114 protein-coding genes, 2 pseudogenes and 3 CRISPR repeat arrays (1 of these 119 only partly in view) are annotated in these 110,477 nt (G+C 72.2%); of the genes and pseudogenes, 73 read left to right on the top strand and 43 right to left on the bottom strand.

Going from position 1 to position 110,477, the window contains the following annotated elements:
- The 13 genes and pseudogenes from B085_RS42370 to B085_RS50735 form a co-directional block, all read left to right on the top strand.
- Window positions 1-2,731: the 3' portion of a hypothetical protein gene (locus B085_RS42370; protein ID WP_020573042.1), read on the top strand. 1,886 nt of this gene lie to the left of the window's left edge; 2,731 of the gene's 4,617 nt are visible here — the last part of the coding sequence; the start codon falls outside the window, past its left edge; its stop codon occupies window positions 2,729-2,731.
- Window positions 2,731-4,056, top strand: a complete 1,326-nt coding sequence (locus B085_RS0114455; RefSeq protein ID WP_018559276.1) for a hypothetical protein — start codon at window positions 2,731-2,733, stop codon at window positions 4,054-4,056. The genes B085_RS42370 and B085_RS0114455 overlap by 1 nt, the downstream gene beginning before the upstream one ends.
- Before the next feature lie 29 nt (window positions 4,057-4,085).
- Window positions 4,086-5,120 (top strand): hypothetical protein, encoded by a 1,035-nt coding sequence (locus B085_RS0114460; RefSeq protein ID WP_018559277.1) that lies wholly within the window; start codon window positions 4,086-4,088, stop codon window positions 5,118-5,120.
- Window positions 5,120-5,554, top strand: coding sequence for a hypothetical protein (locus B085_RS0114465; protein ID WP_158689726.1), 435 nt, complete (start codon window positions 5,120-5,122; stop codon window positions 5,552-5,554). The genes B085_RS0114460 and B085_RS0114465 overlap by 1 nt, the downstream gene beginning before the upstream one ends.
- A gap of 68 nt (window positions 5,555-5,622) precedes the next feature.
- Window positions 5,623-6,342 carry a hypothetical protein gene (locus B085_RS0114470; protein ID WP_018559279.1) on the top strand — a complete coding sequence of 240 codons (720 nt, stop codon included), beginning with the start codon at window positions 5,623-5,625 and terminating at the stop codon, window positions 6,340-6,342.
- 258 nt (window positions 6,343-6,600) lie between these two features.
- A complete protein-coding gene (locus tag B085_RS0114475; RefSeq protein WP_018559280.1) occupies window positions 6,601-7,380 on the top strand; it encodes a hypothetical protein in 780 nt (259 codons plus the stop codon).
- Window positions 7,381-9,429: 2,049 nt separating this feature from the next.
- Window positions 9,430-9,789, top strand: coding sequence for a hypothetical protein (locus B085_RS0114485; protein WP_018559282.1), 360 nt, complete (start codon window positions 9,430-9,432; stop codon window positions 9,787-9,789).
- A 67-nt stretch (window positions 9,790-9,856) separates the two neighbouring features.
- The gene (locus tag B085_RS0114490; RefSeq protein ID WP_026251032.1) at window positions 9,857-10,381 is read left to right on the top strand and encodes a hypothetical protein; all 525 of its coding nucleotides are present in this window, start codon (window positions 9,857-9,859) and stop codon (window positions 10,379-10,381) included.
- Between the two features lie 90 nt (window positions 10,382-10,471).
- On the top strand, window positions 10,472-11,329 hold the full coding sequence (locus B085_RS50025; RefSeq protein WP_018559284.1) for a LysM peptidoglycan-binding domain-containing protein: 858 nt from the start codon (window positions 10,472-10,474) through the stop codon (window positions 11,327-11,329).
- A 14-nt stretch (window positions 11,330-11,343) separates the two neighbouring features.
- On the top strand, window positions 11,344-11,577 hold the full coding sequence (locus B085_RS0114500) for a hypothetical protein (RefSeq protein ID WP_018559285.1): 234 nt from the start codon (window positions 11,344-11,346) through the stop codon (window positions 11,575-11,577).
- A complete protein-coding gene (locus B085_RS0114505; protein WP_018559286.1) occupies window positions 11,574-11,933 on the top strand; it encodes a hypothetical protein in 360 nt (119 codons plus the stop codon). Before B085_RS0114500 ends, B085_RS0114505 begins: the two co-directional genes overlap by 4 nt.
- Entirely contained in the window at window positions 11,930-12,061 is a 132-nt protein-coding gene (locus B085_RS51430) for a hypothetical protein (RefSeq protein WP_018559287.1), read from the top strand. The genes B085_RS0114505 and B085_RS51430 overlap by 4 nt, the downstream gene beginning before the upstream one ends.
- Window positions 12,062-12,259: 198 nt before the next feature.
- Window positions 12,260-12,394, top strand: a pseudogene (locus B085_RS50735) (GNAT family N-acetyltransferase); the annotation flags it as partial.
- A gap of 63 nt (window positions 12,395-12,457) precedes the next feature.
- On the opposite strand, the gene B085_RS0114520 reads toward B085_RS50735, so the two are convergent.
- Complete coding sequence (locus B085_RS0114520; protein ID WP_018559289.1) at window positions 12,458-12,907, bottom strand: hypothetical protein; 450 nt, start codon at window positions 12,905-12,907, stop codon at window positions 12,458-12,460.
- A 387-nt stretch (window positions 12,908-13,294) separates the two neighbouring features.
- Between B085_RS0114520 and B085_RS0114525 the strand changes: the two genes are divergently transcribed.
- From B085_RS0114525 to fabI, 6 genes are all read left to right on the top strand, one after another.
- Window positions 13,295-14,482, top strand: a complete 1,188-nt coding sequence (locus tag B085_RS0114525; RefSeq protein WP_026251034.1) for a helix-turn-helix domain-containing protein — start codon at window positions 13,295-13,297, stop codon at window positions 14,480-14,482.
- A 179-nt stretch (window positions 14,483-14,661) separates the two neighbouring features.
- Window positions 14,662-15,165, top strand: coding sequence for a hypothetical protein (locus tag B085_RS42380; RefSeq protein WP_018559291.1), 504 nt, complete (start codon window positions 14,662-14,664; stop codon window positions 15,163-15,165).
- A complete protein-coding gene (locus B085_RS49275; RefSeq protein ID WP_018559292.1) occupies window positions 15,162-15,641 on the top strand; it encodes a hypothetical protein in 480 nt (159 codons plus the stop codon). The genes B085_RS42380 and B085_RS49275 overlap by 4 nt, the downstream gene beginning before the upstream one ends.
- A gap of 121 nt (window positions 15,642-15,762) precedes the next feature.
- Window positions 15,763-17,034, top strand: coding sequence for a 4Fe-4S cluster-binding domain-containing protein (locus B085_RS0114540; RefSeq protein ID WP_018559293.1), 1,272 nt, complete (start codon window positions 15,763-15,765; stop codon window positions 17,032-17,034).
- Window positions 16,943-17,692 carry an acyl carrier protein gene (locus B085_RS42385; RefSeq protein ID WP_018559294.1) on the top strand — a complete coding sequence of 250 codons (750 nt, stop codon included), beginning with the start codon at window positions 16,943-16,945 and terminating at the stop codon, window positions 17,690-17,692. Before B085_RS0114540 ends, B085_RS42385 begins: the two co-directional genes overlap by 92 nt.
- Before the next feature lie 16 nt (window positions 17,693-17,708).
- A complete protein-coding gene (gene fabI, locus B085_RS0114550) occupies window positions 17,709-18,488 on the top strand; it encodes an enoyl-ACP reductase FabI (RefSeq protein WP_018559295.1) in 780 nt (259 codons plus the stop codon).
- A 100-nt stretch (window positions 18,489-18,588) separates the two neighbouring features.
- On the opposite strand, the gene B085_RS0114555 is transcribed toward fabI, so the two are convergent.
- Both B085_RS0114555 and B085_RS0114560 read right to left on the bottom strand, forming a co-directional pair.
- Window positions 18,589-19,197: a hypothetical protein gene (locus B085_RS0114555; protein WP_158689727.1), complete on the bottom strand. Its 609-nt coding sequence runs from the start codon at window positions 19,195-19,197 to the stop codon at window positions 18,589-18,591.
- 84 nt (window positions 19,198-19,281) lie between these two features.
- Window positions 19,282-19,707 carry an MFS transporter gene (locus B085_RS0114560; protein ID WP_018559297.1) on the bottom strand — a complete coding sequence of 142 codons (426 nt, stop codon included), beginning with the start codon at window positions 19,705-19,707 and terminating at the stop codon, window positions 19,282-19,284.
- A gap of 200 nt (window positions 19,708-19,907) precedes the next feature.
- On the opposite strand from B085_RS0114560, the gene B085_RS42390 reads away from it, so the two are divergent.
- The 12 genes from B085_RS42390 (at window position 19,908) to B085_RS45620 (ending at window position 38,385) form a co-directional block, all read left to right on the top strand.
- Window positions 19,908-20,780 (top strand): hypothetical protein, encoded by an 873-nt coding sequence (locus B085_RS42390; protein WP_018559298.1) that lies wholly within the window; start codon window positions 19,908-19,910, stop codon window positions 20,778-20,780.
- A 262-nt stretch (window positions 20,781-21,042) separates the two neighbouring features.
- A CRISPR array of direct repeats spans window positions 21,043-23,086; the repeat unit is 29 nt; unit sequence CTGCTCCCCGCACCCGCGGGGATGGTCCC.
- Window positions 23,087-23,372: 286 nt separating this feature from the next.
- Entirely contained in the window at window positions 23,373-24,071 is a 699-nt protein-coding gene (locus B085_RS0114570; RefSeq protein WP_158689728.1) for a hypothetical protein, read from the top strand.
- Window positions 24,072-24,334: 263 nt separating this feature from the next.
- Window positions 24,335-25,279: a CRISPR direct-repeat array (repeat unit 29 nt; unit sequence CTGCTCCCCGCACCCGCGGGGATGGTCCC).
- 942 nt (window positions 25,280-26,221) lie between these two features.
- Complete coding sequence (locus B085_RS49280; RefSeq protein WP_018559300.1) at window positions 26,222-29,050, top strand: CRISPR-associated helicase/endonuclease Cas3; 2,829 nt, start codon at window positions 26,222-26,224, stop codon at window positions 29,048-29,050.
- A complete protein-coding gene (casA, locus tag B085_RS49285) occupies window positions 29,040-30,767 on the top strand; it encodes a type I-E CRISPR-associated protein Cse1/CasA (RefSeq protein WP_234018571.1) in 1,728 nt (575 codons plus the stop codon). The genes B085_RS49280 and casA overlap by 11 nt, the downstream gene beginning before the upstream one ends.
- A complete protein-coding gene (gene casB / locus B085_RS0114585; RefSeq protein ID WP_018559302.1) occupies window positions 30,764-31,411 on the top strand; it encodes a type I-E CRISPR-associated protein Cse2/CasB in 648 nt (215 codons plus the stop codon). The genes casA and casB overlap by 4 nt, the downstream gene beginning before the upstream one ends.
- Entirely contained in the window at window positions 31,408-32,604 is a 1,197-nt protein-coding gene (cas7e, locus tag B085_RS0114590; protein WP_018559303.1) for a type I-E CRISPR-associated protein Cas7/Cse4/CasC, read from the top strand. The genes casB and cas7e overlap by 4 nt, the downstream gene beginning before the upstream one ends.
- Complete coding sequence (cas5e, locus tag B085_RS0114595) at window positions 32,601-33,347, top strand: type I-E CRISPR-associated protein Cas5/CasD (protein WP_018559304.1); 747 nt, start codon at window positions 32,601-32,603, stop codon at window positions 33,345-33,347. Before cas7e ends, cas5e begins: the two co-directional genes overlap by 4 nt.
- Window positions 33,347-34,057 (top strand): type I-E CRISPR-associated protein Cas6/Cse3/CasE, encoded by a 711-nt coding sequence (gene cas6e, locus B085_RS0114600; protein ID WP_018559305.1) that lies wholly within the window; start codon window positions 33,347-33,349, stop codon window positions 34,055-34,057. The genes cas5e and cas6e overlap by 1 nt, the downstream gene beginning before the upstream one ends.
- A 4-nt stretch (window positions 34,058-34,061) precedes the next feature.
- Complete coding sequence (cas1e, locus tag B085_RS0114605) at window positions 34,062-35,012, top strand: type I-E CRISPR-associated endonuclease Cas1e (RefSeq protein ID WP_018559306.1); 951 nt, start codon at window positions 34,062-34,064, stop codon at window positions 35,010-35,012.
- On the top strand, window positions 35,009-35,359 hold the full coding sequence (cas2e, locus tag B085_RS0114610) for a type I-E CRISPR-associated endoribonuclease Cas2e (RefSeq protein ID WP_018559307.1): 351 nt from the start codon (window positions 35,009-35,011) through the stop codon (window positions 35,357-35,359). The genes cas1e and cas2e overlap by 4 nt, the downstream gene beginning before the upstream one ends.
- Window positions 35,360-35,461: 102 nt before the next feature.
- Window positions 35,462-37,198: direct repeats of the CRISPR family, unit length 29 nt; unit sequence CTGCTCCCCGCGCCCGCGGGGATGGTCCC.
- 546 nt (window positions 37,199-37,744) lie between these two features.
- Window positions 37,745-38,107: a hypothetical protein gene (locus B085_RS0114615; protein WP_018559308.1), complete on the top strand. Its 363-nt coding sequence runs from the start codon at window positions 37,745-37,747 to the stop codon at window positions 38,105-38,107.
- Window positions 38,104-38,385, top strand: coding sequence for a hypothetical protein (locus B085_RS45620; RefSeq protein ID WP_158689729.1), 282 nt, complete (start codon window positions 38,104-38,106; stop codon window positions 38,383-38,385). Before B085_RS0114615 ends, B085_RS45620 begins: the two co-directional genes overlap by 4 nt.
- A gap of 75 nt (window positions 38,386-38,460) precedes the next feature.
- On the opposite strand, the gene B085_RS0114625 is transcribed toward B085_RS45620, so the two are convergent.
- On the bottom strand, window positions 38,461-38,691 hold the full coding sequence (locus tag B085_RS0114625; RefSeq protein ID WP_018559310.1) for a hypothetical protein: 231 nt from the start codon (window positions 38,689-38,691) through the stop codon (window positions 38,461-38,463).
- Between the two features lie 103 nt (window positions 38,692-38,794).
- On the opposite strand from B085_RS0114625, the gene B085_RS45625 reads away from it, so the two are divergent.
- The 3 genes from B085_RS45625 to B085_RS0114645 all read left to right on the top strand — a co-directional run bounded on the left by B085_RS45625 (window position 38,795) and on the right by B085_RS0114645 (window position 42,334).
- Complete coding sequence (locus B085_RS45625; RefSeq protein ID WP_158689730.1) at window positions 38,795-39,415, top strand: helix-turn-helix domain-containing protein; 621 nt, start codon at window positions 38,795-38,797, stop codon at window positions 39,413-39,415.
- A 117-nt stretch (window positions 39,416-39,532) separates the two neighbouring features.
- Window positions 39,533-41,032 carry a site-specific integrase gene (locus B085_RS0114635; RefSeq protein WP_018559312.1) on the top strand — a complete coding sequence of 500 codons (1,500 nt, stop codon included), beginning with the start codon at window positions 39,533-39,535 and terminating at the stop codon, window positions 41,030-41,032.
- Window positions 41,033-42,160: 1,128 nt separating this feature from the next.
- The gene (locus tag B085_RS0114645; RefSeq protein ID WP_158689731.1) at window positions 42,161-42,334 is read left to right on the top strand and encodes a hypothetical protein; all 174 of its coding nucleotides are present in this window, start codon (window positions 42,161-42,163) and stop codon (window positions 42,332-42,334) included.
- Window positions 42,335-42,357: 23 nt separating this feature from the next.
- Here the strand turns inward: B085_RS0114645 and B085_RS0114650 are convergent, their stop codons facing one another.
- Window positions 42,358-42,645 (bottom strand): DUF1905 domain-containing protein, encoded by a 288-nt coding sequence (locus B085_RS0114650; RefSeq protein WP_018559314.1) that lies wholly within the window; start codon window positions 42,643-42,645, stop codon window positions 42,358-42,360.
- Between the two features lie 237 nt (window positions 42,646-42,882).
- On the opposite strand from B085_RS0114650, the gene B085_RS0114655 reads away from it, so the two are divergent.
- A complete protein-coding gene (locus B085_RS0114655) occupies window positions 42,883-43,698 on the top strand; it encodes an SAM-dependent methyltransferase (RefSeq protein ID WP_018559315.1) in 816 nt (271 codons plus the stop codon).
- Window positions 43,699-43,750: 52 nt separating this feature from the next.
- Here the strand turns inward: B085_RS0114655 and B085_RS0114660 are convergent, their stop codons facing one another.
- The gene (locus tag B085_RS0114660; RefSeq protein WP_018559316.1) at window positions 43,751-44,659 is read right to left on the bottom strand and encodes a helix-turn-helix domain-containing protein; all 909 of its coding nucleotides are present in this window, start codon (window positions 44,657-44,659) and stop codon (window positions 43,751-43,753) included.
- A gap of 89 nt (window positions 44,660-44,748) precedes the next feature.
- Window positions 44,749-44,985 carry a DUF397 domain-containing protein gene (locus B085_RS0114665; RefSeq protein ID WP_018559317.1) on the bottom strand — a complete coding sequence of 79 codons (237 nt, stop codon included), beginning with the start codon at window positions 44,983-44,985 and terminating at the stop codon, window positions 44,749-44,751.
- Window positions 44,986-45,157: 172 nt separating this feature from the next.
- Between B085_RS0114665 and B085_RS42410 the strand changes: the two genes are divergently transcribed.
- The 4 genes from B085_RS42410 (at window position 45,158) to B085_RS50030 (ending at window position 48,100) form a co-directional block, all read left to right on the top strand.
- Window positions 45,158-45,619 carry an ATP-binding protein gene (locus B085_RS42410; protein ID WP_018559318.1) on the top strand — a complete coding sequence of 154 codons (462 nt, stop codon included), beginning with the start codon at window positions 45,158-45,160 and terminating at the stop codon, window positions 45,617-45,619.
- Window positions 45,620-46,099: 480 nt separating this feature from the next.
- Window positions 46,100-47,059 (top strand): 2-hydroxyacid dehydrogenase, encoded by a 960-nt coding sequence (locus tag B085_RS0114675; RefSeq protein WP_026251037.1) that lies wholly within the window; start codon window positions 46,100-46,102, stop codon window positions 47,057-47,059.
- Window positions 47,060-47,199: 140 nt separating this feature from the next.
- Complete coding sequence (locus B085_RS42415) at window positions 47,200-47,895, top strand: LysR family transcriptional regulator (protein ID WP_199789204.1); 696 nt, start codon at window positions 47,200-47,202, stop codon at window positions 47,893-47,895.
- A 16-nt stretch (window positions 47,896-47,911) separates the two neighbouring features.
- Window positions 47,912-48,100: a hypothetical protein gene (locus B085_RS50030; protein ID WP_199789205.1), complete on the top strand. Its 189-nt coding sequence runs from the start codon at window positions 47,912-47,914 to the stop codon at window positions 48,098-48,100.
- Here B085_RS50030 and B085_RS0114685 read toward each other — a convergent pair.
- Window positions 48,066-48,752: a CGNR zinc finger domain-containing protein gene (locus tag B085_RS0114685; RefSeq protein ID WP_018559320.1), complete on the bottom strand. Its 687-nt coding sequence runs from the start codon at window positions 48,750-48,752 to the stop codon at window positions 48,066-48,068. The two genes, B085_RS50030 and B085_RS0114685, sit on opposite strands and share 35 nt — an antisense overlap.
- A 63-nt stretch (window positions 48,753-48,815) precedes the next feature.
- Here B085_RS0114685 and B085_RS0114690 point away from each other — a divergent pair, with 63 nt between their 5' ends.
- Both B085_RS0114690 and B085_RS0114695 read left to right on the top strand, forming a co-directional pair.
- Complete coding sequence (locus B085_RS0114690; protein ID WP_018559321.1) at window positions 48,816-49,748, top strand: 2-dehydropantoate 2-reductase; 933 nt, start codon at window positions 48,816-48,818, stop codon at window positions 49,746-49,748.
- A gap of 97 nt (window positions 49,749-49,845) precedes the next feature.
- Window positions 49,846-50,106: an acyl carrier protein gene (locus B085_RS0114695; protein WP_018559322.1), complete on the top strand. Its 261-nt coding sequence runs from the start codon at window positions 49,846-49,848 to the stop codon at window positions 50,104-50,106.
- A gap of 45 nt (window positions 50,107-50,151) precedes the next feature.
- Here the strand turns inward: B085_RS0114695 and B085_RS0114700 are convergent, their stop codons facing one another.
- The 3 genes from B085_RS0114700 to B085_RS0114710 form a co-directional block, all read right to left on the bottom strand.
- On the bottom strand, window positions 50,152-50,943 hold the full coding sequence (locus B085_RS0114700) for a class I SAM-dependent DNA methyltransferase (protein ID WP_018559323.1): 792 nt from the start codon (window positions 50,941-50,943) through the stop codon (window positions 50,152-50,154).
- Between the two features lie 160 nt (window positions 50,944-51,103).
- On the bottom strand, window positions 51,104-52,507 hold the full coding sequence (gene sthA, locus B085_RS0114705) for a Si-specific NAD(P)(+) transhydrogenase (RefSeq protein WP_018559324.1): 1,404 nt from the start codon (window positions 52,505-52,507) through the stop codon (window positions 51,104-51,106).
- A gap of 181 nt (window positions 52,508-52,688) precedes the next feature.
- Window positions 52,689-53,933, bottom strand: coding sequence for a glycoside hydrolase 5 family protein (locus tag B085_RS0114710; protein ID WP_018559325.1), 1,245 nt, complete (start codon window positions 53,931-53,933; stop codon window positions 52,689-52,691).
- Between the two features lie 443 nt (window positions 53,934-54,376).
- On the opposite strand from B085_RS0114710, the gene B085_RS0114715 reads away from it, so the two are divergent.
- Complete coding sequence (locus B085_RS0114715) at window positions 54,377-55,408, top strand: LacI family DNA-binding transcriptional regulator (protein WP_078619895.1); 1,032 nt, start codon at window positions 54,377-54,379, stop codon at window positions 55,406-55,408.
- Window positions 55,409-56,091: 683 nt separating this feature from the next.
- On the opposite strand, the gene B085_RS0114720 is transcribed toward B085_RS0114715, so the two are convergent.
- Complete coding sequence (locus tag B085_RS0114720) at window positions 56,092-56,577, bottom strand: winged helix-turn-helix transcriptional regulator (protein ID WP_018559327.1); 486 nt, start codon at window positions 56,575-56,577, stop codon at window positions 56,092-56,094.
- Between the two features lie 100 nt (window positions 56,578-56,677).
- Here B085_RS0114720 and B085_RS0114725 point away from each other — a divergent pair, with 100 nt between their 5' ends.
- Window positions 56,678-58,267 carry an MFS transporter gene (locus B085_RS0114725; protein ID WP_018559328.1) on the top strand — a complete coding sequence of 530 codons (1,590 nt, stop codon included), beginning with the start codon at window positions 56,678-56,680 and terminating at the stop codon, window positions 58,265-58,267.
- A 38-nt stretch (window positions 58,268-58,305) separates the two neighbouring features.
- Entirely contained in the window at window positions 58,306-58,722 is a 417-nt protein-coding gene (locus B085_RS0114730; RefSeq protein ID WP_018559329.1) for a PaaI family thioesterase, read from the top strand.
- Window positions 58,723-58,773: 51 nt separating this feature from the next.
- On the opposite strand, the gene ddaH is transcribed toward B085_RS0114730, so the two are convergent.
- The 3 genes from ddaH to B085_RS0114745 all read right to left on the bottom strand — a co-directional run bounded on the left by ddaH (window position 58,774) and on the right by B085_RS0114745 (window position 61,224).
- Entirely contained in the window at window positions 58,774-59,610 is an 837-nt protein-coding gene (ddaH, locus tag B085_RS0114735; protein ID WP_018559330.1) for a dimethylargininase, read from the bottom strand.
- Between the two features lie 123 nt (window positions 59,611-59,733).
- The gene (locus B085_RS0114740) at window positions 59,734-60,237 is read right to left on the bottom strand and encodes an Lrp/AsnC family transcriptional regulator (RefSeq protein ID WP_018559331.1); all 504 of its coding nucleotides are present in this window, start codon (window positions 60,235-60,237) and stop codon (window positions 59,734-59,736) included.
- A gap of 15 nt (window positions 60,238-60,252) precedes the next feature.
- Entirely contained in the window at window positions 60,253-61,224 is a 972-nt protein-coding gene (locus B085_RS0114745; RefSeq protein WP_018559332.1) for an ArsR family transcriptional regulator, read from the bottom strand.
- Between the two features lie 74 nt (window positions 61,225-61,298).
- On the opposite strand from B085_RS0114745, the gene B085_RS0114750 reads away from it, so the two are divergent.
- Entirely contained in the window at window positions 61,299-62,513 is a 1,215-nt protein-coding gene (locus B085_RS0114750) for a hypothetical protein (protein ID WP_018559333.1), read from the top strand.
- Here B085_RS0114750 and B085_RS0114755 read toward each other — a convergent pair.
- The 5 genes from B085_RS0114755 to B085_RS0114780 all read right to left on the bottom strand — a co-directional run bounded on the left by B085_RS0114755 (window position 62,467) and on the right by B085_RS0114780 (window position 66,833).
- On the bottom strand, window positions 62,467-63,153 hold the full coding sequence (locus B085_RS0114755; RefSeq protein ID WP_026251039.1) for an alpha-ketoglutarate-dependent dioxygenase AlkB family protein: 687 nt from the start codon (window positions 63,151-63,153) through the stop codon (window positions 62,467-62,469). The two genes, B085_RS0114750 and B085_RS0114755, sit on opposite strands and share 47 nt — an antisense overlap.
- Window positions 63,150-63,986: an Ada metal-binding domain-containing protein gene (locus B085_RS0114760; protein WP_018559335.1), complete on the bottom strand. Its 837-nt coding sequence runs from the start codon at window positions 63,984-63,986 to the stop codon at window positions 63,150-63,152. The genes B085_RS0114755 and B085_RS0114760 overlap by 4 nt, the downstream gene beginning before the upstream one ends.
- Window positions 63,983-64,735 (bottom strand): 2OG-Fe(II) oxygenase, encoded by a 753-nt coding sequence (locus B085_RS0114770; protein WP_018559336.1) that lies wholly within the window; start codon window positions 64,733-64,735, stop codon window positions 63,983-63,985. Before B085_RS0114770 ends, B085_RS0114760 begins: the two co-directional genes overlap by 4 nt.
- The gene (locus tag B085_RS0114775; protein WP_018559337.1) at window positions 64,732-65,247 is read right to left on the bottom strand and encodes a methylated-DNA--[protein]-cysteine S-methyltransferase; all 516 of its coding nucleotides are present in this window, start codon (window positions 65,245-65,247) and stop codon (window positions 64,732-64,734) included. The genes B085_RS0114770 and B085_RS0114775 overlap by 4 nt, the downstream gene beginning before the upstream one ends.
- 104 nt (window positions 65,248-65,351) lie before the next feature.
- Window positions 65,352-66,833: an AlkA N-terminal domain-containing protein gene (locus B085_RS0114780; protein ID WP_037731653.1), complete on the bottom strand. Its 1,482-nt coding sequence runs from the start codon at window positions 66,831-66,833 to the stop codon at window positions 65,352-65,354.
- A gap of 241 nt (window positions 66,834-67,074) precedes the next feature.
- Between B085_RS0114780 and B085_RS0114785 the strand changes: the two genes are divergently transcribed.
- Both B085_RS0114785 and B085_RS0114790 read left to right on the top strand, forming a co-directional pair.
- Window positions 67,075-67,599: a hypothetical protein gene (locus B085_RS0114785; protein WP_018559339.1), complete on the top strand. Its 525-nt coding sequence runs from the start codon at window positions 67,075-67,077 to the stop codon at window positions 67,597-67,599.
- A gap of 94 nt (window positions 67,600-67,693) precedes the next feature.
- Window positions 67,694-68,659, top strand: coding sequence for a YihY/virulence factor BrkB family protein (locus tag B085_RS0114790; RefSeq protein WP_018559340.1), 966 nt, complete (start codon window positions 67,694-67,696; stop codon window positions 68,657-68,659).
- Window positions 68,660-68,716: 57 nt separating this feature from the next.
- Here B085_RS0114790 and B085_RS0114795 read toward each other — a convergent pair whose 3' ends face one another.
- Together B085_RS0114795 and B085_RS0114800 are read right to left on the bottom strand one after the other, a co-directional pair.
- The gene (locus tag B085_RS0114795; protein WP_018559341.1) at window positions 68,717-69,814 is read right to left on the bottom strand and encodes an NAD-dependent epimerase/dehydratase family protein; all 1,098 of its coding nucleotides are present in this window, start codon (window positions 69,812-69,814) and stop codon (window positions 68,717-68,719) included.
- A 154-nt stretch (window positions 69,815-69,968) separates the two neighbouring features.
- On the bottom strand, window positions 69,969-71,135 hold the full coding sequence (locus B085_RS0114800; RefSeq protein ID WP_018559342.1) for a MalY/PatB family protein: 1,167 nt from the start codon (window positions 71,133-71,135) through the stop codon (window positions 69,969-69,971).
- Between the two features lie 149 nt (window positions 71,136-71,284).
- Here B085_RS0114800 and B085_RS0114805 point away from each other — a divergent pair, with 149 nt between their 5' ends.
- Complete coding sequence (locus B085_RS0114805; protein ID WP_018559343.1) at window positions 71,285-71,941, top strand: SAM-dependent methyltransferase; 657 nt, start codon at window positions 71,285-71,287, stop codon at window positions 71,939-71,941.
- A gap of 282 nt (window positions 71,942-72,223) precedes the next feature.
- Here B085_RS0114805 and B085_RS49290 read toward each other — a convergent pair whose 3' ends face one another.
- A complete protein-coding gene (locus B085_RS49290; protein ID WP_018559344.1) occupies window positions 72,224-72,886 on the bottom strand; it encodes a hypothetical protein in 663 nt (220 codons plus the stop codon).
- 126 nt (window positions 72,887-73,012) lie between these two features.
- Between B085_RS49290 and B085_RS45630 the strand changes: the two genes are divergently transcribed.
- The 8 genes from B085_RS45630 to B085_RS0114850 are packed head-to-tail and all read left to right on the top strand — an operon-like array spanning window position 73,013 to window position 76,751.
- Window positions 73,013-73,375, top strand: coding sequence for a gas vesicle protein (locus B085_RS45630; RefSeq protein ID WP_026251041.1), 363 nt, complete (start codon window positions 73,013-73,015; stop codon window positions 73,373-73,375).
- Window positions 73,376-73,404: 29 nt separating this feature from the next.
- Window positions 73,405-73,884 (top strand): gas vesicle structural protein GvpA, encoded by a 480-nt coding sequence (locus B085_RS0114820; protein ID WP_018559346.1) that lies wholly within the window; start codon window positions 73,405-73,407, stop codon window positions 73,882-73,884.
- 2 nt (window positions 73,885-73,886) lie between these two features.
- Window positions 73,887-74,600 carry a GvpL/GvpF family gas vesicle protein gene (locus tag B085_RS0114825; RefSeq protein ID WP_026251042.1) on the top strand — a complete coding sequence of 238 codons (714 nt, stop codon included), beginning with the start codon at window positions 73,887-73,889 and terminating at the stop codon, window positions 74,598-74,600.
- 14 nt (window positions 74,601-74,614) lie between these two features.
- Entirely contained in the window at window positions 74,615-74,869 is a 255-nt protein-coding gene (locus B085_RS0114830; protein WP_018559348.1) for a gas vesicle protein GvpG, read from the top strand.
- Window positions 74,870-74,883: 14 nt separating this feature from the next.
- Window positions 74,884-75,339: a gas vesicle protein gene (locus B085_RS0114835; RefSeq protein ID WP_018559349.1), complete on the top strand. Its 456-nt coding sequence runs from the start codon at window positions 74,884-74,886 to the stop codon at window positions 75,337-75,339.
- Window positions 75,332-76,141, top strand: a complete 810-nt coding sequence (locus B085_RS42430) for a GvpL/GvpF family gas vesicle protein (RefSeq protein ID WP_018559350.1) — start codon at window positions 75,332-75,334, stop codon at window positions 76,139-76,141. The genes B085_RS0114835 and B085_RS42430 overlap by 8 nt, the downstream gene beginning before the upstream one ends.
- Window positions 76,138-76,353 (top strand): gas vesicle protein, encoded by a 216-nt coding sequence (locus B085_RS0114845; protein WP_018559351.1) that lies wholly within the window; start codon window positions 76,138-76,140, stop codon window positions 76,351-76,353. Before B085_RS42430 ends, B085_RS0114845 begins: the two co-directional genes overlap by 4 nt.
- The gene (locus B085_RS0114850) at window positions 76,350-76,751 is read left to right on the top strand and encodes a gas vesicle protein K (RefSeq protein ID WP_018559352.1); all 402 of its coding nucleotides are present in this window, start codon (window positions 76,350-76,352) and stop codon (window positions 76,749-76,751) included. The genes B085_RS0114845 and B085_RS0114850 overlap by 4 nt, the downstream gene beginning before the upstream one ends.
- A 16-nt stretch (window positions 76,752-76,767) precedes the next feature.
- Here B085_RS0114850 and B085_RS0114855 read toward each other — a convergent pair whose 3' ends face one another.
- A complete protein-coding gene (locus B085_RS0114855) occupies window positions 76,768-77,532 on the bottom strand; it encodes a YqjF family protein (RefSeq protein ID WP_018559353.1) in 765 nt (254 codons plus the stop codon).
- 344 nt (window positions 77,533-77,876) lie between these two features.
- Here B085_RS0114855 and B085_RS42435 point away from each other — a divergent pair, with 344 nt between their 5' ends.
- Both B085_RS42435 and B085_RS42440 read left to right on the top strand, forming a co-directional pair.
- Window positions 77,877-78,314 (top strand): ATP-binding protein, encoded by a 438-nt coding sequence (locus B085_RS42435; protein ID WP_037731693.1) that lies wholly within the window; start codon window positions 77,877-77,879, stop codon window positions 78,312-78,314.
- A 281-nt stretch (window positions 78,315-78,595) separates the two neighbouring features.
- Window positions 78,596-79,735, top strand: a complete 1,140-nt coding sequence (locus B085_RS42440) for a PP2C family protein-serine/threonine phosphatase (RefSeq protein ID WP_158689732.1) — start codon at window positions 78,596-78,598, stop codon at window positions 79,733-79,735.
- Between the two features lie 171 nt (window positions 79,736-79,906).
- Here B085_RS42440 and B085_RS0114870 read toward each other — a convergent pair whose 3' ends face one another.
- From B085_RS0114870 to B085_RS0114885, 4 genes are all read right to left on the bottom strand, one after another.
- On the bottom strand, window positions 79,907-80,074 hold the full coding sequence (locus tag B085_RS0114870) for a hypothetical protein (RefSeq protein ID WP_026251043.1): 168 nt from the start codon (window positions 80,072-80,074) through the stop codon (window positions 79,907-79,909).
- A 194-nt stretch (window positions 80,075-80,268) separates the two neighbouring features.
- Window positions 80,269-80,715 carry a winged helix-turn-helix transcriptional regulator gene (locus B085_RS0114875; protein WP_018559357.1) on the bottom strand — a complete coding sequence of 149 codons (447 nt, stop codon included), beginning with the start codon at window positions 80,713-80,715 and terminating at the stop codon, window positions 80,269-80,271.
- 68 nt (window positions 80,716-80,783) lie between these two features.
- Window positions 80,784-81,422 carry an SRPBCC domain-containing protein gene (locus B085_RS0114880; protein ID WP_018559358.1) on the bottom strand — a complete coding sequence of 213 codons (639 nt, stop codon included), beginning with the start codon at window positions 81,420-81,422 and terminating at the stop codon, window positions 80,784-80,786.
- Window positions 81,419-81,826 carry a metalloregulator ArsR/SmtB family transcription factor gene (locus B085_RS0114885; RefSeq protein WP_018559359.1) on the bottom strand — a complete coding sequence of 136 codons (408 nt, stop codon included), beginning with the start codon at window positions 81,824-81,826 and terminating at the stop codon, window positions 81,419-81,421. The genes B085_RS0114880 and B085_RS0114885 overlap by 4 nt, the downstream gene beginning before the upstream one ends.
- Window positions 81,827-82,225: 399 nt before the next feature.
- Between B085_RS0114885 and B085_RS51435 the strand changes: the two genes are divergently transcribed.
- Together B085_RS51435 and B085_RS0114895 are read left to right on the top strand one after the other, a co-directional pair.
- Window positions 82,226-82,348: a hypothetical protein gene (locus tag B085_RS51435; RefSeq protein ID WP_018559360.1), complete on the top strand. Its 123-nt coding sequence runs from the start codon at window positions 82,226-82,228 to the stop codon at window positions 82,346-82,348.
- A 197-nt stretch (window positions 82,349-82,545) separates the two neighbouring features.
- A complete protein-coding gene (locus B085_RS0114895; RefSeq protein ID WP_158689733.1) occupies window positions 82,546-82,761 on the top strand; it encodes a hypothetical protein in 216 nt (71 codons plus the stop codon).
- A gap of 5 nt (window positions 82,762-82,766) precedes the next feature.
- Here B085_RS0114895 and B085_RS0114900 read toward each other — a convergent pair whose 3' ends face one another.
- The 8 genes from B085_RS0114900 to B085_RS0114935 all read right to left on the bottom strand — a co-directional run bounded on the left by B085_RS0114900 (window position 82,767) and on the right by B085_RS0114935 (window position 91,065).
- Window positions 82,767-83,330, bottom strand: a complete 564-nt coding sequence (locus tag B085_RS0114900) for a hypothetical protein (RefSeq protein WP_158689734.1) — start codon at window positions 83,328-83,330, stop codon at window positions 82,767-82,769.
- Between the two features lie 92 nt (window positions 83,331-83,422).
- Entirely contained in the window at window positions 83,423-84,307 is an 885-nt protein-coding gene (locus B085_RS0114905) for a DMT family transporter (protein ID WP_018559363.1), read from the bottom strand.
- A 137-nt stretch (window positions 84,308-84,444) separates the two neighbouring features.
- Window positions 84,445-86,040 (bottom strand): alpha/beta hydrolase, encoded by a 1,596-nt coding sequence (locus B085_RS0114910; protein WP_018559364.1) that lies wholly within the window; start codon window positions 86,038-86,040, stop codon window positions 84,445-84,447.
- A 204-nt stretch (window positions 86,041-86,244) separates the two neighbouring features.
- The gene (locus tag B085_RS50035; protein WP_199789207.1) at window positions 86,245-87,138 is read right to left on the bottom strand and encodes a hypothetical protein; all 894 of its coding nucleotides are present in this window, start codon (window positions 87,136-87,138) and stop codon (window positions 86,245-86,247) included.
- A 413-nt stretch (window positions 87,139-87,551) separates the two neighbouring features.
- The gene (locus B085_RS0114920) at window positions 87,552-88,496 is read right to left on the bottom strand and encodes an endonuclease/exonuclease/phosphatase family protein (RefSeq protein WP_018559366.1); all 945 of its coding nucleotides are present in this window, start codon (window positions 88,494-88,496) and stop codon (window positions 87,552-87,554) included.
- Window positions 88,497-88,621: 125 nt separating this feature from the next.
- Entirely contained in the window at window positions 88,622-89,134 is a 513-nt protein-coding gene (locus B085_RS0114925; RefSeq protein WP_037731654.1) for a molybdenum cofactor biosysynthesis protein, read from the bottom strand.
- A 47-nt stretch (window positions 89,135-89,181) separates the two neighbouring features.
- A complete protein-coding gene (locus tag B085_RS0114930) occupies window positions 89,182-89,991 on the bottom strand; it encodes a DUF427 domain-containing protein (protein WP_018559368.1) in 810 nt (269 codons plus the stop codon).
- A 102-nt stretch (window positions 89,992-90,093) separates the two neighbouring features.
- Complete coding sequence (locus B085_RS0114935) at window positions 90,094-91,065, bottom strand: LysR family transcriptional regulator (RefSeq protein ID WP_018559369.1); 972 nt, start codon at window positions 91,063-91,065, stop codon at window positions 90,094-90,096.
- 30 nt (window positions 91,066-91,095) lie between these two features.
- Between B085_RS0114935 and B085_RS0114940 the strand changes: the two genes are divergently transcribed.
- Together B085_RS0114940 and B085_RS0114945 are read left to right on the top strand one after the other, a co-directional pair.
- Complete coding sequence (locus B085_RS0114940) at window positions 91,096-92,010, top strand: serine hydrolase (protein WP_018559370.1); 915 nt, start codon at window positions 91,096-91,098, stop codon at window positions 92,008-92,010.
- Window positions 92,011-92,093: 83 nt separating this feature from the next.
- On the top strand, window positions 92,094-93,095 hold the full coding sequence (locus tag B085_RS0114945; protein WP_037731655.1) for an MBL fold metallo-hydrolase: 1,002 nt from the start codon (window positions 92,094-92,096) through the stop codon (window positions 93,093-93,095).
- Window positions 93,096-93,112: 17 nt separating this feature from the next.
- Here B085_RS0114945 and B085_RS0114950 read toward each other — a convergent pair whose 3' ends face one another.
- Entirely contained in the window at window positions 93,113-93,622 is a 510-nt protein-coding gene (locus tag B085_RS0114950; protein ID WP_018559372.1) for a DinB family protein, read from the bottom strand.
- Window positions 93,623-93,758: 136 nt separating this feature from the next.
- On the opposite strand from B085_RS0114950, the gene B085_RS42445 reads away from it, so the two are divergent.
- On the top strand, window positions 93,759-94,142 hold the full coding sequence (locus B085_RS42445) for an ArsR/SmtB family transcription factor (RefSeq protein ID WP_018559373.1): 384 nt from the start codon (window positions 93,759-93,761) through the stop codon (window positions 94,140-94,142).
- A complete protein-coding gene (locus B085_RS50040) occupies window positions 94,139-94,294 on the top strand; it encodes a DUF6126 family protein (protein WP_018559374.1) in 156 nt (51 codons plus the stop codon). The genes B085_RS42445 and B085_RS50040 overlap by 4 nt, the downstream gene beginning before the upstream one ends.
- 13 nt (window positions 94,295-94,307) lie before the next feature.
- Here the strand turns inward: B085_RS50040 and B085_RS0114965 are convergent, their stop codons facing one another.
- From B085_RS0114965 to B085_RS0114975, 3 genes are read right to left on the bottom strand one after another with little or no spacing between them, the layout of a single operon-like run.
- Window positions 94,308-94,733 (bottom strand): ATP-binding protein, encoded by a 426-nt coding sequence (locus B085_RS0114965; protein ID WP_018559375.1) that lies wholly within the window; start codon window positions 94,731-94,733, stop codon window positions 94,308-94,310.
- Window positions 94,730-95,176 carry a pyridoxamine 5'-phosphate oxidase family protein gene (locus tag B085_RS0114970; RefSeq protein WP_051102054.1) on the bottom strand — a complete coding sequence of 149 codons (447 nt, stop codon included), beginning with the start codon at window positions 95,174-95,176 and terminating at the stop codon, window positions 94,730-94,732. The genes B085_RS0114965 and B085_RS0114970 overlap by 4 nt, the downstream gene beginning before the upstream one ends.
- A complete protein-coding gene (locus B085_RS0114975; protein WP_018559377.1) occupies window positions 95,173-96,849 on the bottom strand; it encodes a SulP family inorganic anion transporter in 1,677 nt (558 codons plus the stop codon). The genes B085_RS0114970 and B085_RS0114975 overlap by 4 nt, the downstream gene beginning before the upstream one ends.
- Before the next feature lie 619 nt (window positions 96,850-97,468).
- Here B085_RS0114975 and B085_RS0114980 point away from each other — a divergent pair.
- Together B085_RS0114980 and B085_RS0114985 are read left to right on the top strand one after the other, a co-directional pair.
- The gene (locus B085_RS0114980) at window positions 97,469-98,071 is read left to right on the top strand and encodes a TetR/AcrR family transcriptional regulator (RefSeq protein ID WP_018559378.1); all 603 of its coding nucleotides are present in this window, start codon (window positions 97,469-97,471) and stop codon (window positions 98,069-98,071) included.
- Between the two features lie 26 nt (window positions 98,072-98,097).
- Window positions 98,098-98,532 (top strand): Rrf2 family transcriptional regulator, encoded by a 435-nt coding sequence (locus tag B085_RS0114985; RefSeq protein WP_018559379.1) that lies wholly within the window; start codon window positions 98,098-98,100, stop codon window positions 98,530-98,532.
- Window positions 98,533-98,594: 62 nt separating this feature from the next.
- On the opposite strand, the gene B085_RS0114990 is transcribed toward B085_RS0114985, so the two are convergent.
- The 3 genes from B085_RS0114990 to B085_RS0115000 all read right to left on the bottom strand — a co-directional run bounded on the left by B085_RS0114990 (window position 98,595) and on the right by B085_RS0115000 (window position 101,448).
- Window positions 98,595-99,452 carry a TIGR03620 family F420-dependent LLM class oxidoreductase gene (locus tag B085_RS0114990; protein WP_018559380.1) on the bottom strand — a complete coding sequence of 286 codons (858 nt, stop codon included), beginning with the start codon at window positions 99,450-99,452 and terminating at the stop codon, window positions 98,595-98,597.
- 137 nt (window positions 99,453-99,589) lie between these two features.
- On the bottom strand, window positions 99,590-100,339 hold the full coding sequence (locus B085_RS0114995) for an SDR family NAD(P)-dependent oxidoreductase (protein ID WP_018559381.1): 750 nt from the start codon (window positions 100,337-100,339) through the stop codon (window positions 99,590-99,592).
- 356 nt (window positions 100,340-100,695) lie between these two features.
- On the bottom strand, window positions 100,696-101,448 hold the full coding sequence (locus B085_RS0115000) for an SDR family NAD(P)-dependent oxidoreductase (protein WP_018559382.1): 753 nt from the start codon (window positions 101,446-101,448) through the stop codon (window positions 100,696-100,698).
- A 362-nt stretch (window positions 101,449-101,810) separates the two neighbouring features.
- On the opposite strand from B085_RS0115000, the gene B085_RS0115005 reads away from it, so the two are divergent.
- The 7 genes and pseudogenes from B085_RS0115005 to B085_RS0115035 form a co-directional block, all read left to right on the top strand.
- On the top strand, window positions 101,811-104,708 hold the full coding sequence (locus B085_RS0115005) for a M4 family metallopeptidase (RefSeq protein WP_018559383.1): 2,898 nt from the start codon (window positions 101,811-101,813) through the stop codon (window positions 104,706-104,708).
- A gap of 128 nt (window positions 104,709-104,836) precedes the next feature.
- Entirely contained in the window at window positions 104,837-105,856 is a 1,020-nt protein-coding gene (locus B085_RS0115010; protein WP_026251049.1) for a helix-turn-helix transcriptional regulator, read from the top strand.
- Between the two features lie 113 nt (window positions 105,857-105,969).
- A complete protein-coding gene (locus tag B085_RS0115015) occupies window positions 105,970-107,475 on the top strand; it encodes an aldehyde dehydrogenase family protein (RefSeq protein WP_018559385.1) in 1,506 nt (501 codons plus the stop codon).
- A gap of 326 nt (window positions 107,476-107,801) precedes the next feature.
- The gene (locus tag B085_RS51440; RefSeq protein ID WP_267881087.1) at window positions 107,802-107,927 is read left to right on the top strand and encodes a hypothetical protein; all 126 of its coding nucleotides are present in this window, start codon (window positions 107,802-107,804) and stop codon (window positions 107,925-107,927) included.
- On the top strand, window positions 107,924-108,013 hold the full coding sequence (gene kdpF, locus B085_RS46220) for a K(+)-transporting ATPase subunit F (protein ID WP_018559386.1): 90 nt from the start codon (window positions 107,924-107,926) through the stop codon (window positions 108,011-108,013). Before B085_RS51440 ends, kdpF begins: the two co-directional genes overlap by 4 nt.
- Window positions 108,013-109,677, top strand: coding sequence for a potassium-transporting ATPase subunit KdpA (kdpA, locus tag B085_RS0115030; protein ID WP_018559387.1), 1,665 nt, complete (start codon window positions 108,013-108,015; stop codon window positions 109,675-109,677). The genes kdpF and kdpA overlap by 1 nt, the downstream gene beginning before the upstream one ends.
- Window positions 109,677-110,477 (top strand): annotated as a pseudogene (locus tag B085_RS0115035) (potassium-transporting ATPase subunit B); the annotation flags it as partial. The gene kdpA and the pseudogene B085_RS0115035, both read left to right, overlap by 1 nt.

Consider the following 110,477-nt stretch of genomic DNA (forward strand, 5'->3'; position numbering starts at 1 on the left):
GGCGCTCCTGCCGATCCTGCCGCAGATCGCCACCGCGTTCACGACCCTCGGCGCCGCCCTGGGGCCGGTCGCGGACGTCCTCGGCAAGAGCCTCGGCGACGCCCTGACCCGCCTGCTGCCGCCGATCCTGGAGCTGATCCCGCAGATCCAGGGGAAAATGGTCCCGGCGTGGATCGCGCTGGCGGAGGCGGTCACTCCGCTGATCCCGGAGCTGGTCAACCTCGTCGTGCTGGCCATCGAGCCGCTGCTGCCGATGCTGCCTCAGCTCGTCGACATGATCGCCGACCTGTCCGCGAACTTCGTGCTGGCGCTGGCCGCGGTCGTGCCGATCCTGCCGCCGCTGGTCCGGCTGTTCACGACCGTCTCGCAGTTCATCGCGTCGAAGACGACTTTCCCCCTGCTGCAAGGACTGGTCGACGTCCTCGGGCTCCTCGTCGGCGCAGTGACGACGGCCCAGACGGCGGCGCGGAACTTCTTCACCGGCACCATCCAGTTCTTCGTCGACCTGGGCTCGGGCATCCTCGACGCGCTGACCAGCCTGCCCGAGCGGATCGCGACGTTCTTCACCGGCCTGTGGACCACGGTCAGCACGGCCGTGGTGACCGGCTTCAACGCCGTGGTGACGTTCTTCGCCCAGCTACCCGGGTTGATCCTGTCGGCACTGGCCGCACTGCCAGGCCTCCTGATCTCCTTCTTCGTCAACGCCATCGCTGGGCTCGGCATCGCGATCCTCACCGGCATCGCCGCCGTGATCTTCGTGTTCACCGAGCTGCCCGGCATGATCGTCAGCGCGCTGGCGTCGCTCGGCTCGACGCTGCTGACGTTCTTCACCACCGCGTTCACCACGGTCGTAGCGGCGGTGACCAGCTTCATCAGCCAGGTCGTGGCGTTCTTTGCCGCCCTACCAGGGCAGATCGCCTCGTTCCTGGCTTCGCTGCCCGGGCGCGTCGTCAGCTTCTTCCGGTCGGCCGGCTCGTCCGCGCTCTCCACGGCACGCAGCTACGGCACGCAGGTGATCAACTTCTTCCGGGAGTTGCCCGGCCGGATCGCCTCCGGCCTGTCGTCGCTGGGCTCGAAGCTCGCCGAGAAGCTGCAGAGCGCGGGCTCGGCGGCGTTGCGCGGCGCGCAGCAACTGATCTCGACCATCGCGAACGCCTTCACCAAGCTGCCCGGTCTGATCCTCGGGAAGATCGGCGACATCGGCAGCCAGATCCGCCAGAAGATCGCGGGCGGCCTCCCGGCGAGCGTGCGCGGCCTCATCCCCGGCTTGGCGAACGGCGGCATCGTCACCGGCCCGACGTTCGCCATGCTGGGCGAGGGCAGCCGGCCCGAGGTCGTCATCCCCCTAACCAAGCCGAAGCGTGCGCGGGAACTCGCAGCGAAGTCCGGCCTGCTGAACCTGCTGGCCGGGCCGGCGCAGGCCGCCACGCTCGCGGCGAGCAGCGTGCCCGCGGTGCGCGGCGGCGGCTCCGTGAAGGACTTTGAGAACGTCGGGCGGCAGATCGGGGCGGGCCTCGTCGCGGGCCTGCGCGCCTCCCTCGGCGACGTGGACCAGACGACCCAGGACCTCGTCGGCATCGCCATCACCACGGCGGAGAAGGTTCTCGAGATCGCTAGCCCTTCGAAGGTGTTCGCCCGGATCGGGAAGGACACCGGCCGAGGCTTCATCGTCGGACTGACCGGCACCGCCGACCAGATCAAGGCGACCACGGACAAGCTGATCAAGTCCATCACGGACGCCTTCAAGGGCAAGGCGACCAAGGTCGACGACCGGCTCGTGACGCTGCTGCAGAGCGGCAACAAGAAGCTGACGAGCCTGGCAGCGCAGCGCGACGCGCTCGTGAAGAAGATCGCCGACGCCCAGAAGTTCGCCGCCGACACCACGGCGTCGGTACTCCAGGCGTTCTCTCTGCAGAGCCTCACCCAGGGCGGCGGGAAGCTGACGGCGGACAGCATCGTCGCGGGCCTGGACGGGGCCCTGTCGAAGGTGCGCAGTTTCACGTCGCAGATCAACGCCCTCGCGCGGCGCGGGCTCCGCAAGGATCTGCTGCAGCAGATCATCGGGCTCGGCCCTGAGCAGGGCGCTGAGCTCGCGCGGGTCCTCAGCACCACGGACAAGGCGACGTTCAAGCGGATCAACTCGATGCAGGCGCAGCTCGTCAGCGCCTCCAACGTCCTCGGCCGCACCGGCGCCGACGTCCTGTTCGACGCGGGCAAGAACGCGGGCGCCGGGTTCCTCGCCGGGTTGCAGGGGCAGCGTAAGGCGATCGAGAAGCTGATGGTGGACATCGCCAAGTCCATGCAGAAGGCCATCCGTACGGCGCTGAGGATCAAGAGCCCGTCGGTGGTTTTCCGGAAGATCGGCGAGATGACCGGCCTCGGTCTGCGGCTCGGTCTGGTCGGTCAGATCGCCGCGCTGCAGAAGGCGTCGACGTCGGCGGCCCGCGCTGTGGTCGATGCGGTCGGCGGGCAGTTCGATGCGCTGCCCGGCCGGGTCGGGTCGCCGCTTGACGGGCTGGGCACCGGCAACGTCATCCCGCTGACCCGGGCGCAGAAGCGCCGCCAGGTCGCCACTGAGATCAGCGCCGCCGAGCTGGCCCGGGGCCGCGCCGCCGTCGACAAGGCCGGGACGGTCTTCAACAACACGTTCAACATCACCGAGGTCGGAGACGCAGGCGCGACCGCGCAGCGCGTCCTGAACCGCCTCACGTACGCGGCAGGGGTGAGCTGATGACGGCCGACTGGTACATGGCGTACGGCGGGGTGGAGGTCGCCAACCATGCCCGCCTCGGGGCGTATCTGCAGACGGTCGGGTCGCCGCTGACGTCCGCCGGCGCCTGCGGCTGCCCCACCGTCGGCGCGGAGCAGCTCGGCGACCTGCCATACACGACCCCGGACGACGCCGACAGCCCCGCCCCCTGGTACGACCCGGACGTGCCGGAGAGCACGGACTTCGCCGGGATCATGGTTCTCGAGATGGCGGGCATCGACGACTTCCCGGTCCGCCGGAACGTCACCGGCGGGATCATCGGCGGCGGCTCCATCGGGCCGGCCCGGGCGCTGCCCCGCACCATCACCGTGACGGCGCTCGTCCTCGGCTCCACCTGCTGCGGCGTCGAGTACGGCCTGCACTGGCTCGGGGAGGTACTGCAGGGCTGCACAGGCAGCGCCTGCGACGGGGACTGCCTGACGCTGTACTCCTGCTGCCCCGGCGAGGACCTGACGCCGGAGCAGTTCAATGCCGAGCACCGGAGGACCCTACGCCGGGTCGCCCTCGTTGACGGCCCGAACGTGGTGGCCCGCAGCGGCACCGGCTGTGCCACCGGCGACTGCCAGTCCGGCGCGGACATCATCACCGTGGAGTTCGTGCTGACGGCCGCCATGCCGTGGCTGTGGACGGACACCACGCCGGTGCTGGAGGTGGCACCGCCCGGCGACGACTCCACGGACTGCATCGACTGGTGCGTGCACCCACCAAACGGACCCGGTTGCGACGGGCCGTGCCGGTTCGCGCCCTGCCCCGACCCGACCGCGGCCTGCGCCGACCCGCGTTGCGCGCCGCCTCCTCCACCGACACCGACCCTGCCCAGCGAGACGTGCTACTGCCTGCCCGTGGCTGTCGAGCGCGAGTGCTACGACCTCGACCTGACCGACCGGCCCGCCTGGTCCACGGACGCCCCCATGATCACGGTGCGGGCGGGCAGTGGCGATCTACGCAATTTGACCCTCGAAATTTTCGAGCGGGCCGCCGGCGACGAAGCCCTGACGCCCGGCGAGGTCGCCGACCTGTACCGCTGCACGCCGTTCTCGGCCTTCCACGTGACGTACGTGCCTGCCGGTGGCGCCTTGACGCTGGACGGGCAGGTAGGGCGGGCCACCGTCGAGTGCGGCGGGGTCTGCGAGTCGTCGCCGGACGTCTACGGCCGGGAAGGGCTGCCGCCGACCTGGCGGACGCTCGGCTGCGCCTCCTACGTGCTCTGCCTGACCTCGGACGTGAGCAACCCGCCGTCGCCGTCGGCGATGGTGTCTGTCGGCGTCTCGGGACGGGGGCGGTAATGGCCGTTGCCGGATGCGGGAGTCACTCGGTGCGCGTGGTCGACCGGGGCGGTGGTGTTGTCGCCACCGGCTCCGTCCTCACCGAGGTGGAATGGAGCCGCGTGCTCGATGACGTCTCCACGGCCCGGGCGGTGATCAACCCGGATGGCGACTGCTGCGGCCCGCTCGGCGCCGTCCGCGCGTGGAGGCACCGCCTGGTGGTCTACCGGGACGACCGGTACGTGTGGGACGGTCCGATCACCAACGTGGACTGGGGGATCGGCAGCGTTGAGCTGTTCGCAGAGGACGTCACGGCTTGGCTCGGGAACCGGGTGCCGCACCAGAACCTGACGTACAAGAACGCCGACCTGACGACCATCGCAGCCGAGTTGATCGCGGACGGGTTCTTCCCGGACGACCCGGGTCACGACGTCCGGATCATGGCCCCGGCCGAGGTCACCGGCTCCCGCACGTACACGCGGAACGTGGGCCAGGTCCTCGACCACCTGAAAGACCTCGCTGAGGCCGGGCTCGACTTCACCGCGATCGGCTCGACGATCCTGCTGCTCCCCGAGACGTGGCGCGAGCGCGTCGGCCGGCTCTCCGATGCCGACTTCCCCGAGGGCCTGTCGGTGGCGGAGGACGGCAAGGGCTTGGCGACCCGCGTGATCGTCGCCGGGCAACAGCAGACCGCTTCGGACGGCACCGTGACGGACCAGGTGATCGGCGAGGCCGGGGGGATCGACCCGTACTACGGGCTGCACGAGCGGTACGTGGAGCAGACCAGCATCACGGACACCGCGTCGGCGACGTCGGCGGCGCAGGCCCTCGTGCGGTCGAGCCGGACTGTGCCGGTCTTCATCGACACCCAGGAGGTGACGATCAGCCCGGACAGCGCCGTCGACGTCGCCGACCTCGTGCCGGGCTGGTGCCTGGACGTCACCAGCGCCGCGACGTGCCGGACCGTCGCCCAGCGCCTCAAGATCGTCGGCGTCAAGGTCACCGAGACCGGCGGCAGCGACACCGACCCGGGCGGGGAGAGCGTGCAGGTCCAGGTGGCGGCAAGCGGAGCGGAGGCGGCCTGATGGCGATGCGAGGAACACCGGCCCGGCGGGCCGCAGTCGTGGGGGGCCCGCTCGTCGGCGTGCTGCGTGAGGTCGACCGGCGCTCCCGGTCGACGACCCGGGTCCGGGGCCCCGTCGCGCAGCCCGTGGAGGGCCGTGAGGGTCCGCCCGGCCCGCAGGGTCCGCCCGGGCCGCCGGCCACGCGGACCGCGGCCGCCGTCGTCGAGACAGGCGCCGACGGGTCCGTGCGGTGGGACTTTGCCGAGGCGTTCGCCGCGCCGCCCGTGGTCGGGGCGCTGCTGGTGACGCCCGGCGGGGGCCAGCTGCTGACCGCGACGCTGGAGGAGGTGACGGCCGCGTACGCCGTCGTCCGGGTGTGGCGGCACAAGGGCGGCCGGTCCTACGCGGCGGACCCGGGCCAGGCTGTGCACCTGACCGCGACGGCGGCGAGCTGACGCGGGCTACCCTGCTGGGGCAGTCGCTGGTTCTGGGCCGGACTCACTTGATCACTCAGGGGTGAGCCATGGCCAGCGTTTGTGCGTGCGGGGACTACTTCATCGTCAACGACGAGGGCGAACTCTGCCTCATCCCTGGCCAGCAGGGCCTGCGCCAGGTCCTCGTCTTCACCGACCCGGGCACCTTCCAGTTCACGAAGGCGTCGTACCCGTGGCTGGCCCGGATCAACGTCAAGGTGCAGGCCGCAGGCGGCGGGTCTGCGGGCGCCAACGCTGCGGCCAACCAGTGCATCGTCCGGCCCGGCGGTGCGGGTGGCGGCTACTCCGAGTCCCTGATCCCCGTTGGTGCGCTCGGGGCGTCGGAGTCGATCGTCGTCGGAGCCGGCGGCCCGGCCGGCGCGAGCAACGCGCCCGGCGGCGCGGGCGGCTCCTCGTCCTTCGGTGGCCTCGTCATCGCGCTCGGCGGCGACGGCGGCACCGCCGCTCAGGGTTCGGGGACCGTCCCTGACGCGGTGTCGGGCGTTGCCGGGCCGTTCGCCGGAACCGGCCAGCAGGTGTCCGGCGGTGGCGCGGGAGGGGGCGGCATTCGCCTGTCCGGAGTCAACGGCCTGTCCGGCGCGGGAGGCGACAGCCGCATGGGGCACGGCGGGTTCCCGCGCGCCTCCGACGGAGTGGGCACCGCGCCCCGCGGCTACGGCGGAGGAGCCGGAGGCGCCCTGTCGTACGGAGGCTCGCAGGCTGGAGCCGATGGCGGTAAGGGCTGCGTGATCATCGAGTTGTACGGCTGACGTCCGGACAAGGCCCGGACACCCGTGCCCGGTGATGTCCGGACGATGTCCGCGCAGGTCACAGGCGTGCAGTCCTGACGGGGCGGGCATGTCCGGGCGGGGCGGCCGGACGTGTCCGGATCATGTCCGGACAGCGTCGTTAGACTCGACGGGCCGCTGGTTCTGGGCCGGGCGCGACCCCCTACGAGGGAGGCCCCTATGGCTCGCTGTGGATGCGGCGGAGGGGCGTGCAATTGCACGCTGGCCCCCGGCCCTGGCGTGACGATCGAGGGCAGCGGTAGCCCTGCCAACCCCTACGTCATCACCGCGGACGGCGGCACCGACTGCGCCGCGGTGCGCGCGTGCCTGTCGGCCGGCAACGGCATCACGTACAACGCGGCGACCGGCGTCATCGGCGCCCTGATCTCGCCCGCCGCCGGTAACAATCTCCAGGTCGGGCCGCAGGGCTTGTACGTGCCGACCGGGGCGTCCACGATCACCACCGGCTGCGGCCTCACCGGCAACGGGTCCGGCGCTAGCCCGGCCCGCGTCAACTCGGTCGCATGGCCGTACGCGTGTCCGGCCGAGACCGCGGGCGGCGTGGTGTCCTGCGACGTCAACGGCAACTTGCGGTCCGAGCCGCGAGCTCAGTTGTCGTTCGTGTCCTTCACCGAGTCCCGCGACTACGCGAACCTCACGGTGCCCGCCGGTACGGACGTCGTCGCCGACACCTTCACGACGAACTTCACCAACCCCGACACGTGCCGCCCGGCCATGCTCCTCATCGAGCGCGAGTGCGATGTCGACTTCAACCTCCCGGCCGGGGCGGGCGCCGCGTATGGCCAGGACACCGACGAGGTGTACTACGTCCGGAACTCCGGATCGTCGGCCATCACGGACGCCCACAGCCAGACCGCGAAGGTCTATATGCACACCGCCAGCGTCGCCCCGGGCGCGTCGGTGGCCGTGAGCTTTCCCGTAACGCTGGGGCGCGGTAGTTCGGGAGCGACTTACAACAGGATCCAGGTCTTCATCCGCGGCCTGATGATCAGCCGCTGATCGCAGGGGAGCGCTGGCTAGACTCGTATTGCCGCTGGTTCTGGGCCGGGCAAGGAACTCCCTGGGAGGGATCCCTTGTCCAGCTGCGGATGCGGCCCCCGCCGGTGCGCGTGCACCGTCACCGCGGGCCCTGGCGTCACTGTCGACGGCAACGGCTCGCCCGGCGCCCCGTACGTCATCTCCGCCGGCGCCTCGACGACCGTCGTGCAGGCCGCCGACTCGCCCTCGGTCGATGTGACCGTGTCCGGCACGGGCACGGCCGGAGACCCGTACCTCGTGGGCGCCGCGGTGGTCGCCGACCCTGCCCCGCCTGGTGGCGGGGCGAACCTGCTGCACGTCGGCCCCGACGGGGTGTTCGTGGAGTGCGCCGACGTGCGCGGCTGCATCAGCGCCGAGGGCGGNGCGGCGTACGACCCGGCGACCGGCATCATCACCGCCGACCTGTCCGGCGACGCCGGGAACACCCTAGTCCTCGGCACCGACGGGGGCCTCCTCGTACCGCCCGGGGACGCCACGATCGTTGAGGCCGCCGACTCCTCAACGGTCGACGTCACGGTGTCCGGCACTGGCACCCTGGCCTTCCCGTACCAGGTGTCTGCCGAGGTGATCGTCGACCCGGCGCCGCCCGGCGGCGGGACGAACCTGCTCCACACCGGCCCGGATGGGGTGTACGTCGAGTGCGCCGACGTGCGCGGGTGCATCTCCGGTGAGGACGGCGTCGCGTACGACCCGGCGACCGGCATCATCACCGCCGACCTGTCCGCCGACGCGGGCAACTCGCTGACGCTGGGGGGCGACGGTGGCCTGTTCGTGCCGGGCTCGGCCGGCACCGTGGTCCAGGCCGCCGACTCGCCGAGCGTGGAGGTCACGGTCTCGGGCACGGGTACGTCCGGTGACCCGTACCTCGTGGGCGCCGCGGTGGTCGCCGACCCAGCCCCGCCTGGTGGCGGGGCGAACCTGCTGCACGTCGGCCCCGACGGGGTGTTCGTGGAGTGCGCCGACGTGCGCGGCTGCATCAGCGCCGAGGGCGGCGCGGCGTACGACCCGGCGACCGGCGTCATCACCGCCGACCTCTCCACCCAGGCGGGGAACGCCATCACGCTCGGCCCCGACGGGGGCCTGTACGCCCCGACGGGGGGCGGAGGCGGCGGCACGATCGTCCAGGCCGCCGACTCCCCGAGCGTCGACGTCACCGTGTCCGGAACCGGCACGGCGGGCGACCCGTACCAGGTCAGTGCGGCCGTCGTCCCGGATCCCGCGCCGCCTGGTGGCGGGTCGAACCTGCTGCACGTCGGCGCCGACGGGGTCTACGTGGAGTGCGCCGACGTGCGCGGCTGCATCAGCGCAGAGGGCGGCGCGGCGTACGACCCGGCGACTGGCATCATCACCGCCGACCTGTCCACCGACGCTGGGAATCAACTGGCCCTCGGCGGCGACGGTGGCCTGTTCGTTCCTCCGGCCGCCGCGCCCGCCGTCCAGACCGCGTGCGGGATCACCGGTGACGGTTCGGCCGGCGCCCCGCTCACTGCGGCCACGGCCGCGTGGCCGTACCCGTGCGACGTGGATGCCCTCGGTGGCGTCATCTCCTGTGGCACGGATGGTGTGCTGCGCGGTGAGCCCCGCACGCAGGTGTCGTTCTTCAACTTCACCGAAAGCCGGACCTACGCCGACCTGACAGTCCCCGCCGGATTCGACAACGTCGTGGATACGTTCAGCACCACGTTCACGAACCCGGATACCTGCCGCCCGGCAATGCTGCTCGTGGAACGCGAATTGGACGTCGACTTCAACCTCCCGGCCGGGGCGGGCGCTGCGTACGGGCAGGACACCGACGAGGTGTACTACACGCGGAATGCCGGGTCGTCGACAATCAACGATTCCCACGTGCAGACGACGAAGCTGTACCTGCACACGACGAACGTCCCGCCGGGGGGAACGGCGACCGTCAATTTCCCTGTGACCCTGGGCCGGGGATCGGGCGGCGCCACCTACAACCGAATTCAGGTGTTTCTTCGCGGCCTGATGATCAGCCACTGAACGGAGAATTCCATGACGTTCCCCATCCCCACCGACGAGCCGGAGACCGAGCCCGTCACCTACTGGGCACTGTACGAGGACGGTTCGGCCGGCCTCATCAAGACCACGACCGGCGAGGAACCCGTCCTGACCAAGCCGGGCCAGCTGGTCACGGAAGAGGAGTACACCGCCAAGTTCGAGGAGCTGCGCGCCGCACACGAGGCGCATGTCGCGCAGCTCCAGGCCGAGGACGAGCAGCGGACCCGCGAGGACTACGACGCGCTGATCGGGGCCGGTGTGCCGGAGGCGACCGCGCGCCGCATGTCCGGCTACCAGGGCGAGGCCGTCGTGGAGGCCGTTGCCCCGGCGAAGGCGGCGAGGGCAAAGAAGTAGCGCGCGGCTACACTTCGGGGGCCGCTGGTTGTGGGCCGGGCCAAGGACTCTCCGATGGAGGATTCTCTTGGCCACGCGTGGAACTGTCGCCCCCGGCGTGCAGGTGTGTTCCCTCAAGGTCGACGTACCGCAGCTGATCGCCCCCGGGACCACGTACAAGATTGTGCGGTTCCCTTTCGGGTCGGCTGAGCCGTCGGACCGTTTCGGAATGCACCAGGCGGTGCAGCCCGACGGGTATGTCGTCACCAACTACGCCACGGATGACCGCAGTGGCCTCATCTGGCCGTCAAAAGCCGGGTGGGGCCATCTGTATGCGCTGATCCAGTGGGAAGCCGCGAGCGCGACCGGTGGATATACCGAGTTGCGTGACCAGTTCGTTCGTGACCCGCTCAGCCTCGGCTCGCCAACACCGAATGACACCACGGCGACCGACCACCGGGCACCGAGCATCGGGCAGAACTTCTTCAGCAAAGGCCATGGGATCTTCGTGAACCCGGATACGCCGGTTGCTCTCCGCGTCACGCACAACGACGCCCAGCCGCGTCTGCTGAATATCGCCGAGTTCAAGCTCGTCATCCACGAAGCCGCCTGACGCGGAGGAGTTGTCATGGATTTCGTACCTCGTGAAGCCTGGGGGGCACCCGCATCCTCGCCGGCTGCGTATGTGGCGAAGACCCGCGGCGTGAAGGTGCATTACCTGGGCTCGCCGTACGCGAGCCGGGCGCACAGCTTGTGCGACGACATGGTGCGCAGCATCCGTGCTGAGCACCTGGCCAACACGAAGGAGGGGTACGTCGACATCGCGTACACGGCCCTCGTGTGCGAACACGGCAGCGTCTTCGAGGGCCGGGGCACGCACCGGCGGACCGGCGCCAACGGCAGCCAGGCGCTGAACGAGCAGGACTATGCGGTGTGCGCGCTGCTCGGCAGCAAGGGCATGACCGTGCCGACGGACGCCATGCTGAACGGGCTGGTGGATGCGATCGAGTGGCTGCGGCGCAGCGGCGACGCCGGCCTGTGGGTCGGCGGGCACCGGGACGGGTACGCCACCGCGTGCCCGGGTGACCAGCTGTATGCGTGGGTGGAGCAGGGAGCGAAGCGTCCGGCCGGGGTCAAGACACCGCCGACCCCGCCGGGGATCTACGTGGTGCGGGCGCAGGACACGATCTCGGCCATCGCCCGTCGCCTGGACGTGCCGTGGCAGGAGCTGGCGGCCGTCAACGGGATCGCGCCGCCGTACACGATCTACCCGGATCAGCAGCTTCACGTGCCGGGCAAGCCGGTTCTCGAGATCCCGCCGTTCCCCGGTACGGGCGCGTTCGTCATCGGCCGCAGGCATCCCGCGGTCGTCGACCTGGACGGCTGCTTGATCGGGAAGGGCTTCACCCGGAACAACGACGGCGACGGCTACCAGCCCGGTGACCTGTTCACCGAGTGGACGAGGCGGAACGTCGCCGACTTCCAGCGGGCGACAGCCGAGCTGCGCAGCGACCCGGAGGGCTACCCGGGCCCGCTGACCTGGAAGCTCCTCCACTCCTGAAAGGCCCCTGACCCATGCCCCGTCACGCCCGCATCGAGCCGAAGGTCAAGGCCGCGACGTCGGCCGCGTACCTCGCGTCGACCGGCCTGCTCGGCGTCCTGGCCGCCGTCCAGGACGACGCCCGCCTCCTCGACCCGCTGCCCGACAGCCTCACCCCGTTCGTCCTGGCGATCGTGCCGACGCTGATCACGTTCGCGGCCGGGTGGAAGGCCAGGCACACGCCGAGGATCGGGAGCGCGGGCCGGTGAGCATGAACGCGACCAGTGGCGGACTCGTCGACGCGATCCTCTGGTGGGGCGCACTGGCCGCCGCCACGGCCGCCATCTGCACGGTGGTGTGGAAGGTGGTCCGCTGGGCCGTCCTCCTCGGCCGCAAGGTGAACTTCTTCATCGACGACTTCTACGGCGAAGCGGCCCGCCCCGGCGTCCCTGCCCGGCCGGGCTTGCTGGAGCGGGTCAGCGGCGTGGAGGAGACGCTTGCTGGCGTTGTGCACGAGCTGCACCCCAACGACGGCGGGAGCCTCCGTGACGCTGTCGACCAGGCGAACCGTCGCCTGCGGCAGATGTGCCCGGACTGCGACCAGGAAGAAGGGGGTGAGCAATGAGCAGCAACGCCACCCTGACGCTCGTCGTCCTCGGCATCGTCACCGGCCTGACCGTCGTCGGCGTCGTCGGCATACGGGCCGTCGTCGAGATCGTCCGCGTCCGCGCGGGCGCCCCCAAGAGCGGCTGACCGGCAGCCGATCCCCGCCGCCGAGACGCCCGCTCCTCCTTCTCCGGGGCGGGCGTTCTGGCGTTCTTCATCGTATGGGAGTGGATGGCTGGCACCTCACCGAAGACGTCGACGACTTCCTCGCGCGGGCCCGGGACTTCCTGCACTCGCGCGCCCCGCCCTCCACACGTTGGTGCTGACGGCGACGGAGGCCTAGAGAGCCCGGCGGCGCAGGCCGCAGGCGCCGGTAACGTCTTGCTGTTCACCGACTTGGCCAATCCCACCAGCAACAGCGTCTACCAGCGCATCGGGTACGTCCCGGTCACCGACTTCACCGCGTTTGATTTTGCTTGAGCCGGCCGAGCCGGGCCGCCCTCTGCCTGGGACGGCCCGACACAGTTGTTTAGGTGCTGCTGATTAGCAACTGATGCTGTCGATGTACACGTGATCGATGCTGGAGATCTTCATCCACTGGCTCGACTTGCCTCGCCGATCAGTCGTCTGGACGAAACCGCCCCACCAGTGCCACTTCGTGACGCAGCCCTTATAGAACCGTACGGCGTCAGTGTCGTAGTAGTAGTAGTTATACTTCGACTCGTCACCAGGCGGGAGTTCCGCGTCGGCGTTGTAGTAGATCCACGAATTGGGGTGGCTGACGCATCCAATTTTGTCGATGTACTGGTAAAGCCCGTAATCGTCGCGCCAGCAGTTGGCGATCCGGATATTCATGCTGGAGTTGTTGGTGACCTCACCGCCACAGCCGGAGGTGGTGCATGTTCCGGCCGCAGCCGACGTCGGCGTGGCCACAAGAAAGGCCATGGACGCGGCAGTGGCTGTGATACCGGTAGCGATCCGCTTCCATTTCATTTTTTTGCCTCCCCTTGGCGATGGAGGACCCAGTGTCATGCACCTTTCAGCTGAATGAAGCGGTCCGATTGTGAGGATTCAAAGTGGACTCCGATCGAGATGACGCGAATGCTGAGGACGCCGCCCCGCATCGCGGCACGAGGGCCCGCCCTGCTGGCCCTGACCGGACCAGCGGCCAGCCGGTAGCGTCACGTTTGTCCGAATCTCAGGCTCTTCGGATCCGACAGTGCGCCCCGCCCGGAGTGGTACCCGGCGGGGTGCAAGTCGCCCAGGCCAGGCTGGCGTCAACACGACGGCCCCCGCTGGAGCAGCGGGGGCCGACCGTCGTACCCCACGAGCCGACCGGGGGTACCGTTCTGAGTGTCGACGTCAGAACGGAGCATCACTATGCCCGAGGACACAGAAACACACATCGGCCGCCGATTGAGGGAAATCCGGAAACGTCGCGGTTTGAGCCAGCGTGAACTGGCCACGGCCTCCCGGGTGTCACTCTCTCTGATCAGGCAGCTTGAGCAGGGCGTCGTCGAGGGAACCCGCCTGCAGACCGCCCACAAGCTGGCCACGGCGCTCCGCGTGACCACGAGTCAACTCCTGACGCGCGACGACCAGGAGAGCCCGGAGTCACCCGCTGAGCCGTGGCGGGCACTGCGCCTTGCCGTCGAGTCGCCGGCCTCCGAGCCCGACGAGGAGCCCACCATCGCCGGGATGCGGGCCGCCCTCGACGAGGTGCGGACCGCGTTCTTCGCGAACCGCATGGGCGAGGTGTCCTTGCTCCTGGCGCCGCTGCTCCGAGACGCCGACGCACTCGGCGACACTGGCGAAGGCCGCACGATCCGCGCCCACCTCCTCAACCTGGCCGGTTCCACGCTGACGCAGGCCCGCCAGTTCAGCGCGGCCGAGACGGCGCTGACCCGGGCCCTCGACGACGCGAACGACCGGCTGCGCTCGGCCTCCGTCATCACGACCTGGACGTGGCTGCTCGTACGGCAAGGGCGGGTTGCCGAGGCCCGGCAACTGGCGATCCGGTGGGCCGACGAAGTCGAGCCCCGCATGTCCCGCGCCACAGCGGACGACCTTGCGGCGTGGGGCTGGCTGCTGCTGCAGGTCTCCTCGGCGAGCCTGCGGGACGCCCGTGCCGGTGAGGCGCAGGACGCTATGCGCCTCGCCCGGTCCGCCGCCGTCCTCACCGGCAGGGAACTGCCGCTCGGTGACAGCCGGCTGGCGACCTGGGGCCCAGTCACCGTGGCGTACAAGGAAGCGGAGCGCGGCATCGTCATGGACCGGCCGGACGAGGTCCTGGTCACCGCGAAGAAGCTGGAGCAGGCGAGGCAGGCCCGGGCGACGAAGGGCGGTACCGAGTATCACCGGCATCGGCTGGACGTAGCGCAGGCCCACACGATGATGCGCGAGTACGGCGACGCCGTCACGGTCTTGACGGAGGTGCGCCAGGCCGCACCGGAGTGGCTGGCGCAGCAGCGGTACGCGCAGGACATCGTCTCGACCATCATCGAGCGGCGCCGCACCCTCACCCCCGACATGCGGTCTCTCGCCGACGCGGTCGGCCTACCTGCGTAGTTGTTAGTTTCAGACTCGATGTCAGCAAAGTGCCATTGAGAGCTTTGTGACAGCGCGCTTACGGTCGGTAACTCAGACGTCCAGCGTCATTGGAGCCGACCCATGAGCGCATCCGTCGCCGTGCCCGCGACTGCCCCGACTCCTCCCCCCTACGCATCTCGTAGGGCGGTGACCGTCCGGTGAGCGGCGTCATCACCTCCGCAGCGGAGCGACTGCTCGCTGTCGAGCACTGGTTGGCCTCCTCCGCGCTCGACCCGCAAAGGGCCCGCGACGAATGGGCAGAGCGAGGGTTCGCCCTGCTGTCATGCGGGTCGCTGTTCTCCGCCGTCCGCATCCCCGGCGACTTTGTGCATGCCGCCGCCGGAACCCACGACCCGCAGGGCATCCGCGAGTACCTGGCGGACGCCCTCGCAGGGCCGGTCATCGTCGACCCGGTCAGCCAGCGGTACTACGCGCTGGTCCCGGCGAGCGTCCCTCTGCGCTGGAACGTCGCAGGAACCGTGGGATTGGGCCAAGGCTCCTGTCTGGGCGTCCCACACCCAGACCGAACCGAGCCCCGCCATGGCCGCTCGTACTGGTCGGTGCCGATGGACTCTGCCGGCATGCTGTGCGTGCCCGGTGACGTGGCGCTAGTGGCCCGGATCGGCCGCTCCCGTCACGCCGCCGAGGAGGCACAGCGGTGAGCGAGGCCGTCGCCGACCTGATCGACGCCGCCGCGATCTGGGCTCACTGCCGGGAGGTGCCGGTCTTCCGAGACCGCGAAGCGGCCGAGGAGCACGAGCTGCTGTTGCGCGGCCACGTGCAACTCCTCCTCGGTGACCTGCCCGACCGGTTGCCGCCCGTGGCGGAGCGATACGCCGCCCAGGCCCGCTCGTTCCTCGCCGACGACTGCGGGCCGACGATGTGGACCGCGTACTGGCACCTGGAGAACCTTGCCATGGCCGGGCGGCTGCTGCTGCCGCTCGTCCTCGGCGACCGGGCGTTCCCGTGCCACTGGTGCGGCTGGTTCACAGACTCCACGCGCGAGGTCCGGAACACCGATTGCCGAAGCTCGTCGCTGACCGGGACTCGCTATGCGTGCGGCCCGTGCCGTGAGGCCCGCCGCCTGGTCGCGTGGACTGACGACGCCGGCCCGGCGCTCAGCGCCGCGACCCCGTAGACCGCCGTCTGGCGCGTGGCGTGCGGCGGAGCCCCACGCGCCAGACGGCGCCCCACCTGATGTCGCGCAGGCTCGATGCGGACGCCCCCGGAGCCTTCTATCCGTACGACGAGAGGTAGCCATGATCAAAGAGGGTGCCCACACGTACATCGACGGTCAGGGAGCCGTCGTGCCCTACACGGGCAAGTACGCGGTCAGAACCGAGAACCCGTTCGCCGTGATCCGGGCGGGCTGGGACGCGGCGAACGTCACCGGCGCCTACCGTCCGCTGCGGGTCGAGTTCGAGCTGACGGACCGGTGTAACGACACGTGCAAGTCCTGCGGCATGGGCGCCAAGCCGCTTGCCGACGGCGTGACGCTGTCGGACGCCCAGCTCGACCGCCTGATCGCCGAGTTCGAGGACGTGGCCTTGTCCTCGGTGGCCATCACCGGCGGCGAGCCGTTCGTGGCGGCGCGCCAGCTCTACCGGTTCATGGACCGGGCGCGCGGCACCGTCGACATCGGCAAGATCACCACGAACGGGATCTGGGGCACCGCGAAGCGGTGCGCGCCGACGTTCGAGCGGCTGGTGACCGCCGGCCTGCTGGAGAACCGGATCTTCGTGCCGCTGCTGATGGTCTCCATCGGAGAGCAGACCACGCCGCTGGAGTCCGTAGCGCGGATCATCAACCACGCGGTGACGCAGTTCACCGACCGTGAGCTGAACATCGCGCTTTCCAGCCTGGCGGACCCCGCCGACCGCAAGCACCGCGTGTACGAACTGCTCGCGTTGTACGAGCGCATGTACGGGGACTTCCCGCACGACCGGGTGCACTCGACGATGCGGGTGTACCTGGAGAACGAGCGCCTGGAGGACCAGGCCGCCATCAACCGGCCGGGCAACACCACCGTGACGCGGTGGATGGGCGCCTGCTACGACTGCTTCGCCCCCACGGTCGGCACGTACGTGCTCCCGTGCGCGCTCATGAAGGTCTCCGGCGACCTGTACTCATGCGCCGCCTTCAACGTCCCGGAGAAGCTGGGCTTCGGCAACCTCTTCCAGGAGTCGTTCCGGGACATCCTCGACCGGGTCAACTCCTCCGCGTACGTCCGCACGGTGCGCGCCGGGCACGGCCTCAAGGGCGTGGGCGCGGTCGTCCCGCCGTCCGTCACCGACCAGATGACGTGCGGGTCGTTCTGCGGCTCCTGCAAGCTCCTGATTGACCGCTTCGAGGAGGCGACCGGCCAGCCGGAGCCCGGCGGCCGCCTGCGCACCTTCATCCCGCTCCAGGCCTTTCCGTGCGAAGGGAGCACAGCACCGCATGATCGCGCACCTGGTGACGGACACCCTGGTGTCCATCAGCCGCAGGCCGCAGACCGACTGCGCCGAACGCGACCGGCACCTGTTCCATGACCTCGGCCTCGACAGCCTCGCGCTGATGGAGACCGTGACGGCCCTGGAGAAGCTGGCGCACTGCACCATCCCGGACGAGGTCACAGGCCAGCTTGCGACGGTGGGCGACCTGCACGACGCGGTGGGCCGCTGCGCCAGTGGCGCACCCAGCCGGATCGCGCAGGCAGAGGAGTACCTGCGCGGCCACGTCAGCCTGCACTTCGAGCGGGCCGCACGCTTCCGCGCAGCCAGCGAACGCCTGCGGGTCAGCGGGCTCGACGACGCCGACATCCTCGTCGACCTCGGAGCCGGCTTCACCGAGCTGGACTACTTCCTGCGCGCTGAGTACGGCTGGCGCGGCCGGTATGTCCCCCTGGACGCGTGGATCGACGGCACGTTCGACTTCTCGACGTGGCAGCCGGCGCGGCCCGTCGGCTGGTACGCGGCGCTGGAGGTTCTCGAGCACCTGGCGGACCCCGAAGTGCTGATCCGCCGAATGAAGGAAAGCGCGCTGAAGGGGTTCGTCGTGACGACCCCCAACAGCAAAACGGTGGATGTTCTAGCGCAGGACCCCACCCACGTGACGCCCCTGGACGAGGAAACTTTGCAGTCGTGGGGCCTGACGACCAGCCTGCACAACTTCTACGGCCAGTACCAGGACGGTATCTGTGGCCTGTGACGAAAGGACTGACGGCGTGAACTTGACCGGTAGGAGGATCCTGGTCTTCGGTGTCCTCACCGAGACCTCCATGGGCTTCAAGATCGCCGAGGCGGCGACGGCGGGGGGCGCGGACGTGATCCTCGCCAACGCCCCGGGGCGGCCCAGCTCCATCATGGGCCGCATCGCCGGGCGGCTGCCGAAGGCCCCGGTGGCGTGCCTGTCGGCGGACATCACCAAGCCCGAGGACCTGCGGGCCCTGGCCGACGGCATCGCTGGCCACTGGGACTCCTTGGACGGCGTAGTGCACGCTGTGGCGTTCGCCCCGCAGGACGCGCTCGGCGGCAACTTCCTGAACACGCCGTTCGAGTCGGTGGCCACCGCCATGAACGTCTCGGCGTACTCCCTCCAGGCTCTGACGGCGACTGTCCTGCCCCTGCTGGAGAAGTCCGACAAGGGCGCGTCGGTGGTCAGCCTCACGTTCAACGCCACCGTGGCGTGGCCGGTCTATGACTGGATGGGCCCCACCAAGGCCGCCTTGGAGTCGATCAACCGCTACCTTGCCCGAGACCTGGGCCCCAAGGGCATCCGCGTCAACGCGGTCGACTCCGGCCCGATCACGACGATGGCCGGCAAGTCCATCCCCGGCTTCGACGAGCTCGCGAAGCTGTGGCCCGAGCGGGCCCCGCTGGGCTGGGACACCTCGGACGCGACTCCGGTAGCCGACACCGTCGCGTTCCTGTTGAGCGACGCGGCCCGGGCCATCACCGGCCAGGTGATCCACGTGGACGGCGGTTTCTCCGCTGTGGGTGCCTGAGCGGCAGTTGCCGTAGCGGCGCACATGGGAACGGGCCCGGCGGTGGGGGAGCTGCCGGGCCCGCCCGCGCGTTGTGGCGGGAGGAACGGACGAGGGGGCGTCAGCCGCGCGACGGCTCGTGGTTCGGCTGGGGTACGCGCAGGCCCCTGTCGCGCGTCCACCACCAGGCGGCCGCCGCGCCGAGGCCGGCGACGGCCACCGTGCCGAGCCCGCCGGCGAGGAACCCGGCCGCGGGGGAGCCTGCCGCGATGGCGAGGACGACCAGCATCGACGCTGTCCCGGCGGTGCGGATGACCGTGAAATCCAGCGACATCAGTCGGCGGCGCGGCTCGGGCGGGAACCCGGCGAGGTGCGTTTGCAGGGTGACGCCACAGAACGGGGCCACAAACCCCGAGGCGGCGGCGACGGCCAGAAGCGCCAGCAGGTTCGAGGCGACGCGGTTGAGGGCGAGGAGTAGCCCGGCGGCGGCCCACACTGCGCAGTACGCGGCGGGGAGCCGGGCCGGAAGCCGGACGTGCCCGGCGAGGAGGTTCCCGGCCAGGGCGCCGGCGCCGGTCGTCGCAAGGATCAGCCCGTACGCCCCGGCCCCCGCGCCCATCGTCGCGAGCAGCGCGGGCAGCGCCAGGGCGACGGCCTGGGCGAAGATCGCCGCGCCGTGCACGCCGATCGCTGCGCCGGTCGCCGAGTGGGACCTCACCAGGACGCGCACGCCCACAGTTATGGGAGCGGCCGGGCGCTTCTCGGCTGGGGCCGTCCTGTGGGAGCCCCGGCCGAGGCGAGCCAACACCGCGGCCTACACGGCGAACGTCGCGGCGTCCAGCCAGAACATCGCGCTCTGCGGCATCACCGCGAGGAGGACGCCGGCCGTGCCCGGTCCAGCAATGCGGGCGACCCGGCCGGCGAGGTCCAGCAGCCCATACACCGCCTGCACTTCGCTGGGCCGGACCAGGTCGGGGACGAGCGCCCCGAGGTTGGGGTCGAATACCGCACCGGCGGCGCCAACGGCGACGGCCAGGACGAGCATGCCCGGCAGGCCGAACACGGCCCAGGCGACCGGCAGCAGGGCGACGAACACGATCCGGGAGGCATCCACCGCGGCGAGCGCCCGCAGCGACGCGAAACGGTCCATCAGCCGGCGGCCGACGGTGCCCATCACGATGTACGGCACCGATTCGGCGACCGCGACGAGCCCATCGCAGCGGCGCCGGACTTCTCCCATGCCAGCCACATGATCGCCATGGCGTACAGGCGGTCACCGAACACCGACAGGGATTGCGCCGCCCACAGGGCAAGGACGCGGCGACGGCGCAGCAGTCGAACGTACCCCAAGATCACTCCCGTCCTGGAATGCGCGAAGTCCCGGCACCTGAGCTTGCCGGGACGCCAACGCTCTAGGGCTCGTATCGAGACGGATGAGACATGACGACACACCTGATCCCGGTGCATGCGCGTATCGCCGCAGAGGCGACGTGCGGCGACGGAACCGAACTGGAGGCGATCAGCGACCGGCGCGGCTGTGCTGTGTGGAAGGCGACGGGCCCGCTCCGGACTGCGGCAGTGAAGTGGGGGAGCGGCCCGGAAGGAACGGTGATCGCCGCCCGTGAAGCGGTGGCCCTGTCGGCCATGGGCCCGGGCCGCGTGGTTGCTTACGGGCGCGGCGACGCCTCTGTATGGATGATCACCGACTGGTACGACGGCCCGTCGACCCGCGAGGCCCTGGCCGGCGTCCGCTACGGCACGGCTGATCTCACCGCTGCCAGGCACCAGCTGGTGGCCGTGGTCGACGCCGTGGCAGCACTGCACGCCTCCGGTTGGGTACACGGTGACCTCCAACCCGAGCACACCGTGCACACCCCGGACGGGGTGAAGTTCCTCGACTGCTCGTGGGCCTGGCACCCGAAGCTGCTGGCTCCGTCGAACCTGTTCCGAGGCGGCCTGCCGCACCTCCTCCCGCCGGAGCTTGCGTGGAAGGTCCACCGCGGCGAGCTGCCAGTGATCGTGTCGAAGGAAGCCGAGGTCTACACCCTGGCCGCGAGCCTGTGGTGGGCGATCGATGGCGGCTGGCCGCTCGACTACGCGGCGGCCGACGTCGTCCCAACGCGTATGGCCGGGCCGGAGCTGCGGCACGCGATCGCGACCCGAGGCATTCCGGTCCGCGAGGGCATCGTGTGGCCGGACGTCCAGGAAGTGCTGGGCCGCGTCCTGATCCAGCGAGACCACGAGCGACCGCAGGCGGAAGAGTTGGCTGACCTGTTGCGTTCGGAGCGCTACGCGGACTGCGCGGGCGCGTAATCCAGCAGTCCCGTGCCCCGGCGCACGTGACGGGCGAACTTCCGTGGAGTTCCCTTGGCCCGGCCGCCCTCGTCGTCGCGCCTACTGTCACCAGCCTCATGATTGACTACAGCTCTGCCGCAGCGAGGTCTTGTTGTCGCTCGGAATCGTGTTCGAAATCGATAGAGTGGTGATATTTACGTGCCATCTATCCAATTTGTCGCTTTCCTCGAAAGTGCTAAATTCCTGTGCTCGAGCCTGGGAAATCCGCAGGTCGCTGAGTCTGCTCCCCGCACCCGCGGGGATGGTCCCTCGACTCCGTCGCGGGTGTCGTAGGTGAACAGCTGCTCCCCGCACCCGCGGGGATGGTCCCAAGACGCAGGGGACCGCAGAGCAGGGGATTCGCTGCTCCCCGCACCCGCGGGGATGGTCCTCAGATCTGGGAGGCCCGCCCGAAGTGGACGAACTGCTCCCCGCACCCGCGGGGATGGTCCCCGCCCTCGGATGCTGAAGCCGGGAGCTTCGGACTGCTCCCCGCACCCGCGGGGATGGTCCCTTTGCCCCGGACGGCTTGGTCCACGTGCCGGACTGCTCCCCGCACCCGCGGGGATGGTCCCGTGCCGCCGTTTGCGACGGTCACCTCGGTCGTCTGCTCCCCGCACCCGCGGGGATGGTCCCGATGCGCGAGGACGGAACGCCCTTGGGCTTGGCTGCTCCCCGCACCCGCGGGGATGGTCCCCCGCGTCGTACAGCTCCTCGTTCATGTCCAGGCTGCTCCCCGCACCCGCGGGGATGGTCCCGAGCCAGGCCCGCACCCACTCGCCGAGATCGCCTGCTCCCCGCACCCGCGGGGATGGTCCCGCCGTTCTCTCCGCGGGCAACGTCGTCACGTTCTGCTCCCCGCACCCGCGGGGATGGTCCCTTGAGGGTGTGGACGAGGTAGAACAGCTCATCGCTGCTCCCCGCACCCGCGGGGATGGTCCCCACGTCGCGCAGATCGCGCGAGGCGGCACGTGCTGCTCCCCGCACCCGCGGGGATGGTCCCTAAGCGTTCGTTGCTCTTTTAACTCAACAGCGCTGCTCCCCGCACCCGCGGGGATGGTCCCGCCCGCGACACCGCAGCGCCCCCGCGTTGCAACTGCTCCCCGCACCCGCGGGGATGGTCCCTACGGCATCGGCGTCAGCAAGACCGTCGAAGCCTGCTCCCCGCACCCGCGGGGATGGTCCCGAGGACGGGTGCGCGTTCGGCACCTGGAAGGTCTGCTCCCCGCACCCGCGGGGATGGTCCCCAGCCCGAAGGCGTCGTCACCCCGCCGTGGATCTGCTCCCCGCACCCGCGGGGATGGTCCCGGTCCTGGTCCCGACGGTCCGGAGTGTTCGCCACTGCTCCCCGCACCCGCGGGGATGGTCCCAGCTCTTCCGCGTCCCGCAGTCGGTTCATGAGCTGCTCCCCGCACCCGCGGGGATGGTCCCGCGGCCGTGCCCAGCTCGCCGCGGCCGGAGTCCTGCTCCCCGCACCCGCGGGGATGGTCCCTGGTCGGCGCCGGGGAAGCTGTGCGGGCATCGCTGCTCCCCGCACCCGCGGGGATGGTCCCTTGACGACGGCCGCCCCGGACGCGGTGAAGCGCTGCTCCCCGCACCCGCGGGGATGGTCCCGCCTGAGCGGTCGCCGACTGCGCGACCAGGAGCTGCTCCCCGCACCCGCGGGGATGGTCCCGCCGCCGCCGGCCACCCGGCAACGAGGACACGCTGCTCCCCGCACCCGCGGGGATGGTCCCTACGTCGGCGCACTCAGCCGGTACATCACGAACTGCTCCCCGCACCCGCGGGGATGGTCCCGATCTCCGCCATCAAGGCTGGCCTGCCGAAGGCTGCTCCCCGCACCCGCGGGGATGGTCCCGGCCCGTAGGTGTCCGCGGTGTTGCCGGTCCCCTGCTCCCCGCACCCGCGGGGATGGTCCCAACCTCTCCTTCGACATCGACGACGCCCGCCACTGCTCCCCGCACCCGCGGGGATGGTCCCGACAGCTCGACGTCGACGGCCATCGACTCCAGCTGCTCCCCGCACCCGCGGGGATGGTCCCTACGCCAAGCAGATCTTCCTGGTGTTCAGCATCTGCTCCCCGCACCCGCGGGGATGGTCCCCCCGGCGACCCGCGGTACGCAGTGGGCCTGATCTGCTCCCCGCACCCGCGGGGACGGTCCCACACAGGAGGCCGTACCCCAAGCGGGGTACGGCTGCTCCCCGCACCCGCGGGGACGGTCCCACACAGGAGGCCGTACCCCAAGCGGGGTACGGCTGCTCCCCGCACCCGCGGGGATGGTGGGGACCCGACGAAACGCGAAGACCAAGGTGACGGAATGCTGCGCCCCAGGGCAGCCCACCGAGCGCGCAGTCCAGGCGGTGCGTCACACAGATGCGTCGGCCCGGGCGGGGGCCAGCGGGCTGCCCGGTTCGGCTGAACCATTCAGACCTGCCGGTGACGTGCAGACGCCCCTACTCAGTGGAGGAGCACGACCGCGGTCGGATAGCGTGCTCCGGTTGACGACCATGGGAGGGGAAGGGTTCGTGAGGGTGGGGAGACGAAGACTGATAGCCGCGGGTGCGACTGCGGTGTTGGTGGCGGTGTTGGCCTCGGGGTGCGGCAAGGCAGGAGGCGCCGATGCTGCGCCTGACATATCCAGCAGCCGTTTCCCGGGAGTGTCGTTCCGGTACGTCGGGGACTCCGGCAAAGACGAGACGATCAACCAGACTCTGAGCATCGCCAATTCCTATCGGGACCCTGTGGTCCTTCGGCTATCCTTCAGCGCCCTGGACAAGAACCACCATCTCCTGCCCAAGGTGAAGGTCAGCACCGTGTTCGGCAGCGATCACGGCAATCTGGTGGCGCCCCATGGGTACAGCTACGACATCCTGCGCTTCTCCGGCCCGCGCGAACACGAAGTCGAGGACGTACGCGTCACAGTGCACCAGGTGCTTCCTGCGGACAGCCCGCCGTCGGGAACGGAGGAGGTGACGACACAGGCGCTGGACAGCACCGGCCACGACGTCTCCAAGTTCGCACGTTTCTCTGAGGTCAGGCTGACGAACGCGAACGACATGCCGGCCGCTGTCAGGGTCGTCTACATCGTGTGGGACCAACCTGCGCAAGGCGACACGCAGCAAGCGGTCGAGGTCACGCCGGTCGGCGATCTGACACTCGTGCCAGCGCAGGGAACCGCCATCGTGAAGGTAACCGGTGCCGCTGCCGCCGCGGTGGCGCGCAGTTCCGGCGGTTCGGCGGTTAGCATCAAGGCGTTCCAGTCGCACTAGGCACACCGTCCTCCGGCAGTCCCCGACGTCCTCATGGAGAGCCGGGTGGCCGCAGTGACGAAGAGGTAACTCGTCACACACGGAGCAACGGGGCCCTGCCTCCATGCGTAATGAGTTACCCCGCGCGTGTGCAGCACGACTGGGAACCTCAACCCATCAGTACGGGACCCCGGTGCGCCAACCCAGCTCATTCCCGCAGGTCAGCGAATTCCGTCGGTGGCCCATGGTCCTGGCACCGCCACCGGCCGCACCGTGGGCCGCGTCTGCTCCCCGCACCCGCAGGGATGGTCCCGGCCTGGTGACGGTCTACAACGCCAACGGAGACTGCTCCCCGCACCCGCGGGGATGGTCCCGCCACGAGCGACCCCGACGGATACGAGGCCGGCTGCTCCCCGCACCCGCGGGGATGGTCCCGCGTACCACGAGACCACCCACACCGACCCGGGCTGCTCCCCGCACCCGCGGGGATGGTCCCGGACGCCGCCCGCGGTGTCGCGGTACACGAAGCTGCTCCCCGAACCCGCGGGGATGGTCCCGCGATCGACTGGAGCACGCTGAACGGGCCGTCCTGCTCCCCGCACCCGCGGGGATGGTCCCGGGTCGGGCCTCCTTCCCATCTCACCCGATTGCTGCTCCCCGCACCCGCGGGGATGGTCCCTTCTCCCACTCCGCGGCCAGTACCTCGGGCTTCTGCTCCCCGCACCCGCGGGGATTGTCTCCCGTGGCCGTCCCACAAGGCTCAGAACGGCGACTGCTCCCCGCACCCGCGGGGATGGTCCCTGCGCGGCGCACAGGCAGGCCTGCCGGGACAGCTGCTCCCCGCACCCGCGGGGATGGTCCCGCCCGGCTAACGGTGGGGCCGCCTCCGGAGGACTGCTCCCCGCACCCGCGGGGATGGTCCCTTCGGGCTGGAGGCAGTCACTCAGCGCGTGAACTGCTCCCCGCACCCGCGGGGATGGTCCCAGGTCCAGCGTTGCGGGCCACACCCAGCCGCGCTGCTCCCCGCACCCGCGGGGATGGTCCCATCGGGGACTGCTTCGGGTCCGACGCGAAGGTCTGCTCCCCGCACCCGCGGGGATGGTCCCGACCGCGCGATCCGCCGCTTCCTCAGCGGTCACTGCTCCCCGCACCCGCGGGGATGGTCCCCCCAGCTCAGCGGGGGTCGGGACGGGCCGACGCTGCTCCCCGCACCCGCGGGGATGGTCCTGACCAGGGCCCGTACTCCACCGCCCTGCCGATCTGCTCCCCGACCCGCGGGGATGGTCCCTCTGGGATCGCTCGGCGCCCGCTCCCTCTTGCCTGCTCCCCGACCCGCGGGGATGGTCCCTCTGGGATCGCTCGGCGCCCGCTCCCTCTTGCCTGCTCCCCGCACCCGCGGGGATGGTCCCCCCGGAACTGGCTCCGTGTCGCCTACGGAGTACTGCTCCCCGCGGGGATGGTCCCCCCGACGAGATCCGCCCCGCCTGACCCACTGGCTGCTCCCCGCACCCGCGGGGATGGTCCCACCGCCGTGGCGGTCCTGATCGAGAAGGGACTGCTCCCCGCACCCGCGGCATTGGTCCCGTCGCGCCGCTCACGAAGGCTGCTGCCGCGCTCTGCTTCCCGCACCCGCGGGGATGGTCCCATCGGGGACCTCAACGACTGCACCGCTCCGTCCTGCTCCCCGCACCCGCGGGGATGGTCCCCACAAGCCGTACACGCGCGGGACCTGGTAGCCCTGCTCCCCGCACCCGCAGGGATGGTCCCGCGACGGCGATGCCGTTGGGGCGCAGGAGCTTCTGCTGCCCGCACCCGCGGGGATGGTCCCTCTGCGCCGGCCGTCCGCCCCACCAAGACAGCCTGCTCCCCGCACCTCCGGGGATGGTTTCGCGCCTCGGAGATGCTGGACTCCGAGGTGCTGCTGCTCCTCGCACCCGCGGGGATGATCCCCAAAGCCGCCAACAAGGGCGACGGCGACAGCACTGCTCCCCACCCTCGGGGATAGTCCGTCCTTTGTGTGGAGGCCGATAGTGCAAGTTACCTTCGAGGCGGTGTTGTTGTTTCTATCGTGTGCCATAAGGATGTGCTTCTTGTAATCATTACGTGAAGGGGTGCGGGGCTTGGGTGAGGATCTGCCAGGGCTATGCGGGCGTTTGGTTGGTCCTGTACGGATGGTGTGGGCGAAGCATGACCGGTTTTCTGACGGTTGGCTGCCGTTGTGGCAGCACATGGAGGACAGCGCGGCGGTAGCGGGCCTGCTATGGGATCGATGGCTTCCGGCGGCGGTCCGGCGTGTGGTGGCGGAGCCTTTCGCGGGGGATGAGGTGGATGCGCGGCGGCTGGTGGTGTGGCTGGCCGGGATTCATGACGTGGGGAAGGCGACGCCGGCGTTCGCGTGTCAGGTGGATGGGTTGGCGGATGCGATGCGCGCGGCTGGTCTGGAGATGCCTTACCAGAGGCAGATGGGTGCGGATCGCCGTATGGCGCCGCATGGCCTGGCCGGACAATTGCTGCTGCAGGAGTGGCTGGAGGAGCGGTGTGGCTGGCCTGGTCGGTCGACGGCGCAGTTTGCTGTGGTGATCGGTGGTCATCACGGGGTGCCGCCGGAGCCTGCGCAGGTGACTGACCTGGATGCGCATCCGGAGTTGCTGCGTACGCCGGGCGCGAGTCAGGCCCTGTGGCGTCAGGTGCAGGAGGAGCTACTCGAGGCCTGCGCAGACGAGTTCGGTGTGTATCGGCGGCTGGGGGAGTGGCAGCGTATCTCGTTGCCGCAACCGGTGCAGGTGGTGGTGTCTGCGGTGGTGATTGTTGCGGACTGGATCGCCAGCAATCCGGACTTGTTTCCGTACCTGCCTCAGGAGCAGGACCGTACGGGAGCGGAGCGGGCGACTGCGGCGTGGCACGCGCTGGGGCTGCCCGAGCCGTGGCGGCCAGGGGCACCACAGGGCAGTGCTGCGGAGCTGATTACTGCCCGGTTCGAGCTGCCGAAGGGTGCGGTGGTGAGGCCGGTGCAGGAAGCTGCGGTGCGGGTGGCTCGGGAAATGCCCGAGCCGGGCTTGCTCATCGTGGAAGCGCCCATGGGGGAGGGCAAGACGGAGGCCGCGCTGGCTGCAGCTGAGGTGCTGGCCGCGCGCGCCGGGGCTGGTGGCGTGTTCTTCGCGCTGCCGACGATGGCGACGAGCAACGCGATGTTCCCCCGACTGCTGAAGTGGCTGGACTACCTCCCGGCCCACGAAGGCGAGCAGCTGTCCGTTTTGCTGGCGCATTCCAAGGCGGCGCTGAACGACGACTTCGCCGAGGTGAAGTTCGGAGCGCGGGTGGCGTCGGTGGACGTCGACTCGGACGGACAGGTTCCCCCGCCGGGAGCGGAGCAGCGAGCCGCGCCGGCGGAGCTGGTGGCACACCAGTGGCTGAGCGGGCGGAAGAAGGGCATGCTCGCCTCCTTCGTGGTGGGCACGGTCGATCAGCTGCTGTTCGCCGGCCTGAAGAGTCGCCATTTGGCTTTGCGGCACCTGGCGCTTGCGGGCAAGGTCGTCGTGATTGATGAGGCGCACGCCTACGACACCTACATGAACACCTATCTGGACCGGGTGCTGGGCTGGCTGGGGGCATACCGGGTACCAGTGGTGGTGCTGTCCGCGACGCTTCCAGCGGAGCGGCGACGTGAGCTCGCCGAAGCCTATGCGGGTGTGCCCGGCGGGTCGGAAGCATTCACGCCCGTGGGTCAGGCTTCGGGCTACCCGCTGCTCACGGCTGTGTGTCCGGGTCATTCGCCGCTCCTGGAGGAACCGGCTGCCTCCGGACGTCGCAGCCCGGTACAGGTGGAGGAGCTGGAGGACGATCTCGCGGTCCTGGCCGGTCGGCTGGAGGCGGAGCTGACCGGCGGTGGTTGCGTCCTAGTGGTTCGCAACACGGTGAAGCGGGTGCTTGAGACGGCCAAGGTGCTGCGTCACCGCTTCGGCTCCGACGCGGTGACGGTTGCCCATGCCCGTTTCCTGGATGTGGACCGGGCCGCCAAGGACAAGGATCTGCTGACCCGGTTCGGCCCCCAGGCAACCCTAGGCAACGGGCGGCCGACGCGGCACATCGTCGTGGCCAGCCAGGTTGCCGAGCAGTCCCTAGATGTGGACTTCGACCTGCTGGTCACCGATCTGGCACCGGTCGACTTGCTGCTACAGCGAATGGGCCGCCTGCACCGCCATCCGCGCGACGACCGGCCTGGCCGGCTACAGGATCCGCGCTGCTGGGTGACCGGCGTGGACTGGACGGCCGCGCCTCCTGAGCCGGTCCGCGGGTCGCAGATGGTCTATGGGCGGCATGCGTTGCTGCGTTCGCTTGCGGTCCTGCGTCCCCACCTGGCGAAGGCGGGACCCGAGGTGCAATTGCCGCAGGACATCAGCCCGTTGGTGCAGCAGGCCTATGGCGCGCATGCGGTGGGGCCGGATGAGTGGGCCGAGACGATGACGCAGGCGCAGCTGGCCCACGAGCGGGTCCGTGCGCAGAAGGCTCGGGCTGCGGACGTGTTTCGGATCGGGGCGGCGGGCAGGGCGGGCCGGGCGATCCTGGGGTGGTTGCGGGGCGGGGCTGGTGACGCGGACGACACCCGCGCGGGCCGGGCTCAGGTTCGCGACAGCCCCGAAAGCCTGGAAGTTGTGGTCGTGGAACGGCTGGCTGACGGTTCGCTGTCGACGGTGTCCTGGGCGGGCGGTGGCCGCGGCGGGCTCGCATTGCCCACCGATGCGGTGCCTGTGCCGCGCGCTGCCCAGGCTGCGATGGCCTGCAGCCTGCGGCTGCCGCCTGACCTGGCGTCCCCGTACGTCATTGACCGAGTGATTGCAGAACTTGAGCAGTTCTGCATCCCCGCATGGCAGGCAAAGGACAGTTCCTGGCTGGCGGGAGAGCTGATCCTGCCTCTTGGGTCGGATTGTCAGACCCGGCTGGCAGGCTTTCGCCTCCAGTACAGCCCCGATGACGGACTTGAGGTGTCACGTGAGCAATGAACAGGGGGGCGGATCGGACGGTGCCTTGTCGTTCGACCTGACGACCCGTCCATGGCTGCCGGTGCAACTGAACACGGGGGAGGAGCAGCTACTGTCCTTGCGCGAGATCTTCTCGCGCGCGGATGAGGTCCGGCGGCTGGCGGGCGATCTGCCGACGCAGGACTTCGCACTGACCCGGCTCCTGCTTGCGATCCTCCACGACGCCGTGGACGGCCCGCAGGACACCGAGGCATGGGCCGAACTCTGGGAAGACGACGCCCCGTTTGCGGACGTGGCCGACTACCTGGCCGAGCAGCGCAGCCGGTTTGACCTGCTGCACCCGCGCATGCCGTTCTTCCAGACCGGCGGCCTGCACACCGCGTCGGGCGAGGTGTTCTCGCTGAACCGGATGGTCGCGGATGTGCCCAACGGCGACCCGTTCTTCACCACTCGTTTTCCCGGTGCCGAACGGCTTTCGTTCGCCGAGGCCGCCCGTTGGGTGGTCCATGCCCAGGCCTATGACACCTCGGGCATCAAGACCGGCGTCGTCGGCGACCCTCGCGTCAAGGGCGGCAAGGCCTACCCGCAGGGCGTCGCCTGGGCCGGGAACCTCGGCGGCGTCCTGGCCGAGGGAACCACCCTGCGCGAAACCCTGCTGCTGAACCTCGTCGTCGCCAACCAGCAGCCGACCGATGCCGCGGACCTCCCGGCGTGGCGGCGCCTGCCCACCGGCCCCGGAGCGGCAGACGATCTTTCCCCGCGTCCGGCGGGTCTGCGTGACCTGTACACCTGGCAGTCCCGTCGCCTGCTTCTGCACGCCGATGCCGATGGTGTGCACGGCGTGGTTCTCACCTATGGTGATCCGCTGGCGGTGCAGAACATGCACAGCGTCGAGCCGATGACGGGATGGCGCCGCAGTCAGGCCCAGGAGAAGAAGCTGAGCTTGCCGCTGGTGTACATGCCGCGGGAGCACGATCCGGCCCGTGCGGCCTGGCGTGGCATGGAAGCCCTCGTTGCCCCGCGCGACCCGGACACCGCCCGCCGCGGCGAGCCCGCCTCGGGATTGCGGTCGGGGATCGTGGACTGGATCGCGCGCCTGCAGGCTGAGCGGATCCTGCCCAGGGGACGGCACATCCGGGTGCGGACCTTCGGTGCGGTCTACGGCACCCAGCAGTCGGTGATCGACGAGGTCACCAGCGATGCGGTGTCCCTGGCCGTGCTCCTGCTCAGCGACACCGACCGGGCTCTGGGACAGGCGGCGGTGGACGCCGTGGCCGACGCCGACCGTGCCGTACTGGCCCTCGGTGACCTTGCCTTCGACCTGGCCCGCGCCGCCGGAAGCGAATCCGAGTTCGGCAAACACGCCGCCCGTGACGCGGCCTACGCGGCTCTGGACGGCCCCTACCGGCTGTGGCTGGACGCCATCGGCGAAGGCGACGACCCCCAGCAGTTGCGCACCGCGTGGCAGCGCACGGCACGCCTCATCGTCGCCCGCCTCGCCGACGACGTGATCAACGCCGCTGGCGAGACGGCCTGGCAAGGCCGCCTCGTTTCCTCTGCCAAGGGCGAGACGTGGCTGAACGCCGACCTGGCCGACCTGTGGTTCCGCTCCCGCCTCAGCAAGGCCCTGCCTATGGCCGCCGACACCGGTGAGGCCGCGGTACCAGCGCAACACGTGCCCGACCTGGCCGGCGCCCAAGAAGACGCCACTACGAGCTCGCAGAAGGTGTCCGCATGACCACCACCTCCCCGCCCCTGGCCAGGTCGCGTCCCGATCCGGGCCCGGTCGGCACGCTTGCCGGACGAGAGATCGCCCGTCTTCAGCGCGGCTACCTCGACGACCGGTCCGACGCCGTCGCAGCCCTCGCCCGGCTGCGCCGTGCCGCTGGCAAGGACACAGCCTCCGTCCCTGACCTGTGGGGCCTGATCGACCTCGACCCCCTCTACGCCGACCCCGACCTGCGCCACGATGCCGCAGCCAACGCGGTCGACACCACGCTGGCGCTGTGGTCCCTGCACCAGCAATCCCGCCCCACCGGCATGCACCGCCCCGGAGGCGACGAACTCGGCTCCGCCGTAAGACGCCTGATGCCCGTCAACGAAATCGACGAGCCGGTTCGCAAGCGCTTCGTCCGGGCCGGCACCGCACCCACCCTGGCCCTCCTCGCCACCCGGCTGCGCGACATCACCGTCCTGCTGCGCCGCGAGGACCTGGCCTTGGACTATGCCCTGCTTGCTGACCAGCTTTACCACTGGCAGCAGCCCGGCGGCCCGGACAGGGTCCGCCGTTCATGGGGCCGTTCCTTCCACGCCGCCTACCGCACCACGACGACCGACACCCCCGCTGCTGTTCCCGCCGCTGACATCAAGGACGCCTCGTGACCGCTCGCATCATTCTGGACGTGCACGCCCTGCAGAACGTCCCCCCGAGCAACATCAACCGCGACGACACCGGCGCCCCCAAAACGGCCGTCTACGGCGGGGTCACCCGCGCACGTGTCTCCAGCCAGGCGTGGAAGCGCGCCACCCGCCGCTACTTCGACGGCCTGCTGGACCCCAGCGAACTGGGCGTACGCACCAAGCGTGTCGCCGAACTCCTCGCCGAACGCATCACCGCCCTGCACCCAGACCTGGAGGGAGCGCAGGCCTTGGCGGTGGCGGCCGAGGTCCTGCAGACCGCGACCGGCTCCAAGATCGAGCCCCCCAAGCGGAAGGCCGAGGCGGCCAAGAAGAACGGCGATCCTGAGCCGGCACCCGAATCGTCCTACCTGATGTTCCTCAGCGCCCGCCAGCTCGACCACCTCGCCGCCCTCGCCGTCGAAGGCGCCAGCGACATCAAGGCGTTCCTGAAGGACAAGGACGTCAAGGCCCGCGCGAAGAAGATCGCCGACGGCCGGCACTCGGTGGACATCGCACTGTTCGGACGTATGGTCGCCGACTCCACCGACATCAACGTTGACGCCGCCGCCCAGGTCGCCCACGCCCTCAGCGTCCACCGCGCGGAGATCGAGTCGGACTACTTCACCGCCGTCGACGACCGCAACACCGACGCCGAACCCGGCGCGGGCATGATCGGCACCGTCGACTTCAACTCCGCCACCCTCTACCGTTACGCCGCACTCGACGTCGACCTGCTGGAGAAGAACCTCGGCAAGGGCCTGGACGCCGACCAGGCTCCGGCCACGCCCGTCCGTCGTGCCGTCGAAGCCTTCGTCGAGGCGTTTGTGTCCTCCCTGCCTACCGGGAAGATCAACACCTTCGGCAATCACACGCTCCCCGACGCCGTCGTCGTCAAGCTCCGCGCCACGCGCCCGGTCAGCTTCGTCTCGGCTTTCGAAAAGCCGGTGACCGCCGACGTCTCCAGCGGGCACATGGAACTCGCCTGTGCCCGACTGGCCGACTACGCCCCAGAGATCGAACGCGCCTACGGCGACGACACCTGCCAGACGTGGGTCCTGCGCGTCGGCCCCGCCACCGCTAAACTCGCCGGCCTGGGCACCGAGACCCCGAGCCTGGGCCGCCTGGTCGACTCCGTCGGCGCTGCCATCGCCCAGCGCCTGGAGCAGCGCGGATGAGCGTTCTGACCCTCCAGCTGGCCGGCCCCCTGCAGTCGTGGGGGGCCGCTGCCCGCTTCGCCCGCCGCACCACAGAGAATGCCCCCACCAAAAGCGGTGTCATCGGCCTGCTCGCCGCTGCGGTCGGCCTGGACCGCGACGACGACACCGGCCTTGCCGAGCTCGCCCGGCTCCGCTTCGGCGTTCGGGTTGACCAACCCGGCACCCGCCTGCGCGACTTCCAGACCGCCCACCATTTCGACACCGGCGAATCCATGCCGCTCTCTGAGCGCTACTACCTCGCCGACGCCGTCTTCGTCGCCGCCGTCGAAGGCCCAGGCCCCCTGATCGACCAGCTCCACACCGCCGTGCGCACACCCCACTACCTGCCCTACCTCGGCCGACGCTCCTGCCCACCCTCCCGGCCCATCGACCTCGGCGTGCACCACAACGCACCCGACCTGCTTACCGCCCTCGCCACAGAGCCCTGGCACGCCGCCGACTGGCACCAACGACGCAACCGACACCACAGCCGGATCGAGCTGACAGCACACCTGGAAGCCCCCACCACCGACGCCCACCAGCTTCCCGGCTCAGACACCCTGTGCGACCAGCCCCTCAGCTACGACCCCCGCCACCGCCGCTACGCCCTGCGCCCCGTCCACACCACCACCATCGCGGTCACCAACCCCCACGCCCGACCCGCCGTGACGGTTGCCCCCGTGCCTGCGCACGACCCCACCGGACACCTGGAAGGCGCCTGATGTATCTCACCCGCTTCCGCGTCAACACCGCACGCCAAGGCGCCCGCAAACTCCTGTCCACCCCCCAGGCCATGCACGCCGCCGTCATGTCCTCCTTCCCCGACCTGATGCCCACCGACGAACAAACACCCCGGGTCCTGTGGCGCCTGGACCACAACGCCACCGCCGAAGTCCTCCTCTACGTCGTCAGCCCCCACCGGCCCGACCTCACCCACCTCGTCGAGCAAGCCGGCTGGCCCGCCGCAGCAGCCTCCGGCAGCCCCGGCTGGCAGACCTACGCCTACGCCCCCTTCCTGCAACGCCTGGACAAGGCCACCGTCTGGAACTTCCGCCTGACCGCCAACCCCGTCCACTACGTCCGCACCAACGACGACCAGCCCACCACCAAACGCACCGCCCACCTCACCCCCAAACACCAACTGCAATGGCTCCTGCAGCGCCAGGACACCGGCGGTTTCCGCATCCTCGCCAAACCCCACGACAGGCAACTCACCGAGCACGGCGACGAACACCAGGCCATCGTCCGCGACCAGCGCAGCCTCGACTTCGGCAAGAAGGGCTCGCGTGGCCGCGTCACCCTCACCGCCGTCACTTACGACGGCCGCCTGGAAGTCACCGATCCGGACGCACTGCGCCGAACCCTGACCGCTGGCCTGGGCAAGGCCAAAGCCTACGGCTGCGGACTGATGACCCTCGCCCCCCTGGGATGACCGCATGAGCACCATCGGCAGCAGGCGGACCAGCAGCCCACGCGAACTCACCCGCGTCTCCGACCGCAGTTCCTTCATCTATCTGGAACGCTGCACCATCCACCGCGACGCCAACGCCATTACCGTCGAAGACGCAGACGGCACCACCCACATCCCCTCGGCCACCATCGGCACCCTGCTGCTCGGTCCCGGAACCCGCATCACACACCAGGCCATGAGCGTGCTGGGCGAGACCGGAGCAGGCGTCGCCTGGGTCGGTGAACACGGAGTGCGCTACTACGCAGGTGGCCGGGCTCTGTCCCGCTCCGCCGCACTCGCTGAAGCCCAAGCCACCCAGTGGGCCAACCGGCGCAGCCGGCTGGAAGTGGCCCGGGCCATGTACCGCTGCCGCTTCCCAGACGAAGATCCATCGGGCCTCACCCGGCAAGAACTCCTGGGCCGTGAAGGCCGCCGCATGAAGGACTGCTACCGCGTCCAGGCGCAACGCACAGGTGTCCCATGGCATGGCCGCCGCTACACCCCCGGCGACTTCAGCTCAGGGGACGCTGTCAATCAGGCAATCACCGCAGCCGCACAGGCCATGTACGGCGTCGCCCACGCGGTCGTATCCGCCCTGGGCTGCTCGCCCGCTCTAGGATTCGTCCACTCTGGCCACGAGCTGTCGTTCGTCCTGGACATCGCCGACCTCTACAAGACCGAAGTCGGCATCCCCGTCGCGTTCGACGTCGCAGCGGAATCACCGGAGGACGTCGGGCCACGGACCCGCCGCGCACTCAGAGATCAGATTCACCACCTGCGACTACTCGACCGCGTTGTCGCCGACATCCACAACCTGCTCGCCCCAGACGAGCACGCCTCCAAAGCCAGCGACGATCCTGACGTGGTAAGACTCCATACAGACCGCGATCAACACGTTGCCGCGGGCGTCAACTATGCACTCGAGGCAAGCTGGTGACGATCATCGTGCTCACCAACTGCCCAGTCGGCCTGCGCGGCTTTCTCACCAGATGGCTACTGGAGATCTCGCCCGGCGTCTTCATCGGCAACCCATCCGCCCGGATCCGCGAGGCACTGTGGGACGAGGTACGCCAGTACACGGGCCAGGGCCGAGCCCTTCTCGCGTACACCACCAACACCGAGCAGGGTTTCACCTTCGACACCCACGATCACGCTTGGCACCCGATAGATCATGAAGGCCTTACCCTCATCCGACGCCCCAAGGCGCCAGATTCCTCCAACACCAAGGCACCGCAGCCAGGGTGGAGCAAGGCCGCCAAGCGGCACCGCTTCGGTCGCCTCTAAGTACAAAAACAGCCCGCATAGAGGCTTTTGAGCGTTATGCCGGTATCTGAAGAAGTGCTAAAAACCACTGTCTGCCGCCGATAAAGGCACAGGTCCCGCAGTCTGCTCCCCGCGCCCGCGGGGATGGTCCCATGGCGGTGCTCATGGAGGTGAGCGGCGACGCCTGCTCCCCGCGCCCGCGGGGATGGTCCCGAGACGTGTTCACCTGCCTCATAGGTCCACACCTGCTCCCCGCGCCCGCGGGGATGGTCCCTGGCCCTGCCCGTCCGCGGCCAGCTTCGACTGCTGCTCCCCGCGCCCGCGGGGATGGTCCCATGCGCAAGTGAGGAAAGCCCGACCCGGGGATCTGCTCCCCGCGCCCGCGGGGATGGTCCCACCCGGGCACCGAGCCGGGCCCCGACCGGTCCCTGCTCCCCGCGCCCGCGGGGATGGTCCCGCAACCTGCGTTTCGTGCGCGACCCCCCCGAGCTGCTCCCCGCGCCCGCGGGGATGGTCCCACCGAGCCGCTGTTCGTGGTGGAGTCAATCATCTGCTCCCCGCGCCCGCGGGGATGGTCCCGCCCACGTGGCCGCCTCCGACCCTCATGGAGACTGCTCCCCGCGCCCGCGGGGATGGTCCCGCTCGGTAGACAGCATCAAGGCGGGCCGTGTTCTGCTCCCCGCGCCCGCGGGGATGGTCCCGGTCACGAGTACAAGACGATGTACGCCCTCCCCTGCTCCCCGCGCCCGCGGGGATGGTCCCACCCGCATCGCCGGGGAGGACGCGTGACCGGGCTGCTCCCCGCGCCCGCGGGGATGGTCCCCCCCGTCGACTGCTGGCGGGGGGTTTCTCGTCTGCTCCCCGCGCCCGCGGGGATGGTCCCACGGTCCGTGTACTCCTGGCCATCGACCATGTCTGCTCCCCGCGCCCGCGGGGATGGTCCCCAGCACTCCGGCCTCACCGACAGTGAATGGGTCTGCTCCCCGCGCCCGCGGGGATGGTCCCACTGCCAGCGGCCGGAGATTCCCTGCTGACCACTGCTCCCCGCGCCCGCGGGGATGGTCCCGCCTCGCGGTCCGTGGGGTCGACGTCGATGCTCTGCTCCCCGCGCCCGCGGGGATGGTCCCGCGGCACCGCCCTCCCCGACGAGATCACCCGCCTGCTCCCCGCGCCCGCGGGGATGGTCCCAACGGCTCCCAGGTGACCGACGGCACGAACCCCTGCTCCCCGCGCCCGCGGGGATGGTCCCGAAATGACGCGGGGCAGGACGACGACGCCGAACTGCTCCCCGCGCCCGCGGGGATGGTCCCGGGGCCGACGAACGCGACGAACGAAGCGGTGTCTGCTCCCCGCGCCCGCCGGGATGGTCCCTCCTCGAACTGATCTGCGCCGCCGACCTCGACCTGCTCCCCGCGCCCGCGGGGATGGTCCCAAGGCATGCAGGCCCCGACCGGCAGTGACAGGCTGCTCCCCGCGCCCGCGGGGATGGTCCCCCATAGGCCGGGCCCACGAGAACGGAACACAGCTGCTCCCCGCGCCCGCGGGGATGGTCCCTACAAGCCGATCTACGCCGACCGGAACGGCATCTGCTCCCCGCGCCCGCGGGGATGGTCCCGACGACCTGGTCGACGCCTGGGGCGAAGGCCTCTGCTCCCCGCGCCCGCGGGGATGGTCCCTACCACGGCTTCGACGCTCCGGCCCTCCACGCCTGCTCCCCGCGCCCGCGGGGATGGTCCCCCGGGGTGGCCTCGGCCATCTCGGCCACAAAGCTGCTCCCCGCGCCCGCGGGGATGGTCCCATGGCTTTCGCGGGCGGGCGCGGGGTCTGCCGCTGCTCCCCGCGCCCGCGGGGATGGTCGATGTGGTCGAGCCTCAGCTCCCCGCGCCCGCGGGGATGGTCCCGACAACGAAGCAACGGCACTGCGACAGTTCAGCTGCTCCCCGCGCCCGCGGGGATGGTCCCCAGGAGGGCGCGGACCTCCTCGTCCGCCACCTCCTGCTCCCCGCGCCCGCGGGGATGGTCCCCGCGTCAAGGTCTCCACCGGCCTCGGCGGCAGCTGCTCCCCGCGCCCGCGGAGATGGTCCCGTCGGCCTCACCAGCGACCAGGCCGGCTGACTCTGCTCCCCGCGCCTGCGGGGATGGTCCTCGGCTGGCCTCGCCGGCCGGGCGGCCGTTGCCTGATCCCCGCCAGCGGGAACCTCGACACCGTAGGCCAGTTCGACCCCGCCGCCTTGTGACCTGGCAGAGCAGCGCAAGCTGAAAATGCTGCAGCACCGGCAGGAGGTCATCGACGGCTGCTTTGCGGGTACCGGGCTGGCCCTGGGCGTGTGAGCGCCTCGACCGACCCAGGGGCGACAGGTCGAATGCGGTCGACGCCCAAAGCCACTGGCCAGCTACGGTGACGCGATGACCGAGAGCCTGCCCGACGACGTAGCCGACGTGCTTGAGCTGGTCCTCAACACGGACAAGCCGGTTCACGTCGCGCTCCGACGGCAGCTCCCGCACCTTCGCGTGAGATCCCACTGCACATGCGGGTGCGGCACCGCGTACTTCGAGCTCAACACTAGCGTGGCAGAGCCCGCCTCGACCGGTCCCGGCACCGTCGTGGCCGCCGATGCACAGCTTTACACCGAAGCTGGCGATTGCCCAGGCGAGGTCTTGGTCTTCACGCAAGACGGCTACCTGACGTGGCTGGAGGTCTGCTCCTGGGACGATGAGATCGAGGTGAATTTGACTGCGGCGCGTCTGTGGCTCCAGCCACCCTCGTGAGCCCGGACGGCCAGGGCGCGGCGGTCTCGGACCAGGACGTCACCACGATCCACCCGACATCACGAGTTGAAGTTCAGTGGCTATCGAGGCCCCGCCGGATTGCTCCCATCGCCACCCGCGGTATCCCGGTCCGGCCGGCGACCGTGTGGCTGGCCGCCCAGCACGTGCTCAGCCACGTCCTCGGCCAGCCGGACTACCGGCGGCCCTCGGCGGCAGACCTGGCGATCCTGTTGGGCACCGCCCTGGTCGAGACGCCGACCGTGGCCGCCACGGCGTGATGCGTGGGGCATGAGAAACGGGCCCGGCAGCGGTCAGGCTGCCGGGCCCGCGACGCCCCTGGGGGAGTGGGCCGCTTACCCCGGGGACGCGACTGGGACCCGGTGCTCCAGGCCGAGGGCGCGGATGATGTCCGCCGTCGCGACACGCAGGACGCGCCCGGCCCGGATCACCTTGCACGGGAACTGGTCCTTGCGGGCGAGGTCGTAGGCCGTGGTTCGCCCGATGCCGAATGCCGCGGCGGCGGTTTCGAGGTCCGTCGTCGCCGGCAGGCGGAGCACTTCGTCCGCCGTCAAGGTTTGGGTCATTTCCGCACAACTCCTGGGGGCAAAATGCGTGACTATGGGTATTCCCGGCGCACAGTATGGCATGGGTTGGCGCAGAGCAATCGTGCGCGTACTTTGGGTCACCATGGAGCAGAGCCCGGACTGGACAGCACGAGTCAGCAGAACGATCGCCCACGAGGTCCGCCGGCATCGCACTGGCCGCGGCATGAGCGCCCAGCAGCTTGCCGACGCGTGCGAGGCGTTGGGCGCGCCGATGCCCCGGACGGTGATCTCCAACCTGGAGAATGGCCGCCGCGGCAGTATCACGGTGGCGGAGGTCATGGTCCTGGCCGCCGCCCTGGACGTGCCGCCGGCGACGCTGGTGTTCCCCGTTGGCCACGTCGACGAGGTCGAGTACCTGCCCGGCCAGTCCGTCCCGCCCCTGGCCGCGGTCGAGTGGTGGCACGGCCTCCTTGCGCCTGCCTCCTCGCCCCTGGCGCTGCTGCGTCGCCACCGCGACCTCGAGGTCCGCATCCGCAACCTGTACCGGGGGATCTGGGAGCAGGCCATCGCCGAGTACCAGTGGCACGGTGAGCCGGACGGCCCGGAGGCTGAGGCGGCCCGTGATGTTGCCCGCGACCTGACTACCCAACTTCATGAGCTACGCGACGAGATTGCCCGCCGAGGCCTGCGGCTGCCGGCACTGGCGGGCCTGGACAAAGTGACACCGCTGCCGCCCGGCGGCGACCGTGCGCTGGCCCGGTAGGCATACATCCCATACGAGGAGGACCGAATGGCCGCCGCACGCCGTGCTGGCAGCATTACAAGGCGTTGCGAGTGCCGGGGAAGGGACGGCAAACGGCTGGGCAAGGAGTGCCCGATCATGTCGAAGCGAAACCACGGTACCTACCAGCTCCAACAGGAAATCCCGGCGGCTGCGGACGGGTCTCGGCGGATCTTCCGCCGCACCGGCTACGCGACGGTCAAGGACGCGCAGAGCGACCTTGACAAGCTCCGTGCGGTCCTGGACCTCGTCGACGTCGCCGACGACAAGCAGCGGGAGACGCGGATCGGTGATCTCCTGGCGGCGGTTGGACGCGACCGGGCCAGCATTCCGGATGCCTCGGAGGTTAAGCGCCGCCTTGCAGGCGGAGTGGCCCTCGACAGCACCGTGACCCTCGGCGAGTGGCTGGAGCAGTGGGCCGAGGCGAAGAAGACGAAGCGCTTGACGACCAAGGCTTATCAGTCTCACATCCGCGTGCACCTGAAGCCCGGGGTGGGGCAGTACAGGCTCGACCGCTTCAACATTGCCCACTGTCAGGCGTTCTTCGACGCCTACCAGGAACGCAACGAGGTGATTGCGGCGCAAAACGCTGCGCGGCGAGAACAAGAGGCCCGGTGCCGCTGGGGAAAGAACGGTCGGCCGTCGCGGGCGGAGTCCGAGCAACTGGCGGCCGAGCGCGAGAAACTGGCCGCGATGCCGCCCTATGGCATCATCACAGGTCCCGCGACGCTGCAGCGCATCCGGGCGACGTTGCGGGCCGCACTCAACGCCGCAATCAGGAAGCAGCTCATCACGTTCAACCCGGCCAAGTGGGTTGAACTGTCCCCGGGCAAGCGACCCAAGGCGAAGCTGTGGACGGACCGACACGTTGAGCACTGGGAGCGCACCGGAGAGAAGCCGAGTGCGGTCATGGTCTGGACCCCGGAGCAGCTCGGGACGTTTCTCGATGAGGCCATGGGCAGCCACCTGTATGCGTTCTTCCACCTGATCGCCTTCCGAGGCCTGCGCCGCGGTGAAGGCGTCGGGGCGGACTGGCGCAACGTGGACCTCGACGGCAATGCGCTCACCGTAGGGAAGGAGTTGGTCGTTGACTCCTGGGAGGTGTTCGAGGACGACCCGAAGACCGAGGAGTCCGCGGGCACGATCGCCCTCGACTCGCTGAACGTGGGCGTCCTGCGGGAACACCGGGCGCGGCAGCTCGCCGAGCGGGATAGCTGGAACCGGAAAGCGGCCGAGAAGCGGCAGGCGGGGGAGGACGTCGTGGACTGGCAGGACACGGGGAAGGTCTTCACCCAGCCCGACGGCACGTGGCTCCACCCCGCGAAGGTGAGCCGCGAGTTCCGGCGGATCTACCGGCGAGCAGGCCTACCCCCGATCAACCTCCGCGACCTCCGGCACTTGGCGGCGACCCTCATCCACGCTGGCGGCGGCGATATCCACGCGGTCAAAACGACGCTACGGCACTCAACGATCCAGCTGACATCGGACACGTACACCGAGCTGCTGGAGGAAACGGACCGGGATATCGCGGAGCGAGCCGCGGCCCTGGTCCCGCGCGCCCGGCGCAGCCGCGAGGATGCGGTTTCGGCTGATGGATAGGGCCGGAGCCAGCAGCCGTCGGGGTACCTGTTGCTGCAGGTCGTCGAGTCCTTCTGCTCGCTCAGTGCTCGCTCGGACGATGCGGAACGAGCCGATACGGGGCGGCATGAGCCGTCACCAACAGGCGAAGGCCTCGGCGCCGAAGGGGGCCTGACCTGGATGTTCCGGTACGTGTCGCACGAAGCGGCATGAGCCGACATGGAGCGGCGTGGCATAGCAGCGGACTCCAAACCCGCATGCCGCAGGTTCAAATCCTGTCGCCCCTGCAGACGATGGCACGGCCCCCGCCGCACACGAGCCCCGTTCGCACCGCGAGCGGGGCTCGTCGCGTGGAGGAGCGCGGATCAGGTGCGGGTGGCCGTCACGCACCCCGCCGGGATGTCCTCGATGGGCTTGGGCTTCGCGTAGGGGTCCAGTGACGCCCCCTTCGGCGCCTTGGCGGCCGCGGCGTGGTACAGGGGGTGGACATAGCCGTCCTCCGGCGCCCGGCAGTCGGCGTTGACGACGCGCCGCTCGCTCCCGCCCCTTAGGGGCGGTGACGAGGGGCGAAGTTACCCGCAGTCCCGCCGGACGCCAACGGGCTTTCCCGCGCACGCGCCCGGATGCTGCCCGTCTGGCCGCATTCCTCACGTCCGTGACCACCGAATCGTTACGGCGGCCGGGCCTCACCGAGCCTCACCGAGCCTCACCGGGCCGTACTGCCGGGCGGGTGGAGGGCGCGGCGGTGGCAGCCGATGACCTGCTGGAACACCGGGCGGGGCCGAATCGCGTACCAGGTTCCGGGTCCGTCCGAGGGCGGTGCCCACGGCCGTGCGGGACGGGCGTTCCGCCCGCGCGGGCCGCCCGCGGCGGTCTGGTTGAGTGTGCGCCGTGAACGCGCAGGTGTGGACGTCGCTGCCCGGTGTCGCGCTCGGTGGCGGCTTCTCCTTCCCGGCCCAGACCACCGCGGCCGCCAGGCCGGCGCAGCGAGGGCATGCGCCGGGAGGCGGACGTGGCCGAGGCCCGAAGGGCGGAACGGCTGGAGCCCCTGCGGGAGTTCGTCGCCCTGGCGCAGCAGAGGGGTACGCCTCGCCGAGCCGCGGGAGGCGGCCCTGGGGCTGATCGACCGGATGCGGGGTGTGCGAGCGGATGATCGCCGTCGTCTTCCCGGCCGATTTCCATTGCCGCGCCTGCGCGTACACGACGGCGGTCGACCAGGTGCTGCGGCGCGAGTCCGCCCACGCCGAGGTGTCGCCGCACGATCATGTGCGCGGGCCGCACCCGGCGTTCCTCGAGGCGGCCCGCGCGCAGCCGGGCCGATGAACCGCGCCCCGGACCGCGCGGGCTCAGAGCCGGACGGTCAGTTCCACGGACACGTCGTCCCCGGCCGTGATGCCCTGGGGTCTGCGCACCGCGACCTTCAGCGGCAGCAGGTAGCCGCCGTCCTTGGGGAAGAGCGATGTCGTGAAGGTCGTGTCGCCGATGCGCGCCTCGACGGGGATGACGCCCCAGCCGTAGGTGACCGCCGCGGCCACCTCGCGGATGTGGGCGGCCTCCTCGTCCGGCACGGTCGCGAAGTAGTACGGCGAGGGTCCGCGCCACTCGATCACGCGGCCGGCGAAGACGAGCTCCATGGGGTCCGTCCCGTTCCTGGAGGGTGGCAAGAGGGTCTCAGCGTACCGACGGCCCCCGGAGGCGAGGGGGATAGGTCCGTTTCCGTGGTGACTGATGGGGTTTCAGAAGTCGGACGGGTTGGCGATCAACTCACTTCCCATGGGTGAAACCGCAGAGCAGCAACGTGACTTGAGCCTAGAATGGGGGTTCCGCGATCATCCCGCGTCCAGGGCGTGGGCAGGACTGTGAGGGACCGGATGAGCCAGGAGCGAGAGCCGCTGCCGACCGCGATCGACACCGGGATTCCCAGCGTCGCCCGGATGTACGACTTCCTGCTCGGGGGCAAGGACAACTACGCCGTCGACCGCGAGGCCTCCGAGGAACTCCTCAAGGTCGTGCCGAGCACCAAGGAACTCGCCGTCAACAACCGCAGGTTCCTGCAGCGCGTCGTGGGCGTGCTCGCCCGCGAGTACGGCATACGCCAGTTCCTGGACCACGGGTCAGGCCTGCCCACCCAGGACAACGTCCACCAGGTCGCCCAGCGCGTCGACCCGGCCTCGCGCGTCGTCTACGTCGACAACGACCCGATCGTGCTGGCGCACGGCCGCGCGCTGCTGGAGGAGAACGAGAACACGGCCGTCATCCAGGCCGACTTCCGTGACACCGACGGCATCTTCGGCCACCCCGAGGTGGAGCGGCTGATCGACTTCAGCCGGCCGGTCGCCGCGCTGTTCGTCTCGGTGATGCACTGCATCCCCGACGAGGACGACCCGGCGGCTCTGGTCAGGCGCGTCGCGGAGCGACTGGCACCGGGCAGCTTCCTGGTGGTCTGCCAGCTGGTCAGCGAGGACAAGTCGGTGCGCGACTTCGTCACCGAGTTCATGGACGCGAGCACCCAGGGCAACTGGGGCCGGGTCCGCCAGGAGAGCGACGTCCACGACTTCCTCGACGGCCTGCAGATCCTGGAGCCGGGGCTGGTCGAGGTGTCCACCTGGCGCCCCGACACCGACCTGGCGCCACGTCAGGCCACACAGGAGTGGATCGAGTTCGGCGGGGTCGGCCGCAAGGCGTGATCACTTTCGGGGCTCCCGAGGCCGGAATGCCGGCCCGGGGGCCCGCGTCAGCTCACGACAGGTGCTCGAGGAACTCGCGCAGGAAGCCCGGCGTGCGGACCGGCGGCTCGGCCTCGGCGCTGAGCCGGTCCATGACGGCCAGGTAGTTGTCGACGTCGTCCTGCTTGTCCAGGTACAGCGAGCTGGTGAGCTGCTCCAGGTAGACGATGTCGGGCAGGTCCGGCTCCAGGAAACGCAGGATCGTCACCGGTCCGCCCGCGGTGGCGAGGCCTCCGACGCTGAACGGCGCGACCTGCAGTGTCACGTTCGGCATGGCGGCCGCCTCGATGAGCCGCTCCAGCTGCCGCGACATCACCTCGGCGCCGCCCAGCGGACGGCGCAGCGCCGCCTCGTCCACGACCGCCCACAGTCTCGGCGGGTTGGGCCCGCTCAGCAGGTGCTGGCGCTCCATGCGCAGCGCGACCCGGCGCTCGACCTCGACCCCGGACGCCCTGGGGTGGCCCAGCCTGATGACGGCGCGGGCGTACTCCTCGGTCTGCAGCAGGCCGGGGACGAACTGCACCTCGTAGGTACGGATGACGGAGGCGGCCTCTTCCAGGCCCACGAGCGTCTCGAACCAGCCGGGGAGCACGTCGGCGTAGCGGTGCCACCAGCCGGGCGTGTTGGCCTGCCGGGCGAGCTTGAGGAAGTCCGCGCGCTCGGTCTCGTCGGTCACGCCGTAGAGGGACAGGAGGTCGGCGACGTCCCGCTCCTTGTAGCCGACGCGGCCCAGCTCGAGGCGGCTGATCTTGGCGTGGGAGCCGCGGATCGAGTCACCCGCCGCCTCACGGGTGATGCCCTGGGACTCCCTCAACCTCCGCAACTGGGTGCCGAGCACGATACGCAGAACCGTCGGACCACCGCGCGGGTGCTCCAGGTACTGCCTTATCGACGGTTCGTTGCTCGGCCGCGTCGCGGTCATGCCGGCTCCCGTGGTGACTGGGCTGACCGCCAGTGTCTCACTGAGCGGCGCCCGAATACAGCCGCATCTTATGGCATGCCGACGTTTTGTCAGCCCGTCATGTCATCGAAGTCCCCGTCCTTCACGCCGCCGAGGAAGGCCTCGATCTCCGCGCGCGTGTAGATGAGCGCAGGTCCGCCCGGGTGCCGGGAGTTGCGCATCGCGAAGCCTCCGCCGGGCAGCGCCGTCAGCTCGACGCAGTTGCCGCTGGGGTTGCTCCGGCCGCTCTTCCTCCAGACCGCGCCCTCGATGTCGGTGGCCGGTACGCCGTTGTCGAACTCCCGCATGGCTACGCCTCCTTGACGCGCCATCTGCATGTGCAGATGCACGTGCAGATGTACTTACTCTTGCACTTACGACTGTAATTGCAGATGTGCTTGCACGGGTAGGGATCCGACGGGGATAGTGGTGGACGCAGACAGCACCGCGCCCCCGCCCGACAGCTCTGCGGAGTTCCCGATGACCACGCATCCGGTGATCCCCCTCGACTTCGGCCTGACCGAGGACTCAGGGTCACGCTTTGCCGCGTGCGGCCTGAGCGGTGACCTCCATGCCGCGGGGTCCGCACGGCAGTTCACGCGTGCCACCCTGAGCAGCTGGGGGATGCTCGCGATCGTCGACACCGCCTCGATCGTGGTGTCGGAGATGCTCACCAACGCCGTCCGCTATGGCCTCGACGACCCGGCGTACGCACCGTTGTCCAGCCGGCCGGTCTGGCTGGGTCTGCTCCGCCGTGAGGAGGCCGTGCTGTGCACGGTCGCCGACCCCGGTACGGGCATCCCGGTGGTGAAGGAGCCGGACTGGTTCGCCGAGACGGGGCGGGGGCTGCACATCATCGACTCGCTCAGTGAGTCCTGGGGGTGGACACCGCCCGACGAGGCGGGCAAGTCCGTCTGGGCGCTGATCTCGGCGCCCATGTGACTTCCGCCCCGCGGCGTCGCGCAGAACGGACGCCGCGGGACGGGGGAACGGGGGAACGGGGGCCGGAAGCGCCGCGGCGGGGCACCGGGGGGATGCCTCGCCGCGGCCGGACGGCTCTCCGCCGTTTCGCCGGTCCGGCCGAACCAGCCCACCCGACCCGGACCGCCGGGCGGGGCGTGACGAGGGCAACAGCGGCGCTCCGTCCCCCGGGGGCGGTTCATGACCGTGCCTTTGCCTTCACGGGGAAAGGAATTCACCTCCCGTTGACGCACCGCCATTTCCGGCAGCCCCGCGCCCGATGTTGCCGACCGGTCGTGTGTTAGCGTTCCGGAGGTTCACGCGCGACAACGATGTCAGATGCTCCGGGCCCTCGGACGTGAAGCGTCCGCGACAGAAAAGCCCCTGGTCCGACGGGTGGCGCTCTCGGAGCCCGGCGTGGCACGCCCGTTCTCCGAGTTCCACAGAAAAGCACTGCGAATCATGCGAGAAAGCCGCGCGGTCTGGCTCCCCTATCGGTCCGGTGAATTTCCCGGACCGCTGCCCGACAGCCTGTCGTACCACTTCTGGGACGGTCTTTCGGCCTTCCCGTCCGATCCCCGGGACGTACGGTTCGTGGTCGTCCCGCCCGTCCCGGCCAAGCAGCACGAGATCCTGGACCGGCTGCTGCACCGCGCCGAGCGGCTGGAGGTCCTGCAGGTCCTCAGCTCCGGTCACGACTACCTCTCCCCCTTCCTGGGGCTGCTCCCTTCCGGCAGCCGCGTCGCCACCGCCAACGGTGTGCACGGCGAGGCCACGGCCGAGCTGGCGGTGACCCTGCTCCTGGCCTCCGAGCGCGGCCTCGACGACTTCTCCCGGCGGCACGCCCTCGGCGAGTGGCGGCCCCGCGTCTTCCCCACGCTCTCCGGCAAGGAGGTCCTGGTGGTGGGCCAGGGCGCGGTCGGGAAGGCCGTGGCGGCCAGGCTCGCCCCGTTCGGCTGCCGTGTGGTCAGGCTGGCCCGCACCGCGCGCGAGACGGCGGACGGCCATGTGCACGGGTTCGCGGAGCTGCCCGCGCTGCTCCCCTCCGCCGACGCCGTCGTGCTGTGCGCGCCCCTGACGGACGAGACCCGCGACCTGATGGACGCGTCCCGCCTCGCCCTGATGAAGGACGGGGCCGTCCTGGTCAACGTGGCCAGGGGGGAGATCGTCGACACGCAGGCGCTGGTACGGGAGGCCGGGCGCGGGCGGCTGCGCGCCGCCCTGGACGTCACCGCGCCGGAGCCGCTGCCCAGCGGGCACCCGCTGTGGTACCTGCCCGGCATCCTGATCACCCCGCACGTCGGGGCCTTCACGGACGCCTTCACCCCCGCCTCCCTCGCCTTCATCACGCAGCAGCTCCAGCGCTACGCGCAGGGCGAGCCCCTGGTGAACGTCCTGCCTCAATTGGCCGCGGCACGCTGAGAGGCGGCGGCCCCCCGCGGAGGCCTCGCGGGGGCCGGCCCGCCCGGCGCGTCACCTCCGGGGGGCGGCGCGTTCCGCCATAAGGAACCGGCCTGGCCTGTCGCGGTGTCCTGCGGGCGCCGCGTTGGTGGGATGTCCGGATGGAACTGCGGGAGTTGCGTGTCCTCGTCGCCGTGGCGGAGGAGGGCGGGATGTCGGCCGCGGCGCGGCGGCTGCACGTCAGCCAGTCGGCGCTGTCGCAGACCGTCACCGCTCTGGAGCGGCAACTCGGCGTCACACTCCTGGTGCGGTCCAGCTCCGGGGTATGGACGACCGAGGCCGGGGCGATGCTGCTCAACGAGGCCCGGGCCGTGCTCGTACGCCACGACCAGGCCGTACCGGCGATGGCGGCGCTGACCTCGCGGGGCGAGGGCACCCCGCGCCTGGGCGTACCGCTGGAGCTGCCGCCCGACCTGCTGACCCCCGTGCTCACCGAGCTGTCGTGGGCGTACCCCGACACCCGGGTGCAGGCGCGCCATCTGTCCACGGCCGCCCAGCTGGAGGCGCTGCACGCGGACGAGCTCGACGTCGGGCTGATGCGTGAGCGCCCGGCCGGGCCGGAGTCCGAGGCGATGCTGGTCGTCAGGGAGAACCTCGGGGTGCTGCTCGCGGCCGAGCGGGCGGCCGGACCCGCGGAACCGCGCGGCGCACGGCTGGAGGCCCCGGCGGGACTGGAGTGGGTCGGCTTCCCCCGTGAGGGGAGCCCCGCCTGGTGGGACGAGCTGACCTCGGTGCCGCGCGGCCACGGCCTGGACGCGGGTCCCGGGTCGGGCGCGGCGGAGCCGCTGAGCGCGTAGGTTGAGGCCGGCGGCCGTGATCACGGGGCGGGCGTTCGCTCCGGCCCCGCCGAACTGGGCGCAGCCGATCCCCGAGACCGTCATGTGGTCGCCGCTGGCCGGCGATCCCCTGGTCCGCAGGACCTGGGCCGTGTGGCCGTCCAGCTGCCGCCGGCGCGACCTCGGCCATTTCATCGCCGCCTTCGAGCAGCCGCCCCCGCCGTAGCGTCCGGCAACCGTGTGGACGAGGCCTGGTCCGGCTCGGACGCGGAGGCACGGTGCCGGTGACGGGCGGCCTTGGCGTTGTTGCCGCAGCGTTCCATGGAGCACCACTTGCGCGGTTTGCCGTTGCCGTTGACGTGGTCGAGGTAGACCATGCCGCAGATCTCCGCCGCGCAGGTGCGCAGCCGGTCGCGCAGGCGCGGGTCGGTCACCAGCGCGATCAGGTCGCGGGCGACGACCGAGAGGAGCTGGGCGGATGACAGCGGTTCCGTACCGGAACCCGGACGCCCCTCGGGGTCGACGCGGAGCCGGGGCACGGGCGGCTCGACACGCGCGAGGTCGTTGAGCAGTGCGACGGACTCCGGCCGGGGCGCGCGGCCGTCCACCGCTGCGGTGGCGACGTCGGTGGCTGCGGAGCGCAGTTCGTGGAGGGCACCCAGCAGGGCATGTCCGTCCTCCCCGTCCCGCAGGGTCAGCCCGACCCCCTGGCACCAGGAGCGGAGCCGGTCGTGGTCTCCGAGCCGCTCCACGGGCGTGCTCGGGCGGCGCCCCACGGTGGCGACGAGGTCGAGCGCCGGCGATCCCGCGTCGAAGCGCAGTTCACGGACCCTGGCCGTGACGCGGGTGCGGGGAGTGGCCGGCGCGCGCTCGCTCATGTGAAGATAGTAACCCTCATAACGGTTACCAAGAGCTGGGAACCGGAAGGGAGAACGAACGCCATGCGCATCGCGGTCGTGGGAGCGGGCGGCGTCGGGGGCTACTTCGGCACCCGGCTCGCGGAGGCGGGCAACGAGGTCACCTTCGTCGCCCGGGGCAGGCACCTGGAGGCGATCCGCGCCAACGGCGGACTGGTCGTCCGCAGCCCGCTGGGGGAGCTCAGGGCACCGGCCGACCGCTTCGTGCCGGACGTCGGCGACCTCGGTCCCGTCGATGTCGTGCTGGTCGCGGTCAAACTGTGGGACACCGAGGACGTCGCGGAACGGCTGCGAGGCCTGGCCGACGGGGGCGCACGGGTGATCTCCCTGCAGAACGGGGTGCAGAAGGAGGCCGTCCTGCGACGGCACCTGCCGTCCGAGGCCGTGTGGGGCGGGGTCTGCTACATCTCCGCCGTCATCGAGGAGCCCGGTGTCGTCTCCCACCGCGGGACGATGCAGAAGCTGGTCTTCGGCCCGTACGACGCGGAGCAGACCGCCCGGGCCCAGGAGTTCCGCGCGGTGTGCGAGAAGGCCGGCGTCGACGCCGAGGTCAGCGCCGACATCGCGCGGGTCGTGTGGCAGAAGTTCGTGTTCCTCACCGGACTGTCGGGCACCACGTCGGCCGTGCGCCAGCCGATCGGCGTCGTGCGGACCGATCCCGCGACGCGAGGGCTGCTGCGCGACGTCATGGCGGAGGCCGTCGCCGTCGGCCGCGCGGCGGGCGCACACCTCGACGAGTCCTTCGTCGACGAGCAACTGGCCTTCTGCGACACGCTGCCCGCCACGATGACCTCCTCCATGCACAACGACCTGGAGCAGGGCAACCGCCTGGAACTGCCCTGGCTCAGCGGAGGCGTCGCCGACCTCGGCCGTGAGCTGGGCGTCCCCACGCCTCGCAACCGCACCGTGGCCGACATCCTCGCGCCCTATGTGCCGGGCCGGCCGCGCGTGCCGTGACCGGCCCGGCACCGGCCGAACGGTCCCTCGGACGGGCGGGGTACGCCGCCGCCGGCGGGGTAGACGCATCGGGCAGTCACCTGAGGGGAGAGGGAACATGGCCGAGGACGTCGCCGGGATCGTGCGCAGGGTGGTCGCCGGGTGCGCGGAGGTGGCGCCGGAGGAGATCGGGCCGGACACGACCTTCGCCCAGCTGAGCCTGGGCGACGGGGCCAAGCAGCGTGCCGCCGACGCCGTGGAGCGCGAGGTCGGCGTGATGCTGCTGGCGGACGACGTCGAGCGGATGGGCACGGTACGGGACCTGGTCGAGCACGTGTCCGGCAAGCGCGCCGAGCAGGAGGCCGCGGAGGCCCCCTGACGGCGGTGCTCGCAGGGGGCGCGCGCCAGGGGCGGCCCCGGGCCGTCAGCCGGAGGCGGAGGAGGCCGCGTGGACGCGGATCTTCGACTGGCCGTGGCCGCGCAGCTCCCAGTCGTCCATGAAGCGGGCGCGCAGCCCGTGCCGGGCGGCCAGCCCCACCAGCGTCTCGGTGCGGTAGTAGAAGTCCTCGTGCAGCACGTGGTGTTCCTTGCCCTCGGTGCGGTCGAACGTGAAGTCGAACCACCCGCCCGGCGCCAGGATCCGGGCCACGTGGGCCAGGCACTCGTCGATGACCTCCAGCGGCGAGTGGGAGAAGACGCTGTGCGCGTGGACCACGTCGAAGTGGCGGTCCGGCAGGAAGTCGAAGGTCAGGTCGTGGGTGAGCGTCAGGTACGGCAGCTTGCGCTGCAGGCCCTGCGCGGTCACGGTGCGCTTGGCGGCGATCAGGATGTCGGGGGAGATGTCGATGCCGTAGTAGTGGCCCGCGTCGAGGTAGTCGATGAGGAGCCGGCCCGCGCGCAGGTTGCCGCAGCCGATGTCCAGCAGCCGGTGCCGCGGTGACAGGCCGTGTTCGCGCAGGTAGTCGAACTGCATCGCGCCCAGCGCAAGCCAGCGGTCGTGGCTGCCGCTGCCGACGGCGGCCTCGGGGTCGCGCGCGGTGTCGCTGGCCATGACGGCCCGGTAGTACGCGACGTGGTCGCGGTGCCGGTGGGCGAGCCAGCGGTCCCGTGCGGCCCGCCGCGCGTGCGCGGCGACCCGCGTGGGGTGCCGGAGGGCGTAGCCGACCTTGTGGGTGAGGCTCGTCCGGTCGGCCCGGAGGTTCTTCCTGGTGGCCATGCGGGTGCTCCCTCGGAGGGTCACGGGGCGGATGTGCTTTCGCCCCCTTCCGGGAGGCTGCCACGCGGCGCCCTCGTCGTTCCCCCGCCGAACGGGTGGTGCGGGTACGAGTGCGGGGCGCCCCCTGGCCCGGGGGCGCCCCGCACACGACGGACCCGGGTCAGCCGGTGAGGCGGTTGATCTGGCGGAGCTTGTTGGTGGCGTCGAGGGCGGCCACCTTGTAGGACTCGGCGAGGGTCGGGTAGTTGAACACCGCGTCGACCAGGTAGTCGACCGTGCCGCCGCAGCCCATCACCGCCTGGCCGATGTGCAGCAGCTCCGTGGCGCCGCTGCCGAAGCAGTGGACCCCCAGCAGGGTGCGGTCCTCCGTCGACACCAGCAGCTTCAGCATGCCGTGCGAGTCGCCGATGATCTGGCCGCGGGCCAGTTCCCGGTAGCGCGAGATGCCCACCTCGAAGGGCACGTTGTCGTCGGTGAGCTGGTCCTCCGTACGCCCGACGAAGCTGATCTCCGGAATCGTGTAGATGCCGATCGGCTGCAGCCCGTGCATCGCGTTCACCGGTTCGCCGCAGGCGTGGTAGGCGGCGAGTCTGCCCTGCTCCATGGAGGTGGCCGCGAGCGCCGGGAAGCCGATGACGTCACCGACGGCGTAGATGTGCGGCACGGAGGTGCGGTAGTGCTCGTCGACGGATATGCGGCCCCGCTTGTCGGCGGCGAGGCCCGCCTTGCCCAGGTCGAGGCCCTCGGTGAGGCCCTGCCGTCCGGCCGAGTACATGACGGCGTCCGCGGGGATCTTCTTCCCGCTCTGCAGGACGGTGAGGGTGCCCGTCGGATGCCGTTCCACGGCCGCCACCGTCTCACCGAAGCGGAAGGTCACGGCGAGGTCCCGCAGGTGGTACTTGAGCGCCTCGACCACCTCGATGTCGCAGAAGTCCAGCATCCCGTCCCGCTGTTCGACCACCGTCACCTTGCTGCCCAGCGCCGCGAACATCGAGGCGTACTCGATGCCGATGACGCCGGCGCCGACGATGACCATGGAGCGGGGCACCCGGTCCAGGTTGAGCACGCTGTCGGAGTCCATCACCGTGCGGTCGTCGAACTCCACGGTCGACGGGCGCGCCGGGCGGGTGCCGGTGGCGATGACGATGTTCTCGGCGGTCACCAGCACCTCGCGGCCGGACGGGTCCTCCACGGCGACCGTGTGGTCGTCGGTGAAGCGGCCGGTCCCGGTGAGCATGGTGACGCGGTTGCGGGAGAGCTGACTGCGGATCACGTCCACCTCGCGGCTCACCACGTGCTGGGTGCGCGCGGTGAGGTCCGCGATGGTGATGTCCTCCTTGAGGCGGTAACTCTGGCCGTACAGATCCCGCTGGGTGAGCCCGGTCAGGTAGAGCACGGCCTCGCGGAGCGTCTTGGACGGAATGGTGCCGGTGTGGATGGAGACCCCGCCGACCATGTCGGGGCGGTCGACGACGGCGACCCGGCGGCCCAGCTTGGCCGCGGCGATGGCGGCCTTCTGGCCGCCCGGGCCGGATCCGATGACGAGCAGGTCGAATTCGGTCACCGGACGAGTCTGTCAGGCCACGGCACCCCCGGGAAAGGGCTGACGGAGATGCGGCCGGGAGCGTCCCCGAGCCCCCCGGCACGGGTACGGGACCCGTGCCGGGGGGCCCGCCGGGGGACGGGGTGTGCGGGGTCCGCTCGGACCGGGGTTCGGCAGTCCGGGCGCCCGGTGGTCAGGACGCTCAGCGGACCTGCGCGGGGGTGACGACCTCGGTGATGCCGCGGGCGGCCAGGTGCTCCGCGTCGGCGGCCCGGTCGGCCAGCACCAGGGCGGGCCGTACGCCCTGGGCGGTCAGCGCGGCCCAGGCCTCGAACACCTCGCCGCCGGGGGCGCAGCCGGCCCTGCGGGGGGCCGTCACGCTGTCGCCCACGTCGACGACGAGCGCGGTCGTCCGGGGCCGCGGCGCGTACCCGCGGTCGCGCAGTTCCGCCACGGCGCGGGCCACGGCGGTGCCCGCCGGCTTGACCTCGCGGTCGTTGGTGAGGAGCCCGAGTGTGTACTCGAGTTCGGGGAAGTCGGCGAGGGACCGGGACACGTCGTGCGAGCACCACCAGGTCACCCCCCACACGTCAGCGCAGTCCAGGGCGCCCGCGATGGTGGCGGTGGCGAACGCCGCCGCGTGCTCGGGCGGCACCACGGGCGCCGGGGCGCCGACCTCCTGCAGCCAGACCGGGCGGTGCGGATCGGTGGCCCAGGCCTTGGACAGCTCGATCATGTACGCCGCGTGGTGCTCGGTGGCGACGCCCGCGTGGCCGTGCCGCTGGGCCGTGCCGTTGAAGACCCAGGAGTGGACGGCGGTCGCGAAGCCGAGCCGGGCGGCCTGCCCGGGGGTGAAGGCGTGGTCGTCCTGGTACCAGGCGGCGTCGTACTCGGCGTGCAGGTGGAGCTTGCCGGGGGCGCCCCGCTCGCAGGCGTCGAGCATCAGGCGCAGCCAGGCGTCCGCCTCGGCCGGACCGATGGGGTCCGGGTCCGGGTGCGGCGGGCCGGAGAACTGGTTGATCTCGTTGCCGACGGTCATGCCGAGGAAGTTGGGCCGGTCGGCGAGCGCGGCGGCGAGGGTGCGCAGGTACTCCGCCTCGGCGGCGACGACGTCCGGGTCGGTGAAGATGTTCCGGCGGTGCCAGGTGGCCGTCCAGGAGGGCAGGAAGTCGAAGCTCGACAGGTGGCCCTGCAGGCCGTCCACGTTGACGTCCAGGCCGTGTTCGGCGGCGGCGTCGACCAGCGCGACCAGCTGCTCGACGGCGCGCGGCCGGATCAGCGTGCGGTTGGGCTGGAACAGCGGCCACAGGGGGAAGACCCGGATGTGGTCCAGCCCGAGGCGGGCGACGGAGTCCAGGTCGGCGCGGACGGCGTCGAGGTCGAAGTCGAGCCAGTGGTGGAACCAGCCTTGGCTGGGCGTGTAGTTGACGCCGAAGCGCGGTGTCATGGCGGTTCCCGTGTTCGTACGAGCTGGGTGGGCGCGCGGCGGCATTGCCGGTGGTCGCGGGGCGGTCGGGGGATCCGTCCCGTGATCGGCGCGGCTGGGGGAGTAGCCGCCGCGCGCCCACGACAAGGTGGCACCGCGCCCCGGGAAAGTCAACTCGCCTCTCTCATTTGTTCCTTGGGGCGAAGAAGTGGCAGGTCAACGATGTGCGGCCGGAATTCGGGCGTCAGCACTAATGCGCTTTAGAGGCGCGTGACTCAAGCGCTTTAGTACGCGGCCTTCCCCGGCTGGGGGATACTGGTGCGCGCGTCGCGCCGCCCGGGGCCCGGCGCGCACGACGTCACGCGGACGATGCGAGGGGGCCCACGATCGCGGCGCACGAGCCACCGGTGGAACCGCCGCCCGCCGCCCGGACCGGACGGCGTGTGCCCGCCCGGCGGCCCACGATGAAGGACATCGCCCGGCGGGCCGGCGTCTCCGAGAGCGCCGTGTCCTTCGCCCTCAACGACCGCCCCGGGGTCTCCGAGACCACCCGCAGGCGCGTGCGCGGGGTCGCCGACCAGCTCGGCTGGCGGGCCAGCACCGCCGCGCGGGCCCTGTCGGGGGAGGGCGCCGCGACCGTGGGCCTGGTGCTCGCCCGCCCGGCGAGCTCACTGGGCATCGAGTCGTTCTTCCTCCAACTCGTCTCGGGCATGCAGGAGGTGCTCTCGGAACGCCACCTCGGCCTGCTCTTCCGGGTGGTCGCGGGAGCGGAGGAGGAGTGCGCCGTCTACCGCAGGTGGTGGGCCGAGCAGCGGGTCGACGGGGTCATCGTGGTGGACCCGCGCATCGGCGATCCCCGGCCGGCCCTGCTGGACTCCCTGGGCCTGCCCGCGGTGGTCGTCGGCGGCCGCGAGGTCGACCGCGAGCCCCGGGAGCCCGTCCCGTACCCGGTGATCTCCACCGTCCGGGTGGACGACGCCGCCGCCATGGGCGCGATCGTCGAGCACCTCGCGGGGCTGGGCCACCGCCGTGTCGTGCACGTCGCGGGCCTGGCCGGCCTGGCGCACACCACGCGCCGCGTCGCCTCGCTGCGGACCGGGGCCGCCCGCCTGGGCCTGCCCGGGGTCCGCTCGGTCACCACCGACTACTCCGAGGGCCAGGGGGCCGAGGCCACCCGGCTCGCGCTGGCCGGGGCCGAGCCGCCCACGGCGATCATCTACGACAACGACGTGATGGCGGTCGCGGGCGCCGGTGTGGCGCTCGGCATGGGGCTGTCCGTACCGCGCGACCTGTCCCTCGTCGCCTGGGAGGACTCGGCGCTCTGCCGCGCGACGCACCCCCGCCTGACCGCCCTGGACCGCGACGCGACGGCCTTCGGCCGGCGCGCGGCGGCGGAACTCGTCCGCCTGCTCGGCGGCCGCCCGGCCCGTGACGTGGCCCAGCCGACGCCGGAACTCGTCGTCCGCGACAGCACGGCGCCGCCACGGCGCGGCTGAGCGCCCGGCCGGGCACGTCGGGCGGTCAGTCTCCGGATTTGGCGGTCAGTCTCCGGATACGCCGAAGAAGCCGACGTGGGCTCTCCGTTCGCGTGGAGAAGCACATAGTGCCCGGTCCAGCGCAGCTCCTGCTCGTCGGTCAGAGTCATCGCCTCAGTTCCACGTGACCTGCGTGACCTGCGTGACCTGGGTGAGGACGGGGCCTTGGCGCGCGCCAAGGCGTCCTCGAACTGCTGTGGGGTCGGCTCCGCCGTCCCGAAGTGATGCAGCAGCCTTTCGGGGCGCAGCGGGCGCAGCGTGCAGTGGTCCCAGTCGCCCCTGCCAGGACCCGCGGGCGTGTCGACGACGCGGCGGACGTCCAAAATCGAGTGGGTGCCCGAATCCTCGAGGGACTCGTCGGCGTAGAGCGCCGCGCGATCGGCGTACTGCTCATCGTCGCCGTAGAGCTCCTGGAAGACCTGCTCGTGCAGGGCTTCGAGCGTCGCCTCGACGCTCCCGCGGTACGAAGTGACGTAGTCCCAGCCGGAGGCGCCCATCGCCCGTCTCCCGTCGTCAGCGATCATCCCGCCTCACGGTAGGGCGCCGGTCTGACAGTGGGCCCTGGTCCCCGCCCGCGGCGGCCGCTTGAGGGCCATGGCGACCCCCCGCCACGGGGCGGCGTGCCCCGTGCGGCGCGGGTTCGCTCAGGCCGGTACGTCGGCGGTGGGGCGGGGCCGGGCGCTGGGGCCCGGGCTGCGGTCGACCTCTTCCGGGGCGCCGATCACATGGCCCTCGTCGCAGACCAGCCGGGCCCGTACGGGCGCACCGCAGTCGTGGTGGGTGGCCAGCAGCGCGGGGCCCTCGGGGTCGGCGAGGTACTTGTCGCCCCACTGCCGCAGCGAGGTGAGCAGCGGGTAGAGGTCCCGGCCCTTGTCGGTGAGCACGTACTCGGCCCGGCGCCGGGCGCCGGGCTCCTGGTACGTGTGCAGTTCGAGGAGCCCGTGGGCGACCAGGCCGCCCAGCCGGTCCGCCAGCACCGAGCGGGAGACGCCGAGGTGGTCCTGGAGGTCGCTGAAGCGCCTGACCCCGCGGGTGACATCGCGAAGGATCAGCAGCACCCAGGACTGGCCGACGAGCCCGACGGCCCGCCCGACGGAGCAGTTCGAGGTGTCCTGGTCGAGGTATTCCATGCTCCGGATCCTACCTGAGTTCTCAGAAAGAACTCAGACGTGGTAGCGTGCCCGTCAAGCTAGGTTCGAAAGTCGAACTCAGCCGGGAAGGGAACAGCTCATGAGGAGCCCGAGCGCCGCCACGGACCAGGCCGTCAGTGCGGGTGCGTCCGACGCCGCGACCACCGTGAGGACACCGGATCCGGGGGAGGCGAGGAAGCGATGGATCGGCTTCGTCGTCGCGAGCCTCGGCCAGATGGCGATGTTCGTGAACATCACCCAGACCACCGCCGTCCTCGCCCCGCTCCAGCAGGACCTGCGGGTGTCCGGCGCCCAGTTGGTGTGGATCGCCGGGATCTACTCGATGATGGTGGCCAGCTTCGTGCTCTCCGCCGGGACCGTCGGCGACCGCCTCGGCCGGCGGCGCGTCTTCGCCCTCGGCATGGTGCTGCTCGGCGGGGGCAGCCTCGTCACCTCGCTGGCCTCGGGCGCCTCGGGTGTCATCGTGGGCCAGGCCCTCATGGGCCTCGGCGGCGCCGCCATCCTGCCGAACAGCCTGTCCCTGGTGACCGGCATGTTCGCGGAGCCGCACGCCCGGACCCGGGCCGTCGGCATCTGGGTCGCCGTCTCCGGCATAGGCCTGGCCTTCGGGCCGGTCGCCGCGGGGCTGATCCTCGAGCGCTGGTCCTGGCACGCGGTGTTCCTGGTCAACGTCGCCCTGGCGGTGCTGGTCCTGGTGCTGACGCCCCGGTTCGTCACCGAGAGCCGGCAGCCCGGACGCCACCTGGACCCGCCGGGTCTCGTGCTCGCGGTCCTCGCCATCGGCGCGCTGAACTACGGCCTCGTCGAGGGCGGCCACACCGGCTTCGGCACCACCCACGCGACCACGGCCTTCGCGGTCGCCGCCGCCTCGCTCGCCGCCTTCGTCGTCCACGAGGCGCGCACCCGGACGCCCATGCTCAAGCTGCGGCTCTTCCGCGGCCGCTCCTTCGCCACGGCCAACGTCGTCGCGATGATCGCCCAGTACGCCTTCGTGGCCACCGCCTTCGCCCAGGTGCTGTACTTCGAGCGGATCCGGCACGAGTCCATCCTCGACGCGGGCCTGCTGCTCCTGCCGCTGATGGGTTCCTATGTGCTGGTCAGCTACGTGGCCGCGGCGATCGCCCGCCGCATCGGCTTCAAGGCGACCCTGGGCGCCGGCGCCCTGCTGGCCTCGGCGGGTACGCTGCTGATGACGGCCCAGACGCCCACCTCGTCGACGGAGGTGATCGTGCTGCTGATGGCGATGTTCGGTGCCGGCGCGGGCCTGGTCCTGCCGCCGAGCACGGCCGTGGCCGTCATCAGCGTGCCGCATACCGACGGCGGCATGGCCAGCGGCACCGTCAACCTCTTCCGCCAGGTCGGCGGCACGCTCGGGGCGACCGTCACGGGCACCGTACTCACCAGCGGTCTCGCCTCCCGGCTGCCCGGTGAACTCTCCGACCGCGGTGTCCCCTCCCGTGTCGCCGACCAGGTGACCCAGGCCGTCGGCACCGGCGCCCAGGGTTCCACCCTGCCCGCCGCGCTCCGGGACACCGTCACCGATGCCGTCGGCGGTGCCTTCACCGGAGCCCTGCACCTGGCCGTGCTCATCCCCGGCGTGGGCCTGGCGGCCGCCGCCGTCGCCGCCCTCGTGCTGGTCGGCAACCGGCCCGCCCCGCAGGCCCACTGACCCCGCCCGCGTCACAGGACGAACAGGAGGGAGCCACGATGACGGAGACCACCGACCCGGACCTCGACCCTGAGGCCGCCGGAGCCTTCCTGCGCGCCGTCGGGCTGCACTACGACACGATCAGCGCGCAGGAGGTCACCGCCCACCTGGAGGCCACCGAGGAGCACCACACCCCGTGGGGGATCACCCACGGAGGCCTCTACTCCACCGTGATCGAGAGCGTGGCCAGCGTCGGCGCCTCCTACGCCGTGCGCTCCGAGGGCCGGTTCGCCGTCGGCGTCGGCAACCGGACCGACTTCCTGCTCCCGTACGTCCGGGGCCGCCTCGACGTCCGCGGCACTCCCCTCCAGCAGGGCCGGAGCCTTCAGCTCTGGCCGGCGGTGATCACCGACGCGGCGGGCCGGCCGATCGCCCGCGGCCAGGTGCGGCTGTTCAACCGCTCCCTGCCCGTGTGACGGCGGGCAGGGGACCCCGGGGCGGGGAAGCCGGGCGGCGGCCCCGGCGCTTCAGGGCGCCGGGCGGATCTCCTGTGTGCAGCACTTGATGCCCCCGCCGGCCTTGTGGAACTCCGTGAGGTCGACGGGGACGGGCACGTAGCCCCGCCCCGCGAGCTGCTCGGACAGCCCCCTGGCGGCGGGCGCCATGAACACGTGCCGGCCGTCCGAGACCGAGTTGAGGCCGAACACCAGGGCGTCGTCCGCGGTGGCGACGACCGCGTCGGGGAACATCCGGCGCAGCACCTCGCGGCTGCCGGGGGAGAACGCCTCCGGGTGGTACGCGATGTTCGCCGGCCCGCCCGCGGCCCCGTCGTCGAGGACGAACAGCGCGGTGTCCAGGTGGTAGAAGCGCGGGTCCACCAGCTGCAGGCCGATCGTCGGCACACCGAGGAACTCCTGCACCTCGTGGTGCGCCGCCCGGACGGTGCGGAAGCCCGTACCGGCCAGGACGAAACCGCCCACCGGCACCAGGTCGCCCTCCCCCTCGCAGACCGACACAGGGCGGTGCACGTCGAAACCCGCCGCCTTGAACCAGGCCGCGTACTCCTCGGCCTCCGGGCGGCGCTCGGGCGCGAGGAAGGACGAGCCGAACACGCGCCCCTCCACCACCAGCGCCGAGTTGGCGGCGAACACCATGTCGGGCAGCCCCGGGACCGGCTCCACGGACTCCACCGTGTGACCGTGCTCCCGGTAGGCCCGCACCAGCGCGGCCCACTGCTGCCGGGCGAGCGCGGTGTCGACCCGCACGCCCTCCCGCATCCACGGGTTGATCGCGTAGCGCACATCGAAGTGGTCCGGCGGGCAGACCAGATAACGCCGGGGGCGGGCCACACGGTTCTCGGGCACGGCGAACTCCTCCGCTTCCTGCGGTAAGGCCGGGGGAACGGCTCAACGGTAGGAATCGGGGGCCCTGGACGACAAGATCCGGACGCTGCGAGCACACGCAGCGATGCTGCGTCGGCGGGCCCTTCAGCGCAGGTCTGCTGCGCCCTCCGAGGCGGGCCGCGCCGCCCCCGCCTCCGGGCTGTCGGGCAGCAGGTGCGACAGCACCATGTAGCTGATCGTCTTCCGGATGAAGGGCTCGGTCCGGATCCGCTCCAGGACCTCCTCGAAGTGCCCGACGTCGGTCGCCCGGACGTGCAGCAGGGCGTCCGCGCCGCCGGTCACCGTCATCGCCGCCGTGATCTCCGGGTGGTTCCTGACGACCTCGGCCAGCCGCCGGGGCGGCGCCGCGCCCTCGCAGTACACCTCCACGTACGCCTCCGTCCGCCACCCGAGGGCCGCGGGCCGGACCGTGGCGGTGAACCCGGTGATGATCCCGGACTCCCGCAGCCGGTCCACCCGCCGTTTGACGGCGGTGGCCGACAGGCCGATGTCCGCGCCGATCTCGGCGAAGCTCGTCCTGGCGTTCGCGATCAGAGCCGCGACGATCTTGCGGTCGAGCTCGTCGAACGGCACGGGTCTGTGGACCATGCCCCGCTCCTTCCGTCAGCCGTCCTGCTGGGCCGCGACCAGGGCGTCGCCGGTCTCCGTCCGGTAGTAGAGCACGGAACGCCCCGCCCGCCGGCGGCGCACCAGACGGGCGTCGAGCAGCACCTTCAGATGACGTCCCACCGAGCCCAGCCCCTGACCGGTCAGGGCGACCAGCTGAGTAGTGCTCATCGGCGTCGCGAGCAGCACCAGGACGGCGGCGCGCGCCGGGCCGAGCAGCGAACCGAGCGCCTCGGGGACCCGCTGCCGCCCCGCCTCGGCCAGCGCGCCCGAGCACGGGTAGACCACCGCGTACCGCACGGGCTCGTCCCAGGACACCCACCCGGTGCGCGGGGTGACGGGCACGAACATCAGCCGGGCGCCGGACAGGTCGCGCGGCGGGTAGTCCCGCGTGTTGATCTGCAACCGGCCCTCGCCGAGCCAGCGCATCCCGCGGCGCATGTCGTCCAGCGCCTCCGCCCAGCCGCCGCGGCCGAGCTGTGCCGTGCGCGCCACGATGTCGGCCTCGATGACCCGCCGCCGGCGCGGCCACTGCGGCAGCACCGTGTGCGTCCACACCCAGGCGACGACGTCCGCCGCGCGCTCCGGCAGGTCCGCGCGGCGCAGCGGGGCGGGGAGCGGTCCGCCGAGCGACACGGTCAGATGCTCACGGGCGGCGTCCGGCGGGGTCTCGCGGATCCGCTGCAGCTCCTCCTCGAAGCCGGGAGCGCCCTCGCCGGAAGGCGTGGGGGTGAGGAAGTCGGCGTTCCAGGTGCGCCCCAGAGCGGCACGCACCAGCAGCCCGGTCACCGGGTCGGCGGCCAGCCGCTCCCGGTACGCGGGCAGGTGCGTGCCGAGCCAGCCGCGCTCCCCGGGGTGCGCGGCCGTGCCCCGGTCGAGCAGCTTGAGGGCGGCGATGGCCTCGGCCAGCGGGGAGACGACGAACCGGCTGCCCACCAGCGTCTCCGAGTTCACCACCCACCAGCCCATGCCCCGCCCTCCTCACCTTTCGCGCCCGCGCGAAACATTAACCGCCCGAACCGGCGCCGCCGAGACTCGGTTCCATGCGCACCTACCAAGAACTCTTCCGCACAAGGGAGTTCACCCCGCTGTTCCTGGTCTCCACCGGCCAGATCGCGGCGCAGACGGTCAGCGGGCTGGCCCTGAGCACCCTGGTCTACGACGCCACGGGCTCGCCGCTGCTGTCCGCCGTCGCCATGTTCGGCCCCTCCCTCGCGCAGGTGGCGGGGGCGACGACCCTGCTGTCGGCGGCCGACCGCCTGCCGCCGCGTGCGGCGCTCGCCGCGGTCGCCCTGGTCTTCGCCCTCGGCACCGCCGTACTGGCCGTCCCCGGCCTGCCGATCTGGGCCGTGTTCGTCATCCTGCCGGCCGAAGGACTGGTGGCGTCCCTGGGCGGCGGCGTGCGCTACGGGCTGCTCCACGAGATCCTCCCCAAGGGCGGCTTCCTGCTGGGCCGTTCCGTGCTGAACATGGCGACCGGCACCATGCAGGTCTGCGGCTTCGCCGCCGGCGGTCTGCTGCTCGCCGCCCTGTCACCGCGCGGGGTCCTGCTCGCCGGCGCGGCCCTCTACCTCGCCGCCGCGGCGACCGCCCTCACCGGACTGCGCGCCAGGCCGCCGCGGGCGGGCGGCCGCCCCTCGGCGGCCGAGACCTGGCGGACCAACGTGCTCCTGTGGTCCGCCCGGCCGCGCCGCTACGTGTACCTCGCGCTCTGGGTCCCCAACGGCCTGATCGTCGGCTGCGAGTCGCTCTTCGTCCCCTACGCGCCGGAGAACGCCGGGCTGCTCCTGGCCGCCGCGGCCTGCGGCATGCTCGTCGGCGACACCATGGCCGGCCGGTTCGTCCCGCCGTGGTGGCGGGAACGCGCGGGCGCCGCCCTGCGCCTGCTCCTCGCGGCCCCCTACCTGGTCTTCGCGCTGCACCCCGCGCTGCCCCTCGCGGCGGCCGTCGTCGCCGTGGCCTCCGTCGGCTACGCGGCGAGCCTGCTGCTCCAGGAGCGACTGATGGCCCTCACCCCCGACGAACTCAGCGGTCACGCCCTCGGGCTGCACTCCTCCGGCATGCTCACCTGCCAGGGCCTGGGCGCCGCCCTGGCCGGCGCCGTCGCCCAGCGCACCTCCCCGGCGACCGCGATGGCGGGCATGGCCGCCCTCTCCGTCGCTGTCACCCTGGTGCTGGCCCCCGGCCTGCGCCCGGGCCCCGGCGGTGCCGTCACGCCCGTGGCGCCCGGCCCCGCGACCCGTCGTCCAGTCCCGTGACCCGCATCGTGATGTTCAGCCGGCCGGAGGCGAGACCGGTGGCGGGGTCGCCCGTGCCCGGGTGGACCTTCGGGACGGCGTGGTAGGCGAATCGGGACGGGCCGCCGAAGACGAACAGGTCGCCGGAGGCCAGTTCCAGGTCCGTGTACGGGCGGTTGCGGTTCTCGGTGTTGCCGAAGCGGAAGACGCAGCTGTCGCCGATGGTCAGCGACACGACCGGCGCGGCGCTGCGCTCGTCCTTGTCCTGGTGCATGCCGAGCCTGGCGTCGCCGTCGTAGAAGTTGATCAGCGCGGTGTCCGGGGTGTAGCCGTCGCCCGCCGCCGGGTCCTCGTAGGCCGCGACCAGGGCGCGGCGCCCCAGCCCCACCATCCAGTCGGGGAAGGGCGCGACCCGGGCGCCGTTCACGTCGTCCGCGGTACGGGTGTAGCGATAGGGCCGCCAGTGCCAGCCGACGCAGACCGTGCGCACCGACATCACCCCGCCGCGGGGGAGCCGGGTGTGCCGGATCGGGACCGGGCCCATGGCCCAGGCGCGGCACGCGACGACCAGCTCCCGCTGCTGGTCCAGGGTGAGCCAGCCCGGCACGTGCACCGCGCCGGGCGCCACCCGCAGCCGGGGTCGGGGGATGAGCGCGCTCACCGGGCACCGCCCCCGCCCGGGGCGGCCGTGGTCACCCACCCCCGGTCCACCTGCCAGGTCCGGCCGTCCGGGGTCGCGCCGCGCAGGCCCTGGAGCGTCTCCGCCCCGGCTGCGGCCACCACGCGCGCGTCGCCGAGCGCGGCGAAGCCGTACGTACGCGCCGGGTCCCAGGGCGTACCGCGCCGCAGCCGGCGGGCCGGCTGCGCCCACCCGGCCGGCGCCGCGGCCACCACCCAGGCGTCCGGCGCCGGCGAGGTCAGCCGCCGCGCGGCCCGCAGCCACGACGCGGCCCGTTCGGGCCAGTCCACGAGGGCCGCGACGGTGCCGTCCGACGCGCGCCACGCCTCGGCGAAGTCCTCGGCGGCGGCCCGGGAGGCGGCGTCCCGGCTGTGGCCCAGGGCGACGGCGCGCACGCGGGGGCGGGCGTCGCCCAGCAGGCCCAGCAGCGCGGCGAGTTCGGCCCCGGTGTGCGGCGCCGGTCCCGGTAGGCCGTCGAGCACGGCCAGGCCCTCGGGCGGGACCGGCGGCGAGGCCGGTGCCGCCGCGGGTGCGTCGAGGTGGGTCATGGCGTTCCGCTCCGTCGGTGTCGCCTTCCATTGTCGGTACCGCTGGGGCAGGCAGCGGGCGCAGGGCCGGTAACCCGCGGCGACGGCCGTCGCCTCGTCCGCGAAGAACACCCGCTCCCGCACGTACCCGCCGCGCGCTATGGCCCGCAGAGCGGCCGGGCAGTCGAGGCGGCCGTACAGCCGGCCGCGCCGGTGCCCGCCCAGCGTCCCAGGGGCCGCGCTGCGGTACGACAGCCCGTCCGGGCCGGTCAGCACGTACGTCGTCACGAGGCGTCGTGGAAGACCAGGCCGAGGGTGTGGCGCCGGCCGGCGCGCACGGTGCTCACCCCGTGCCGCATCGGGCCGGCCGACCAGCCGCGGGCCGAGCGCACCGGCCGGTCGCGGGTGGTGAAGACCAGCGCGTGGCCCTGGGGCAGGGTGGCGGACGAGCCCCGGGTCTGCGCCCGCGGCCGCTGCTCCGTCATCAGGAACTCGCCGCCGGTGTAGTCCTCGCCGGGGACGTCGAGCCCGATGACCACCTGGAGCGGGAAGACGAGGTCCCCGTACAGGTCGCGGTGGAGCGCGTTCCAGTCGCCCGCGCCGTAGCGCAGCAGGATCGGCGTCGGGCGGGCCTGGCCGGCGGCGTGGCACGTCGCCAGCCACTCGTCGAGACTGTCGGGCCAGGGCGCGGGCTGCCGCAGGCGGGCGGCCCAGTCGCGGGCGACCGGCAGCAGCCGCGGGTAGAACGCCGCCCGCAGGGCCCGCACGGGCTCGGGGACGGGGTACGCGAAGTAGCGGTACTGCCCCGAGCCGAAGCGGTGCCGTGCCATGTCGACGGTCGAGCGGAACCGCCCGGGCTCGTCGTAGAGCGCGGCGACCGCGCGGCACTCGGCGGGCGAGAGGACCGGACGGGCGGTCAGGGCGCTCCCGTGGGCGTCGAGTCCGGCGGCCAGCGCCGGCCAGTCCTCGGTGTCGACCCGCTCGCGCAGGGGCGTCGTGGCCGGTGCGGCGGTGGTGGTCACGGCCGTCGTCCTCATGCCGCCCCGCTCCCGGCCTCGAGGTCCAGCAGCAGGCGCTTGCGCTCCACGCCGCCCGCGTAGCCGGTGATCGCGCCCTTGGCGCCGACCACGCGGTGGCAGGGACGGACGACCAGCAGCGGGTTGCGGCCGATCGCGGTGCCGACCGCGCGCGACGAGGTCCGCGGAATGCCCATCGCCTCGGCGACGTCCGCGTAGGTGAGCGTCGTGCCGTAGCCGATGCTCTCCAGCGTCTTCCACACCTGCTGCTGGAAGGCGGTCCCCGCGCTGGTGAACTCGATGTCGAAGTGCGTCAGTTCGCCGGCGAAGTACGCCCGGAGCTGGCGGGTGATCTCGGTGAACGCGGCGTGGTCGGCACGCGCGCCGTCCGCCAGGTCCGCCGTGACGACGCCGCCCTTCTGGTCCGGCACCGACAGCGAGGTGAGCGCCGTGCCGCCCTTCGCGGTCGGTGACTCCTCGCCGACCAGCAGCAGTTCGCCCAGCGGGCTGTCGAACGTCGTGTAGACGGTCATCGGTCCTTCTCTTTCCTCACGCTTTCAGTGACATCTGTGATTCTGCGGTGGTTCCTCACCGATGTCCGGCGGGATTCGGACGTCGCGTTCCCGCGGTCCTCGGGTCAACCGGCGCTCCACAGCAGGTGCATCGCGTAGGTGCGCCACGGCCGCCAGCCCTCGGCGTCCTCCAGCGGGACACCGGCACGCGTGGCCCCCGCGCGCACCGCGACATCGCCCTCCAGCAGCACATCGGGATCTCCCAGGGCCCGCATCCGGATGTAGCCGGCCGTCCACGGCCCGATGCCGCGCAGCGCGAGCAGGTCCTTCTCCGCGCCGTCCCGGTCCGCGCCCGGATCGAGGGTGACCTCGCCGACGGCGAGGGCGCGGGCCAGGCCGCGCAGCGTCTCCCGCCGGGCCTGCGGCATGCCGACGGCTTCCAGCGACGCCCCGGCTAGCGTGTCCGCGTCGGGGAACAGATGCGTCAGACCGCCGCTCGGCGCCGCCAGCGGCTCGCCGTGGGCGGCGACCAGCGCCGCGCCGAGCCGGCGCCCGGCCGCCACGGACACCTGCTGGCCCAGCACCGCCCGCACGGCGAGCTCGTGCGGGTCCGCCGCCCCGGGCGCCCGCAGTCCGGGGCGGGCGCGGGCCAGCGCCCCCATCGCCGGGTCCGCGGACAGCCGTTCGGCGACCGCGTACGGATCGGCGTCCAGGTCGAACAGGCGCCGCACGCGCTGTGTCCCGGTGGTCAGGTCGCGCAGCGCGGTCAGGTGCAGCCGGCACTCCAGCCAGTCGCCGCCCCTGCCGGGCGCGGCCTCCTCGACCTCGGCGACCGCGGGCCCGTGCGGCAGCCGCAGCGTCCGCCGGTAGACCCGCCTGCCTCGGGTTCCCGTCATCTCCTCGGCACCGGGGATCGCGCGGGCCGCCAGGTAGTCGAAGACCCGCCCGGTGTCGTACGGCCCCCGGTACGACAGCCGCAGCGGCACGCCGGCGGCGGTACCGGCGGCCGTGTGCCGGGCGGGGCGTGCCTGCCGCAGCCCGGTCGGCGTGAGCGCGTACACCGCGCGGACCGTGTCGTTGAACTGCCGTACGCTCGCGAAACCGGCGGCGAAGGCGATCTCCGCGGCCTGCATGTCCGTGGTCCGCAGCAGGATGCGGGCGGTGTGGGCCCGCTGCGCGCGGGCGAGGGCGATGGGGCCCGCCCCCACTTCCGCGTTGAGCTGACGCTGCACCTGCCGCGCGCTGTACCCGAGCCGTCCGGCCAGCCCCGCGACGCCCTCCCGGTCCACGACCCCGTCGGCGATCAGCCGCATCGCGCGGCCCACCACGTCCGCCCGCGCGTTCCACGCCGCCGAGCCCGGCACCGCGTCCGGGCGGCATCTGCGGCAGGCCCGGAAACCCGATCCCTGGGCGGCCGCCGCCGTGCGGAAGAACCGGACGTTGCGCCGTTTGGGCGTGACCGCCGGGCAACTGGGGCGGCAGTAGATCCCCGTCGTCGCCACCGCGAAGAAGAACTCGCCGTCGAAGCGGGCGTCGCGGCTGCACACCGCCTCGTACCTGCTGTCCTCGTCGGTCGTGTCGCTCGTCACCCCTCCACTGTGCGGCATCGCGGGGGCGGGTCGCTGGCGGGATTCGGACGTCGCGTTCCCGGGGCGGGCCGGGCCGGCTCGCCGCCCGAGCCGTCGTGCCCTGGACCTGGAGGGGACGCCCGGCCCGGACGACGAGACCGTCCGGGCCGGGCGGAGCTCCGGTCGCGGTCGCCGTGAGCGGCGCGTGCCGGTGGCCCGCCGGTCGCGGCGGCTGCCGTGCGACCGTGCGGGGCCGGGCTCCCTCGGTGATCCTGGGGAGGTGACAGCCGCCGGCTCCTCCCCGCGAGACCTCTCCGGCCGGGAGGCCCCCGGCACGGGCCGCGCCAATTACACCGGCGCCGTCTACGGATCGCTGCTCGCCGCCTCGGTGGTGGCCGGTGCCGGTTCGGCGGGCCCGTACCCGCGCCTGGAACTGGTGCTGCTGCTGATCTGTACCGGCCTGGTGTTCTGGGCCGCCCACGTCTACGCGGGCTTCGTCGGCGACCGCCTGCGCGCGCAGAAGGTCACGTGGCGCGAGATCCGCCAGGTGTGCGTTCGGGAGTGGCCGATCGTGCAGGCCGCGCTGCTGCCCGCGGCCTCGGTCGCGGTGAGTCCGCTGCTGGGGCTCGGGCCGGAGGGCGCGGCATGGCTGGCGGTCTCCATCGCCGTCGCCCAGCAGGTCGGGTGGGCCAGTGCCGCCGTCATCCGGGTGGGCGCGTCCCGGTGGGCGGTGGTGTCGGTGGGGATCGTGAACATGGCGCTGGGTCTGGTCATCGTGGCGGCGAAGGTCGCGCTCCAGCACTGAGCGGTGACACTCCGGGTGCCTGTCCCCCGCTGCTTATGTAGCGTTTTGTCACTATTTCCTGTGGGGTCGGTGTGCCCCGAGGCGGTGAACGCGCATGACTCGCCACCCGCAGACCGGCGCCCGCAAGCCCACCGAGCTCCCCCAGGAGTCCTGGCGGGTGGTGCTCCGGCGCACGGTGAAGGAGTTCTGGGCGGACCACCTGACCGACTGGGCCGCGGCGCTGACCTACTACGCCGTGCTGTCGGTCTTCCCCGCCCTCCTGGTCATGGTGTCCGTCGTCGGCCTGCTGGACGGCCCCAGCGTCAAACCCCTGATCGTGAACGCGGGCGAACTCGCGCCCGGACCGGTCCGCGACATGCTGACCGGCGTTCTCGGGCAGCTGCAGCACGGCGTCGGCCGAGGGGGTCTCGCCCTCGCGATCGGCATCGTGGTGGCCGTGTGGTCGTCCTCCGGCTACGTGGCGACCTTCATGCGGGCCGCCAACGCCCTCTACGACATCGACGAGGGCCGGCCCTTCTGGAAGACCCTGGCCGGCAGGTTCGTCATCCCCGTGGTGCTGCTGGCGGTCACGGCGCTCATCGCGATCGGCGTGGTCTTCACCGGTGCCCTCGCTCGCAGGGCGGGCCAGGTGCTGGGGGTCGGCGACGCCGCGCTCGGAGTGTGGGGCATCGTCAAATGGCCCGTGATGCTGGCACTGTTCGGCCTCGTCCTCGCGCTGCTGTACTGGGCGGCGCCCAACGTCCGGCACGGCGGCTTCCGCTGGGTGAGCCCGGGCAGCGCCCTGGCCGTGGTGATCTGGGCCGCAGCCTCCGCGGTGTTCAGCCTCTACGTCTCCAACTTCGCCAACTACAACAGGCTCTACGGCAGTCTGGCGGCGATCATCGTCTTCCTCGTCTGGCTGTGGATCTCGAACATCGCCGTCCTCCTCGGCCTGGAGTTCAACGCCGAACTCGAACGGGCCCGGGCACGGCCGGACGGCGGCCCCGACGACGGCCCCGACGACAGGGTGCCCAAGGCCGAACTCCAGGACACCGAGCGCCTCAGCGCCGACGACGGGTGACGTCGGGACGGCGTCGCGTCCCCCGCGCCGTCAGGCCGCCGCGCACGCGCCGCGCGCTCATGGCCGGGAGCCGACACCGGTCGCCACCTCGTGGAGCCGGCTGCCGGCCCCGCCCGGCGCCAAAGGAGCGGTCGAGATGTCGCCCGCGCCCTCGCGCAGACCCTCGAGGAACTCCTCGATCGCCCGGGTGGCGGTGTGGCGGGGCTCCCAGCCCAACTCGCGGCGGGCCCGCGAGGTGTCCATCAGCGGCAGCCTGACCACGGCGTCGAACAGGCCGGGCGACGACGGCACCAGGTGCAGCCGCCACGCCCCGGCCAGCGCCGCCCGCACCGCGCTCCGCGGCATACGGACGACCTGCGCCCCGAGCAGCGCGGCGAGTTCCTCCGCGTCCAGCGGCGGATCGGCCGCCAGGTTGAAGGCGCCGTGCACCGGACGGTGCAGGGCCAGCCGGTAGGCCTCGGCCGCGTCGTCGGAGTGGAGCGCCTGGAAGCGCAGCCCGCGCATGTCCGGGACGACCGGCACCAGCCGGGGGCGTACGAGCCGGTTCGGCAGGAACGGCCCCGCGAACAAGCGGCGCTGCTGGGCGGCGGACTCCCGTTTGAAGACGAACCCCGGCCGCATGCGCACCACGCGGATCTGCGGGTTCTCCCGCTCGAAGGCGTCGAGGCAGCGCTCGACGTACGCCTTCTCCCGGCAGTAGGCGGCCCCCGGCCAGCCGTGCGTGGGCCACGACTCGTCGACCGGGTACCGCTTGGGGCCGGGGGAGTACGTTGCCACCGACGAGGCGTGGACCAGGGCCGGGACGCCGGCCGCGGCGGCCGCCTCGAAGACGCGGATGCCGCCCAGGACGTTGGTGCGCCACGTGATCGAAGGATCGTGGGTGGGCTGCAGCAGCCAGGCCAGATGCACGACGGCGTGCGCGCCGCGCAGGTGCTCCACCAGGCGCGTGCGGTCGTCGCCGATGTCGGCGTGCACCCATGTGGTGCGGGCGGGGCGCCAGTCCTGGGGGATCCTGCGGGCGATGCCGACGATCTCGGCCACCGCCGGGTCGTCGACGAGCGCCCGCACCAGGCTCGTCCCGACGTTTCCGGTCGCCCCTACGACGACGACGCGCAGGCCGCCGCCACCGGGCGCGAAATCGTGCGTCACGATCATCGCCTCCCTCGGCCACCGGGAGGGCCCGGGCACCGCCGGTGCCGGGCGGGCCGCCCGGCACCGGCGGCCTCGTCCGATGTCTGTCCCGGTCTCCGGGGCGGCTACCCGGTGAGGGACGTTTCAGACCTCGGCCGGGGGGCGTCGGTCGGCCGCCTCAGCCGACGGCCTTCGCCATCCGGCGCACCGCCTCCGTGAGCACCTCGGGCGTCGTCGCGAGGTTCAGCCGTGCGTGGCCCTCGCCGCCCGTGCCGAACTCGGACCCCGCGCTGAGGGCGACCCTCCCGCGGGCGAGGAAGGCAGCGGCCGGGTCGTCGCCGAGGCCCAGCTTCCGGCAGTCCAGCCAGGCCAGGTAGGTGCCCGGGGCCGGCTGGTAGGCGATCGCCGGCAGTTGCTCGGCCAGCAGAGCGGCGAGCAGCCGGCGGTTCTCGGCGAGGTCGTCCAGCACGGCGTCCAGCCACCGTCCGCCCTCGCGCAGCGCCGCCGTGTGCGCGATGACGCCCAGATGACTCGGTCCGTGGCCGACCTCCTCCGGCATACGCGCCAGGTCGCCCGCCGCGGCGGGCCCGGCCAGGGCGAGCGCCGCCTTCAGCCCGGCCAGGTTCCACGCCTTCGACGCGGACATCAGCGACAGGCCGCTCTCGCCTCCGGGCACGCTCAGATACGGCACGAACGCCGCCTCGGCGGTCACCAGCGGCGCGTGGATCTCGTCCACCACGACCCGCACCCCGAACGCCTCGGCCAGCGCCGCCACCGCGGAAAGCTCCTCGGCGGTGTGCACCGTGCCGGTCGGGTTGTGCGGGCTGCACAGCAGGTAGGCGGCCCGGCCGCCGCCGGCCGTGGACCGGGCGAAGGCCTCCTCCAGCACCGCGAGGTCCAGCCGCAGGCCGGGGCCGAGCGGGGCCTCCACCACCCGGCGGTCCATATGCGTCACGAACTGGTAGAACGGCGGGTACACAGGGCAGTTGACGATCACCGGATCGCCGGGACCCGTGACCAGCCGCAGCATCTCGACGACGCCCAGCATCACGTCGGGGACGATCGAGGCGCGCTCCACGGCCACGCCGTCCCAGCCCCACCGCTCGCGGGCGAAGTCCGCCAGCGCCTCCGCGTACGCGGTGCCCGCCGGATAGCCCGTGTCGCCGACCGCGATCGCCTCCGTGAGCGCGCGGGCCACGGGCGCGGCCAGCGGCACGTCCATCTCCGCCACCCACAGCGGCAGTACGTCATCCGGATGGGTGCGCCACTTCATGCTCGTCCGGCGCCGCAGCTGGCCGAGCGTCAGGCGCCGCAGCGGGTGGTCCTCGTTCGACGCTATGTCCATGACATCAACATAGGTGCGGACCTGCCGCCGGGGCAGGAGGCGGCAGGGGGCACGTGTTGCCGAACCGGCAAGAAGGCTTGCCCGGCGGATGGGCGGCACCGCATCGTCGGGGGCAGGCCCGCACCCACGGCACAAAGGAGACGACATCCATGACCGACGGCACCACCAGCGCGACCGGCGCCGAGTCCGAGGCGGAGTTCTGGGACGCCCGGTACGCCGGGAGCGACCGCGTCTGGAGCGGCAACCCCAACAACGTCCTGGTCCGCGAGGTCCAGGGCCTGAAGCCCGGCACGGCCCTCGACCTGGGCTGCGGTGAGGGCGCCGACGCGGTCTGGCTGGCCCGGCAGGGATGGCGGGTGACCGCCGTCGACATCTCCCGCGTCGCCCTGGAGCGGGCCGCCGGCCACGCGAAGGCGGAGGGCATCGCCGAGGGTCTCATCGACTGGCAGCGCCACGACCTGGGCGCGACGTTCCCTGAGGGCACCTACGACCTCGTCTCCGCGCAGTTCCTGCACTCGCCGAACGACATGCCCCGCGAGCGCATCCTGCGCGCCGCCGCGGCGGCCGTGGCGCCCGGCGGCGTGCTGCTCGTCGTCGGGCACGCAGGGTTCCCGGCCTGGGAGACCGATCCGCACCCGGAGGTGCACTTCCCGACGCCGCAGGAGGTGCTGGAGAGCCTCGGGCTCCCGGACGGGGAGTGGGAGGTGGTGCTGAGCGACGAGCACGAGCGCATCCAGAACGATCCCGACGGGCGCCCCACGACGCGCGTGGACAACACCCTGGAGATCCGCCGCCTGGCGCGGTGACACGACGCGCGGACGGCCGTGGCGACCACGGCCCGCCTGCGCGCGGGGGCGGGGGGTGATGGGGCGTCATCGACGTGCGCTCGCGTACCAAGATGCGGCCGGGCCTTCCCGAACGGGCCTGAGGGCAGTGCTCGACAACGAGGAGGATGCGAGGGCCGGCGTCGGCTCATGGAAGCCGGCGCTGCCGCGCGTGGTGCGCCTTGCGGCGTCGTCGGAGTGCCTGACGCATCTGATCCAGGCCCGAAGCCTGTCTCCACTGTCCCCAGCCGTCCTGGCGTGGAACTACCTTCGCCGTGAGGGGGCCTTCTTGGCTGTCGACTTCTTCGCTGCCGTCTTCTTCGCGGCGGACTTCCGTGCAGGTACCGTCTTCTTCGCCGCCCCCTTCCCGGCCGGTGCCGCGCTCTTCTTGGCGGCGGCCTTCTTCGCCGGCTGCGCCTTCTTGGCGGGGGTCCCCTTGGCGGCCGCCTTCTTGGCTGCGGTCGTGCGCGCCGGTGGCGTGGGAACCCGCCGCTTGGCCTGGCGACGGCGCCGAGGGGCCTGCTCTTCTTCCTCTTCCTCAGGCTCCTCCTCGTCCTCCGGCGCGTACTGCTCTTCCGCCTCGTCCGGTTCCTCGTCCTCGCGCTTCTCCTTCTTGCCGCCGATGCGGGCCGTACGGTCGTGCAAGCTCCCTGCGAGATCCTTGAGCTTCCGGTCCGCGGCAGCGGCGACCGCCTTTCGGCCGGCGCTCATCAGCTCTCCCTGCACCTGCTCCTTGAGCTGGGCGACCTGAGGCAGGTCCTTGAGCTTGCGAATACCCTCGGTCACCAGCTGTTGTGGATCGAGTCCGGAGCGGCGACCGGCGAGGTAGGTAGCCATTCCGAAGGCGAGCCGCCCCTTCTTGGTACGGCCGAGGACGTAGCCGCCCGCCACCGCGGCGGCCAGAGCGAGCTTGGTCGAGTCCTTCATCACTTGTTCCCTTCGGGAGTTGGGCCCCGCGGGAGGCGGCCCGTCGCCGCGCACGTTGTGAGGTGTATATGCTGAAATGGTACGTTTCGTTGTGGGGGGGGCGCCGCGCCAGAGCCGGAGAAGTGGATGGCCCCAAGCGACAAGAGCGACCCCGGAAGGGCCCGGCGCTCCACCAGGAGCGAAGGCGCAGCACGGCGTGAGAGCGCCGAGCGGCCCCGGCGGCCCCGCAAACGTTCGGCGGCCTGGGCCATGCGATCCGCTTCCGAGCAACTCTCCGAACTCCTCGGTCGCAGGCCGGAATCCGTATCCGCGGTGAAACCGACCGAGGGCGGCTGGGAGGCGGACGTCGAGGTGCTGGAACTGGAGCGCGTGCCCCAGACGACCAGTGTGATGGCCACCTACCACGTGACGTTGGACGAGGAAGGAGACCTCGTGGCGTACGAGCGGACCCGCCGCTACACGCGGGGCCAGATCGACCGACGCTCCTGATCCGACGCAAGGCGCTGAAGGGAGGCCCCATGACCGTGGTGCCGCAGAGCGGGGGTGGTATGTCGAGGGGCGGTGGGGGCAGCCTCTACGACGTCCTGGAACTGATCCTGGACCGAGGGCTCGTCATCGACGTCTTCGTCCGCGTGTCGCTGGTGGGCATCGAGATCCTCAAGATCGATGCCCGGATCGTGGTGGCGAGCGTCGACACGTACCTCCGTTTCGCCGAAGCCTGCAACCGGCTTGACCTGGAGTCCGGGCGCAAGCAGCCGACCCAGCTCACCGATCTCGTGGGTGAGATCACCGAGGGCGGGGCCAAGGGCAAGTCGAAGGGCGCCCTGTCGGGCGCCGTCGAGGCCGTCACCGACACCCTGAAGGGCGGGAGCGACGAGGGCGAGGAAGAGGACGAGTACGAGGAGGAGCCGGAAGAGGAAGAAGCGGAGTACGAGGAGGAGCCCCGGCAACCGCGGCGCAGGAGCACCGGGCGGGCTTCCCGGCGGGAGAGTGAATGAGCATGGCCGTCTACGTCTACTCCATCACCGCGAAGGACCACCCGTTGCGCCTGGACGGCCTCACGGCCGTGGGTGGATCGGGCCAGGAGTTGCGCACGGTGACGAGCGCCGAACTCTCCGCGGTCGTGAGCGAGGCTCCCGGGGATCTGCGTCCCCGGCGCAGGGACGTACTCGCCCATCAGGAGGTGCAGGAACGGCTGATGGCCGACGGCGCCGTGCTGCCGCTGCGCTTCGGCTTCACGGCACCCGACGATGAGGCCGTGAAGGCCGTGCTGGAGGACCGGGCGGCGGAGTACCGGGAGCAGTTGAAGAACCTGCAGGGCTGCGCCGAGTACCACCTGAAGGTCGCGTGGGACGAGGACTCCCTGCTGCGCCGGATCCTGGAGGAGAACGACGAAATACGCGGGCTGAACGAGGAGATACGCGGCGGAGCCGCCTCCCCCGACATGCCGCTGATGCTGGGCGAGTTGATCGCCCACGAGGTGCAGACGCGCCAGCAGGCACTCGGGGCGGGCATCGTCGAGGCGCTGCGCCCCTTCGCCCGGGACGACGTGGCCACCGCGCCCGCCGGACAGGACTTCCTGAGCGTCTCCTTCCTGGTGGACGACAGCAAGGAGGAGATGTTCCTGGCCACCCAGATGAGCCTTGCCAACCAGGTGGGCGAGGAGTGCGACTTCCGGCTGCTCGGACCGCTGCCCCCGTACAGCTTCGTGTGAGAGGGAGTGACCCCATGGGGCTGTTCACCCAGATCGTCACCCTCCCCCTCGCACCGGTGCGCGGGGTGGGCTGGGTCGTCGAACGCGTGCTGGAGGCCGCCGAGCAGGAGTACTACGACCCCGAGCCCGTCGAGCGCGAACTCGCCGCCCTGGAGAAGGAGCTCCTCGCCGGACGGATCGACGAGGAGACCTTCGAGGCCCGCGAGGAGGAACTGCTCGACCGCCTCGACGAGATCGCGGCGTTCCGGCGCGGCGAGCCCGCGCCCTGAGACGAGGTGACGCTGTGACGGATTCCCCGGCCGGCCGGCTCGGTTCGTACCCCACGAGGGCCGCTCCCCAGCAGTCCCCCTACGGGCAGGGTTCGTCGGCCAATCTGGCGGACATCCTGGAGCGCGTCCTGGACAAGGGCATCGTCATCGCGGGCGACATCCAGATCAACCTGCTCGACATCGAACTGCTCACCATCAAGCTGCGGCTCCTGGTGGCCTCCGTCGACAAGGCCAAGGAGATGGGCATCGACTGGTGGGAGCACGACCCCTCCCTGTCCTCGCGCGCCCACGGGGAGAGTTCGCTCGCGGAGGAGAACCGGCGGCTGCGCGAGGAGATCGAGGCGCTGAAGGAGGGACGGGAGCTGACGGACACGCCACGCGGCAGCGTGGCCTCCCGCCACCGCACCCGGTCCTCGTCGGCGACGCCCCGCCGCCGCGGCGGCGGAACCGGGACGGGCGACGATGGATGACCGGGTCAGCTACGCGTACGCCGTACTGCGCGGCCACGGCGTGCCGGGCGGCGCCCTGGAGGCGCTGACGGGCGTCGCCGGGGCCCCCGTACGGCTCGTGACGTCCGGTCCGCTGGCCGCCGCCGTCAGCCCGGTGCCGGCCGCGGACTTCGACGAGGACGCCCTGCGCCGGCACCTGGAGGACCTGGACTGGCTGGAGGCCGTCGCGCGCGCCCACCACACCGTCATCGAGGCGCTTTCGGCGCACACCACCGTGCTGCCGCTGCGGCTCGCCACGGTCTATCTGGACGACGAACGCGTGCGCCAGGTGATGCGGGAGGACGACGCGGCGTTCACGGAGGCCCTGGAGCGGCTCGCAGGGCACCTCGAATGGGGCGTCAAGATCTATGTGGACGCCCCGGCGACGGCCGCCGAACCCCCCGGCGCCGGCGAGGGCCTCAGCCCAGGGCGGGCCTACCTGCGTGCCCGCAGTGCCCAGCGGCACACCCGCGACCAGGCCTACCGCGCGGCGGAGGAGGCCGCCGCACGCGTCGAGGCGATCGGCCGCGAACTGGCCGCCGCCCACGCCCGGCACCGCGCACAGCAGGGCCGACTCGCCGCCGGTGCGGGGGAGAACGTCCTCAACGACGCCTTCCTCGTCGCGCACGAACAGGCCGAGGCGTTCCGCAGCCGCGCCCTGGCCGCCGGCGAGGGACTGCCCGGGGTGCGCGTCGACGTCACCGGCCCGTGGGCCCCGTACTCCTTCGCCGCACTCCCCGGCCGCGCCCGGTCCGAGGAGGACCCGGCGGACGCCGCGCCATGACCGCGGCCGACCGGGCCCCCGAACCCCTGGCCGAACGTCAGGTGGCCCTCGTCGACCTGCTCGACCGCCTCCTCAGCGGCGGCGTCGTCCTCACCGGTGACGTGGTGCTCTCCATCGCCGACATCGACCTCGTCCGGATCTCCCTGCGCGCGCTGATCGTCTCCGTCAGCGAGAGCAATCCCGCGCCCTGGGGCCCGGGGCCGGGTCCATGACGCCCCCGGCCTCCTCCCCGGGCGGCGACCACCCCCCGGACCGCCTCGGCGAGGTCGCCGACGCCGCCGCCCGCGCCTTCCGGCTTCTTCCCGCCGTCCCCCGCGACACCGCGTCCCCCGGCCCCGCGCGCCGGATCAGCACCGACCCCGACACGGTCGAACGCGATCTGATGAGGCTCGTCCTGACGCTCGTCGAACTCCTCCGCCAGCTCATGGAGCGGCAGGCCCTCCACCGTGTCGACGCGGGCGACCTCACCGAGGAGGAGGAGGAACGCCTCGGCGCCACCCTGATGATCCTCCACGACCGCATGGCGGGACTGTGCGCCGAGCACGGCCTGTCCATGTCCGACCTGAACCTCGACCTCGGCCCCCTGGGCACGCTGCTCCCGCCCGAGTGACCGCGCGGGGAAGGCCTCAGGGCGTGGGGATGCCGCCCGGGCGCGAGGGACGGCCGAAGCGGACCGGGACGCCGGGGGAGTACAGGACGCTGACCGGCGGGCCCACGGGGGCGGGGAGGCCGGCGGCCGTGATCAGGTTCTCGTCGCAGTCGAGGAGCTCGGCGCGGTGAAGGGGCCAGCGGGGGTGCGAGTTCGGAAGGTAGACCTGCCGCTCGAAGAACGTGTTGTGCAGGCCCCAGCGCGCGGTGAGGAAGTGGTCGAGCTCGCTGGGTTCCGCGACGGGTTCGCCCACGCGCACCGCTATCCGGGAGTGCGCCCCGCGGGGGCCCGGCCATCTGCGGGTGCTGGTGTACGTGAGCGTGTCGCCGTCGTGGCGGATCGCCATCCGCGACCACAGGTACGGCAGACGGAACGCGGCCCGCGCCACCGCCACGGGTATCAGCCGGGACGCGTCGAGCGAGCGGAAGACGACCCCGCGCCGCCCGTGGGTGTCCACGGAGTACAGCCGGACGTTCGTCTCGGGGAAGGTGCCCAGGTAGGGAACGCCGGGGAGACGGAACCAGCCCACGCGGTGCATGCGGAAGGCGACGAGGCCGACGTAGGTGACGCCGTCGAGGGTGTCGGGGACGGTACCGGCCGGCAGGTGCGGAGCGATGTCGGCGGGGTCGGCCGCCCAGTGGAGGAAGGCCAGGTCGAGCCACGACTGGGTGAGCAGCGGGACGGCGGCGACGTCGGGCGGCTCCGCGGTGATCGGTTGCGGTGGGGTCTGAGGGGGCGGCACCCGACCAGGATCGCAGAAGGGCGAGGGGCACCGGAGCAGGGTCGCGCCGGGCGGCGCGCGGGACGCGGAACCCCCGCCGCGGGGCGGGTTCACCCGCCGTCGTGCCGTACGCGACGCCGCGCGGAGTCGTGGCGCGGGTGCGTTCCGGGGTGTCCCCGAGGGTGCGCCGGGCGGCGCCTCGGGCCGCCGGACCACTCCTGTGACACGTGGGGTTCAGGAGGTCACAGCGGGGTACACCATGGGGGCGGGTGCCGGGGCCCCGCATCCGTTGGGGACGGACAGGGGGGCCCTTCCCCCTACCGGTGACGCTGCGGAGCAGCCCTTCGGCGTGGGGAGTGATGGAGATGACGCACTGGTTCGCCACCTCGTCACCTGCCGTCCGTACCGACGTGTACGTGTGCGAGCTGGAGCACCGCGCCGTCGCCGTCGCCGTCGCGCGACGCACCGCGCGCACGGTGCTGACCGGCTGGTCGGTGCCGGAGGAGGCCGTCCACGACGCCGTCCTGGTCGTGTCGGAACTGGTGACCAACGCCGTGGAGCACGCGCTGCCGCCGGTCGCCCTGCGCCTGCGTCTGCGCCGCGGAGAGGTGGACGGCGCGGCGATCATCCGCGTCGAGGTCACGGACGGCGGGCCCGCGCCGCGGCACGGCGCCTGGGCCGCCAGTTGCGGACCGGGCGAGCACGGCCGAGGCGCCGCCATCGTCGACGGCCTCGGCGTCGGTTCCGGCATCGGCGCCCGCAGCCGCGGCGGCGCCCGCTGGGCTGAGCTGCTGACCGCCTGACCCGTCCGAGCGGGCGCTCGACCGGCAGAGCGCCTGACCGGGACAGCGACCCGCGTCGGCCTGCCGCCCGCGCCCCAGGGGTCCCGGCGGGCTGATGTGCTTACGTGAATTTTGTCCGGAAGAAAACGAAATACCCTTGTGTTGAGATCGCCCAGAGGGAGGGCTGTCGTGGTCGCACCCGGCCCGGGTGCGGGAAGGGAGGCACCCGCATGGAGTTCGGGTCCCGTCTCTCGGCGATGCAGGATCCCGTCAGATCGGGGTGCAGGGTCTTTCTCGCCGCGATGATCGCGATCATCGCGGCCGTGCCGATCGCCGACCACTTCCTGCCGAAGGACATCCACCTCGCCCACGTGCTCGTCATCCCCGTCGCGCTCGCCTCCGCCTTCGTCGGAGCCGTGCGCGGCGCCCTGACGGGACTCGCGGCCGTACTCGCGCTCGTCGCGGCCGGCGCCGAACGGCACACCCTGTCCTCGGAGAACGTCCTCGTCCAGCTCGGCTCTCTGGTGCTGCTCTCCGTCCTGCTCGTCCTCATCAGCGCCCTGCGCGAGCGCCGCAGACACGAACTCCAGGAGTTGCGCGAGGTGTCGCGGGCGACCCAGGGCGTGCTGCTGCGACCGCTGCCCACGCACGCCGGACCGGTGACCATCGCCACGGCCTACCGAAGCGCCGGGGACGGCGACCGCATCGGCGGCGACCTGTACGCCGTCGCGCGCACCGACCGGGCCACCCGCCTGCTCATCGGCGACGTACGCGGCAAGGGCATCGGTTCCATCGGCGACACCGGGACCGTCCTCGGCGCGTTCCGTGCCGCCGCGCACCGGCAGGCCCCGCTCGCGGAGCTGATGGAGTCGCTGGAGGCGGGCGTCCGCTGGGAACTCTCCGAGTCAGGGGACGGACCGGGCGAGTCCGACACCGGGGAGCGCTTCGTCACCGCGGCCGTCGTCGAGATCCCCGACGACGAACCGTACGTCCGCGTGGTCAGCTGCGGGCACCTGCCGCCGATCCTCCTCCACGACGGGACAGTCACCACCCTCGACGTACCCGAACCGGCGCCCCCGCTGGGCCTCGGGGGTCTGACCGGCAGCAGCTACGCCCCCACCGCCTTCCCCTTCGCCCCCGGCGACCGGCTGCTGCTCTACACCGACGGCGTGACCGAGGCCCGGAACGACGCCGGGGAGTTCTACCCGCTCATGAGCCGGGTCGCGGAATGGGCCGACCGGTGCCCCGACCAGCTCGTGCGCAAGATGACCGACGACCTGCTGGCCCACGTGGCCGCCCCGCTGCAGGACGACATGGCCGTGGTCGCGATCGTGCGCGACGCCCTGGGGGGACCGCCGGCGCGGGCACGGGCCCACGCGGGGGCCGACACGGCGGCGGAGGCCGACGGGCCGGGCGTCCGGCCTGCCGGCCGCGGGCTGTGACGACGACCGCCGCGACGCCGTCGCCCCGGACCTGACGCTTCGCGGACGGTGGGAACGCCGCGGTACCCGCCCCATCCGCCGGTCGCCACGCCCCCATGCCGAAGGGGTGGGGTCCGCCACCGCCGCACGCGGTCGCGGACCCCACCCCTGGCACTGCGTCGGAGCGTCAGGTCACCATCGGTACCAGCGGCGGCGTCCGCCGCCCTCGGCGGCCCGGAAAACGAAGCCGAGCAGCCACACCACCAGGACGATCAGCGCGATCCACCACAGGGCCTTGAGGGCGAAGCCCGCCCCGAAGAGGACCAGGGCCAGCAGCAGGACGACCAGCAAAGGAACCATGTCTTCAACCTCCTGACCCCGCGTGTGCCCCGGGTCCGCGGCACCATGCACCACCATTTCCGTGTCTCCGGCCGCCTGATCCCGTCGACCGGTCGTGCCCGGTGCGCAGGAATGAACGGCGCCGTCGCGGACAGACGTGCGGTGCGGGCGCCGGACCGCGTTTCCCCCGTCGCGGTCCCGCACCCCGCCGGTCGTCAGGGCGCCGGGGCGCGCACCTCCACGTCGTCGGGCCCGAGCGGCCGGCCGTCGGCGTCGCGCATCTCCAGCGGCGCCACCGGGCGGCCGCCGGCCCGGTCCACCACGGTGGTGCGCCGCTCCCCGGGCTCGAAGAGGTTGTCCTCGCCCCACTGGCGCAGGGCGAGCAGCACCAGCCGCAGCCCCTTGCCCTCCTCGGTGAGTTCGTACTCCCGGTACGGACTCCCGTCCGAGGCGGGCACCGTGCGCAGCACCCCGTGCTCCACCAGCTTGCCGAGACGGCTGCTCAGGATGTTCTTGGCGCAGCCCAGGCCGCGGTGGAAGTCGTTGAACCTGCGCACCCCGTTGAGCGCGTCCCTGACGATCAGCAGCGACCACCAGTCGCCGACGACGCCCAGGGTCCGTGCGACCGGGCACGGTCCGTCACTGAAATCCTTCTTCTGCATCTCCCTCTCCCGGTTTCGACATTAAACCGAGAGGGTGGGCCGGGCAAACACCGGTGCCGGGTACGGGCCTACTCGGGCCGGGCGGGGACGTAGAAGCCGGTCGTGGCGTCGACCGCGGCGGCCACGGTGTCCTCGGGGGCTCCCGAGGCGGCGTACGCGGTGCCCCAGGCCCCGCTGCTGCGGGTCATGAAGTCGCGGGCCTCGTCGGAGTACTGCCACTCCTCGGCCATCTCCGGTCCGCTGGGCTCGCCGGCGAGGTACAGGCCGAGGCCCAGCAGCCCCAGGTCCCAGCCGACGCCGACCGCGCCGGGTCCGAACCGGTCCCACATGCCGGGCGGAACGACGGCGACGTGCTCCAGTTCCAGGACCGTGCGCTCCGCGTCCCGCGCGGCCAGCCGCACCTCCACCTCGCTGAAGCCGGGGGCCTCGCCCATGACCCAGCTGACCCGGAGCAGCTTCGGGGGCTCGCAGCGCAGGACCTCCCCGCCGGCGTTGCCCTGCAGCTGGTAGCGGCCGCCGAGCCTCAGCTCGCCGGTGACCGGCATGAACCAGCGACCGATCCGCTCCGCGGTGGTGCAGGCGTCCCACATGTCCTCGACGGGGGCGTCGTACGTGCGGCGCAGCAGCACCGTGCGCGCCTCCTCGCCGGCGACGTCCCTGCTGCCGGTCGCGCGGTGGATGGCGTTGATCTCGTCCACGATGTTCATGCGGTGTCTTCCCGTTCCCTTTCGGTGTTCCCGGCCTGTTCCGTCCCCGGACGCCGCTCTTCCAGTGCGAGACGCCGTTCGCGGCGCCCCCGGGCGAGTTCGGTGCCGAGCGCGTCCAGCCGCTGCTCCCAGAAGCCGCGGAAGCGCTCGAGCCACGCGTCGACCTCGCGCAGCGGCGCGGCCCGCACGGCGTAGAGCCTGCGGGTGCCCTCCGCCCGCACCACGGCGAACCCGTTCTCCCGCAGGACCCTCAGATGCTGGGACACGGCGGGCTGCGAGATGCCGAACTCCTCCCTGATGATCTCGGTGATCGCGCCGGACGGCTGTTCCCCGGAGGCGAGGAGCTCCAGAATCCGGCGTCGCACCGGATCCCCGAGTACGTCGAATGCGTGCACGTCGGTCACTATGACAGTAGCCACTTATATAAGCAAGGAGTTAGGCAACCTCTTGGCTGCGCTGCTCCGGGGCGGAGGTGTCCGCCTCTCGGCGGTCTCCTGAGCGGCGACGACGCGTCCCGGCGCGCGTCTCACCCCAAGGGCGGAGGAACGAACCGGGCATAGGGGTGGCTTCAGGGACGTTCTCTGACGCGGGCCTCCGAGTCCACGGCGTAGGACTGGGAGGGTCCGCCCTGCACGGGCCGCGTTTCCGAAGGAGTGATGACCATGCGCCGCATCCGCGTCCAGCGACCGAAGAAGCCGGCGCCGTCGCGCCCTCCGATCGACCTGCGGACACCGTCCGGAAAGCCCCTCCCGTACTGACGCCGTCCCGACGCACACCGTGCACGTCCAGAAGGGTCGCCCGAGATGAGCGACACGTCCTGCCGGCCGGGCGGTACCGTCCCGGCCTTCCGCCCCGTCTTCGCCTACGTGGTGAGGCGGCTGCGCTACCTCGCCGAGGGCTTCCGCCGCGCCGCCCCGGCCGGGTGACGGCACCGGTGGGGCCCGTGAGGCCGCCGCCGGCGGCCAAGTCATCGCCCGGCCCGGCTCGCCGGCCCCGCGCACCCGGGGGCCGTGACGGGTCGCCGCCGGGTCCCCCGGACGGCCCACGCGGAGCGCTGTTGCGCGCCGGCGCCGGCCGGGCGACCCTTGACGTGATTCGGGTGCACCGGAACGCGAGGTGGGCCATGGTCGAGCCAGCAGTGACGATCCGGCAGGACGGCGAGGGCTACGTGGTCACGTGCCCGGGGACCGACGCGGTCGGGCGCGGGCCCACGGAGACGCAGGCGTGGACCGACTTCTGGGCCGCCCTGCACGCCGACTGGAAACCCCCGGATGAGCTCAGGGCGGGCCCCGGCGAGGACCACGCGCGAGGGCTACGGGTCCTGCGGCTCTTCCTCTGACCCGGTCAGGGCGCCCGGCCGGACCACACCGGTTCGACGCGCTCCCACTCCCGCTCCCACGACCGCAGCCGCCCGCGCAGGGCGAGGGCGGCCACCGCACGGTGCACGCCCCAGGCCAGCGCGGACCAGAGCAGGAAGGACGTGACACCCAGTACGAGCGCGGCCCCCCGGGCACCGGCCGTACTGCGGGGCTCCGGCGCCGGTACGCCCCGGTCGTCCACCCAGATCCGTATCGGGTCGCCCGCCTCGACGGGCCGCCCCACCGGGACCCGCCCGGTGTGCCGGCGGCCGCGCGGATACTCCCAGCCGGCGCTCGCCGGCGGCAGCGAACGCATGCCGTGCTCATGGAAGACCGGTCCCGAAGCGGCCAGGGCGGTGCCCGCAACGAGGTGCCGATGGCCCCGTTCGGCCAGCGCCTGGGCGCGCTCCGCCCGGTGCACGGCGAACCCGACGTACGACGAGACGACCACGGCCAGCACCATCAGCACGGAGGCCGCCAGTCGCGGCAGGGTGTGGGCGCACGGACGGCACCGGGCCGGCAGCACGGCAGGACAGGTACAGAGCAACATGGGACCCCCTCGGACGAGGCGCGCGGCCCGGCCTCGACCGGACTGCCGACATGCTGCACCCACGGGGCGTCCGGGCGCCGGGAATTCGCCTTCTAGTCGGCGACCGCGGGCGACGCCGGCCGCGGGCCGGGGACCCGGTGGGTACGGCCCGCCGAGGGCGTCGGCCGGGACAGCACGACCACGCCCCGGCCGGCCGCCAGCGCCCCCGCCAGCGCCACCGCGAGCCCCACCGAGCCGCCCCGGAAGCCCTCACCGAGCAGCAGCACGCCCACGCACCCCGCCACCAGGGGGTTGGCCAGCGTGACGGCCGCCAGCGCGACGCCCAGCCCACCGCGGTACGCCTCCTGCGACCACATCATCCCCGCGATCGCCAGGACGCCGGTGCAGCCCGCCGCCACCAGGAGCATCGGGTCGGCGACGGCCGCCCCCAGCCCCTGTGCGGCCAGGTGCACCGCGAGGCCCTGGGTCAGGCACGAGGCGATCCCGAACGCCGCGCCCGCCGCCGTCGCGAAGCGCAGCGCCCGCAGCACGGACAGGTCTGCCCCCCACGGCAGCCGGGTCAGCGCCAGTGCCGCAGCCGCCGTGATCGCCGCCAGAAGGACCAACTCGGCGCCGCTCAGAGCCCGTTCCGTGCCGGGCGGCGCGGTGGACAGCAGAAGCGTCACCAGCCCCAGTACGGTCAGACCCGCCCCGCGCCACTCCCTGGCTCTTACCCGGCGCCGGCCGAGGGCCGCGTGCAGCGGCAGCGCCAGTACGAGGGTCAGCGCGCCCAGCGCCTGGACCACGGTCAGCGACCCGTACCGCAGCGCGACCGCGTGCAGTCCGGCGCCGGCCGCCTGGAGGACCAGAGCCAGCGTCCACAGCCCGCCCGTCGGCTTCCGCCCGGAGGCGGCCGTTCGTTCCTGCGCGACGGCCGCCGTCGCGTAGCAGACCGCCGACAGCAGGGCCGCCGCCAGGGACGGCACGCCGCCGTTCATGCGAACGCCGTCCGAACGGGCATGGGGGCTCCTCCTGGGGTGCGGGGACGGTGGCGAGTGCCTCCAGCACATCGTGCGCGCCGCCCCCGGGGCATCAGGGTCCACCCCGAGCCGCCCCCCAACCCTTGTCGGGGACGTCAGGTGCAGACCGTGCCGGCGGGCGGCGACTGGCCGCGGACCAGATAGGCGTCGACGGCCTCGTCCACGCAGCCGACCGACCTGAGGTACGCGGTGTGGCCGTCGCCGTCGTAGGTGAGGAGCCGGCCCGAGGAGAGCAGGCGCGCAAGGGCCCGGGCCTCGGTGTAGGGGGTCGCCGGGTCCCGGGTGGTGCCGACGACCAGGATCGGCGGCGCAGCGGGCGCGGTGATGGGACCGGCCGGCTGGTCCGCGGGGACCGGCCAGTGGGCGCAGGTCGACAACTGGTCCGCGAAGTAGCGCCCGAAGCGGGGGGAGGCCCTCAGGAACCCGGGGAGCGCGGCTCGTGCCTGCGCGGGGGTGGCGCGTGCTCCCAGACTGCCGCTGAGGCAGGTGATCGCGACGTACGCGTCACCGCTGAAACCGGAGTCCTCGAAGGCCCCGCCGAGTTCCTGCACGGTGGTGGTGTCACCGGTGCGCACCTCGCGGAGCGCGGCGCGCAGTTTCTCCCACGCGGGCGCCAGGAGAGCGGTCGTGACGGCGCTGATGAGGCTGTCGCCGTCGACGACCACGTCCTTGCCCCGACGCAACGGGGCGCGGTCGAGGGCGCCGACCAGCGCGTCCAGCGCGGGGCCGGCCTCTTCGGCGGAGTGGCCCACGGGGCACGCCGGGCGGGCGGCGCAGTCGGCCGCGAAGGAGTCCCAGGCGATCTGGTAGCCGCGGGCCTGGCCCAGCAGGCTGTGGACGCCGTCGAGGGTGGGGTCGACGGCTCCGTCGAGCACCATGCGGCCGACGCGGGACGGGAAGAGGCCGGCGTAACTCGCCCCGAGGTAGGAGCCGTAGGAGAAGCCGAGGTAGTGCAGGCGCTCGTCGCCGAGGAGGGTGCGGACCAGTTCCAGGTCCCGGGCCGAGTCGAGCGTGCCGACGTGGCGGAGCAGGCGCCCCGCGCCGCGCTCGCACGCGGCTGCGGTCTCACGGGCCGCCTCGTCGGCGGCCGCGAAGTCCGGCCCGCCCTCGTCCGGCCCGCGCTCGTCCGGCCCGTCCGAGCCGGGGAGCCCCCTCACCGTCGCAGGGGTGCCCGCCGTGCCGTCGCCGCAGTTCACGGGGGTGCTGGAACCGACCCCGCGCGGGTCCACGGCGACCAGGTCGTAGGAGGCCCGCACGGCCTGGGAGAAGGCCCCGGCGTACGACCACAGCGAGGTGATCGCCGGTTCGCCGGGGCCTCCGGGGTTGAAGAGCAGTGAGCCGATGTGCCGGGCGCCGGTCCCGGTGGCCTTCCTGCGGGTCGCCGCCAGGCGGATGTCGCCCGCCTCCGGACGGGCGTAGTCCAGCGGGGCCCGCAGGGTGGTGCACTGGAACGAGGGCTGCTCCGCGCAGGGCGTCCACCGGAGCTTCTGCCGGTAGTGGCCGGTCGGCCCGGGGGGAACGGCCGTGGTGCCCGGGGGCCCCGCGGGGCCGTGACCCACGTGCTGCCCCGGGGGTCCCGCCGCGCAGCCGGTCAGCAGGAGCACGCAGGCCCAGAGCGCGGCGAGCACCGCGTTGTGGAGCCCGCGCCGGGGTCCGCGGGATATGTGGCCGGTGGTCCGGGCTTCCTTCATCGCCACGTCTCTCCTTCACCTTCCGCTGCGTGATCAGTGGACCACGCAGCGTGTTCGGCGGAGGCGTTCGCCTAGGCCGGCGGGGTGAACCGGCGCGGGCGCGCCGGGCCACGACGGGGGTGCGGCCGGCCGGCGGCGGACGGCACTGCGCCCCGGACCCGTACACGGGTCCGGGGCGCAGTGCGTGCGGGGGAACGCGGGCCGTCAGGCCTCGCCGCCCTGGGTGCGGCGCCGGCGCAGGAGGAACACACCGCCCGCCGCCGCGGCGGCCAGGAGGGAGGCGCCGGTGAGGCTCTCGGCGGTGTTCATGCCGGTCGAGCCGCCGAACCCGGTGTCGGGCGCGCCGCCGCCGCCGTTGTTGTCGTTGTCGTAGCCGCGGTCGTTGTCGCGGTCCCGGTCGTAGCCGTGGTGGCGCTTCTTGTAGCACTTGCGGTCGTTGTCGCGGCCGCCGTAACCGCCGCGGTCACCGTAGCCGCCCCGGTCGCCGTAACCGCCGCGGCCGTTGTCGTCGCCCCCGCGGTCGCCCCCGCGGTCGTCACCGCGGCCGCCCCGGCCGCCCCACGAGCACTTGTCGCGGCCGTGGCCGCCGCGGCCGTAGTTGCCGTAGTCGTCCTCGTAGTCGTCCCCGTACTCGTCGTCGCCGTTGTCGTTGTTGTGGTTGTGGTTGTTGTTGTTCGTGTTGGTGTTCGTGTTCGTGTTCGTGTTGGTCCCGCCGTCACGGTCACCGCTCGTGCTGGTCGTGCCGGGAACGGTGAGGGTGCCGACGCTGCCCTGGTCGGCCTTCGGGCCGATCATGCAGCTGACGGTGATGGTGTAGGTGTTGGCCGGCGCGTCGTCCGGGATCGTGAAGGTGCCGGTCAGCGGACCGCCCGGGGTCGTCGCGTTCAGGGCCAGCGCGTTGCGCAGCAGGCCGGAGGGGAAGGCGTTGGCGTTCACCATCGCGCCGGGCGCCTGGCAAACCTCCGAGCTCGCGGTGACGGTGACGGACCGTCCGTTCTGGGCGACGTTGACATCCACCACGGCGAAGGCCTGCGAGTTCGGAAGGACGACCGCCGCGGCCGTCATCGTCGCCATCGCCAGGATACGAGCACCACGCATGGAGCTGAACCTCCTTGTGGACGGGGCAGGCGGGATGTGGCCCCCGGCACGACTGCCAACGCGTCCTCGAGACCTATATGGCGATCATCCGCACTCGCTCCGCACCCCGAGACCGGCGGAGGTGTACGGCCGAATGGGGTGGGGCCGTGGCGCTGCGTGGAGCGTTTCCGCAGGTGAGAGGTGGCGTGACGGCCGGAATAAGAAAAATGTGAAGAGATGTCCAACCGGGTGACGGTGCCTCAGTTAATCTTGCGTCAGCAAGGCGGCGGAGGCTCGGCCCTTCCGGCGCCGAAACGGCTGACGAATCGTCAGCATGCTTCGCCGTGCCCGCACATGGGTCCAGGGTCGCATCGGCAGGCCCTGTGCTGATCCGTCAGAAACCGTGCAAGGTCGTGGGATTCACCCGCCCGGGCTCAGAAACGGATGCGTGCGACGACGGGCAGATGGTCGCTCCCGGTGGCGGGCAGGGTCCGTACGTCCGAGACCGTCGCGGAACGCGCCAGGACCTGATCGATCCGGGCCAGCGGAAAGCGCTCCGGCCAGCTGAACGCGAGCCCTCGCTCCGGGACGCCCAGCCGCGAGGTGAGCGGGGCGAGCCCGCGGTCGTCGACGGTGCCGTTGAGGTCCCCGAGCAGGATCACCCGGTCCAGCCGCTCGGCCGCGATCTCGGCGCCGAGGAGGACCGCGCTCTCGTCCCGCCGGGCGGAGCCGAACCCGGTGGGCCCGAGGCGGAGCGAGGGCAGGTGGGCGACGTACACGGCGACGTCCCCCTGCGGCGTCCGGGCGGTCGCCCGGAACCCGCGGTCCCAGTCCTCGCCCAGGTCCGCGGGCCGGATGCCGATCCTGCGCTCGTCCACGAGGGGGTACCGGGACCACAGCCCGACCGTGCCGAAGGACACGTGATGCGGGTAGGACGGGTCCAGTACGGCGCCGAAATCCGGCAGCAGGGAAGGCGTCAGCTCCTGCAGGGCGATCAAGTCCCCGTCGGCCGCAGCCAGTTGCCGTGCCGTGCCCCTCGGATCGGCGTTCACGTCACTGACGTTGTGCTGCACCGCGACGAGATCGTGCGCGGCACCGCCCTGGGGGCCCGGCGGCCACCCGAAGACCGCGAACCAGGCCGCCGAGGGCACAAGGAGCGCGCACAGGGCGACGCCCGAACGCCGCAGCAGGGCCGTGCACAGCACCACCGGGACGCCCAGCCCCAGCCACGGCAGGAACGTCTCCAGCAGGCTCCCCCAGCGGCCGGGACCGTTCGGCACCGCGGCGTGGCACACGAGCAGCAGTGCCAGCAGCAGCGGAAGCGCCGCCAGGACCCCGTCCCACCGCCGACGGCCGTGCCACCCGCGGCCGTGGCGCACCGCGCCCTCCCACCCGTGAACGGCCCGCCCGTGATCCTTGCGCCGCAGTGATCGCACCCAGCAACCACGCGGGGCCGCGTGATCCGGTTCCCGCACCGCGCCGTGACGGGGCCCACACACCCCGGCTACGACGCCTCCCTCGCGTCCTCCACGACCCGGAACTCCGCCGGGCCCAGGGTGAGCACACCGTCGCTCAGCGGCGTGCACCGCACTCCGCCCTTGCCGCGCAGCGCGCGCTGCGCCCCCGGACCGATGACGGCGTCCATCCAGGCGCAGGGCCGGGCGGGGCGCCGCACCGCGAACAGGACGGGTCCCGCTCCGGTGTCCAGCGCCACGGTCGTGCCCACGTACGCGTCGATGTCGACCCCGCGGAGCAGTACGTTGCGGCGGGTGTGCCGCAGGTCGGTCTCCGGGGCGATGTCCAGCGGGAGGCTCTCGGCGGCCATGAGCGTGACGGCGGCGTCGCGATGGGCGGGCCGCGCGTAGTAGCGGTCGCCCACGAGCCCCAGCCCGCTCCGCACCTCGGCACGTCGCACCAGTTCCCCGTCCGGCGCCGCCGACGGCCCTTCCGAGGGCCGCCCCATGTACCGATGGGCGGGCGACACCAGTAGTTGCACGACTTCGACCTGCGCAGACATGCCGCCAGCGTAGAACGCCGCCCGCGGTCCACGGCGTGGCCTTCGTCTCAGGGCCGCCCGAGGTGACGGCGGTCCCAGACGGCCCGGGACATCGCGACCGGGCGGCGCAGGGGTGCGCCGTCGACGTACAGGTCGACGCGCTCGTTGTAGAACGCGACCATGCCCGCGACGGGGGCGCACGCCGCCGTCGGGAAGTCGTAGGCCCAGGCGATGTCCTCGTGGACGGCGCCGTCGCCGTCGAAGGACCAGTAGCCGCTGGTCGTGCCCTTGTACGGGCAGCGCGTGACGGTGTCCGAGGGGCGCAGCCGGCTCCAGTCGACGTGCACGCGCTCGAGGTAGTAGCGGGTCGGCAGGCCCGTCTCGAAGAGGGTCACCGCATGCGGCGCGTCGGCGAGCACGGTGCCGTCGATCTCCACGCGGACGCTGCTGGAGGAGCGCAGGGCGTCCACCCGGGTGTAGGGGCTCCGCGGGTGGACGAAGACCTGCTCGTCCTCCTCGTACCAGGCGTCGAGGGCCTCCCAGCGGAACCGCGCCGTGCCCAGGAGCCGGTCGGGGGCGCCCTCGTCCCACACCCAGGCCGCGCCCTCGCGGACCTCCGTGCCGACGCGCAGCGAGTGGCGGCGCGCCGGGCCGGGGCCCAGCCGGCCGGCCCGGCCGTCGTCGGTGAGCTCTCCCTCGGTCAGGTCCTCCAGCGGGATGCTGTACTGCGGATAGCCGGGCCACTCCCACACGTACAGGGCACGCCGGGTGTCGAGCACGGTACGGCCCCCGACCTGCGCGCGGATGCGCCGCGGGACGGGCTCGACCTGCCCGACAGGGACGATCAGACCCGGGTGGTTCACGCTCTCGTCCGCCATCGGTGGTCACCTCGGTCCGTTCACGGGCTTCCGTACGCCCAGCTTCACCGGCGCCCGCGTGATCGGCCACCCCGGCCGCGCCGCCCCCGGGACAGCGCGGTCTCAGCCGAACACCACCGACCACGGCCGCGGCGGCCCGTCCGGTGAGGGCGAGGCGCCCGGGCGCCGCCCGGCCGCGGTGCCGTGCCGCGCCAGCACGTCCGCGGCGAACGCCGCGAAGCGCGGGGCCGCCGGGTGCGCGGAAGGGCCGGCGGGCCAGGCGGCGCCGATCCGGCGGACGAGGGGGGTTCCGGCCAGCGGCCGCCAGGCCACTCGGGGCTCCCGGCGGGCCGCGGCACCCTGGTCGAACGCGACGCCGCCGCCCGCGGCGACGAGGGCGAGCAGGAACTCGGGGCTGGACGCGTGCCGTACGCCGCCCGGGACGAAGCCCGCCGCGCGGCAGCTCGCCAGCAGCCGGTCGTACCAGCCGGGAGCCTCGTCGCGGGGGAACACCACGAGGTCCTGGCCGGACAGATCCGCGAGGGACACCTGCGGCCCGCGGGCCGACGGCGAGGCGCGGGGGAGGACCACCCCCAGCGCGGAGGAGGCCTCCGGGCCGAGCCGCAGCCCGTTCGCCGCCTCCACCGGCCGGTGGACGAGGCCGACGTCGAGACCGCCCGAGCCGAGGAGCCGCAACTGCTCCGCGGTGGTGGCCTCCCGCAGATCGACCGCCGGACCCAGGGCGTGCTCCGCGCACGCGGCCAGCAGCGCGGAGACCACCGCCGCCGTGGTGCCGGTCGGCACCGCGGCCCGCAGGGTGCCCAGCCCGCCGTCGGCGGCACGCCGCGCGAGTGCCCGCAGGCGGTCCTCGCGGGCGAGGAGTTCCCTCGTCTCCTCCAGCAGCAGCGCCCCTGCCGAGGTCAGCGAGGTCCGGCGCCGCGACCGGTCGAACAGCTCCGCGCCCAGTTCCCGCTCGAGCGCGCGCACCGCCTGGCTGACCGGCGGCTGTGCCGTGCCCAGCCGGTCGGCGGCGCGGCCGAAGTGCAGTTCTTCCGCCACGGCGACGAAGATACGCAGGTGGCGCAAGAGATCCACGAGCAAGGACCCTACGCGAGGAGGCTGTTGATGGTCGAGGAGGAGATCCGGGCGGTGTTCGCGGCGGCCGGTGCCGAGGGGCGGCTGCACGCCGTAGCGATCGGTTCGGGAGCGGACGGAGCGGACGGAGCGGACGGAGCGGCCGAGGTCGCCGTGGACGCGGACGAGCCCGTCGTCATCGCCTCGGTCGTGAAGATCCTCCTGGTGCTGGAGTTCGCCCGCCAGGTCGCCGCCGGGCAGCTCGACCCCCGCGAGCGGGTACGGATCACCGCGGCCGACCGGCTCGGCGGCTGGGGTACCGCGGGGTGTGCCGACGACGTCGAGCTCTCGCTCCGCGATCTCGCCCACTTCACGATGTCGGTCAGCGACAACACCGCCGCGGACCTGCTGCTGGCCCGGGTCGGACTCGACACCGTACGGCTTCTCACCGAGGAGCTCGGGCTCACCGGCATCCGGCTCGTGGGCGGCCCCCGCGACGTGCTGGAGTCGATGCTCGACGAGGTCGGGGCCCGCACCGAGGGGGAGTTCGCGGCCCGCTGGCCGGCGCTGCCGGACGAACGGAAGAGGCGGCTCGCCGTCCTGGACCCCGCGCGCACCAACGCCGGTCCGCCCCGTGAGATCACCCGGCTGCTCCGGCTCGTCTGGAGCGACGGGGCAGGCCCGCCGCAGGCCTGCGCCTGGGTCCGGGAACTGATGGGCCGGCAGGTCTTCCGGCACCGGATGGTGTCGGGCTTCCCCGACGAGGTCACGGTGGCCGCCAAGACCGGCACGCTGCCCGGTCTGCACGCGGAGGCCGGGGTGGTCGCCCACCCGGACGGCGGGCGCTACGCGGTGGCGGTCTTCGCCCGCACCCGTGAACTGACCGCGACCCGCGCCGCGGTGGACTCGGCGATTGGCACCGCCACTCGGATCTCCGTGGACTTCCTGCGAGGCCACCGACGCTGACCTGCGCTCATATCGGATCGCGTATCGAGCGGGCGGGATTCCGGTCTTGGACGGGGGCGACGCGCCCCTGATCTTCTGAGCCCATGAGCGACGACACTGACGCACGAGGTCCGAGGAAGTTCGGACGGCGCACGATGCTGGCGGGGGCCGCGCTGTCCGCGGCCACCCCGCTGCTGCCCGGCACGTTGCCCACGGCCGCCGCGGCACCCGCGGTCCCGCGCGCGGCGCCGGCCGCCGGCGCGGCGACGTTCCGCTGGCTGGGCACGGCCGGCTGGCGGATCGACGTCTCCGGCAGGACCGTGCTGTTCGACCCCTACGTGACACGCTTCCCCACCGGGCTCTTCGCCGGTGCCTTCGACCGCGCCACCCGGCTGCGCACCGACGAGGCCGCCGTCCGGGAGCGGGTGGGCCGCCCGGAACTCGTCCTGGTCAGCCACTCCCACTGGGACCACCTCGCCGACGTGCCGTACATCGCCGCGTCCACCGGGGCCAGGGTCGTCGGCACGGAGACCACCTACCACCTGCTGGTCGCGCTCGGTGTCGACCCGGCGCAGATCTCGGTGGTGAAGGGAGGCGAGGTGCTGGACTTCGACGGCATCGTGGTGGAGGTCGTCGCGAGCCTGCACAGCCGCAACAAACAGCGCGCCTACTTCGCCCCCGGCAGGCTCGCCGGACCGCCCCCGGCACGCCCGGAGACGATCGGCGACCTCCCCGAGGGCGACACCCTCGCCTACCAGGTGACGGCCGGGGACGGCGGCCCCTCGGCCTTCCTCATGGGTGCCAGCGACTTCGGCGAGCGCGCGGCCCGGGGACTGCGTCCGGACCTGGCGATGGTCGCCGTACCGACCAGCGCCTCGACGCACCGCTACGTCCCGCGACTGCTGGCCGCGCTGGGCGACCCGGACGTCGTGGTGCCCGTGCACTGGGACGACTTCGAGCGGCCGCTGGACCTGCCGCCGCGCACCGACCCGTCGGCGGACCTCGACGCCTTCGCGGCCCAGGTCCGCCGCGAGTCGCCCGCGACGCGCGTGGTCGTCCCCGACTACCGCACCCTCTACGGCGCCGACATGCGGCCGGTGTCCTGACGCCCGCGCGGGGGGCGTCAGGCGCCGACGGTGCCGTCGACGCCCTCGCGCAGGAAGTCGGCGTGCCCGTTGTGGCGGCCGTACTCCAGGAGCACGTGCACCATCACCATCCGCAGGGAGACGTCCTCGCCCCAGCGCGGCTGGTGCCCGGTCAGGTCCAGGGACCCGGCCGCCTCCTCGATCCGGCGGGAGTTCCGGACCTCGGCCTCCCAGGCCGCGAAGGCCTCGGCGCGGGTGGACGCGCTCGCGTCGTAGGCCGCCTGGAAGTCGATCCTGTCGGACCACACCATGGGCGCGTCGTTGTCCTCGAACACCCGGCGGAACCAGGCGCGTTCCACCTCCGCCATGTGCCGGACGAGCCCGAGCAGCGACAGCGTGGACGGAGGCATCGACTGCTGCCGCAGCTCCTCGTCCGAGAGCCCCCGGCACTTCATGGCCAGCGTGGCGCGGTGGTAGTCGAGGAACGCCCGGAGCGTCTCGCGCTCCCCACCGAGCAGCGGCGGGCCCACGCGGTCGTCGTCGGTCACTGAGTGCTCTCTTCCTCCGTTGCGGACAGGGGCCAGCCTCTCACCCCTGCCGCCCGGCCGGCCCGGGAATTACGGTGGGCTAGGATTGAAGAGTTCTTCAATTGACGAATCTCTCCAAAGGGTGCGGGTGGTCCGAGTGCAGGTTCCGCTCTACCAGGCCAAGGCGGAGTTCTTCCGCATGCTCGGGCACCCGGTGCGCATCCGCGTCCTGGAACTCCTGCAGGACGGCCCCAAGCCGGTGCGGGAACTCCTCAACGCGATGGAGATCGAGCCCTCCAGCCTCTCCCAGCAGCTCGCCGTACTGCGCCGATCCGGCATTGTGACGGCCACGCGCACCGGTTCCACCGTGGTGTACGAGCTGGCGGGTGGCGACGTGGCGGAACTGCTCCGGGCGGCCCGCAGAATCCTCACGGAGCTGCTGACGGGGCAGCAGGGCCTGCTGGCCGAGCTGCAGCAGACCGAGGAAGGCTCCGTCGTCCGCGGGGCCGGCGCGACGGGCACGACGGGCGGCGCCGCGTGAGCGCCGGCACGGACTCACGCAAGGACACGGGCGGCGAGAAGTACAAGCAGCGGGCGGTGCTGCTGCGCGTCCTCGTCTACGTCTTCGTCACCCACTTCATCGCCGGTTTCATCACCCTGCTGTTCTACCTGGGGCAGCACGCCCCCGAGTGAGCGGGTCACCGGTTCACGCCGGGTACAGCGGCAGGGTGACCCAGATGGCCTTGCCGCCGGTACCGGGGTCGGGGTGCACCGCCGCTGTGCCCCCGCACTCGGCGGTGACCTCGGCGACCATGGCCAGCCCGCCGCCGGCCGCGGCGGCCCGGAGCAGGTCCGGCCGGTGGGGATGCCGGTCGTACACGGCGAAGGCGAGCACCCCGCCACCCGTCGCGTAGACGACGTCCAGGCTGGGGGAGACCCCGGCGGCGTGCCGCACGCTGTTCGCAACCAGCTCGCTGAGGATCAGCAGGGCCCGGTCCAGCACCGCGTCGCCAGGGGCGACGCCCCAGGAGGTGTAGACGTACTCGCCCGTCCTGCGGGCCAGGGCCACGGACAGGGGCGCCGTAGGCAGGGTCAGCACATGGCGGCGCTGCAGCTTGGCACGGGCGGTCACCGGGTGCCCGGCCCGCCGTCATCAGCGGTGCGGGCACCCGCGCCAGCGGGGCCGCCGAGCCGGTACCCCTGGACCGTGAGGGGGTGGATCCGCAACAGGGTATCGTGCGGACCGTGGACCCATCCGGTGAGCGTGCGCCGGTAGTGGGCGGTCTCGTGGGCGTTGGCGAGCTCCTGGGCGGGCCCGGTGGCCGTGACCGACCAGCCGGTGCCCGAGGTGCGGTGGAAACGTTCGCAGTGGTACGTAACGTCGCCCCCCTGCGTCACCGCGGTGAGGGGGACGGGGGCGCGGACGACGAGCGCGCCGTACTCCAGGACGTGGACGGCGGGGCGGACGAGCACCATGTCGCGCAGTACGTAGACCAGGCGGCCGCAGCGGGCTCCTTCCAGCAGCCACAGCGCCTCCGCCCCGGTCAGGTCGGTCATACGGTTCGCCGGGCTCATCCGGTGGCCTCCCCCTGCAGTACTCCGACCCGGAGCAACCGGGTACGGGCCGCGCGGACGGCCTCCGGGGCCGTGGCGTGCACCAGGTCCGCGCCCCGCAGCGCGTCCAGCACGCTCAGCTCGTCCAGTGCGTGCCGCTGCCCGGGCCGGAGGCCGGACGCCAGCACCGTGATGCCCCGGCGGTTCAGCCGGTCGATCGCGTCCTTCAGGGCCAGGGCGCCGGTGGCGTCGATGTGGGTGACGCCGGAGAGGCGCAGGATGACCACCGACACGTCGGCGACCTCGGTGAGTTCGAGCAGGGAACGATGGGCGGCGGCGAAGAACAGCGGCCCGTCGATGCGGTACACCGCGATGTGCTCGGCGAGCAGGGCGTGTTCCCCGGCGCCGTGTCCGTCCGGCGTGCCCTCGTGCAGCGGCACCTGTTCGAGCCGGACCTGCCGTGCGACCGCGCGCAGAGCCAGGGCCCCGGCCACCACCAGCCCGATGACGACCGCGTACACCAGGTCAAGCGCCAGCGTGGCGGCCGCGGTCAGCAGCAGCACCGCGCCGTCGGCGCGGGTCGCCCGGGCCATCGCCCGCAGCGAGGCGACCTCGACCATCCGGATCGCGGTGGCGAGCAGCACTCCTGCCAGCGCCGCCAGCGGGATCCCCTCGACCAGCGGAGCTGCGAGGAAGACGATCACCGCGAGGACGGCGGCGTGGGCCAGCGCGGCCAGCCGCGAGCCCGCGCCCGTACGGACGTTGACTGCGGTGCGGGCGATCGCCGCGGTGGCCGGTACCCCGCCGAACAGCGGGACGGCCAGGTTGGCCAGGCCCTGGCCGAACAGTTCCCGGTCCGGGTCGTGGCGGCGGCCGTGCGCCATCCCGTCGGCGACGGTCGCCGACAGCAGCGACTCCAGCGCGGCCAGGGCCGCCACCGCCACGGCCGGCGCCAGCAGCGAGGGGAGGGCGGCCGGGTCGAGGAACCCCAGGGAGGGCGTGGGCAGTCCGGACGGCAGGTGCCCGATGCGCGCCACCGGAAGGTCCGCCGTCTCGGCGGCGATCGTGGCCGCGGCGACGGCCGGCAACGAGAACGGCACCCGGGGGCGCCACCGGGCACCGGCCAGGATGATCCCGGCCACCGCGGCCGAGAGCGCGAGGGGCGCCCAGTGGGGGTGGGCCAGAAACTCCCGTACGGTCCGCAGGGCCACGGCCGCGACCTTCTCGCCGTCCGGCGTGGGCACTCCGAGCGCCGCGGGCACCTGCTGCAGTCCGATCACGCACGCGATCCCGAGGGTGAAGCCCTCCACCACGGGCGCGGGCACGTAGCGCATGTACCGGCCGGCGCGCAGCAGGGCCAGCCCGATCAGCAGCGCACCCGCCATCAGCCCCACGGTCAGCACCCCGCCGGGCCCGTACCGGGCGACGATGGGCACCAGAACGACGGTCATCGCCCCGGTCGGCCCGGATACCTGCACGTCCGATCCGCCGAACAGAGCTGCAACGGCTCCGGCCACCACCGCCGTGGTGAGTCCGGCCTGCGCCCCGAGGCCCGAGGAGACCCCGAACGCCAGCGCGAGCGGCAGGGCCACCACCGCGACGGTCAGCCCGGCGAACAGGTCCTGACGGGGCTGCCGGCGCATCGCCGCCAGATCGGCCCGCGCGGGCAGCAACGCGCGTACCGGGGCCCACATCCGCCCTGCCAGCCAAGTCACCGTGCGCAGACACCTGCCCTGTCGTCCGTCGTCCCGGCCGGTTGCCTGGGACGGTCCGCGGCCGTGCCTGGGTCTCCCCCCACGACACGGCGGGATCATCATGTAGCGAATTGAAGATTTTTGCAATTTGTGGATTCGGTGGGTCGTGCGGGCCTGCCGGCAGCCGGGTGCCGGCGAGAAGGGACCGGTGGGTCGGGAATCCGAGTCATCGACCCATGACGCGTCCCCGGAGCCTCGGCGAACACGACCGGCCCGCCCCGGGGCGCCGCGGAGGGTTGCGGGTCCGACCCGCACTGGCGCGGCTGCTCCTTGGCCGACAGCTTGGCCGACAGCACCTCGGAACTCCACTGCCGGGACCCGGACGTGGCCGAGCACTGCCGCCGCGCGACCTGCCGGGAGGGGGCCCGGATGCGGCGGCCGATCCGCAGGAACTCGGCCGGCTGCTTCTGGCCGTACCGCGGGGGATGGGGTTCCTCGCCAGGATCGCACGGACCCGGCAGGGCTGCTGCGGGCCGGCCGGGCGGCCCGACCGCCCCCCGCCCCTGACCGGCGCGGTATTATAGCGTCCGTTACAGATCGATGGGCAGGAGGCGCCGGCATGGCAGGAGGACGGCCGAGGGCCTTCGACGTCGACGAAGTGCTGGACCGGGCGCTCGAGGTGTTCTGGCGCCAGGGGTACGAAGGCACCGGGATCTCCGACCTCACGCGGGCCATGGGCATCAACCCGCCGAGCCTGTACGGGGCGTTCGGCAACAAGGAGGGCCTGTTCAAGCGGGTCCTCGACCGCTACGCCGACGGGCCCGCCCGCTATATCCGCGAGGCGTTCGCCGAGCCCGGCGCGCGCCGCGTCGTCGAGCGGCTGCTGCACGGCGCCGCGGATGCCACGACCCGGCCCGACTGCCCCCCGGGCTGCCTCACCGTGCAGGGCGGGCTCGCCGCCTCGGCCGGGTCGGAGGCCGCGCGCGACGAACTCACCGCACGCCGGGCGGCCGGCGAGGTGGCGCTGCGCCTGCGGCTGGAGAAGGCGCGGGCGGACGGGGAACTCCCCGCCGACGCCGATCCGGCCGATCTCGCCCGCTACTTCATCACCGTGTACCAGGGCGTCGCCGTCCAGGCCGCGGGCGGCGCGACGCGCGAGGAACTGCATCGGGTCGTCGACCTCGCCATGGGCGCCTGGCCCGCGGGGCCGGCGGCCGGCTGACATCGCCGAGGGAGAGGTCCGCGGGCATGAGCGCCAACAGCAGGCTGACCATCGCCGTCCATGTGCTCACGTGGATGGCCCTGGACCGGCGCGACGACGGCCCGGCGGCCACGTCGGAGCGGATCGCGGGCAGCGTCAACACCAATCCCGTGGTCATCCGGCGCTGCCTCGGCGACCTGCGCAGGGCCGGGCTCGTCGAGTCCCGGCGCGGCGCGGGAGCGGGCTGGAGCCTCGTACGGGAGCCCGCGGCGATCACCCTGCTCGACGTCTACGGCGCGGTCGAGGAGGGCACGCTCTTCCGGCTGCACCCCGCCTCGCCGAACGCCGACTGCCCCGTCGGCCACGGCATCGGGCCGGCCCTGCAGCAGGTGTACGACGGCCTCCGCAACGGCGTCGAGCGGGAGTTGGCCGCCACCACCATCGCCGACGTGCTCCGCGACACCCTCGCCCGGCGGCGGTGACCCGCGGCCCGGCGCGACGGGATGCGCGGGAACGGCGCGGGTACGGCGGGCGACCTGCCGTCTCAGCCTGCGAGCGCGGCGAGTTCCCGCCACTCGGCCAGCGGAACGGCGGAGTCCGCACCCACGACGTGCAGGCATACGTGGTCGGCCCCGGCCTGGTGGTGGGCGCGGACGCGGGCACCGATGGCCTCGGTGTCCCCCCAGGCCACGACGCCGTCGACGAGCCGGTCGCTGCCCCCGCCGGCCAGGTCCTCCTCGGTGAAGCCCTGGCGGAGCAGGCTGCGGGCGTAGTGGTCCATGGCCAGGAACGTCCCGAGGAAGCCGCGGGCGGCGGCACGGGCCCTGGCGGGGTCCCGCTCCGGCACGACGGCCTGGTAGGGCGCCAGAAGGGGGCCGGGGCCGAGCAGTTCCCTGGTCGCGGCCGAGTGCTCGGGGGTGACCATGAACGGGTGCACCCCCGCTGTGCGCCGTCCCGCGAGCCGGACCATCTTCGGCCCCAGCGCCGCCATGACGCGCTCTCCGGCCGGTACGGGGGCCGGGGCCCGGTCGAGCTCGTCCAGGTAGGCGTCCATGTCCGACAGCGGACGGTAGGCCCGGCCCGCGCCGTGGGCGGCGGCCGCGTCGCTGACCCCGAGGCCGAGCAGGAGGCGGTGGCCGTAGCGCTGCTGCAGACGCACGTGTCCCGCCGCCATCTCCGCGGCCCGGTGGCGCCAGATGCTGAGCACGCCGACCGCGATGCGCACGGTGCGGGTGGCCCCGAGCAGCCGTTCGGAGTCGCCGAGGATGTCACCGCCGCCGAGCCCCGGGATCCACAGGGCGCCCCAGCCCATCGCGTCGAGCTCGGCCGCGGCGTCCTCGATCGCTCCGGGATCGGCGGTGCGCAGCTCGATGCTCCAGATTCCTGTCCGTCCGATGTCCATCGTGTGTGTCCTGTCTGTGCTGGTGGTGCCGGTGCGTACGGCTGTCGCGACGGGCGCGGCAGGCGGCGGGGCGGCGGACGCGGCGGCGTCCGCCGCCCCGCACCTCCCGTCCGCGGCGGGGAGGTCCGCGGTGGCGGTCAGACCTGGTTGACGCCGCCGTCGACGAAGAGTTCGATGCCGGTGATGAAGCTGCTCTCGTCCGAGGCGAGGAAGACGGCCGCCGCCGCGACCTCCTCGGGCCGGCCCATCCGGCCGAGCGGCACCTGGCCCGCGAGGAAGCCCTTGAGCTGTGCCCTCCCCTCGGCGTCGGCCGCGAGGCCGTCGATGCCAGGTGTGTCGATCGGGCCGGGGCTGATGGAGTTGACCCGGATCGAGCGGCCCCTGAGCTCGTTGGCCCAGGTGCGGGCGAAGGAGCGCACCGCCGCCTTGGACGCCCCGTAGACGCCGAAGGCCTCGCTGCCGACGGAGCCCGCGGTGGAGCCGGTGAGGATGACCGAGGCGCCGTCGTTGAGGTGCGGCAGCGCCTTCTGGACCGTGAACAGCAGGCCCTTGACGTTGTTCGCGAAGATCTCGTCGAAGTGCTGCTCGGTGACCTGCTCCAGGGTGGAGAAGCTGCCGCCGCCCGCGTTGGCGAACAGCACGTCGACGCGGCGCCCCTGCTGGCCGACGGCCTCGTAGAGCCGGTCGAGGCCGGCCGGGTCGGACACGTCGCCGTGGACGCCGGTGGCGTCGGGTCCGATCTCCGTCACGGCGGCGTCGAGCGCGTCCTTGCGGCGGCCGGTGAGGAACACGTGCGCGCCCTCGGCGGCGAATCGCCGCGCGGTGGCGAGGCCGATGCCGCTGGTGCCGCCGGTGACGATGGCGGTCCTGCCGTCAAGCTGTCCCATGAGGTTGCTCCGAATCGCATTGAGGATTGCCGCGCCTGGACGTAACGAAAGCCGTTACATATCGCCGCAGGGGTGGCCTCCAACGCCCCCCGTGCGCCGCGTTCCGGGCGGCGCGAGACGGGGTGGCGAGTTATGTAGTGGTCACTAAGAAACTAGGTCGGCCTGCGGGGCGTGTCAAGCGCCCGCTTCCGGAGACGTGGACCGTTCGGCACGGGTAGGGACAGACGCATGCTGCGGGCAGCGGCGAAAACGTCATGCCGGGCGCCGACGGACGGCCCCGGACCGGGCGCGCGGCCGAACGGTTTTCACTGGCTGGGACGCGCGCTCGCCCGCGGCGGCGGGGGAGGGGGGCGGGGTCACACCTGCTGCTGGCCGCCGTCGACGAAGAGCTCCACGCCGGTGACGAAGGTGCTCTCGTCGGACGCGAGGAAGGCGACCACGCCGGCGACCTCCTCGGGCCGGCCCAGCCGTCCGAGCGGCACCGCGGCGACCAGGGATTCCATCAGGCGGCCGTCCTCGTCGGGACCGGGCGCCAGGGTGTGGATCCCCGGGGTCTCGACCGGTCCAGGGCTCAGCGTGTTGACCCGGATGGCGCGCCCCTTGAGCTCGTTGGCCCAGGTCCGGGCGAACGAGCGCACCGCGGCCTTGGAGGCGCTGTAGACGGTGAACGCCTCGGCCCCGCCGCTGCCCGCCGTCGAGCCGGTGAGGATGACCGAGGCGCCGTCGTTGAGGAGCGGCAGCGCCTTCTGGACGGTGAAGAGCACACCCTTCACGTTCGCCCCGAAGGTGTCGTCGAAGTCCTGCTCCGTCACCTCCTCCAGGCGGGCCATCCTGCCCCCGCCCGCGTTGGCGAAGAGGACGTCGATCCGCCGCCCCGCTGCCTCGACCTGCGCGTACAACCGGTCCAGGTCGGCGGGGACGGCGACGTCACCCTGTACTCCGGTGGCCCTGTCCCGGCCGATCGCCGAGACCGCCGCGCGCACTTCCGGCTCGCGGCGGCCGGTGAGGAACACGTGGGCACCCTCCGCGGCCAGGCGCTCGGCGGCGGCCAGCCCGATGCCGGTGGTCCCACCGGTGACCACCGCGGTCTTCCCGTCGAAACGGCCCATCGCCGACCTCCAGCGTCGCTCGTCAGCAGTATCGGGCGGCCCGGCCGCCGCCGCACGGCGGGCGGGGCGACCGGGTGCCCGCGCCCGGGGGAGTCGCGGGGGCGTACGCGACGAGCGTGTCAGGGCCGTACGAAGCGGCCCTTCCTCCGGTACCGGGACCACATCGGGCACTTCGGTGCCCTCCGCACGCGCTTCGGCTTCGCATCTGTGCAACTGCGCGTACTCCCCCCGGATTTCGTCTTGTCACCCGGGTGTGATCGCCAGCAGGGTGCAGTGCGAGCCGCGGGCGCGATGGTGCGCCGAGCATCCGATGTCCCACTACCGAGCCCGGGGTCGCTCCGGGCTGCCGGAGGCATTCGTCCATGTCAACACGCATACGGCCCAGACCGGTTCACCGCACCGGCCGCACCGGCCTGTCCCTCCTGCTGGCCGCCGCCGTCGCCCTGGGGGTCACCGGCCTGACCGCCCCCGCCCACGCCGCCGACCCCACCCCCGGCACCGGGACGGCACCCACGCCGCAGCCCTCCACCGCCACCCCCGCCCTCGTCGACGGCCTCGCCGAGCCCGCCGACGCCTCCCTGCCCGCCGCCACCGCCGCCCGCGCCCACCTGGCCGGCCACCAGGACCGCTACCGCATCCCGGCCCCCGACCGCGACCTGGCCACCGACGCCGTCACCACCGACGCCGACGGCACCGAGACCGTCCGTCTCGGCCAGAAGTACCGCGGCATCCCCGTCCTGGGCGCCCAGTACGTCGTCCGCATGACCCACAAGGACGGCGAACGCACCGTCACCGGCACCTCCGGCAGTTACTTCACCGCCCTCGACCTCGACACCACCCGCTCCACCCTCCCCGCCCCCGCCGCGGTGCAGAACGCGGTGCGGCAGGTGCGGGAGGAGCTGGCGAGGGGCGGTTACCGCCCGTCGCACGCCAAGAGTGCCAAGGACGGCCTGACCGGAACCGACCGCGGGCTGACCGTGCTGCCCACCGGCAAGGGCGTGCTCGCCCGCCACGTCACCGTGCGCGGCACCGACCCGGCCACCGGCTCGCCCGTGGTGCAGGAGGTCTTCGTCGACGCCGCCACCGGCATCGCGGTCTTCGAGTACGGAGGTCTGCCCACCTTCTCCCCGACGGCCTCCGCCGGCGTCGCCGCGCAGCGCAGCGGCACCTCGATGCGGGACGGCGCGCCCGCCGCTCCGGCGAGCGGATCGACGGGCGTCACCGGCAGCGGTGTCCTCCTCCACGGCGCGACCGTCCCGCTGAACCTCACCAAGGACGCCGCCACCGGCCAGTACCTGCTGCGCGACTCGGCGCACATGGCGGACAGCAAGAGCCACAACGTCATCCAGACCTGGGACGCCTCCAGCGTCTGGTACCAGGACGTGTCGGGTCAGTGGCCCGAGAGCGTCGTGCCGTTCGCGATGCCGACCACGAAGGCACCGCAGGAGATGACCGACAGCGGGGCCGTGGACGCCCACTGGGCGGCCGGGAAGGTCTACGAGTTCTACCGGGGCACCTTCAAGCGGGACAGCCTCGACGGCAAGGGCATGGCCATCAACTCCCTCGTCGGCGTCACGGACTTCGGTTCGCCGTTCGTCAACGCCTTCTGGGACCACACCAAGATGGTCTACGGCACCGGTGACGACGAGTACCGCTCCCTCGCCTCCGACCTGGACGTCGTCGGCCACGAGATGACCCACGGCGTCGTCGAGCACACCGCCGACCTCGTCTACGCCGGCCAGTCCGGCGCCATGAACGAGGCCATCGCCGACTACTTCGGCAACGCCATCGACATCACCGTCAACCGCACCTCCATGACGGACCCCGAGGCGAGCCTGATCGGCGGCGACCTCTGCCGGACCAGGGCGCCGAAGGACTGCGCCTTCCGCGACCTCAACGACGGCGCCACCACGAAGGGCTTCCTCGGGTTGCCCCTCGGCTCCTCGTACGACAACGGCGGCGTGCACGTCAACTCCACGATCTTCAGCGGCGCGCTGTGGGACATCCGTGAGAGCCTGGGCGGCGAACTCGCCGACCAGATCGTGTACAAGGCGCTCACCTCCTACATCACCCCCCTCGACGGCTTCGACGAGGGCCGTGACGCGGTTGTCGCCGCCGCCAAGGCGCTGCACGTCAAGGGCGACCGCATGGCGAAGGTGAAGCAGGCCTTCGACGCCCACGGCATCGTCCCCGGCTGGGAGAAGAGCCTCGGCCTGGACAGCGACGTCCTCCTCGGCCGGCTCGGCACCCTGATGGCGTTCGTCGGCACCGGCAACGCCCCCAGCGCGGGTGGCGACTGGTGGGCCGCCCCCAAGTCGGCCGACGCCGACGGCACCGAGCCGTACGCCGTGTGGACGGGGCGCACCGACGGCAAGGGCAAGCCCCGCCGGATCTCCCCGGTCGACGGGCGCTCGCACCTCAGCCCTGTCACCGACGGCAAGCGCGTGGTGTGGGTGGCGGTCGGCGACGCCCCCGGCGACGACCCCTGGGCCCGCACCTACGACATCCTGTCCGCCCCCGTCGGCGGCGGCCGCGTCACCACCCTGTACAGCACCGGCTCGGAGATCAGCGGCCTGAGCGTGGACGGGGACACGGTCGCCTGGTCCCGCCGCGACGAGGCGACCTCGCTCCAGCGGGTGCTGTACCTGAAGGGCGGGGACACCACGCCGCGCGAGGTGCCGGTCGGCCGGGACTACAACCAGACGGCCGAGCCCGCCGTCAAGGACGGGCGCATCGCGTACATCCACGACGGCATGTTCGACGGCACCTACGGGATCGTCGTGGAGGTCTTCGACACCAGGACCGGCAGGACCACGGCCCTGGGCACGCCGTCGCAGCCGGAGTGGATCAGCACCCCGGTGATCACCGCGGCCGGTGTGTACTGGCTCATCGACACCGACTACACCGATGACGCCTTCACCACCCTGCGCCGGGCGTCCCTCGACGGCTCGGCCGTCACCGACGTCATCACGGAGAACGGCCCGCACCCCGTCCGGGCGTACGGCCTCACGGCGTCGGACACCGCGGTCACGCTGACCCTGTACTCCTCGTTCTCGCAGGTCTTCGACGACTACAACGACTCGCTGGCCAAGCTCTGGCAGTTCACCCCGCAGGGCGCACCGCTGGGCCGGGTCTCCTGCAGCAAGGGCCAGCAGTCCAACGCCGCCGCGGGCGCCGGGAGCCGGGTCCTGTGGATGGACACCACCACCACGGACACCGACCTGGTCACCCGGGCCCGCCCCGCGGGCACCTGCCGCTGAGCGGCCGCGACACCGCACCACCCCGACGGGGGCCCGGACCGGCGCACGCCGGACCGGGCCCCCGCCGGCCGTTCGGCGAGGCGTACGATCATGAGCCGGTGCGCGGACGTACAGGGGTGGCAGGCGGCATGGATGTCTCGTCGGGAGGTCCTTGGGCGGGTACGGGGCTGGACCCTCTGGGCGCGCGGGTCCTGGAGTTCCTGGTGGGCCACCCCTCGGCGGACGCCGCCGCGGTGGCCGAGGCGGTCGGCACGTCCGCGGGCGGGGCCGAACGCGCCCTGCGGGCGCTGGAGGACGAACTCCTGGTCATTCGCATCCCCGGCGGGTCCCCGCGCTGGAAGGCCGGCCCACCGCGCTCGTCACTGGGTTCGCTGCTCGCCCGACGGCGGAGCGAACTGGCCCGCACGGAGCTGTTCATGGAGCAGCTCGACGAGCTCTACCGCTCCGCCGCGCACCCCGGCGCACCCGACCTGGTGGAGGTGCTGGAGCACGCCGACGAGGTGGCCGCCCGCTACGCGCACCTGCTGAAGGGCAGCCGGAGCGAGGTGCTGCACCTGGCGAAACCACCGTATGTGACGGAGACCGCGGACGACTCGGGGCACCGGGACCCGGACCGCACCGCCGTCACCCCCGGCGTGCGGCTGCGGTCGGTGTACGAGGCCGACGGCTTCACGGACGAGGTGTCCCTGCAGACCGCGATCCGCGGCACCGCGGTGGGCGGTGAATTCCGCCTCGGCTCGCGGCTCCCCGTGAAGCTGGCCCTCTTCGACCGGACCGCCGCCCTTCTCCCGCTCCACGGCGACCGCCCCTCGGCGGGCTCGCTGGTGGTGTACTCCCCGGCCCTGATCGAGGTGTGCGTGGCGCTCTTCGAGGGCATCTGGCAACGCGCGACACCGGTCTCGCTGGAGAGCCGCCAGGACTGGCCCGCCCCGCGCCGCGAGCGTGAGGCGGTGGAGACCGACGAACGGACCCGGGAGATCCTCCATCTGATGGCGACGGGGATGAAGGACGACGCCATCGCCCGGGTGCTCGGCGTGAGCCGCCGGACGGTGCAGAAACACGTCAGTGAGGCGGGCACCGCGCTCGGCGCCCGGACGCGGTTCCAGATCGCGCTCCTCGCGCGTGAACGCGGCTGGCTGGACGGCTGAGTCGGCCCTGCACGGCGCTGGACGGTTCCTTGGCCTGTGCTATACGCGCTGTTTGCCCGATAGAGAACATTCAACCCCTGTAGGTGGCACATATTGGTGCGAGCCTGGAGGTTATGCGTATTTCGGAGCTGTCGAATCCGTACGGCGCGACCGGCGCACGACCGACCGCGAGCGAGATCGTGGACCGCCCCTGGCGCATGCTGACCGGCGGCGCGGCGACCGAAGCGGCCTCGGGCGACACCATGGACGTCATCAACCCCGCGGACGAGACCGTGGTGACCCGGATACCTCTCGGCGGCGCCGCCGACGTCGACGCCGCGGTCGAGGCGGCCCTGACGGCCGCGCCCGCCTGGGCGGCCACCTCCGTCGCGGACCGGGCGCGGGTGCTGGTCGCGCTCGCGGAGGCGATCGAGGCGCACGGCGAGGAACTGGCCTGGACCGACACCATCGACAACGGCAGCCCGATAGGGGTCATGCGGGGCGACTTCCGCGCGGCCGTCGCCCAGCTTCGCTACTTCGCCGGACTCGCCCTCCAACTGCGCGGCCAGACCATCCCCATGGCCGACCACGACGCCCTCGACTACACGCTGCGCGACCCCTTCGGCGTCGTCGGACGGATCGTCCCCTGGAACCACCCCCTGCTGTTCGCGGCCGCCCGCATCGCCGCACCCCTCCTCGCCGGCAACACCGTCGTCCTGAAGCCCGCCGAGGCGACCTCGCTGTCCGCGCTGCGCCTGGGCGAACTCGCCGCCGGCCTCGTCCCGCCCGGCGTGCTGAACATCGTGCCGGGCATCGGCCCCGACGCGGGCGAACGGCTGGTGACCCACCCCGACGTCCCGCGCATCGCGTTCACCGGTTCGTCCACCACGGGACGCCGCGTCCAGGCCCGCGCGGCGAGCGCCGCGGTCAAGACCGTCACCCTCGAACTGGGCGGCAAGAACCCGCTGATCGTCTTCGCCGACGCCGACGTGCACGCCGCGGTCGACGGCGCGGTGGCGGGCATGAACTTCACCTGGCAGGGCCAGAGCTGCGGATCCACCTCGCGCCTGCTCGTCCACAGCTCGCTGTACGAGGACGTGGTGACCGAGGTGGGCAGGCGCATGGACGCCATGCGCCTCGGCGACCCGGCGGACCCCGCCACGGACATCGGCCCCCTGGTCTCGGCGGAGCACTACCGCAAGGTGACCTCCTACATCCGGGCGGGGCTCTCCGACCCCGCCCTGCGCCTCGTCGCGGGCGGCAGCGCCCTGCACCGCCCCGGCTACTACGTCCGGCCCACCCTCTTCTCCGCCCCCGCCGGCCCCACCGGGCCGCTGTTCCAGGAGGAGATCTTCGGCCCGGTGCTGGTGGCGGCGCCCTTCGACTCGTACGACCAGGCGATCACCGAGGCCAACGCGCTGCCGTACGGCCTGACCGCCAGCGTCTGGACCACCGGCCTGCACACCGCCATGGCCGCCGCCCGCGACCTGCGCGCCGGCTACGTGTGGGTCAACGCCAGTTCGGCGCACGTCCCCGGTGCCGCCTTCGGCGGGGTGAGGAACTCGGGCGTCGGCCGTGAGGAGGGCATGGAGGAGCTGGAGTCCTACACCCAGCCGAAGAACGTCTTCGTGCGGTTCTGACCCCGCTCCCCACGCCACCGGGCGGGGTCCTTCCGCACCGCCGGGGCGAACCGCCCTCGGCGCCTTCCCGGAAGCCCCGCCCCGAGGTCCGTTCCCGTCGCCAGGGGACGCGGCCCCGCGCCGGTCGCGCGCCCGGTCCCTCGTTCGGCGGCCGACCGTACCGGCGCGCCCTCCATCGCCCCTCATCCGTTCCCACGGGCACCGTCAAAGTGCCGTCAAGGCGCTCCGGGCCCGCGTCAGGAACCCGCTAACGAACCCCGTCGGGGGTACTCCGGGGCGCTTCGCTACGTACACCGGTTCTCCACCGGGGCCGCGGACCCGACCGGGTGCGCGGCATCGTCCCCACTCGACTACCGGGGTGTCTCCGCATGCCAGATGTGGCCTTCATCGTCCTCACCATCGCCGTCTTCGCCGTGCTCGGCCTCGTGGCCAAGGGGGCGGAGCGGCTGTGAGCGTCGAAAACGCCGTCGGACTCGTCGTCGCCGTGGCCCTGGTCGGTTACCTGGTGCTGGCGCTGATCTACCCGGAGAAGTTCTAGTGAACGACACCCTCGCGGGCTGGCTCCAGATCCTCGCGCTCGTCGGCGCGCTGGCCCTGAGCTACCGGCCCCTGGGCGACCACATCGCCCACACCCTCACCTCCGCCAAGCACCTTCGCGTCGAGCGCCTCGCGTACCGGCTCGGTGGCGTGAACGGTGACGCGGACCAGAAGTGGTCCGTCTACCTGCGGAGCGTGCTGGCCTTCTCGGCCGTCTCCGTCCTCTTCCTCTACGCTTTCATGCGGCTGCAGAGCCACCTGCTGCTGTCCATAGGCATGCCCGCCGTGACGCCCGGCGTGTCCTTCAACACGGCCGCCTCCTTCGTCACCAACACCAACTGGCAGTCCTACTCGGGTGAGTCCACGATGGGCCACCTGGTGCAGATGTCCGGCCTCGCGGTGCAGAACTTCGTGTCGGCCGCCGTCGGCATCGCCGTCGTCGCCGCCCTCATCCGGGGCTTCACCCGCAGGAAGACCGACCGCGTCGGCAACTTCTGGGTGGACCTCACCCGGATCGTCGTGCGGGTCCTGCTCCCGCTGGCCTTCGTCTTCGCGATCGTGCTGGTCGCCGGCGGCGCCGTGCAGAACTTCCACGGCGTGGACTCCGTCTCGACGCTCATCGGCGACCACCAGAGCCTGACCGGCGGTCCGGTCGCCTCGCAGGAGGCGATCAAGGAACTGGGCACCAACGGCGGCGGTTTCTACAACGCCAACTCCGCCCACCCCTTCGAGAACCCCAACGCCTTCACCAACTGGCTGGAGATCTACCTGCTGCTGGTGATCGCCACCTCCCTGCCGCGGACCTTCGGCCGCATGGTCGGCGACAACCGCCAGGGCTACGCGATCATCGCCGTGATGGGCGTCATCTGGGCCGCCTCGGTCGCCGTCGTCACCGTCAACGAGCTGCACAGCGTCAGCAGCCAGGCCGGTCACGTGGCGGGCGGCATGATGGAGGGCAAGGAGCAGCGCTTCGGGGTGTGGGGCTCGGCCCTGTTCGCCGTGTCGACCACCCTCACCTCCACCGGCGCGGTCAACTCCTTCCACGACTCGTACTCGCCGATCGGCGGCGGGATGACGATCTTCAACATGATGCTCGGCGAGATCGCCCCCGGTGGTACCGGCTCGGGCCTCTACGGCATCCTCATCCTGGCGATCATCGCGGTCTTCGTGGCCGGCCTGATGGTCGGCCGGACCCCGGAGTACCTGGGCAAGAAGCTCGGCGGCCGGGAGATGAAGTTCGCCTCCCTCTACATCCTCACGACCCCGGCGATCGTCCTGATCGGTGCCGGCCTCGCCATGGCGCTGCCGGGTCAGCGCGCGGGCATGCTCAACTCCGGCGCGCACGGCTTCTCCGAGGTGCTCTACGCCTTCACCTCGGCCGCCAACAACAACGGTTCGGCGTTCGCGGGCCTCACCGTCAACACCGACTGGTACAACACCGCGCTCGGCCTGGCCATGCTCTTCGGCCGCTTCCTGCCGATCGTGTTCGTCCTGGCGCTGGCCGGCTCCCTGGCCCGCCAGCAGCCGGTGCCGGCCACGGCGGGCACGCTGCCCACCCACCGGCCGCAGTTCGTCGGCCTGCTGACGGCCGTGATCCTGATCGTCGTCGGCCTCACCTACTTCCCGGCCCTGGCGCTGGGTCCGCTCGCGGAAGGCCTGTCCTGATGTCCCTGACCACCCTCGAACCCCCCGCGTCGCCGGGGGGCGCCCCGACCGAGCCGCAGCAGCCGCACCGGGTCTCCGGCGGCATGCTGGACCCGAAGCAGCTCCTCACCTCGCTGCCGGAGGCGTTCAAGAAGCTCGACCCCCGGGTCATGATCAAGAACCCGGTCATGTTCGTGGTCGAGGTCGGCGCGGTCCTGACCACCCTGTCGGCGGTCAAGGACCCGAGCATCTTCTCTTGGGTCATCACCGTGTGGCTCTGGCTGACCGTGATCTTCGCCAACCTCTCCGAGGCCGTGGCCGAGGGCCGCGGCAAGGCGCAGGCCGAGACCCTGCGGCGGACGAAGACCGACACCGTCGCCCGCCGGCTCACCGACTGGCGTCCCGGCGCGACCTCGTCGGGCGAGGAGGAGGTCCCCGCCTCCGGGCTGAGGCTCGGCGACCACGTCGTCGTCGAGGCCGGGCAGATCATCCCGGGTGACGGTGACGTCGTGGAGGGCGTCGCGTCGGTCGACGAGTCGGCGATCACGGGGGAGTCGGCTCCGGTCATCCGGGAGTCCGGTGGCGACCGCAGCGCGGTGACGGGCGGCACGAAGGTGCTGTCGGACCGGATCGTCGTGCGCATCACNNCCAGGCCGGGTGAGACGTTCATCGACCGCATGATCGCGCTGGTGGAGGGCGCGGCCCGGCAGAAGACGCCCAACGAGATCGCGCTGAACATCCTGCTGGCGTCGCTGACCATCGTCTTCCTGCTGGCGGTCGTCACCCTGCAGCCGTTCGCGATCTACGCGGGCGCCGAGCAG

It is taken from the genome of Streptomyces sp. BoleA5 (genome assembly GCF_000373665.1).
In the GTDB taxonomy this organism is placed as follows: domain Bacteria; phylum Actinomycetota; class Actinomycetes; order Streptomycetales; family Streptomycetaceae; genus Actinacidiphila.

Coding starts and splice junctions, on each gene's coding strand:
- B085_RS0114455 (WP_018559276.1), top strand. CDS start 2,731: ATGACGGCCGACTGGTACATGGCGTACGGCGGGGTGGAGGTCGCCAAC.
- B085_RS0114465 (WP_158689726.1), top strand. CDS start 5,120: ATGGCGATGCGAGGAACACCGGCCCGGCGGGCCGCAGTCGTGGGGGGC.
- B085_RS0114470 (WP_018559279.1), top strand. CDS start 5,623: ATGGCCAGCGTTTGTGCGTGCGGGGACTACTTCATCGTCAACGACGAG.
- B085_RS0114485 (WP_018559282.1), top strand. CDS start 9,430: ATGACGTTCCCCATCCCCACCGACGAGCCGGAGACCGAGCCCGTCACC.
- B085_RS0114500 (WP_018559285.1), top strand. CDS start 11,344: ATGCCCCGTCACGCCCGCATCGAGCCGAAGGTCAAGGCCGCGACGTCG.
- B085_RS51430 (WP_018559287.1), top strand. CDS start 11,930: ATGAGCAGCAACGCCACCCTGACGCTCGTCGTCCTCGGCATCGTCACC.
- B085_RS0114520 (WP_018559289.1), bottom strand. CDS start 12,907: ATGAAATGGAAGCGGATCGCTACCGGTATCACAGCCACTGCCGCGTCC.
- B085_RS0114525 (WP_026251034.1), top strand. CDS start 13,295: ATGCCCGAGGACACAGAAACACACATCGGCCGCCGATTGAGGGAAATC.
- B085_RS0114540 (WP_018559293.1), top strand. CDS start 15,763: ATGATCAAAGAGGGTGCCCACACGTACATCGACGGTCAGGGAGCCGTC.
- B085_RS42385 (WP_018559294.1), top strand. CDS start 16,943: ATGATCGCGCACCTGGTGACGGACACCCTGGTGTCCATCAGCCGCAGG.
- B085_RS0114560 (WP_018559297.1), bottom strand. CDS start 19,707: ATGGGAGAAGTCCGGCGCCGCTGCGATGGGCTCGTCGCGGTCGCCGAA.
- B085_RS42390 (WP_018559298.1), top strand. CDS start 19,908: ATGACGACACACCTGATCCCGGTGCATGCGCGTATCGCCGCAGAGGCG.
- B085_RS49280 (WP_018559300.1), top strand. CDS start 26,222: ATGGTGTGGGCGAAGCATGACCGGTTTTCTGACGGTTGGCTGCCGTTG.
- casB (WP_018559302.1), top strand. CDS start 30,764: ATGACCACCACCTCCCCGCCCCTGGCCAGGTCGCGTCCCGATCCGGGC.
- cas5e (WP_018559304.1), top strand. CDS start 32,601: ATGAGCGTTCTGACCCTCCAGCTGGCCGGCCCCCTGCAGTCGTGGGGG.
- cas6e (WP_018559305.1), top strand. CDS start 33,347: ATGTATCTCACCCGCTTCCGCGTCAACACCGCACGCCAAGGCGCCCGC.
- cas1e (WP_018559306.1), top strand. CDS start 34,062: ATGAGCACCATCGGCAGCAGGCGGACCAGCAGCCCACGCGAACTCACC.
- B085_RS0114615 (WP_018559308.1), top strand. CDS start 37,745: ATGACCGAGAGCCTGCCCGACGACGTAGCCGACGTGCTTGAGCTGGTC.
- B085_RS0114625 (WP_018559310.1), bottom strand. CDS start 38,691: ATGACCCAAACCTTGACGGCGGACGAAGTGCTCCGCCTGCCGGCGACG.
- B085_RS45625 (WP_158689730.1), top strand. CDS start 38,795: ATGGAGCAGAGCCCGGACTGGACAGCACGAGTCAGCAGAACGATCGCC.
- B085_RS0114635 (WP_018559312.1), top strand. CDS start 39,533: ATGTCGAAGCGAAACCACGGTACCTACCAGCTCCAACAGGAAATCCCG.
- B085_RS0114645 (WP_158689731.1), top strand. CDS start 42,161: ATGATCGCCGTCGTCTTCCCGGCCGATTTCCATTGCCGCGCCTGCGCG.
- B085_RS0114650 (WP_018559314.1), bottom strand. CDS start 42,645: ATGGAGCTCGTCTTCGCCGGCCGCGTGATCGAGTGGCGCGGACCCTCG.
- B085_RS0114655 (WP_018559315.1), top strand. CDS start 42,883: ATGAGCCAGGAGCGAGAGCCGCTGCCGACCGCGATCGACACCGGGATT.
- B085_RS0114660 (WP_018559316.1), bottom strand. CDS start 44,659: ATGACCGCGACGCGGCCGAGCAACGAACCGTCGATAAGGCAGTACCTG.
- B085_RS0114665 (WP_018559317.1), bottom strand. CDS start 44,985: ATGCGGGAGTTCGACAACGGCGTACCGGCCACCGACATCGAGGGCGCG.
- B085_RS42410 (WP_018559318.1), top strand. CDS start 45,158: ATGACCACGCATCCGGTGATCCCCCTCGACTTCGGCCTGACCGAGGAC.
- B085_RS0114675 (WP_026251037.1), top strand. CDS start 46,100: ATGCGAGAAAGCCGCGCGGTCTGGCTCCCCTATCGGTCCGGTGAATTT.
- B085_RS42415 (WP_199789204.1), top strand. CDS start 47,200: ATGGAACTGCGGGAGTTGCGTGTCCTCGTCGCCGTGGCGGAGGAGGGC.
- B085_RS0114685 (WP_018559320.1), bottom strand. CDS start 48,752: ATGAGCGAGCGCGCGCCGGCCACTCCCCGCACCCGCGTCACGGCCAGG.
- B085_RS0114690 (WP_018559321.1), top strand. CDS start 48,816: ATGCGCATCGCGGTCGTGGGAGCGGGCGGCGTCGGGGGCTACTTCGGC.
- B085_RS0114695 (WP_018559322.1), top strand. CDS start 49,846: ATGGCCGAGGACGTCGCCGGGATCGTGCGCAGGGTGGTCGCCGGGTGC.
- B085_RS0114700 (WP_018559323.1), bottom strand. CDS start 50,943: ATGGCCACCAGGAAGAACCTCCGGGCCGACCGGACGAGCCTCACCCAC.
- B085_RS0114710 (WP_018559325.1), bottom strand. CDS start 53,933: ATGACACCGCGCTTCGGCGTCAACTACACGCCCAGCCAAGGCTGGTTC.
- B085_RS0114715 (WP_078619895.1), top strand. CDS start 54,377: ATGAAGGACATCGCCCGGCGGGCCGGCGTCTCCGAGAGCGCCGTGTCC.
- B085_RS0114720 (WP_018559327.1), bottom strand. CDS start 56,577: ATGGAATACCTCGACCAGGACACCTCGAACTGCTCCGTCGGGCGGGCC.
- B085_RS0114725 (WP_018559328.1), top strand. CDS start 56,678: ATGAGGAGCCCGAGCGCCGCCACGGACCAGGCCGTCAGTGCGGGTGCG.
- B085_RS0114730 (WP_018559329.1), top strand. CDS start 58,306: ATGACGGAGACCACCGACCCGGACCTCGACCCTGAGGCCGCCGGAGCC.
- B085_RS0114740 (WP_018559331.1), bottom strand. CDS start 60,237: ATGGTCCACAGACCCGTGCCGTTCGACGAGCTCGACCGCAAGATCGTC.
- B085_RS0114745 (WP_018559332.1), bottom strand. CDS start 61,224: ATGGGCTGGTGGGTGGTGAACTCGGAGACGCTGGTGGGCAGCCGGTTC.
- B085_RS0114750 (WP_018559333.1), top strand. CDS start 61,299: ATGCGCACCTACCAAGAACTCTTCCGCACAAGGGAGTTCACCCCGCTG.
- B085_RS0114770 (WP_018559336.1), bottom strand. CDS start 64,735: ATGAGGACGACGGCCGTGACCACCACCGCCGCACCGGCCACGACGCCC.
- B085_RS0114775 (WP_018559337.1), bottom strand. CDS start 65,247: ATGACCGTCTACACGACGTTCGACAGCCCGCTGGGCGAACTGCTGCTG.
- B085_RS0114780 (WP_037731653.1), bottom strand. CDS start 66,833: ATGCCGCACAGTGGAGGGGTGACGAGCGACACGACCGACGAGGACAGC.
- B085_RS0114790 (WP_018559340.1), top strand. CDS start 67,694: ATGACTCGCCACCCGCAGACCGGCGCCCGCAAGCCCACCGAGCTCCCC.
- B085_RS0114795 (WP_018559341.1), bottom strand. CDS start 69,814: ATGATCGTGACGCACGATTTCGCGCCCGGTGGCGGCGGCCTGCGCGTC.
- B085_RS0114800 (WP_018559342.1), bottom strand. CDS start 71,135: ATGGACATAGCGTCGAACGAGGACCACCCGCTGCGGCGCCTGACGCTC.
- B085_RS0114805 (WP_018559343.1), top strand. CDS start 71,285: ATGACCGACGGCACCACCAGCGCGACCGGCGCCGAGTCCGAGGCGGAG.
- B085_RS49290 (WP_018559344.1), bottom strand. CDS start 72,886: ATGAAGGACTCGACCAAGCTCGCTCTGGCCGCCGCGGTGGCGGGCGGC.
- B085_RS45630 (WP_026251041.1), top strand. CDS start 73,013: ATGGCCCCAAGCGACAAGAGCGACCCCGGAAGGGCCCGGCGCTCCACC.
- B085_RS0114820 (WP_018559346.1), top strand. CDS start 73,405: ATGACCGTGGTGCCGCAGAGCGGGGGTGGTATGTCGAGGGGCGGTGGG.
- B085_RS0114825 (WP_026251042.1), top strand. CDS start 73,887: ATGGCCGTCTACGTCTACTCCATCACCGCGAAGGACCACCCGTTGCGC.
- B085_RS0114830 (WP_018559348.1), top strand. CDS start 74,615: ATGGGGCTGTTCACCCAGATCGTCACCCTCCCCCTCGCACCGGTGCGC.
- B085_RS42430 (WP_018559350.1), top strand. CDS start 75,332: ATGGATGACCGGGTCAGCTACGCGTACGCCGTACTGCGCGGCCACGGC.
- B085_RS0114845 (WP_018559351.1), top strand. CDS start 76,138: ATGACCGCGGCCGACCGGGCCCCCGAACCCCTGGCCGAACGTCAGGTG.
- B085_RS0114850 (WP_018559352.1), top strand. CDS start 76,350: ATGACGCCCCCGGCCTCCTCCCCGGGCGGCGACCACCCCCCGGACCGC.
- B085_RS42435 (WP_037731693.1), top strand. CDS start 77,877: ATGACGCACTGGTTCGCCACCTCGTCACCTGCCGTCCGTACCGACGTG.
- B085_RS42440 (WP_158689732.1), top strand. CDS start 78,596: ATGATCGCGATCATCGCGGCCGTGCCGATCGCCGACCACTTCCTGCCG.
- B085_RS0114870 (WP_026251043.1), bottom strand. CDS start 80,074: ATGGTTCCTTTGCTGGTCGTCCTGCTGCTGGCCCTGGTCCTCTTCGGG.
- B085_RS0114875 (WP_018559357.1), bottom strand. CDS start 80,715: ATGCAGAAGAAGGATTTCAGTGACGGACCGTGCCCGGTCGCACGGACC.
- B085_RS0114880 (WP_018559358.1), bottom strand. CDS start 81,422: ATGAACATCGTGGACGAGATCAACGCCATCCACCGCGCGACCGGCAGC.
- B085_RS51435 (WP_018559360.1), top strand. CDS start 82,226: ATGAGCGACACGTCCTGCCGGCCGGGCGGTACCGTCCCGGCCTTCCGC.
- B085_RS0114895 (WP_158689733.1), top strand. CDS start 82,546: ATGGTCGAGCCAGCAGTGACGATCCGGCAGGACGGCGAGGGCTACGTG.
- B085_RS0114900 (WP_158689734.1), bottom strand. CDS start 83,330: ATGTTGCTCTGTACCTGTCCTGCCGTGCTGCCGGCCCGGTGCCGTCCG.
- B085_RS0114905 (WP_018559363.1), bottom strand. CDS start 84,307: ATGAACGGCGGCGTGCCGTCCCTGGCGGCGGCCCTGCTGTCGGCGGTC.
- B085_RS0114910 (WP_018559364.1), bottom strand. CDS start 86,040: ATGAAGGAAGCCCGGACCACCGGCCACATATCCCGCGGACCCCGGCGC.
- B085_RS50035 (WP_199789207.1), bottom strand. CDS start 87,138: ATGCGTGGTGCTCGTATCCTGGCGATGGCGACGATGACGGCCGCGGCG.
- B085_RS0114925 (WP_037731654.1), bottom strand. CDS start 89,134: ATGTCTGCGCAGGTCGAAGTCGTGCAACTACTGGTGTCGCCCGCCCAT.
- B085_RS0114930 (WP_018559368.1), bottom strand. CDS start 89,991: ATGGCGGACGAGAGCGTGAACCACCCGGGTCTGATCGTCCCTGTCGGG.
- B085_RS0114940 (WP_018559370.1), top strand. CDS start 91,096: ATGGTCGAGGAGGAGATCCGGGCGGTGTTCGCGGCGGCCGGTGCCGAG.
- B085_RS0114945 (WP_037731655.1), top strand. CDS start 92,094: ATGAGCGACGACACTGACGCACGAGGTCCGAGGAAGTTCGGACGGCGC.
- B085_RS0114970 (WP_051102054.1), bottom strand. CDS start 95,176: ATGAGCCCGGCGAACCGTATGACCGACCTGACCGGGGCGGAGGCGCTG.
- B085_RS0114975 (WP_018559377.1), bottom strand. CDS start 96,849: ATGTGGGCCCCGGTACGCGCGTTGCTGCCCGCGCGGGCCGATCTGGCG.
- B085_RS0114980 (WP_018559378.1), top strand. CDS start 97,469: ATGGCAGGAGGACGGCCGAGGGCCTTCGACGTCGACGAAGTGCTGGAC.
- B085_RS0114985 (WP_018559379.1), top strand. CDS start 98,098: ATGAGCGCCAACAGCAGGCTGACCATCGCCGTCCATGTGCTCACGTGG.
- B085_RS0114990 (WP_018559380.1), bottom strand. CDS start 99,452: ATGGACATCGGACGGACAGGAATCTGGAGCATCGAGCTGCGCACCGCC.
- B085_RS0114995 (WP_018559381.1), bottom strand. CDS start 100,339: ATGGGACAGCTTGACGGCAGGACCGCCATCGTCACCGGCGGCACCAGC.
- B085_RS0115000 (WP_018559382.1), bottom strand. CDS start 101,448: ATGGGCCGTTTCGACGGGAAGACCGCGGTGGTCACCGGTGGGACCACC.
- B085_RS0115005 (WP_018559383.1), top strand. CDS start 101,811: ATGTCAACACGCATACGGCCCAGACCGGTTCACCGCACCGGCCGCACC.
- B085_RS0115010 (WP_026251049.1), top strand. CDS start 104,837: ATGGATGTCTCGTCGGGAGGTCCTTGGGCGGGTACGGGGCTGGACCCT.
- B085_RS0115015 (WP_018559385.1), top strand. CDS start 105,970: ATGCGTATTTCGGAGCTGTCGAATCCGTACGGCGCGACCGGCGCACGA.